111 protein-coding genes, 2 pseudogenes and 1 riboswitch are annotated in these 112,137 nt (G+C 70.7%); of the genes and pseudogenes, 82 read left to right on the forward strand and 31 right to left on the reverse strand.

Translation table 11 applies throughout. From position 1 onward, the window contains the following. Window positions 1–220 precede the first annotated feature (220 nt). The 40 genes from ACFYPG_RS14875 (at window position 221) to truA (ending at window position 29,586) form a co-directional block, all read left to right on the forward strand. Window positions 221–4,108, forward strand: a complete 3,888-nt coding sequence (locus ACFYPG_RS14875) for a DNA-directed RNA polymerase subunit beta' (RefSeq protein ID WP_355009602.1) — start codon at window positions 221–223, stop codon at window positions 4,106–4,108. Window positions 4,109–4,203: 95 nt separating this feature from the next. Then, complete coding sequence (locus ACFYPG_RS14880) at window positions 4,204–4,572, forward strand: hypothetical protein (protein ID WP_210784125.1); 369 nt, start codon at window positions 4,204–4,206, stop codon at window positions 4,570–4,572. 688 nt (window positions 4,573–5,260) lie between these two features. Next, on the forward strand, window positions 5,261–5,641 hold the full coding sequence (locus ACFYPG_RS14885) for a hypothetical protein (protein WP_387352715.1): 381 nt from the start codon (window positions 5,261–5,263) through the stop codon (window positions 5,639–5,641). Window positions 5,642–6,149: 508 nt separating this feature from the next. After that, on the forward strand, window positions 6,150–6,524 hold the full coding sequence (gene rpsL / locus ACFYPG_RS14890) for a 30S ribosomal protein S12 (RefSeq protein WP_007465318.1): 375 nt from the start codon (window positions 6,150–6,152) through the stop codon (window positions 6,522–6,524). Between the two features lies 1 nt (window position 6,525). Next, on the forward strand, window positions 6,526–6,996 hold the full coding sequence (gene rpsG / locus ACFYPG_RS14895; RefSeq protein ID WP_030489583.1) for a 30S ribosomal protein S7: 471 nt from the start codon (window positions 6,526–6,528) through the stop codon (window positions 6,994–6,996). Between the two features lie 74 nt (window positions 6,997–7,070). After that, window positions 7,071–9,167 (forward strand): elongation factor G, encoded by a 2,097-nt coding sequence (fusA, locus tag ACFYPG_RS14900; RefSeq protein WP_355009604.1) that lies wholly within the window; start codon window positions 7,071–7,073, stop codon window positions 9,165–9,167. Between the two features lie 212 nt (window positions 9,168–9,379). Then, window positions 9,380–10,573 (forward strand): elongation factor Tu, encoded by a 1,194-nt coding sequence (gene tuf, locus ACFYPG_RS14905; RefSeq protein ID WP_030489585.1) that lies wholly within the window; start codon window positions 9,380–9,382, stop codon window positions 10,571–10,573. A gap of 350 nt (window positions 10,574–10,923) precedes the next feature. Then, on the forward strand, window positions 10,924–11,232 hold the full coding sequence (gene rpsJ, locus ACFYPG_RS14910) for a 30S ribosomal protein S10 (RefSeq protein WP_007073037.1): 309 nt from the start codon (window positions 10,924–10,926) through the stop codon (window positions 11,230–11,232). Window positions 11,233–11,242: 10 nt separating this feature from the next. Further along, window positions 11,243–11,908, forward strand: coding sequence for a 50S ribosomal protein L3 (gene rplC / locus ACFYPG_RS14915; protein ID WP_355009605.1), 666 nt, complete (start codon window positions 11,243–11,245; stop codon window positions 11,906–11,908). Next, window positions 11,905–12,555, forward strand: coding sequence for a 50S ribosomal protein L4 (rplD, locus tag ACFYPG_RS14920; protein WP_110563096.1), 651 nt, complete (start codon window positions 11,905–11,907; stop codon window positions 12,553–12,555). The genes rplC and rplD overlap by 4 nt, the downstream gene beginning before the upstream one ends. Continuing rightward, window positions 12,552–12,854 carry a 50S ribosomal protein L23 gene (gene rplW, locus ACFYPG_RS14925; protein ID WP_007465304.1) on the forward strand — a complete coding sequence of 101 codons (303 nt, stop codon included), beginning with the start codon at window positions 12,552–12,554 and terminating at the stop codon, window positions 12,852–12,854. The genes rplD and rplW overlap by 4 nt, the downstream gene beginning before the upstream one ends. Before the next feature lie 12 nt (window positions 12,855–12,866). Beyond that, window positions 12,867–13,706 (forward strand): 50S ribosomal protein L2, encoded by an 840-nt coding sequence (rplB, locus tag ACFYPG_RS14930; protein WP_053653944.1) that lies wholly within the window; start codon window positions 12,867–12,869, stop codon window positions 13,704–13,706. A 12-nt stretch (window positions 13,707–13,718) separates the two neighbouring features. Then, complete coding sequence (gene rpsS, locus ACFYPG_RS14935; protein WP_007465299.1) at window positions 13,719–14,000, forward strand: 30S ribosomal protein S19; 282 nt, start codon at window positions 13,719–13,721, stop codon at window positions 13,998–14,000. Between the two features lie 42 nt (window positions 14,001–14,042). Then, window positions 14,043–14,501 (forward strand): 50S ribosomal protein L22, encoded by a 459-nt coding sequence (gene rplV / locus ACFYPG_RS14940; protein WP_007465297.1) that lies wholly within the window; start codon window positions 14,043–14,045, stop codon window positions 14,499–14,501. Continuing rightward, window positions 14,501–15,370, forward strand: coding sequence for a 30S ribosomal protein S3 (gene rpsC / locus ACFYPG_RS14945; protein WP_355009606.1), 870 nt, complete (start codon window positions 14,501–14,503; stop codon window positions 15,368–15,370). The genes rplV and rpsC overlap by 1 nt, the downstream gene beginning before the upstream one ends. A 3-nt stretch (window positions 15,371–15,373) precedes the next feature. Beyond that, on the forward strand, window positions 15,374–15,799 hold the full coding sequence (rplP, locus tag ACFYPG_RS14950) for a 50S ribosomal protein L16 (RefSeq protein ID WP_355009607.1): 426 nt from the start codon (window positions 15,374–15,376) through the stop codon (window positions 15,797–15,799). Beyond that, window positions 15,799–16,035 (forward strand): 50S ribosomal protein L29, encoded by a 237-nt coding sequence (rpmC, locus tag ACFYPG_RS14955; RefSeq protein ID WP_007465283.1) that lies wholly within the window; start codon window positions 15,799–15,801, stop codon window positions 16,033–16,035. The genes rplP and rpmC overlap by 1 nt, the downstream gene beginning before the upstream one ends. Next, window positions 16,032–16,310, forward strand: coding sequence for a 30S ribosomal protein S17 (gene rpsQ / locus ACFYPG_RS14960; protein ID WP_355009608.1), 279 nt, complete (start codon window positions 16,032–16,034; stop codon window positions 16,308–16,310). The genes rpmC and rpsQ overlap by 4 nt, the downstream gene beginning before the upstream one ends. 94 nt (window positions 16,311–16,404) lie before the next feature. Further along, on the forward strand, window positions 16,405–16,773 hold the full coding sequence (gene rplN / locus ACFYPG_RS14965; protein WP_023358185.1) for a 50S ribosomal protein L14: 369 nt from the start codon (window positions 16,405–16,407) through the stop codon (window positions 16,771–16,773). Beyond that, a complete protein-coding gene (rplX, locus tag ACFYPG_RS14970) occupies window positions 16,770–17,090 on the forward strand; it encodes a 50S ribosomal protein L24 (RefSeq protein ID WP_203120238.1) in 321 nt (106 codons plus the stop codon). The genes rplN and rplX overlap by 4 nt, the downstream gene beginning before the upstream one ends. Then, entirely contained in the window at window positions 17,090–17,656 is a 567-nt protein-coding gene (gene rplE, locus ACFYPG_RS14975) for a 50S ribosomal protein L5 (RefSeq protein ID WP_354944330.1), read from the forward strand. The genes rplX and rplE overlap by 1 nt, the downstream gene beginning before the upstream one ends. A 1-nt stretch (window position 17,657) precedes the next feature. Continuing rightward, the gene (locus ACFYPG_RS14980; RefSeq protein ID WP_007465272.1) at window positions 17,658–17,843 is read left to right on the forward strand and encodes a type Z 30S ribosomal protein S14; all 186 of its coding nucleotides are present in this window, start codon (window positions 17,658–17,660) and stop codon (window positions 17,841–17,843) included. A gap of 116 nt (window positions 17,844–17,959) precedes the next feature. Then, complete coding sequence (gene rpsH, locus ACFYPG_RS14985) at window positions 17,960–18,367, forward strand: 30S ribosomal protein S8 (protein WP_272613586.1); 408 nt, start codon at window positions 17,960–17,962, stop codon at window positions 18,365–18,367. A 16-nt stretch (window positions 18,368–18,383) separates the two neighbouring features. Further along, on the forward strand, window positions 18,384–18,926 hold the full coding sequence (gene rplF / locus ACFYPG_RS14990) for a 50S ribosomal protein L6 (RefSeq protein WP_091402383.1): 543 nt from the start codon (window positions 18,384–18,386) through the stop codon (window positions 18,924–18,926). A gap of 8 nt (window positions 18,927–18,934) precedes the next feature. Then, window positions 18,935–19,312, forward strand: a complete 378-nt coding sequence (rplR, locus tag ACFYPG_RS14995; RefSeq protein WP_181518401.1) for a 50S ribosomal protein L18 — start codon at window positions 18,935–18,937, stop codon at window positions 19,310–19,312. A 33-nt stretch (window positions 19,313–19,345) separates the two neighbouring features. Then, window positions 19,346–19,960, forward strand: a complete 615-nt coding sequence (gene rpsE / locus ACFYPG_RS15000; RefSeq protein WP_007465263.1) for a 30S ribosomal protein S5 — start codon at window positions 19,346–19,348, stop codon at window positions 19,958–19,960. Then, entirely contained in the window at window positions 19,960–20,142 is a 183-nt protein-coding gene (gene rpmD, locus ACFYPG_RS15005; protein ID WP_007465262.1) for a 50S ribosomal protein L30, read from the forward strand. The genes rpsE and rpmD overlap by 1 nt, the downstream gene beginning before the upstream one ends. Then, window positions 20,142–20,585, forward strand: a complete 444-nt coding sequence (gene rplO / locus ACFYPG_RS15010; RefSeq protein ID WP_030329906.1) for a 50S ribosomal protein L15 — start codon at window positions 20,142–20,144, stop codon at window positions 20,583–20,585. The genes rpmD and rplO overlap by 1 nt, the downstream gene beginning before the upstream one ends. Before the next feature lie 232 nt (window positions 20,586–20,817). Continuing rightward, window positions 20,818–22,146: a preprotein translocase subunit SecY gene (gene secY / locus ACFYPG_RS15015; protein ID WP_355009609.1), complete on the forward strand. Its 1,329-nt coding sequence runs from the start codon at window positions 20,818–20,820 to the stop codon at window positions 22,144–22,146. Continuing rightward, the gene (locus ACFYPG_RS15020) at window positions 22,147–22,800 is read left to right on the forward strand and encodes an adenylate kinase (protein ID WP_088950228.1); all 654 of its coding nucleotides are present in this window, start codon (window positions 22,147–22,149) and stop codon (window positions 22,798–22,800) included. Between the two features lie 87 nt (window positions 22,801–22,887). Further along, entirely contained in the window at window positions 22,888–23,739 is an 852-nt protein-coding gene (map, locus tag ACFYPG_RS15025; protein ID WP_355009610.1) for a type I methionyl aminopeptidase, read from the forward strand. A 135-nt stretch (window positions 23,740–23,874) separates the two neighbouring features. After that, on the forward strand, window positions 23,875–24,537 hold the full coding sequence (locus ACFYPG_RS15030) for a DUF1707 domain-containing protein (protein ID WP_387352313.1): 663 nt from the start codon (window positions 23,875–23,877) through the stop codon (window positions 24,535–24,537). Between the two features lie 228 nt (window positions 24,538–24,765). Continuing rightward, entirely contained in the window at window positions 24,766–24,987 is a 222-nt protein-coding gene (gene infA / locus ACFYPG_RS15035; protein ID WP_007073013.1) for a translation initiation factor IF-1, read from the forward strand. 91 nt (window positions 24,988–25,078) lie between these two features. Further along, window positions 25,079–25,192 carry a 50S ribosomal protein L36 gene (gene rpmJ, locus ACFYPG_RS15040; protein WP_088952025.1) on the forward strand — a complete coding sequence of 38 codons (114 nt, stop codon included), beginning with the start codon at window positions 25,079–25,081 and terminating at the stop codon, window positions 25,190–25,192. A gap of 266 nt (window positions 25,193–25,458) precedes the next feature. Then, window positions 25,459–25,839 carry a 30S ribosomal protein S13 gene (gene rpsM / locus ACFYPG_RS15045; protein WP_030329917.1) on the forward strand — a complete coding sequence of 127 codons (381 nt, stop codon included), beginning with the start codon at window positions 25,459–25,461 and terminating at the stop codon, window positions 25,837–25,839. An 87-nt stretch (window positions 25,840–25,926) separates the two neighbouring features. Further along, a complete protein-coding gene (gene rpsK / locus ACFYPG_RS15050; protein ID WP_030329919.1) occupies window positions 25,927–26,334 on the forward strand; it encodes a 30S ribosomal protein S11 in 408 nt (135 codons plus the stop codon). Between the two features lie 13 nt (window positions 26,335–26,347). Next, entirely contained in the window at window positions 26,348–26,974 is a 627-nt protein-coding gene (rpsD, locus tag ACFYPG_RS15055) for a 30S ribosomal protein S4 (RefSeq protein ID WP_030329921.1), read from the forward strand. Between the two features lie 98 nt (window positions 26,975–27,072). Further along, a complete protein-coding gene (locus ACFYPG_RS15060) occupies window positions 27,073–28,095 on the forward strand; it encodes a DNA-directed RNA polymerase subunit alpha (protein WP_007465227.1) in 1,023 nt (340 codons plus the stop codon). Between the two features lie 34 nt (window positions 28,096–28,129). Continuing rightward, on the forward strand, window positions 28,130–28,687 hold the full coding sequence (gene rplQ, locus ACFYPG_RS15065) for a 50S ribosomal protein L17 (RefSeq protein ID WP_091402374.1): 558 nt from the start codon (window positions 28,130–28,132) through the stop codon (window positions 28,685–28,687). Between the two features lie 68 nt (window positions 28,688–28,755). Then, the gene (gene truA, locus ACFYPG_RS15070) at window positions 28,756–29,586 is read left to right on the forward strand and encodes a tRNA pseudouridine(38-40) synthase TruA (RefSeq protein WP_387352316.1); all 831 of its coding nucleotides are present in this window, start codon (window positions 28,756–28,758) and stop codon (window positions 29,584–29,586) included. Window positions 29,587–29,598: 12 nt separating this feature from the next. Here the strand turns inward: truA and ACFYPG_RS15075 are convergent, their stop codons facing one another. Beyond that, complete coding sequence (locus ACFYPG_RS15075; RefSeq protein ID WP_387352317.1) at window positions 29,599–30,708, reverse strand: hypothetical protein; 1,110 nt, start codon at window positions 30,706–30,708, stop codon at window positions 29,599–29,601. Between the two features lie 102 nt (window positions 30,709–30,810). Between ACFYPG_RS15075 and ACFYPG_RS15080 the strand changes: the two genes are divergently transcribed. The 3 genes from ACFYPG_RS15080 to ACFYPG_RS15090 are packed head-to-tail and all read left to right on the forward strand — an operon-like array spanning window position 30,811 to window position 33,931. Then, window positions 30,811–31,416: a class I SAM-dependent methyltransferase gene (locus tag ACFYPG_RS15080; protein ID WP_387352319.1), complete on the forward strand. Its 606-nt coding sequence runs from the start codon at window positions 30,811–30,813 to the stop codon at window positions 31,414–31,416. A 41-nt stretch (window positions 31,417–31,457) separates the two neighbouring features. Continuing rightward, window positions 31,458–33,137: an ABC-F family ATP-binding cassette domain-containing protein gene (locus tag ACFYPG_RS15085; protein ID WP_387352320.1), complete on the forward strand. Its 1,680-nt coding sequence runs from the start codon at window positions 31,458–31,460 to the stop codon at window positions 33,135–33,137. After that, window positions 33,134–33,931 carry a nucleotidyltransferase domain-containing protein gene (locus tag ACFYPG_RS15090; protein WP_387352321.1) on the forward strand — a complete coding sequence of 266 codons (798 nt, stop codon included), beginning with the start codon at window positions 33,134–33,136 and terminating at the stop codon, window positions 33,929–33,931. The genes ACFYPG_RS15085 and ACFYPG_RS15090 overlap by 4 nt, the downstream gene beginning before the upstream one ends. 55 nt (window positions 33,932–33,986) lie before the next feature. Here ACFYPG_RS15090 and ACFYPG_RS15095 read toward each other — a convergent pair whose 3' ends face one another. After that, entirely contained in the window at window positions 33,987–35,177 is a 1,191-nt protein-coding gene (locus tag ACFYPG_RS15095; RefSeq protein ID WP_387352717.1) for an RNA-guided endonuclease InsQ/TnpB family protein, read from the reverse strand. A gap of 211 nt (window positions 35,178–35,388) precedes the next feature. Here ACFYPG_RS15095 and ACFYPG_RS15100 point away from each other — a divergent pair, with 211 nt between their 5' ends. Next, entirely contained in the window at window positions 35,389–36,333 is a 945-nt protein-coding gene (locus tag ACFYPG_RS15100) for an aldo/keto reductase (RefSeq protein WP_355009667.1), read from the forward strand. 142 nt (window positions 36,334–36,475) lie between these two features. Here ACFYPG_RS15100 and ACFYPG_RS15105 read toward each other — a convergent pair whose 3' ends face one another. Together ACFYPG_RS15105 and ACFYPG_RS15110 are read right to left on the reverse strand one after the other, a co-directional pair. Continuing rightward, window positions 36,476–37,045, reverse strand: a complete 570-nt coding sequence (locus ACFYPG_RS15105) for a hypothetical protein (RefSeq protein WP_387352322.1) — start codon at window positions 37,043–37,045, stop codon at window positions 36,476–36,478. Window positions 37,046–37,111: 66 nt separating this feature from the next. Next, window positions 37,112–42,943 carry a ThuA domain-containing protein gene (locus tag ACFYPG_RS15110; protein WP_387352323.1) on the reverse strand — a complete coding sequence of 1,944 codons (5,832 nt, stop codon included), beginning with the start codon at window positions 42,941–42,943 and terminating at the stop codon, window positions 37,112–37,114. Between the two features lie 312 nt (window positions 42,944–43,255). After that, window positions 43,256–43,365, forward strand: a riboswitch (TPP riboswitch). On the opposite strand from ACFYPG_RS15110, the gene thiE reads away from it, so the two are divergent. The 7 genes from thiE to thiC all read left to right on the forward strand — a co-directional run bounded on the left by thiE (window position 43,360) and on the right by thiC (window position 49,242). Beyond that, on the forward strand, window positions 43,360–43,986 hold the full coding sequence (thiE, locus tag ACFYPG_RS15115; protein WP_387352324.1) for a thiamine phosphate synthase: 627 nt from the start codon (window positions 43,360–43,362) through the stop codon (window positions 43,984–43,986). Its footprint overlaps the riboswitch before it by 6 nt. After that, a complete protein-coding gene (gene thiO, locus ACFYPG_RS15120; RefSeq protein WP_387352325.1) occupies window positions 43,980–45,146 on the forward strand; it encodes a glycine oxidase ThiO in 1,167 nt (388 codons plus the stop codon). The genes thiE and thiO overlap by 7 nt, the downstream gene beginning before the upstream one ends. Next, window positions 45,137–45,337, forward strand: a complete 201-nt coding sequence (gene thiS / locus ACFYPG_RS15125) for a sulfur carrier protein ThiS (RefSeq protein WP_238667543.1) — start codon at window positions 45,137–45,139, stop codon at window positions 45,335–45,337. The genes thiO and thiS overlap by 10 nt, the downstream gene beginning before the upstream one ends. After that, complete coding sequence (locus ACFYPG_RS15130; protein WP_355009620.1) at window positions 45,334–46,113, forward strand: thiazole synthase; 780 nt, start codon at window positions 45,334–45,336, stop codon at window positions 46,111–46,113. The genes thiS and ACFYPG_RS15130 overlap by 4 nt, the downstream gene beginning before the upstream one ends. After that, window positions 46,110–46,850, forward strand: coding sequence for a thiamine phosphate synthase (locus tag ACFYPG_RS15135; RefSeq protein WP_387352327.1), 741 nt, complete (start codon window positions 46,110–46,112; stop codon window positions 46,848–46,850). The genes ACFYPG_RS15130 and ACFYPG_RS15135 overlap by 4 nt, the downstream gene beginning before the upstream one ends. Continuing rightward, window positions 46,847–47,632 carry a bifunctional hydroxymethylpyrimidine kinase/phosphomethylpyrimidine kinase gene (gene thiD, locus ACFYPG_RS15140; protein ID WP_355009622.1) on the forward strand — a complete coding sequence of 262 codons (786 nt, stop codon included), beginning with the start codon at window positions 46,847–46,849 and terminating at the stop codon, window positions 47,630–47,632. Before ACFYPG_RS15135 ends, thiD begins: the two co-directional genes overlap by 4 nt. Before the next feature lie 17 nt (window positions 47,633–47,649). Continuing rightward, window positions 47,650–49,242 (forward strand): phosphomethylpyrimidine synthase ThiC, encoded by a 1,593-nt coding sequence (gene thiC / locus ACFYPG_RS15145; RefSeq protein ID WP_387352329.1) that lies wholly within the window; start codon window positions 47,650–47,652, stop codon window positions 49,240–49,242. A 142-nt stretch (window positions 49,243–49,384) separates the two neighbouring features. Here the strand turns inward: thiC and ACFYPG_RS15150 are convergent, their stop codons facing one another. The 4 genes from ACFYPG_RS15150 to ACFYPG_RS15165 form a co-directional block, all read right to left on the reverse strand. Next, on the reverse strand, window positions 49,385–52,495 hold the full coding sequence (locus ACFYPG_RS15150) for a hypothetical protein (protein ID WP_387352331.1): 3,111 nt from the start codon (window positions 52,493–52,495) through the stop codon (window positions 49,385–49,387). 76 nt (window positions 52,496–52,571) lie between these two features. Further along, window positions 52,572–52,880: a cupin gene (locus ACFYPG_RS15155; protein WP_282264487.1), complete on the reverse strand. Its 309-nt coding sequence runs from the start codon at window positions 52,878–52,880 to the stop codon at window positions 52,572–52,574. After that, the gene (locus tag ACFYPG_RS15160; protein WP_387352333.1) at window positions 52,877–53,827 is read right to left on the reverse strand and encodes an LLM class F420-dependent oxidoreductase; all 951 of its coding nucleotides are present in this window, start codon (window positions 53,825–53,827) and stop codon (window positions 52,877–52,879) included. Before ACFYPG_RS15160 ends, ACFYPG_RS15155 begins: the two co-directional genes overlap by 4 nt. Before the next feature lie 2 nt (window positions 53,828–53,829). Beyond that, window positions 53,830–54,615, reverse strand: coding sequence for an ABC transporter ATP-binding protein (locus tag ACFYPG_RS15165; protein WP_355009627.1), 786 nt, complete (start codon window positions 54,613–54,615; stop codon window positions 53,830–53,832). Between the two features lie 270 nt (window positions 54,616–54,885). Here ACFYPG_RS15165 and ACFYPG_RS15170 point away from each other — a divergent pair, with 270 nt between their 5' ends. Together ACFYPG_RS15170 and ACFYPG_RS15175 are read left to right on the forward strand one after the other, a co-directional pair. Continuing rightward, window positions 54,886–55,917 carry an ABC transporter substrate-binding protein gene (locus ACFYPG_RS15170; protein WP_387352335.1) on the forward strand — a complete coding sequence of 344 codons (1,032 nt, stop codon included), beginning with the start codon at window positions 54,886–54,888 and terminating at the stop codon, window positions 55,915–55,917. Window positions 55,918–56,020: 103 nt separating this feature from the next. Next, window positions 56,021–56,878, forward strand: coding sequence for an ABC transporter permease (locus ACFYPG_RS15175; protein WP_387352337.1), 858 nt, complete (start codon window positions 56,021–56,023; stop codon window positions 56,876–56,878). 242 nt (window positions 56,879–57,120) lie between these two features. On the opposite strand, the gene ACFYPG_RS15180 is transcribed toward ACFYPG_RS15175, so the two are convergent. Then, window positions 57,121–58,299 carry an ABC transporter substrate-binding protein gene (locus ACFYPG_RS15180; RefSeq protein WP_387352339.1) on the reverse strand — a complete coding sequence of 393 codons (1,179 nt, stop codon included), beginning with the start codon at window positions 58,297–58,299 and terminating at the stop codon, window positions 57,121–57,123. 444 nt (window positions 58,300–58,743) lie between these two features. On the opposite strand from ACFYPG_RS15180, the gene ACFYPG_RS15185 reads away from it, so the two are divergent. The 4 genes from ACFYPG_RS15185 to ACFYPG_RS15200 all read left to right on the forward strand — a co-directional run bounded on the left by ACFYPG_RS15185 (window position 58,744) and on the right by ACFYPG_RS15200 (window position 63,323). Further along, window positions 58,744–61,860: a nitrate- and nitrite sensing domain-containing protein gene (locus tag ACFYPG_RS15185; RefSeq protein ID WP_387352340.1), complete on the forward strand. Its 3,117-nt coding sequence runs from the start codon at window positions 58,744–58,746 to the stop codon at window positions 61,858–61,860. Then, the gene (locus ACFYPG_RS15190) at window positions 61,857–62,264 is read left to right on the forward strand and encodes a roadblock/LC7 domain-containing protein (RefSeq protein ID WP_007465177.1); all 408 of its coding nucleotides are present in this window, start codon (window positions 61,857–61,859) and stop codon (window positions 62,262–62,264) included. The genes ACFYPG_RS15185 and ACFYPG_RS15190 overlap by 4 nt, the downstream gene beginning before the upstream one ends. Window positions 62,265–62,353: 89 nt before the next feature. Continuing rightward, a complete protein-coding gene (locus ACFYPG_RS15195) occupies window positions 62,354–62,719 on the forward strand; it encodes a DUF742 domain-containing protein (RefSeq protein WP_007465174.1) in 366 nt (121 codons plus the stop codon). After that, a complete protein-coding gene (locus ACFYPG_RS15200; protein WP_030329978.1) occupies window positions 62,700–63,323 on the forward strand; it encodes an ATP/GTP-binding protein in 624 nt (207 codons plus the stop codon). Before ACFYPG_RS15195 ends, ACFYPG_RS15200 begins: the two co-directional genes overlap by 20 nt. Before the next feature lie 92 nt (window positions 63,324–63,415). Here ACFYPG_RS15200 and ACFYPG_RS15205 read toward each other — a convergent pair whose 3' ends face one another. The 7 genes from ACFYPG_RS15205 to ACFYPG_RS15235 all read right to left on the reverse strand — a co-directional run bounded on the left by ACFYPG_RS15205 (window position 63,416) and on the right by ACFYPG_RS15235 (window position 71,786). After that, window positions 63,416–64,504, reverse strand: a complete 1,089-nt coding sequence (locus ACFYPG_RS15205; RefSeq protein WP_355009632.1) for a uroporphyrinogen-III synthase — start codon at window positions 64,502–64,504, stop codon at window positions 63,416–63,418. Beyond that, entirely contained in the window at window positions 64,504–64,851 is a 348-nt protein-coding gene (nirD, locus tag ACFYPG_RS15210; RefSeq protein WP_355009633.1) for a nitrite reductase small subunit NirD, read from the reverse strand. The genes ACFYPG_RS15205 and nirD overlap by 1 nt, the downstream gene beginning before the upstream one ends. Continuing rightward, entirely contained in the window at window positions 64,848–67,385 is a 2,538-nt protein-coding gene (gene nirB, locus ACFYPG_RS15215) for a nitrite reductase large subunit NirB (protein WP_355009634.1), read from the reverse strand. The genes nirD and nirB overlap by 4 nt, the downstream gene beginning before the upstream one ends. After that, window positions 67,382–68,821: an FAD-dependent oxidoreductase gene (locus ACFYPG_RS15220; protein ID WP_355009635.1), complete on the reverse strand. Its 1,440-nt coding sequence runs from the start codon at window positions 68,819–68,821 to the stop codon at window positions 67,382–67,384. Before ACFYPG_RS15220 ends, nirB begins: the two co-directional genes overlap by 4 nt. After that, window positions 68,818–70,977, reverse strand: a complete 2,160-nt coding sequence (locus ACFYPG_RS15225) for a molybdopterin oxidoreductase family protein (protein WP_387352343.1) — start codon at window positions 70,975–70,977, stop codon at window positions 68,818–68,820. The genes ACFYPG_RS15220 and ACFYPG_RS15225 overlap by 4 nt, the downstream gene beginning before the upstream one ends. Window positions 70,978–71,184: 207 nt before the next feature. Then, window positions 71,185–71,460: a hypothetical protein gene (locus ACFYPG_RS15230; protein ID WP_355009637.1), complete on the reverse strand. Its 276-nt coding sequence runs from the start codon at window positions 71,458–71,460 to the stop codon at window positions 71,185–71,187. Next, a complete protein-coding gene (locus ACFYPG_RS15235; protein WP_387352345.1) occupies window positions 71,457–71,786 on the reverse strand; it encodes a hypothetical protein in 330 nt (109 codons plus the stop codon). The genes ACFYPG_RS15230 and ACFYPG_RS15235 overlap by 4 nt, the downstream gene beginning before the upstream one ends. Before the next feature lie 266 nt (window positions 71,787–72,052). Here ACFYPG_RS15235 and ACFYPG_RS15240 point away from each other — a divergent pair, with 266 nt between their 5' ends. From ACFYPG_RS15240 to glmM, 9 genes are all read left to right on the forward strand, one after another. Next, window positions 72,053–72,820, forward strand: coding sequence for a DUF5753 domain-containing protein (locus ACFYPG_RS15240; RefSeq protein ID WP_387352347.1), 768 nt, complete (start codon window positions 72,053–72,055; stop codon window positions 72,818–72,820). Continuing rightward, entirely contained in the window at window positions 72,817–73,011 is a 195-nt protein-coding gene (locus ACFYPG_RS15245) for a DUF397 domain-containing protein (RefSeq protein WP_387352719.1), read from the forward strand. The genes ACFYPG_RS15240 and ACFYPG_RS15245 overlap by 4 nt, the downstream gene beginning before the upstream one ends. A 135-nt stretch (window positions 73,012–73,146) precedes the next feature. Further along, entirely contained in the window at window positions 73,147–73,842 is a 696-nt protein-coding gene (locus ACFYPG_RS15250; protein WP_387352349.1) for a class I SAM-dependent methyltransferase, read from the forward strand. A gap of 89 nt (window positions 73,843–73,931) precedes the next feature. Further along, entirely contained in the window at window positions 73,932–74,189 is a 258-nt protein-coding gene (locus ACFYPG_RS15255) for a DUF6364 family protein (protein WP_091403518.1), read from the forward strand. After that, the gene (locus ACFYPG_RS15260) at window positions 74,179–74,472 is read left to right on the forward strand and encodes a hypothetical protein (RefSeq protein ID WP_091402325.1); all 294 of its coding nucleotides are present in this window, start codon (window positions 74,179–74,181) and stop codon (window positions 74,470–74,472) included. Before ACFYPG_RS15255 ends, ACFYPG_RS15260 begins: the two co-directional genes overlap by 11 nt. Window positions 74,473–74,636: 164 nt before the next feature. Then, the gene (locus ACFYPG_RS15265) at window positions 74,637–76,019 is read left to right on the forward strand and encodes a nitrate/nitrite transporter (protein ID WP_387352351.1); all 1,383 of its coding nucleotides are present in this window, start codon (window positions 74,637–74,639) and stop codon (window positions 76,017–76,019) included. A 209-nt stretch (window positions 76,020–76,228) separates the two neighbouring features. Then, window positions 76,229–76,672, forward strand: coding sequence for a 50S ribosomal protein L13 (rplM, locus tag ACFYPG_RS15270; protein ID WP_053653864.1), 444 nt, complete (start codon window positions 76,229–76,231; stop codon window positions 76,670–76,672). A 20-nt stretch (window positions 76,673–76,692) separates the two neighbouring features. Continuing rightward, window positions 76,693–77,175, forward strand: a complete 483-nt coding sequence (gene rpsI, locus ACFYPG_RS15275; RefSeq protein WP_355009642.1) for a 30S ribosomal protein S9 — start codon at window positions 76,693–76,695, stop codon at window positions 77,173–77,175. Window positions 77,176–77,295: 120 nt separating this feature from the next. Further along, window positions 77,296–78,651, forward strand: a complete 1,356-nt coding sequence (gene glmM / locus ACFYPG_RS15280; RefSeq protein WP_387352353.1) for a phosphoglucosamine mutase — start codon at window positions 77,296–77,298, stop codon at window positions 78,649–78,651. An 18-nt stretch (window positions 78,652–78,669) separates the two neighbouring features. On the opposite strand, the gene ACFYPG_RS15285 is transcribed toward glmM, so the two are convergent. Both ACFYPG_RS15285 and ACFYPG_RS15290 read right to left on the reverse strand, forming a co-directional pair. Then, window positions 78,670–79,416 carry an ABC transporter ATP-binding protein gene (locus tag ACFYPG_RS15285; RefSeq protein WP_355009644.1) on the reverse strand — a complete coding sequence of 249 codons (747 nt, stop codon included), beginning with the start codon at window positions 79,414–79,416 and terminating at the stop codon, window positions 78,670–78,672. A gap of 5 nt (window positions 79,417–79,421) precedes the next feature. Further along, window positions 79,422–82,247, reverse strand: coding sequence for an FtsX-like permease family protein (locus tag ACFYPG_RS15290; protein ID WP_387352355.1), 2,826 nt, complete (start codon window positions 82,245–82,247; stop codon window positions 79,422–79,424). A 73-nt stretch (window positions 82,248–82,320) separates the two neighbouring features. On the opposite strand from ACFYPG_RS15290, the gene ACFYPG_RS15295 reads away from it, so the two are divergent. Beyond that, the gene (locus ACFYPG_RS15295) at window positions 82,321–82,971 is read left to right on the forward strand and encodes a PadR family transcriptional regulator (protein WP_387352357.1); all 651 of its coding nucleotides are present in this window, start codon (window positions 82,321–82,323) and stop codon (window positions 82,969–82,971) included. On the opposite strand, the gene ACFYPG_RS15300 is transcribed toward ACFYPG_RS15295, so the two are convergent. Then, entirely contained in the window at window positions 82,937–84,094 is a 1,158-nt protein-coding gene (locus ACFYPG_RS15300; protein WP_387352721.1) for a pyridoxal phosphate-dependent aminotransferase, read from the reverse strand. The genes ACFYPG_RS15295 and ACFYPG_RS15300 overlap by 35 nt on opposite strands. 79 nt (window positions 84,095–84,173) lie before the next feature. Beyond that, window positions 84,174–85,199 carry an MmpS family transport accessory protein gene (locus ACFYPG_RS15305; protein ID WP_387352359.1) on the reverse strand — a complete coding sequence of 342 codons (1,026 nt, stop codon included), beginning with the start codon at window positions 85,197–85,199 and terminating at the stop codon, window positions 84,174–84,176. Between the two features lie 237 nt (window positions 85,200–85,436). Between ACFYPG_RS15305 and glmS the strand changes: the two genes are divergently transcribed. Beyond that, the gene (glmS, locus tag ACFYPG_RS15310) at window positions 85,437–87,350 is read left to right on the forward strand and encodes a glutamine--fructose-6-phosphate transaminase (isomerizing) (protein ID WP_355009648.1); all 1,914 of its coding nucleotides are present in this window, start codon (window positions 85,437–85,439) and stop codon (window positions 87,348–87,350) included. 58 nt (window positions 87,351–87,408) lie between these two features. Here glmS and ACFYPG_RS15315 read toward each other — a convergent pair whose 3' ends face one another. Beyond that, window positions 87,409–88,923 carry an alpha/beta hydrolase gene (locus ACFYPG_RS15315; protein ID WP_387352361.1) on the reverse strand — a complete coding sequence of 505 codons (1,515 nt, stop codon included), beginning with the start codon at window positions 88,921–88,923 and terminating at the stop codon, window positions 87,409–87,411. A gap of 74 nt (window positions 88,924–88,997) precedes the next feature. After that, the gene (locus tag ACFYPG_RS15320) at window positions 88,998–89,294 is read right to left on the reverse strand and encodes a hypothetical protein (RefSeq protein WP_355009650.1); all 297 of its coding nucleotides are present in this window, start codon (window positions 89,292–89,294) and stop codon (window positions 88,998–89,000) included. Between the two features lie 173 nt (window positions 89,295–89,467). On the opposite strand from ACFYPG_RS15320, the gene ACFYPG_RS15325 reads away from it, so the two are divergent. The 6 genes from ACFYPG_RS15325 (at window position 89,468) to ung (ending at window position 94,916) form a co-directional block, all read left to right on the forward strand. Beyond that, entirely contained in the window at window positions 89,468–89,836 is a 369-nt protein-coding gene (locus tag ACFYPG_RS15325) for a holo-ACP synthase (RefSeq protein ID WP_387352363.1), read from the forward strand. 55 nt (window positions 89,837–89,891) lie between these two features. Further along, window positions 89,892–91,361: an NAD(P)H-hydrate dehydratase gene (locus ACFYPG_RS15330; RefSeq protein ID WP_387352365.1), complete on the forward strand. Its 1,470-nt coding sequence runs from the start codon at window positions 89,892–89,894 to the stop codon at window positions 91,359–91,361. A gap of 90 nt (window positions 91,362–91,451) precedes the next feature. Then, window positions 91,452–92,570 (forward strand): alanine racemase, encoded by a 1,119-nt coding sequence (gene alr, locus ACFYPG_RS15335; RefSeq protein WP_355009653.1) that lies wholly within the window; start codon window positions 91,452–91,454, stop codon window positions 92,568–92,570. Further along, window positions 92,567–93,670 (forward strand): alpha/beta hydrolase, encoded by a 1,104-nt coding sequence (locus tag ACFYPG_RS15340; protein ID WP_355009654.1) that lies wholly within the window; start codon window positions 92,567–92,569, stop codon window positions 93,668–93,670. The genes alr and ACFYPG_RS15340 overlap by 4 nt, the downstream gene beginning before the upstream one ends. Beyond that, window positions 93,667–94,149, forward strand: a complete 483-nt coding sequence (gene tsaE, locus ACFYPG_RS15345) for a tRNA (adenosine(37)-N6)-threonylcarbamoyltransferase complex ATPase subunit type 1 TsaE (protein WP_238687793.1) — start codon at window positions 93,667–93,669, stop codon at window positions 94,147–94,149. The genes ACFYPG_RS15340 and tsaE overlap by 4 nt, the downstream gene beginning before the upstream one ends. A gap of 65 nt (window positions 94,150–94,214) precedes the next feature. Beyond that, window positions 94,215–94,916, forward strand: coding sequence for a uracil-DNA glycosylase (gene ung / locus ACFYPG_RS15350; RefSeq protein ID WP_355009655.1), 702 nt, complete (start codon window positions 94,215–94,217; stop codon window positions 94,914–94,916). A 39-nt stretch (window positions 94,917–94,955) separates the two neighbouring features. On the opposite strand, the gene ACFYPG_RS15355 is transcribed toward ung, so the two are convergent. Then, window positions 94,956–95,660 (reverse strand): helix-turn-helix domain-containing protein, encoded by a 705-nt coding sequence (locus ACFYPG_RS15355; protein ID WP_387352368.1) that lies wholly within the window; start codon window positions 95,658–95,660, stop codon window positions 94,956–94,958. Window positions 95,661–96,363: 703 nt separating this feature from the next. Between ACFYPG_RS15355 and tsaB the strand changes: the two genes are divergently transcribed. From tsaB to ACFYPG_RS15375, 4 genes are read left to right on the forward strand one after another with little or no spacing between them, the layout of a single operon-like run. Continuing rightward, the gene (tsaB, locus tag ACFYPG_RS15360) at window positions 96,364–97,041 is read left to right on the forward strand and encodes a tRNA (adenosine(37)-N6)-threonylcarbamoyltransferase complex dimerization subunit type 1 TsaB (protein ID WP_387352370.1); all 678 of its coding nucleotides are present in this window, start codon (window positions 96,364–96,366) and stop codon (window positions 97,039–97,041) included. Further along, window positions 97,038–97,520, forward strand: coding sequence for a ribosomal protein S18-alanine N-acetyltransferase (gene rimI, locus ACFYPG_RS15365; protein WP_355009658.1), 483 nt, complete (start codon window positions 97,038–97,040; stop codon window positions 97,518–97,520). The genes tsaB and rimI overlap by 4 nt, the downstream gene beginning before the upstream one ends. Further along, complete coding sequence (tsaD, locus tag ACFYPG_RS15370) at window positions 97,513–98,559, forward strand: tRNA (adenosine(37)-N6)-threonylcarbamoyltransferase complex transferase subunit TsaD (protein ID WP_387352372.1); 1,047 nt, start codon at window positions 97,513–97,515, stop codon at window positions 98,557–98,559. Before rimI ends, tsaD begins: the two co-directional genes overlap by 8 nt. Window positions 98,560–98,573: 14 nt before the next feature. Further along, window positions 98,574–98,828: a hypothetical protein gene (locus ACFYPG_RS15375; protein WP_039906914.1), complete on the forward strand. Its 255-nt coding sequence runs from the start codon at window positions 98,574–98,576 to the stop codon at window positions 98,826–98,828. 33 nt (window positions 98,829–98,861) lie between these two features. Here ACFYPG_RS15375 and ACFYPG_RS15380 read toward each other — a convergent pair whose 3' ends face one another. The 7 genes from ACFYPG_RS15380 to ACFYPG_RS15410 all read right to left on the reverse strand — a co-directional run bounded on the left by ACFYPG_RS15380 (window position 98,862) and on the right by ACFYPG_RS15410 (window position 106,128). After that, on the reverse strand, window positions 98,862–99,602 hold the full coding sequence (locus tag ACFYPG_RS15380; protein ID WP_355009660.1) for a DUF4142 domain-containing protein: 741 nt from the start codon (window positions 99,600–99,602) through the stop codon (window positions 98,862–98,864). Between the two features lie 175 nt (window positions 99,603–99,777). Continuing rightward, entirely contained in the window at window positions 99,778–100,959 is a 1,182-nt protein-coding gene (locus tag ACFYPG_RS15385; RefSeq protein WP_088950177.1) for an ROK family protein, read from the reverse strand. Window positions 100,960–100,981: 22 nt separating this feature from the next. Further along, entirely contained in the window at window positions 100,982–102,244 is a 1,263-nt protein-coding gene (locus ACFYPG_RS15390) for an ABC transporter permease (protein ID WP_355009661.1), read from the reverse strand. Further along, window positions 102,241–103,059, reverse strand: a complete 819-nt coding sequence (locus ACFYPG_RS15395) for an ATP-binding cassette domain-containing protein (protein WP_354980022.1) — start codon at window positions 103,057–103,059, stop codon at window positions 102,241–102,243. Before ACFYPG_RS15395 ends, ACFYPG_RS15390 begins: the two co-directional genes overlap by 4 nt. A 114-nt stretch (window positions 103,060–103,173) precedes the next feature. Next, complete coding sequence (locus ACFYPG_RS15400; RefSeq protein ID WP_355009662.1) at window positions 103,174–104,262, reverse strand: substrate-binding domain-containing protein; 1,089 nt, start codon at window positions 104,260–104,262, stop codon at window positions 103,174–103,176. 179 nt (window positions 104,263–104,441) lie between these two features. Continuing rightward, complete coding sequence (ybaK, locus tag ACFYPG_RS15405; protein ID WP_387352375.1) at window positions 104,442–104,921, reverse strand: Cys-tRNA(Pro) deacylase; 480 nt, start codon at window positions 104,919–104,921, stop codon at window positions 104,442–104,444. A 10-nt stretch (window positions 104,922–104,931) separates the two neighbouring features. After that, on the reverse strand, window positions 104,932–106,128 hold the full coding sequence (locus ACFYPG_RS15410) for a methyltransferase domain-containing protein (protein ID WP_387352376.1): 1,197 nt from the start codon (window positions 106,126–106,128) through the stop codon (window positions 104,932–104,934). A 259-nt stretch (window positions 106,129–106,387) separates the two neighbouring features. Between ACFYPG_RS15410 and groES the strand changes: the two genes are divergently transcribed. The 4 genes and pseudogenes from groES to ACFYPG_RS15430 form a co-directional block, all read left to right on the forward strand. Then, window positions 106,388–106,702, forward strand: a complete 315-nt coding sequence (groES, locus tag ACFYPG_RS15415) for a co-chaperone GroES (protein WP_030330046.1) — start codon at window positions 106,388–106,390, stop codon at window positions 106,700–106,702. A 70-nt stretch (window positions 106,703–106,772) separates the two neighbouring features. After that, window positions 106,773–108,413 (forward strand): chaperonin GroEL, encoded by a 1,641-nt coding sequence (gene groL / locus ACFYPG_RS15420; protein WP_355009665.1) that lies wholly within the window; start codon window positions 106,773–106,775, stop codon window positions 108,411–108,413. 135 nt (window positions 108,414–108,548) lie between these two features. Beyond that, a pseudogene (locus ACFYPG_RS15425) lies at window positions 108,549–109,019 on the forward strand (molybdopterin-binding oxidoreductase); the annotation flags it as partial. A gap of 153 nt (window positions 109,020–109,172) precedes the next feature. Then, a pseudogene (locus ACFYPG_RS15430) lies at window positions 109,173–110,330 on the forward strand (molybdopterin-dependent oxidoreductase); the annotation flags it as partial. Window positions 110,331–110,901: 571 nt separating this feature from the next. Here ACFYPG_RS15430 and ACFYPG_RS15435 read toward each other — a convergent pair. Next, window positions 110,902–111,462 carry a hypothetical protein gene (locus tag ACFYPG_RS15435; protein WP_387352378.1) on the reverse strand — a complete coding sequence of 187 codons (561 nt, stop codon included), beginning with the start codon at window positions 111,460–111,462 and terminating at the stop codon, window positions 110,902–110,904. Window positions 111,463–112,137: the final 675 nt, after the last annotated feature.

Here is a 112,137-nt window from a genome sequence, read left to right on the forward strand (position 1 = left end):
CGTGGGGGGGGGGGGGGGGGGGGGGGGGGGGGGGGGGGGGGGGGGGGGGGGGGGGGGGGGGGGGGGGGGGGGGGGGGGGGGGGGGGGGGGGGGGTTTTGGGGGGGGGGGGGGGGGGGGGGGGGGGTTTTTTGGGGGGGGGGGGGGGGGGGGGGGGGGGGCCCCCCCCCCCCCCCACCCCACCCGAGAATTAGCAGTACAGACGACGACATAGGGGACATAGTGCTCGACGTCAACTTCTTCGACGAGCTGCGCATTGGTCTCGCCACCGCCGACGACATCCGTCAGTGGTCGCACGGCGAGGTCAAGAAGCCTGAGACGATCAACTACCGCACCCTGAAGCCGGAAAAGGACGGGCTCTTCTGCGAGAAGATCTTCGGTCCGCAGCGGGACTGGGAGTGCTACTGCGGTAAGTACAAGCGCGTTCGGTTCAAGGGCATCATCTGTGAGCGCTGCGGCGTCGAGGTGACTCGCTCCAAGGTCCGCCGTGAGCGGATGGGGCACATCGAGCTCGCCGCTCCGGTGACCCACATCTGGTACTTCAAGGGCGTTCCGAGCCGGCTGGGTTACCTGTTGGACCTCGCTCCCAAGGACCTCGAAAAGATCATCTACTTCGCCTCGTACGTTGTGACGAGCGTGGACGCGGAGTCGCGTCACCGCGACCTCTCGACGATCGAGAACGAGATCCTGGCTGAGAAGCGGCAGTCCGAGAACAGCCGCGACTCGGAGATCGAGAAGCGGGCCGCCAAGCTCGAGGCCGACCTGGCCGAGCTGGAGGCCGAGGGTGCCAAGGCGGACGTCCGGCGCAAGGTCAAGGAGGGCGGAGAGCGCGAGATGCGCCAGATCCGCGACCGGGCCCAGCGCGAGATCGACCGCCTGGACGAGGTGCTGGACACCTTCCGCAAGCTGGAGCCGAAGCAGCTGGTCACCGACGAGCTGCTCTACCGCGAGCTGCGCGACCGGTTCGGTGAGTACTTCACCGGTTCCATGGGCGCCGAGGCGATCAAGGCGCTGGTCCAGAACATGGACCTCGACGCCGAGGCCGAGAGCCTGCGGGAGACCATCCGGTCCGGCAAGGGTCAGCGGAAGATCCGGGCGCTCAAGCGACTCAAGGTCGTCGCGGCGTTCCTGAACACCCGCAACTCGCCGCTCGGCATGGTGCTGGACTGCGTCCCGGTCATCCCGCCGGACCTGCGCCCGATGGTGCAGCTCGACGGTGGCCGCTTCGCGACCTCCGACCTGAACGACCTGTACCGCCGCGTGATCAACCGGAACAACCGCCTCAAGCGGCTGATCGACCTCGGCGCGCCCGAGATCATCGTCAACAACGAGAAGCGGATGCTCCAGGAGGCCGTCGACGCGCTGTTCGACAACGGCCGTCGCGGCCGGCCGGTCACCGGCCCGGGTAACCGCCCGCTCAAGTCGCTGTCCGACATGCTCAAGGGCAAGCAGGGCCGGTTCCGCCAGAACCTGCTGGGCAAGCGCGTCGACTACTCCGGCCGTTCGGTCATCGTGGTCGGCCCGAAGCTGAAGCTGCACCAGTGCGGTCTGCCCAAGCAGATGGCGCTGGAGCTGTTCAAGCCCTTCGTGATGAAGCGGCTCGTTGACCTCAACCACGCACAGAACATCAAGTCCGCCAAGCGGATGGTCGAGCGTCAGCGCCCGGTCGTGTGGGACGTGCTGGAAGAGGTCATCGGCGAGCACCCGGTGCTGCTCAACCGGGCGCCGACCCTGCACCGCCTGGGCATCCAGGCCTTCGAGCCGCAGCTGGTCGAGGGCAAGGCGATCCAGATCCACCCGCTGGTCTGCACCGCGTTCAACGCCGACTTCGACGGTGACCAGATGGCGGTGCACGTGCCGCTGTCCGCCGAGGCTCAGGCCGAGGCGCGGATCCTGATGCTGTCGTCGAACAACATCCTCAAGCCGGCCGACGGTAAGCCGGTCACCATGCCTACCCAGGACATGGTCATCGGTCTGTACCACCTCACCCACCTCACCGCCGGTGAGAAGGGCGAGGGCCGGGCGTTCAGCTCGGACGCCGAGGCGCGGATGGCCTTCGACAACGGCGAGCTGCACCTGCAGGCGCCGGTGAGGATCCGCCTGCGCGGCGTGGTCGGGGTCGACAACGGCAACGGCTCCGAGGCGTGGACCGCCCCGGAGGGCTGGGTCGAGGGTGACCCGCTGACCGTGGAGACCACCCTGGGTCGGGTGCTGTTCAACGAGACGCTGCCGCAGGGCTACCGCTTCGTGAACTACGAGATCCGCAAGGGTCAGCTCTCCGCCATCGTCAACGACCTCGCCGAGCGCTTCCCCAAGGTGGCGCTGGCCGCCACCCTGGACGGGCTCAAGGAGGCCGGTTTCCACTGGGCCACCTGGTCCGGCGTGACGATCGGCATGGAGGACGTCATCGCACCGCCGCGTAAGGCGGAGATCCTGGCGAAGTACGAGAAGGACGCCGACCAGATCGACAAGCAGTACCAGCGTGGTCTGATGACCGCCGAGGAGCGTCGCGGCGAGCTCATCGAGATCTGGACCAAGGCGACCAACGAGGTCGCCAAGGAGATGGACACCGCGCTGCCGCAGGAGAACCCGCTGTGGAAGATGATCAACTCGGGTGCTCGCGGTAACCTGCTCCAGCTCCGGCAGATCGCGGCGATCCGTGGTCTGGTGGCCAACCCCAAGGGCGAGATCATCCCGCGGCCGATCAAGGCCAGCTACCGGGAGGGTCTGTCCGTGCTGGAGTACTTCATCTCCACGCACGGTGCCCGTAAGGGTCTCGCCGACACCGCGCTGCGGACCGCCGACTCGGGTTATCTGACCCGTCGTCTGGTGGACGTCTCCCAGGACGTCATCATCCGCGAAGAGGACTGCGGCACCGACCGGGCGATCCCGATGCAGATCGGCGAGAAGCTGGACGGCAAGCTCGTCGTCCACACCCACGCCGAGACCAGCGTGCACGCCCGTACGCTCGCGGACGACATCAAGGGGCCGGACGGCACCGTGGTGGCCGAGCGCGGTCAGGACATCAACTCCATCGGGGTCGACAAGATCGTCGCCGCTGGTGTGGAGACGGTCCGGGTGCGCAGCGTGCTCACCTGCGAGTCGAAGCTGGGCGTCTGCGCGGCCTGCTACGGCCGGTCGCTGCCGACCGGTAAGTCGGTCGACATCGGCGAGGCGGTCGGCATCATCGCCGCCCAGTCCATCGGTGAGCCGGGTACGCAGCTGACGATGCGTACCTTCCACACCGGTGGTGTCGCGGGTGAGGACATCACCCAGGGTCTGCCGCGTGTGCAGGAAATCTTCGAGGCTCGGGTCCCGAAGGGTAAGGCGCCCATCGCCGACACCCCCGGTAAGATCCGGATCGAGGATGGCGAGCGCTCGCGCAAGATCATCGTGGTGCCGGACGACGGCAGCGAAGAGATCGTCTACGACAAGATCTCGAAGCGCGTCAAGCTCCGTACCCACGACGGCGGTCACGTCGCGGTCGGCGAGAAGCTGACCGAGGGCACCATCGACCCGCACGAGCTGCTGCGGATCATGGGTCCGCGGGCGGTCCAGGTCCACCTGACCAGTGAGGTCCAGGAGGTCTACCGCTCGCAGGGTGTGCTCATCCACGACAAGCACATCGAGATCATCATCCGCCAGATGCTCAAGCGGGTGACGGTCATCGACTCCGGCTCGACCGAGTTCCTGCCGGGTGTGCTCGTCGACCGGGCGCTGTTCGAGTCGGAGAACCGCCGGCTCGTCTCGGAGGGCGGCGAGCCCGCCGCTGGTCGTCCGGTGCTGATGGGTATCACCAAGGCCTCGCTGGCCACCGACTCCTGGCTCTCGGCGGCCTCCTTCCAGGAGACCACCCGGGTGCTAACCGACGCTGCGATCAACTCGCGCAGCGACTCGCTGGTCGGCCTCAAGGAGAACGTGATCATCGGAAAGCTCATCCCGGCCGGTACCGGCATCAGCAAGTACCGCAACGTCCGGGTCGAGCCGACCGAGGAGGCCAAGGCCAAGGTCTACTCGATGACCGGTTACCCGGAGACCGACTACGGGTTCGGGCCGGCCGGCGGGCAGGCCGTGCCGCTGGACGACTTCGACTTCGGGTCGTACCGCTAAGCACCAGTCACACGACGAGGCCCCCGGTGAAAGCCGGGGGCCTCGTCGTGTCCGTGCCAACCCACCGCTTGCGCCGGGTTCGGCATGATGGGGGGATGACGACCGCACCCGGGCAGGTGTCCGTCGCCCAGCAGGGCGTGCGCCACCCGCTTGACCCGGACCCGGCCCGCGCCACGAAGGCACGGGCGGTCTTCGCGCTGGGCCTGCTCGGCATGCTGACCGGGTTGTTCATCGGTGGCGTGGTGCCGGCCACTGTGGCCCTGCAGCTGGCCCGGCAGGCGCGCCGGGAAGCGTACGCCTCGGGGGGTTTCCTGACCGGCGGCGTCTGGCTGCGGCGGGGGGAGTGGATGGCCTGGACCGGCCTGGTGCTGGTCGCGGTCAGCGTCGTGGCCGCTGTGGTCATCGGGGTGGTCCGGTTGGCCGGCGCCCCGTTCGGCCACGACTACCCCGCGAACATGGACTGAGCCACCGGTGGCCGCGCCCGGCGCGGGCGGCGGTGCTGCCGGCGGTAGCCTGGCCGATGTCCACCGTGTGACGGTGGCGGCCTTTCGACAGGAGGACCTCGTGACGGAACCGGCGCGGCCCCCTGCGGACGAACCGGCCGGCCCGCCGGACGTGCCGGCTCCGCCACCCGAGCCGAGCGACTGGGCGCGCCCCGGCCCGAGCGACGAGACCCACCAGCCGGCGTCCGCCCCGGGCCCGCAGGCCCCTGCGACGCCGCCTCCCGGTTGGGGTCCGAACGGCTGGGACGCCACCGCGACGCCCGGCTCGGACCAGCCGTACCCGGTCTCCAGCGCACCGACCTCGACGCCGCAGGGCTGGGGCCCGCCCACCTCCGGACCGGGTGTGCCGCCCGGCTGGGGCCCACCGCCGGCTGGTTCGGGAATGCCCCACGGCTGGGGCCCGTCTTCGTCCGCACCGGGTGTACCGCCAGGCTGGGGTCCGTACCCGTCTGCGCCGTCCGCGCCGCCCGGGTGGGGCCCGTCGCCGTCTGGGCCGGTTGCGCCGCACGGCTGGGGCCCGCCGTCGTCCGGGCCCGGTGCGCCGTACGGCTGGGGCCCGCCGCCGCCGGGGCACGGCCCCGGGTGGGGTGGCACGCCGGGGCGTTCCGTACCGCCGCCCACCGACGACCAACGCCGGCCGCCGAAGCGGGTGGAGGCGGTTTCGGGTACGCCGTTCGGCGTCGTGCACCTGGACGTGGCACCGGTCACCTCCGGGCTGGCCATCGGGGCGCTGGTGGCGGGGATCGCCTCACTTCTGGTCTCACTTCTGGTGATCTGCTTCGGAGTGGCTTTAAAGAACGACGGCGGGGCCTGGGCCTCCGGGGCGTTCGCCGCGCTGGGTGTGCTGGCCGGCGGGGCGGCGGTCGTCATCGGGCTGCTCGGCCGGCGACAGATCCGGCGGCCGACCGCCCCCTCCGCGGTCCAGTTCACCGGTCGCGGGCTGGCGCTGGCCGGGATCAGCTGCGGCGCGGCGGGGGCGCTGCTCAGCCTGCTGGGCCTGGGCCTTGCCCTGCTTCTCACACTGACCTGAGGGTCATCACCGACAGATCCGGCACCTGACGGCGGTTTTCCGCGGAAGGCTTCCGGTCGCCCCGGGGGCGATGGGTGCTTCTGCGGGGAAGCCGGTACACTTGTATTCGTAGGTGCCCATCGCGGGCGACGGGGCAGGACGAGATCCGGCTGGCTGGTGTGAGACAGTCGCCGGGCCATTCCGTTTTGACCTGGGCGGTTGTGGTAGGTACTCTTTCCCCTTGTGCCCGGGCATGCCCGGGCAACTCGTGCGTGCGCTGTTTCCGGCTTACGGACGGCGGCACGACAAGCCAGGGATCCGGAGCGGGGCGACCCGCGCGCCGGTGACAAAACCCGGTACGAACGCGAGAGCGTCGCAACGGGGCCGTGACGAGGGCGACACGCCCGACCGCGGGTGCCGGGGTCTCCGCAAGGCGACCCTGGTCGGAATGTAGGAGAGCCGGTCATCAGGCCGGCTAACGAGCAGACGGCGCGGCCGCGGATGCGGCCGAAGGGAGCGGAGAAACCCGGTGCCCACGATCCAGCAGCTGGTCCGAAAGGGCCGCCAGGCGAAGACGACCAAGACCAAGACCCCGGCGCTGAAGGGTTCCCCTCAGCGGCGCGGCGTGTGCACCCGCGTGTACACCACTACCCCGAAGAAGCCGAACTCGGCGCTGCGCAAGGTCGCTCGCGTGAAGCTCAGCAGCCAGATCGAGGTGACCGCCTACATCCCCGGCGTCGGTCACAACCTGCAGGAGCACTCGATCGTGCTCGTTCGCGGCGGCCGGGTGAAGGACCTCCCCGGCGTGCGTTACAAGATCGTTCGCGGCTCGCTGGACACCCAGGGCGTCCGCAACCGCAAGCAGGCGCGCAGCCGTTACGGCGCGAAGAAGGAGAAGAGCTGACATGCCGCGTAAGGGACCCGCTCCGCGGCGGCCACTGGTCGCTGACCCGGTGTACAACTCGCCGCTGGTCACCCAGCTGGTGAACAAGATCCTGCTCCGCGGCAAGCGTCAGCTCGCCGAGACCATCGTGTACGCGGCCCTCGAGGGCTGCCGCGAGAAGTCCGGCACCGACCCGGTCGTCACCCTCAAGCGGGCGATGGACAACGTCAAGCCGACCCTCGAGGTGCGCAGCCGTCGTGTCGGTGGCGCCACCTACCAGGTTCCGGTCGAGGTCCGCCCGACCCGGGCGACCACCCTGGGCCTGCGCTGGCTGGTCACGTACTCCCGCGCCCGGCGCGAGAAGACCATGGTCGAGCGGCTGATGAACGAGCTGCTGGACGCGAGCAACGGCCTCGGTGCCGCCGTCAAGCGGCGCGAGGACACGCACAAGATGGCCGAGTCGAACAAGGCCTTCGCGCACTACCGCTGGTAACACCCTGGTTCCGGCGCCTCCGGGCGCCGGAACCGCCACCAGTTGTGTCGAGACGACGATAAGTAGGGATTGAAGTGGCCGCCGCAGACGCGCTCGCCAAGGTACGCAACATCGGCATCATGGCGCACATCGATGCCGGTAAGACCACGACCACCGAGCGAATCCTGTTCTACACCGGCATCACGTACAAGATCGGTGAGGTCCACGAGGGCGCTGCCGTCATGGACTGGATGGAGCAGGAGCAGGAGCGTGGTATCACCATCACCTCCGCTGCTACCAAGTGTGAGTGGAAAGACCACACGATCCAGATCATCGACACGCCCGGCCACGTCGACTTCACGGTCGAGGTCGAGCGGTCGCTGCGGGTCTTGGATGGTGCGGTAGCGGTATACGACGGTGTCGCCGGCGTGGAACCGCAGACGGAGAACGTCTGGCGGCAGGCCGACAAGTACAACGTCCCGCGTATGTGCTTCGTCAACAAGCTCGACCGGACCGGCGCCGACTTCTTCCGCTGCGTGCAGATGATGATCGACCGGTTGAACGCCACCCCGCTGGTGCTCCAGATCCCGATCGGGCTCGAGGGTGACCACATCGGTGTCGTCGACCTGATCGGCATGCGCGCGCTCACCTGGCGCGGGGAGACCCAGAAGGGTGAGGACTACGCGGTCGAGGAGATCCCGGCCGAGCTGGCCGACTCCGCTGCCGAGTGGCGCGAGAAGCTGATGGAGACCCTTGCCGACGTCGACGACGCGGTGATGGAGAAGTACCTGGAGGGCGAGGAGATCTCCGCCGAGGAGATCAAGGCCGCCATCCGGCGTGCCACCATCGCCGGCAAGGCCAACCCGGTGCTCTGCGGCTCGGCGTTCAAGAACAAGGGCGTTCAGCCCATGCTGGACGCCGTTGTCGACTTCCTGCCGTCGCCGCTGGACGTTCCGGCGATCGAGGGTACGGCCACCGACGGCGAGACCCCGCTGCTGCGAAAGCCGTCCAACTCGGAGCCCTTCTCCGGCCTGGCCTTCAAGATCCAGACGGACAAGCACCTGGGCAAGCTCACCTACGTGCGGGTCTACTCCGGCACGCTCGATTCCGGTTCCCAGGTGGTCAACTCCACCAAGGACCGCAAGGAGCGCATCGGCAAGATCTACCAGATGCACGCCAACAAGCGGGAAGAGCGTCCGTCGGCGCAGGCCGGCGACATCATCGCCGTGCAGGGTCTCAAGCAGACCACCACCGGCGACACTCTCTCCGACCCGGCGAACCCGGTCATCCTGGAGTCGATGACCTTCCCGGAGCCGGTCATCTCGGTGGCGATCGAGCCGAAGACCAAGTCCGACCAGGAGAAGCTGGGCACTGCCATCCAGCGCCTGGCCGAGGAAGACCCGACCTTCCGCGTCCAGCTGGACGAGGAGACCGGTCAGACGGTCATCTCCGGCATGGGTGAGCTGCACCTGGACATCCTGGTCGACCGGATGCGCCGCGAGTTCAACGTCGAGGCCAACGTCGGCAAGCCGCAGGTGGCGTACCGCGAGACCATCCGCCGCAAGGTGGACAAGGTCGAGTACACCCACAAGAAGCAGACCGGTGGTTCCGGCCAGTACGCCCGCGTGATCGTGAGCGTCGAGCCGCTTCCGCTGGACAACGACTCGCCGACCTACGAGTTCGCCAACGCCGTCAGCGGCGGCCGCATCCCCCGGGAGTTCATCCCCTCGGTGGACGCCGGTGCGCAGGACGCGCTGCAGTACGGCATCCTGGCGGGCTTCCCGCTGGTCGGCGTGAAGCTGACCCTGCTGGATGGCCAGTACCACGAGGTCGACTCGTCGGAAATGGCATTCAAGATCGCCGGCTCGATGGTGATGAAGGACGCGGCCCGCAAGGCCGATCCGGCACTGCTCGAGCCGATGATGGCCGTTGAAGTCACCACTCCTGAGGAGAACATGGGTGACGTCATCGGTGACCTCAACTCCCGCCGCGGCATCATCCAGGCGATGGAGGAGCGCAGCGGCGCCCGCATCGTCCGGGCCCTGGTGCCGTTGTCGGAGATGTTCGGCTACGTCGGCGACCTGCGGTCGAAGACCCAGGGCCGGGCTAGCTACAGCATGCAGTTCGACTCCTACGCCGAGGTTCCGCAGAGCGTCGCGAAGGAGATCATCGCCAAGGCAACGGGCGAGTAGCGCTCTGAGCAGGTGATTCGTGGTTGGTCGCGGGAGGGTTCACCCGCCCGCGGCCACCACGATCGGATCGCGTGAGACCGGGCCTGTAGGCTTCATCGCCGCAGAACCCACAAAGGCTCTCCGGCCTTCGGGCCGGAAAGGCTGTCGACAGAGTCCTAAGCGCCGACCGGCGCGCCGGGCGTACGAACCAAGAAGTCCACAGGAGGACACCAGTGGCGAAGGCTAAGTTCGAGCGGACTAAGCCGCACGTCAACATCGGCACCATTGGTCACATCGACCACGGTAAGACGACGCTGACGGCGGCCATCACCAAGGTCCTGCACGACCAGTACCCGGACCTGAACCCCTACACGCCGTTCGACGAGATCGACAAGGCGCCGGAGGAGAAGGCCCGCGGTATCACGATCTCGATCGCGCACGTCGAGTACCAGACCGAGTCGCGGCACTACGCGCACGTCGACTGCCCTGGGCACGCCGACTACATCAAGAACATGATCACCGGTGCCGCGCAGATGGACGGCGCGATCCTGGTGGTCGCGGCGACCGACGGTCCGATGCCGCAGACCCGCGAGCACGTGCTGCTGGCCCGTCAGGTCGGTGTGCCGTACATCGTCGTGGCGCTCAACAAGAGCGACATGGTCGATGACGAGGAGCTCCTGGAGCTCGTCGAGCTCGAGGTCCGTGAGCTGCTCTCCTCGCAGGAGTACCCGGGTGACGACCTGCCGGTCGTTCGGGTTTCGGCGCTGAAGGCCCTCGAGGGTGACCCCGAGTGGACCGGCAAGCTGCTGGACCTGATGACCGCTGTCGACACCTCGATCCCGCAGCCGGAGCGCGAGGTTGACAAGCCGTTCCTGATGCCCGTTGAGGACGTCTTCACGATCACCGGTCGTGGCACCGTCGTCACCGGTCGCGTGGAGCGCGGCGTTCTCCTGCCGAACGAGGATGTTGAGCTCGTCGGTATCAAGGAGAAGAGCTTCAAGACCAAGGTCACCGCGATCGAGATGTTCCGGAAGACCCTGGACGACGCCCGCGCAGGTGAGAACGTCGGCCTGCTGCTGCGTGGTACCAAGCGCGACGAGGTCGAGCGCGGCATGGTCGTCGTGAAGCCGGGCTCGAACACCCCGCACACGGAGTTCGAGGCGACGGTCTACATCCTCTCCAAGGAGGAGGGTGGCCGTCACACCCCGTTCTTCCAGAACTACCGTCCGCAGTTCTACTTCCGGACCACGGACGTCACCGGTGTCGTCACCCTCCCCGAGGGCACCGAGATGGTCATGCCGGGTGACAACACGTCCATGTCGGTGAAGCTGATCCAGCCCATCGCCATGGAGGAGAACCTCAAGTTCGCGATCCGCGAGGGTGGCCGCACCGTCGGCGCCGGGTTCGTCACCAAGATTAACAAGTGAGCTAGGTAACCCCGATTAGACCCGCCGCCGGTCGTGCGGCATACTAGTCAGGTTGCGTAACGACAGTTCGTCGCCTGTGTTCGGCTTTCGCTGAACCTCCGGGTGGCGAGGCAGTCGAGCGTAGGGTGGTTGGCGGCCCAGTCGCCAACCACCCTCGCACGGCGTTCAGGTCGCGGTAATGCGATCGGCGCCTTGACCCCCCGTGCGGTCAGCACCACTCCGGTACCTAGGGGCGGAGCTCGGCCCGAGGGCGCGACACGCCCGACCGCGGGGGTCGGCGAAGTGGGCCTGTGCCAGCCGGTACAGGCGCCCGCAACACAGCGGCATCGAGAGAAGGAACAGAAGCCACCATGGCGGGACAGAAGATCCGCATCCGGCTCAAGGCCTATGACCACGAGGTCGTCGACTCCTCGGCTCGGAAGATCGTCGAGACGGTGACGCGCACCGGGGCGCAGGTCGCGGGCCCGGTGCCGCTGCCCACGGAGATCAACCGTTTCTGCGTTATCCGCTCGCCGCACAAGTACAAGGACTCGCGCGAGCACTTCGAGATGCGCACGCACAAGCGGCTGATCGACATCATCGACCCGACCCCGAAGACGGTCGACTCGCTCATGCGCCTCGACCTGCCGGCTGGCGTCGACATCGAGATCAAGCTGTAGGGACCGGACAATGGACAGGCAAGTCAAGGGGATCCTGGGCGCCAAGCTCGGCATGACCCAGGTCTGGGACAACAACCGTGTTGTTCCCGTGACCGTGGTCGAGGCCGGCCCGTGCGTCATCAGCCAGGTTCGTAGCGCCGAGAAGGACGGTTACTCCGCGGTCCAGCTGGCGTACGGCACCATCGACCCGCGCAAGGTCAAGAAGCCGATCAGCGGGCACTACGCCAAGGCGGACGTGGCGCCGCGCCGGCACATCGTCGAGCTGCGCACCACTGACGCTGGGGAATACTCGCTCGGCCAGGAAATCACTGTCGAGGAGTTCCCGGCCGGCGTCACCATCGACGTCACCGGCAAGACCAAGGGCAAGGGCTACGCCGGCCCGATGAAGCGGCACGGCTTCCACGGTCTGGGCAGCAGCCACGGTGTCGAGCGCAAGCACCGCTCGCCCGGCTCCATCGGCGCCTGCGCCACTCCGGGTCGTGTCTTCAAGGGCACCCGGATGGCCGGCCGCATGGGTGGCGTTCGCTACACCGTGCAGAACCTCACCGTCCAGGCGGTCGACACCGAGAACAACCTGCTGCTCGTCCGGGGTGCCATTCCTGGCCCCAAGGGCGCGCTGGTTCTGGTCCGTACCGCGGCCAAGAGCAAGGTGAAGAAGGGCGGTGCGGCCAAGTGACCACCGTTGACGTGCGCACCGTCGAAGGCACCACCAGCAGCTCCGTGGAGCTGCCGGCGGACATCTTCGACGTGCAGGCCAACGTCGCGCTGATGCACCAGGTCGTGGTGGCCCAGCTCGCGGCGGCCCGACAGGGCACACACAAGACCAAGACCCGGGCTGAGGTCGCCGGTGGCGGCAAGAAGCCTTACAAGCAGAAGGGCACCGGTCGCGCCCGGCAGGGCTCGATCCGCGCGCCGCAGTTCGCCGGCGGTGGCGTCGTGCACGGTCCCGTGCCGCGCGACTACAGCCAGCGGACCCCGAAGAAGATGAAGGCCGCCGCGCTGCGGGGTGCCCTCTCCGATCGGGCCCGCGCCGGGCAGGTGCACGTCGTCGAGGCGTTCGTCTCGGGCGAGAAGCCGTCGACCAAGGCGGCCCTGGCCACGCTGACCAAGCTCACCGAGGCCCGTCGGGTCCTGGTCGTGCTGAGCAGCACCGACGAGCTGAACTGGGTGTCGCTGCGCAACGAGCCGCGGGTGCACCTGATCGAGTCCGGCCAGCTGAACACGTACGACGTGCTGGTGGCCGACGACGTGGTCTTCACCAAGGACGCCCTGGACGAGTTCCTGGGTGTGCCCGCCGAGACCACCGAGGAGGGTGGCAAGTGAGCACCATCGCCGACCCGCGCGACATCATCGTGGCGCCGGTCGTCTCGGAGAAGAGCTACAGCGAGCTGAACCGGAACTGGTACACCTTCCTGGTGCACCCGGACGCGAACAAGACCGAGATCAAGATCGCTATCCAGCAGATCTTCAACGTCCGCGTCCTGACGGTCAACACGCTCAACCGCCAGGGTAAGCGCAAGCGCACCAAGACCGGCTTCGGTCAGCGCAAGGCGACCAAGCGGGCGATCGTGAAGCTGGCTGACGGTGACCGCATCGAGGCCTTCGGCGGCCCGGTCAGCTGAAGGGTGTAGACAATGGCTATCCGTAAGTACAAGCCGACGACGCCGGGCCGACGTGGCTCGAGTGTCGCTGACTTCGCCGAGATCACCCGGTCCACGCCGGAGAAGTCGCTGCTGGCTCCGTTGCCGAAGAAGGGCGGGCGTAACGCCCACGGCCGGATCACCACGCGGCACCACGGTGGCGGTCACAAGCGTCAGTACCGTCTGATCGACTTCAAGCGGGTCGACAAGGACGGCGTGCCGGCGAAGGTCGCTCACATCGAGTACGACCCGAACCGCACGGCGCGCATCGCGCTGCTGCACTACGCCGACGGCGAGAAGCGCTACATCCTCGCGCCGAAGGACATGAAGCAGGGCGACCGCGTCGAGTCCGGTCCGGGCGCCGACATCAAGCCGGGTAACAACCTGCCGCTGCGCAACATCCCGGTCGGTACCACGATCCACAACGTGGAGCTGCGTCCGGGTGGCGGGGCCAAGCTGGCCCGTTCCGCCGGCGTCGGCATCCAGCTGCTCGGCCGCGAGGGCGCGTACGCGACCCTGCGTATGCCGTCCGGCGAGATCCGGCGGGTGGACGTGCGCTGCCGCGCCAGCGTCGGCGAGATCGGCAACGCCGACCAGTCGAACATCAACTGGGGTAAGGCCGGCCGGATGCGGTGGAAGGGCAAGCGCCCGACCGTCCGTGGTGTCGCCATGAACCCGGTCGACCACCCGCACGGTGGTGGTGAGGGTAAGACCTCCGGTGGTCGCCACCCGGTCAACCCGCAGGGTAAGCCCGAGGGCCGCACCCGCCGTAAGGGCCAGCCGAGTGACCGGCTGATCGTCCGCCGCCGCTACGCCACGCGTAAGCGCGGCTGAGGGAGATAAGACATGCCTCGCAGCCTGAAGAAGGGCCCGTTCGTAGACGACCACCTGCTCAAGAAGGTGGAAGTTCAGAACGACAAGGGCTCCAAGAACGTGATCAAGACCTGGTCGCGGCGCTCGACGATCATCCCCGAGATGCTGGGGCACACGATCGCCGTGCACGACGGACGCAAGCACGTCCCGGTGTTCGTGACCGAGGCGATGGTCGGGCACAAGCTCGGCGAGTTCGCGCTGACCCGCACGTTCAAGGGTCACGAGAAGGACGACCGGAAGAGCCGTCGGCGCTGACGCCGCCAGGCATACGGATAGAGGGAACAAGGGGTTACAGCGATGCCAGGAAAGGGCGACGCTCCGGTGCTTCCGGGCGCGCGGGCGGTTGCGCGGCACGTGCGCATCTCGCCGATGAAGGCGCGCCGGGTGGTCAACCTCGTCCGCGGCCTGCCCGCGAAGGAGGCGCTCACGGTGCTGCAGTTCGCGCCGCAGGCTGCGAGCGAGCAGGTGTACAAGGTGCTCGCTAGCGCGATCGCCAACGCGGAGAACAACGAGCGGCTGGACCCCGACGCGCTGCTCGTCAGCGAGGCCTTCGTGGACGAGGGCCCGACGATGAAGCGGTTCCAGCCGCGGGCGCAGGGTCGGGCGTACCGAATCCGCAAGCGCACCTGCCACATCACCGTGGCGGTCGAAGCGGTCGCGCCGGCAGCGCCGAGGAAGGCCGCGGCGAAGAAGGCCGCCCCGGCCACGGAGGCCGCACCGGCCGAAGCGCAGAGCAAGACGGAGGACGCCGAGTAATGGGTCAGAAGGTTCACCCCACTGGGTTCCGGCTCGGCATCTCGACCGACTGGAAGTCCCGCTGGTTCGCGGACAAGCTCTACAAGGACTACATCGGCGAGGATGTCAAGATCCGCCGCATGATGTCCAAGGGCCTCGAGCGTGCCGGGATTTCCAAGGTCGACATCGAGCGCACCCGCGACCGGGTCCGGGTCGACATCCACACCGCCCGGCCGGGCATCGTCATCGGCCGTAAGGGTGCGGAGGCCGACCGGATCCGCGGCGAGCTTGAGAAGCTCACCGGCAAGCAGGTTCAGCTGAACATCATCGAGGTGAAGAACCCCGAGTCGGACGCTCAGCTCGTCGCGCAGGGCGTGGCCGAGCAGCTGTCCAGCCGGGTCAGCTTCCGTCGGGCGATGCGCAAGGCCATGCAGTCGGCGATGAAGAACCCGGTCTGCAAGGGCATCCGGGTTCAGGTCTCGGGTCGCCTCGGCGGCGCCGAGATGAGCCGGACCGAGTTCTACCGTGAGGGCCGGGTTCCGCTGCACACGCTGCGGGCCAACATCGAGTACGGCTTCTTCGAGGCCCGTACCACGTTCGGCCGGATCGGTGTGAAGGTCTGGATCTACAAGGGCGACGCCGTCATGGGCCGGGAGACTCCGGCCGAGGCCGGTCCGTCTCGCCCGCGTCGTGGTGAGCGTGGCGACCGTCCCGAGCGTCCGCGTCGTGGCCGGTCGGGTTCGTCCGGCACCACGGCTGGTGGCACCGAGGCCGGTCGGGCTGCTGCGACCACCATCGCGCAGCAGGCCGAGACGCCGAGCGGCGAGCCGGTGGACAGCGCAGCTGTCGCCGCCGTGGCTGCTCCGGCAGAAACGCAGCAGGAGGGCTGACAGATGCTGATGCCGCGCAAGCCCCCGAAGGGCTTCCGCAAGCCGCACCACCCGGACCGCAGTGGCGCGTCCAAGGGTGGTAACCGGGTGGTGTTCGGCGAGTTCGGGATCCAGGCTCTCGAGCCGGCGTACGTGACGAACCGGCAGATCGAGTCGGCGCGTATCGCGATGACTCGCCACATCAAGCGTGGTGGCAAGGTCTGGATCACGATCTTCCCGGACCAGGCCCTCACCAAGAAGCCTGCCGAGACCCGGATGGGTTCCGGCAAGGGCTCGCCCGAGTGGTGGGTCGCCAACGTCAAGCCGGGTCGGATTCTCTTCGAGATGTCCTTCCCCAACGAGCAGACCGCGCGAGAGGCCATGCGTCGCGCGATCCACAAGCTCCCGATGAAGTGCCGCATTGTTACGCGCGAAGTGGGTGAATCCTGATGGCAGCGGGCGTTAAGGCGACCGAGCTGCGTGAGCTCTCCGAAGAGGAGCTGGTCACGAAGCTGCGGGAGGCCAAGGCGGAGCTGTTCAACCTCCGCGTACAGGCCGCAACCGGGCAGCTGGACAACAACCGGCGGTTGCAGGTCATCCGTCGGGAGATTGCCCGGATCTACACGATCATGCGTGAGCGTGAGCTGGGGCTCTCGGCCGCGCCGACTGAGGTGACTGCATCATGACCGAAGAGACCGCCACCGCCGCCGCGCGGTCGCGCCGCAAGGTCCGCGAGGGCCTGGTGATCAGCGACAAGATGGACAAGACCGTCGTTGTCGAGGTCGAGGACCGGGTTCGGCACGCGCTGTACGGCAAGATCATGCGCCGTACGAGCAAGCTGAAGGTGCACGACGAGCAGAACGCCGCTGGCACCGGTGACCGGGTTCTCATCATGGAGACCCGGCCGCTGAGCGCCACCAAGCGTTGGCGGATCGTGGAGATCCTGGACAAGGCCAAGTAGCGAAGGCTCGAGCCCGGCGGTTGCGTCGGGCGTAGGTTCCGCCAGGCTCCGGCCGCTACGGCGGCCGGAGAACCGGCAGACATAGGAGATAGACGTGATTCAGCAGGAGTCGCGACTGCGCGTCGCCGACAACACGGGTGCTCGGGAGATCCTTTGCATCCGGGTTCTCGGTGGCTCCGGTCGGCGCTACGCGAGCATCGGCGACGTCATCGTGGCCACGGTCAAGGACGCGATCCCGGGTGCCGGTGTGAAGAAGGGCGATGTCGTCAAGGCGGTCATCGTTCGCACGGCCAAGGAGAGGCGTCGGCCGGACGGCTCGTACATCCGCTTCGACGAGAACGCCGCCGTCATCATCAAGGACGGCGGGGACCCGCGTGGAACCCGTATCTTCGGCCCGGTGGGTCGGGAGCTGCGGGACAAGCGGTTCATGAAGATCATTTCCCTCGCGCCGGAGGTGTTGTGACCGTGAAGGTCAAGAAGGGCGACACGGTCGTCATCATCGCCGGCAAGGACAAGGGTGCCAAGGGCAAGGTCATTCAGGCCTACCCGCGGCAGGACAAGGTCCTGGTCGAGGGCGTGAACCGGGTCAAGAAGCACACCCGCATCAGCACCACCCAGCGTGGCGCCAAGACCGGCGGCATCGTCACTCAGGAGGCCCCGATCCACGTCTCGAACGTGCAGGTCCTGGACTCCGACGGCAAGCCGACCCGCGTCGGTTACCGGATCGACGACAACGGCCAGAAGGTCCGCATCGCGCGTAGCACCGGTAAGGACCTGTGATGACCACGGCTACCGAAAAGACCCTGCCGCGCCTCAAGGAGCGGTACCGCAACGAGATCGTGGCCCAGCTGCGTGAGCAGCACAGCTACGGCAACCCCATGCAGGTGCCGCGGCTGGTCAAGATCGTCGTCAACATGGGTGTCGGCGAGGCTGCTCGCGACGCCAAGCTGATCGACGGCGCGGTCCGCGACCTCGCCACGATCACCGGCCAGAAGCCGCAGGTGCGGCGGGCGACCAAGTCCATCGCGCAGTTCAAGCTCCGCGAGGGCATGCCGATCGGCGCGAAGGTGACTCTTCGCGGCGACCGGATGTGGGAGTTCCTGGACCGGCTGCTCTCCATCTCGCTGCCGCGCATCCGCGACTTCCGCGGCCTTGACGGGCGCAAGCTGGACGGGCACGGCAACTACACGTTCGGTCTGACCGAGCAGTCTGTGTTCCATGAGATCGACCAGGACCGGATCGATCGCCAGCGGGGCATGGACATCACGGTGGTCACCACCGCCACGACCGACGACGAGGGCCGGGCGCTGCTCAAGCTCCTGGGCTTCCCGTTCAAGGAGAACTGAGATGGCCAAGAAGGCGCTGATCATCAAGGCGGCCGCGAAGCCGAAGTTCTCGGTTCGCGCGTACACCCGCTGCCAGCGGTGCGGGCGTCCGAAGGCGGTCTACCGCAAGTTCGGGCTCTGCCGGGTCTGCATCCGGGAAATGGCCCACCGCGGTGAGCTGCCGGGTGTGTCCAAGGCTTCCTGGTAAGGGCGACCGCGTCCCGGCCGTCGGCCGGGAACTCCTGCACCGATTAGGTATTGCTCTTCGCCGTAGGCCCGGAGCTGATGCTCCGGGAACCCCGGCGAGAAAGGCTGACGAAATCCATGACGATGACCGACCCGATCGCAGACATGCTCACGCGTCTGCGTAACGCCAACCAGGCGTACCACGATCAGGTGAAGATGCCCTACTCCAAGATCAAGGCGAACATCGCCGAGGTCCTGAAGGCCGAGGGTTACATCGCCACCTGGTCGGTCGAGGAGCCCGAGGAGGGCGCCGTCGGCAAGCGACTGGTCGTCGAGCTGAAGTACGGCCAGAGCCGCGAGCGGAGCCTGGCCGGCATCAAGCGCGTGTCCAAGCCCGGTCTCCGGGTGTACGCCAAGTCGGACGGGCTCCCGCGGGTGCTCGGTGGGCTGGGCGTGGCGATCATTTCGACGTCCCAGGGGCTGCTGACCGACCGGCAGGCCCGCAAGCGGAGTGTTGGCGGGGAAGTCCTCGCCTTCGTCTGGTAACGGGAGACAGGTAGAAATGTCGCGAATTGGACGTAAGTCGATCCCGGTACCAGCCGGCGTCGACATCACGATCGACGGGCAGACCGTCAAGGTCAAGGGCCCCAAGGGCCAGCTCCAGCACACCCTCGCCGAGCCGATCACGGTCGAGCGGGCAGAGGATGGGCAGCTGAGCGTCAACCGGCCGAACGACGAGCGCAAGGCCAAGGAACTCCACGGCCTGAGCCGTACGCTGGTTGCCAACATGATCGTCGGGGTCACCGAGGGCTACCGCAAGAGCCTGGAGATCGCCGGCACCGGTTACCGGGTCACCGCCAAGGGTTCGGACCTCGAGTTCGCGCTCGGGTTCTCGCACCCGGTGGTCGTCCCCGCCCCGGCGGGCATCACCTTCACGGTGGAGCGGCCGACCCTGTTCCACGTGGCTGGCATCGACAAGCAGCAGGTCGGTGAGGTCGCCGCCAACATCCGGAAGATCCGCCCGCCGGAGCCCTACAAGGGCAAGGGCGTCAAGTACCAGGGCGAGGTCATCCGCCGCAAGGCTGGAAAGGCAGGTAAGAAGTGAGCGCCACGCTGCTCAAGCGCCGCCGCGGTGTCGCCGCCAAGCGCGCCGTTGGGCGTGCGCGTCGACACTTCCGCGTCCGCAAGAACGTCAGCGGTACGGCCGAGCGTCCGCGCCTGGTCGTCACCCGCTCGCTGCGGCACATGGTCGCCCAGGTCGTCGACGACACCAAGGGTCACACCCTGGCGTCGGCGTCGACCCTGGACGCCTCGCTGCGCGGTGCGGAGGGCGACAAGAGCGCCCTGGCTGGCAAGGTGGGCGCTCTGCTCGCCGAGCGGGCGAAGGCCGCCGGCGTCTCCAAGGTCGTCTTCGACCGCGGCGGTAACCGGTACGCGGGGCGAGTCGCCGCGCTTGCCGACGCCGCCCGCGAAGCCGGGCTCGAGTTCTAACAACCCCGTCACGAGAGAGAAGGAAGGCTGCTGATGCCAGGTCAACAGCGCCGTGGCGGCGGGTCCGGTGGCAACGAGGGTGGTCGCCGCGACAACCGCCGTGAGGGCGGCCGCGGAAACGCGCCCGTCGAGAAGACCCCGCACCTTGAGCGGGTCGTCGCGATCAACCGCGTCGCCAAGGTCGTGAAGGGTGGTCGTCGCTTCAGCTTCACCGCCCTGGTGATCGTGGGCGACGGCGACGGCACGGTCGGCGTGGGCTACGGAAAGGCCAAGGAGGTGCCCGCGGCCATCGCCAAGGGTGTCGAGGAGGCCAAGAAGCACTTCTTCAAGGTCCCGCGGATCGGTCAGTCGATCCCGCACCCGGTGACGGGTGAGGACGCCGCTGGTGTGGTGCTGCTCAAGCCGGCCTCGGCCGGTACGGGTGTCATCGCCGGTGGACCGGTGCGTGCCGTGCTGGAGTGCGCTGGGATCCACGACGTGCTCTCCAAGAGCCTCGGTTCGTCGAACCCGATCAACATCGTGCACGCCACCGTGGCGGCTCTGAAGGGGCTTGAGTCCCCCGAGCAGGTCGCGGCGCGTCGTGGTCTGCCGGTGGAGGACGTCGCGCCGGCCGCCATGCTGGCGTCGCGTGCGGGGGTGGCGCGCTGATGGCACGCCTGAAGGTCACCCAGCTCCGGTCCGGTATCGGGACCAAGCACAACCAGCGTGAGTCGCTGCGTTCGCTCGGTCTCAAGCGGATCAACGACGTGGTGGTCAAGGAGGACCGGCCCGAGATCCGCGGCATGATCTTCACTGTGAGCCACCTCGTGAAGGTCGAGGAGGTCGAGTAATGACGATCAAGGTGCATCACCTGCGCCCGGCGCCCGGTTCCAAGACCGCGAAGACCCGTGTGGGTCGCGGTGAGGGTTCCAAGGGCAAGACCGCTGGTCGCGGTACCAAGGGTTCCAAGGCCCGCAAGAACATCTCGGCGGCGTTCGAGGGTGGGCAGATGCCCATCCACATGCGCCTGCCGAAGATGAAGGGCTTCAAGAACAAGTTCAAGGTGGTCTTCCAGGTTGTCAACCTGGACCGACTCGCTGAGCTGTTCCCGAATGGTGGTCAGGTCGGCCCGCTGGAGCTCGTCGAGTCCGGTGCGGTCCGCAAGGGTCACCCGGTCAAGGTCCTCGGCACCGGGGATCTCGGCGGTGTGGCGCTCCAGGTGTCCGCGCACGCGTTCAGTGCGTCGGCCAAGGAGAAGATCGCTGCCGCCGGTGGCTCCGTCACCGAGCTGTAAGGCGTACGACCATGGCGCCCGTCCAGTTGAGAGCAACTGGCGGGCGCCATGGTCTGCCTGGGCCGTGAGCGCCCGGTAACATCGGTTTCGATTTATGTAGTCGGGCGCATCTGCCCGGACCGGGGTGAGGCTGTTAGAGTCCCATCCCAGCCATGGATTGCGGGCACTCGCCCGTGATCCACCCCGACCCGCCAGGGATCACCGGCGGCCCGCCTCGCGCAGGAGGAAGAAGTTGCTGTCCGCCTTTCTCAGTGCGTTCCGTACGCCTGACCTGCGCAAGAAGCTGCTGTTCACAGTAGGCATCATCGCGGTCTACCGGCTGGGCGCAACGCTCCCCAGCCCGGGCGTCTCGTACGGCAACGTGCAGAAGTGCCTCGACACCATCCAGGGTGACACCACCGGGGTGGTGAACCTTCTCAACCTCTTCTCCGGCGGAGCGCTGCTGCAGCTCTCGGTCTTCGCGCTGGGCATCATGCCCTACATCACCGCGTCGATCATCCTGCAGCTGCTGACCGTCGTGATCCCCCGCCTCGAGCAGCTCCGCAAGGAGGGCCAGGCCGGTCAGGCGAAGATCACCCAGTACACCCGCTACCTGACCCTCGGTCTCGGTGTGCTGCAGGCCTCGGCGTTCGTGGCGCTGGCCCGCTCGGGCCAGCTGTTCCAGAACCGCTGCGACCAGTTCCCGATCATCCCCACCGGCACCGGCATCCCGGACTGGCTGACCCTGGCCATCCTGGTGATGACGATGACCGCCGGCACCGGCATGGTCATGTGGCTCGGTGAGCTGATCACCGACCGCGGCGTCGGCAACGGCATGTCCGTCCTGATCTTCACCTCGATCGCGGCGCGGCTGCCCAGCGAGGGCTGGCAGATCAAGACCAGCAAGGGCTGGGACATGTTCGCCCTGGTCATCGCGCTGGTCCTGGTGGTCATCACCGCTGTCACCTTCATCGAGCAGTCGCAGCGCCGGATCCCGGTGCAGTACGCCAAGCGGATGATCGGCCGGCGGATGTACGGCGGCACCTCGACCTACATCCCGCTCAAGGTCAACCAGGCTGGTGTGATCCCGGTCATCTTCGGTTCGTCGCTGCTCTACCTGCCGCAGTTGGCGCTGCAGTTCTTCGACCAGACCGACCCGGGCAAGACCCAGTCGTGGATCCAGAACAACCTGGTCAACCCGAGCAGCCCGATCTACATCGCGGTCTACTTCCTGCTGATCATCTTCTTCACGTACTTCTACGTCTCGATCACGTTCAACCCGACCGAGGTCGCTGACAACATGAAGAAGTACGGCGGGTTCGTGCCGGGTATCCGCCCGGGCAAGCCGACCGCCGACTACCTGGACTTCATCCTCAGCCGGATCACCCTGCCGGGCGCGCTCTACCTCGGCATCATCTCGATCCTGCCGAACTTCTTCTTCATCTGGCTGGACAACCAGCAGTACCAGAACTTCCCGTTCGGCGGCACCGCTGTGCTCATCATGGTCGGCGTCGGTCTGGAGACCGTGAAGCAGATCGAGAGCCAACTCATGCAGCGGAACTACGAAGGGTTCCTGCGGTAGATGAGACTCGTTCTGGTTGGCCCGCCGGGCGCGGGCAAGGGCACGCAGGCCGAGTTCATCGCCGCGCACCTCTCGGTGCCGAAGATTTCGACCGGAGACATCTTCCGGTCGAACGTCACCCAGGGCACGCCGCTCGGTGTCGAGGCGAAGCGGTACATGGATGCGGGCGAGCTGGTTCCGGACGAGGTCACCATCAACATGGTCCGGGACCGGCTGGCCGAGCCCGACGCCAGCGAGGGTTTCCTGCTCGACGGCTTCCCGCGGACGACTCCGCAGGCTGCCGCTCTGGACAAGCTCCTGGCCGATCTGGGCACTGCCCTGGATCTGGTCCTGGAGCTGGTCGTCGACGACGACGAGGTGATCCGGCGGCTCTCCGGCAGGCGCACCTGCCGGGGCTGCGGCAAGATCTGGCACGTCGAGTTCGACGCCACGACCCGGCCCGGCATCTGTGACCGCTGCGGCGCCGAGCTGTTCCAGCGCGACGACGACAAGCCGGAGACGATCGCGACGCGGCTCCGCGAATACAGCGAGAAGACCGCGCCCCTGGTCGACTACTACGGCGCTCAGGGCAAGCTGGTCGGGATCGACGCCACCGGGCCGGTGGAGGACGTCACCACCCGGGCCATCGACGCGCTGCGGTCGTACGGCGGCTGAGGTCCGGCCGGGCCACGGCGGATAGAGTGCGAACAGCGGGGTACGCGTTATGTGCCCCGCTGTTCGGCAACGAAAGGTAACCGCTCCATGCGTCGTCCCCAGCTGGACATCCAGCTGAAGACCCCTGACCAGATCGAGAAGATGCGGGCCGCCGGGCTGGTGGTGGCCGAGGCGTTGCGTCGGATGCGGGAGGCTGTCGCCCCCGGTGTGAGCACCGCCGATCTGGACGCCATCGCGGAGGCGACCATCCGCGAGGCGGGCGGCGTTCCGTCGTTCAAGGGCTACCACGGCTTTCCGGCGTCGATCTGCTCCTCGGTCAACGAGCAGATCGTGCACGCCATCCCGTCGCCGAAGCAGGTGCTCCAGGCCGGTGACCTGATCTCCATCGACTGCGGCGCGGTGCTGGACGGGTGGCACGGCGACTCCGCGATCACGGTCGGGGTCGGTGACGTCGACCCGGCGCTGTTGAAGATGGCCGAGGTCGCCGAGGACGCCATGTGGGCCGGTATCGCCGCCGCTGCGCGTGGTGCCGCCAGCGGCAAGGGCCGCCTCACCGACATCTCGCACGCTGTGGAGACCGCTGTCCGCAAGGGCGGCCGGTACGGCATCGTCGACGGCTACGGCGGGCACGGCATCGGCACCGAGATGCACCAGGACCCACACGTGCTCAACCACGGTCGGCCGGGCAAGGGTCCGCGACTGGTCACCGGGATGGCCCTGGCCATCGAGCCGATGATCACCATGGCGTCCCCGCGTACCGTCGAGTTGGCCGACGGGTGGACGGTCGTCACCCGGGACGGCTCTGTGGCCGCGCACGTCGAGCATTCGATGGCGCTGCTGCCGGACGGGGTCTGGGTGCTCACCGCGTTCGACGGTGGCCGGGCCCGCCTGGGCGACCTGGTGACCGCCCGCCAACCCGCGGGCACGAAAACTCCCTAGTACGCTCCCGGCCCCGCGTCGCGCCGTTGATCATGAAGTTCCAGCCCCGACACGCCGGTGGGGCGGGCAACAGCTTCATGATCGACCGCTGTCGGGGGCGGGCGTGAGTGGCGCGACGGTGGCATGCTTGCCGGCATGGACGGGCGTGACGGGATGCGAGCCGCGGACTCGGACCGTGCGGCGGTGGCTGACCGGTTGCGGGTCGCCCTCGACGAGGGCCGACTGGATCTGCACGAGTACGACGAGCGGTTGCAGCGGGCCTACGCGGCGCGCACGTACGCCGACCTCGAGGGCCTGCTGACCGATCTGCCGCCGGTGACGCCGGCGCAGCGGTCGGGCCTGGCGCCGGTCGCCGGGTCGACGATGAGCCCGCTGGGTGACCAGCTCGATCCGGCCTTCAGCAGGGGCGTGGCCGCCCGCTGGCTGGCCGAGGTGTGGTTCCCGTACCTGCGGGTGATCGCCATCGTGGTGACCATCTGGGCGGTGACGTCGGTGCTCAGCAAGGACCTGCTCTACTTCTGGCCGGTCTGGGTGGCCGGGCCGTGGGGCGCGGTGCTGGTGGTCCGCACGGTCAGCGGGCTGGCTGCGAAGGAGCCCCAGCGCCAGGCCGTGAAGCGCCAACGCCGCCGGGAGCGCAAGCAGGCAAAGCGCGCCCTCAAGCCGACAACGACGAACCAACCCCCTGAACCCCACCGACTCCAAGCCGCGGACCGGACTCGCCGCGGTTGGTCGATCATGAAGTTGTTGCTGCCGAATACGGCGTGTCGTGACAACAACTTCATGATCAACAGGGCCTGAGGGTGGGGTTCGGAGGGACTCGCGCGGGTTGGTGGGTGGCCGGTTTGGCGGGGGACCGCAGGCCGGCGTACACTTTCAGATCGGCGCACAGCGTCCACTCCGGCATGCCCACCCTGCGCTTCGGTGGGAGCTGGAGCCGCGGCTGGCGCGGGCTTCTGATTCTGATCAGATTTCCGTGTAAGACGTTGTGGGCCGCCCGGTGCAATCGACGTCAGGACAGCGGAGGACATGCCGAAAAAAGACGGAGCCATTGAGATCGAGGGTCGGGTCATCGAGCCCCTGCCGAACGCCATGTTCCGGGTGGAGCTCGCGAACGGCCACAAGGTGTTGGCTCACATCAGCGGGAAGATGCGGCAGCACTACATCCGTATCCTTCCGGAGGACCGGGTCGTCGTCGAACTCTCGCCGTACGACCTGACCCGCGGGCGCATCGTCTACCGCTACAAGTAGTCCTGACGACGGCCGGGAAGTCCCGTGTCCGTCTTCGACGTCCGGTGCCGCGCAGAACGCGTAACCGGGCCAGATGGGAAGTAAGGCAACCGTGAAGGTCAAGCCGAGCGTCAAGAGGATCTGCCAGAAGTGCCGGGTTATCCGCCGGCACGGCCGGGTCATGGTCATCTGCAGCGACCCGCGCCACAAGCAGCGCCAGGGCTGACTCAGCCCGTCCGGCCGGAGCACGGCCGGGTGGCGTTGGTCCAGGCGGATCCCCAGCGACACACACATCACACATGCTCGTCCCAGCCGCGAGCGGTACGCCAGACGTACCTCTGCGTGGCTGACCCCCGGTCGGAGGCCGGGGCCCGCTCGGGCAGCGACCGATCCCGGTCGCCGGCGCTCACCGCGTCGGAAGGACGGGACGGCCGGTAGCGGGGTGGGACGGGTCCACACCTCCGCCACACATCACGAGGAGTACGCCCGCACATGGCACGTCTAGTCGGCGTGGATCTCCCCCGCGAAAAGCGGTTGGAGATCGCGCTCACCTACATCTTCGGGGTCGGTCGCACCCGCGCCCTGGAGACACTCGCCGCCACCGGCATCTCGCCGGACAAGCGCGCTCGGGACCTCACGGACGAGGAGCTCGTGCAGCTCCGCGACCACATCGAGGGCAACTACAAGGTTGAAGGCGACCTGCGCCGCGAGGTCGCCGCTGACATCCGCCGCAAGGTTGAGATCGGCTGCTACGCCGGCATCCGGCACCGCCGGGGCCTGCCCGTGCGTGGCCAGCGGACCAAGACCAATGCCCGGACCCGCAAGGGCCCGAAGCGGACCGTCGCCGGCAAGAAGAAGCCCGGCAAGAAGTAGTTCTTAACCGGATGACGGGATCGGCCGCCGCCGAGGCGGGTCGGGTCGCAACCCAGTCCGGAAAGTCAACTAGGAGCGCACAGACTTATGCCACCGAAGGCTCGTGCCGGAGCCGCTGTAAAGAAGGTCCGGCGCAAGGAACGCAAGAACGTCGCCCACGGGCAGGCGCACATCAAGAGCACGTTCAACAACACCATCGTGTCCATCACGGACCCGACCGGTGCGGTCATCTCCTGGGCCTCCGCTGGCCAGGTCGGCTTCAAGGGCTCCCGCAAGTCGACTCCGTTCGCTGCGCAGCTGGCCGCCGAGGCTGCCGCGCGTCGCGCCATGGAGCACGGCATGCGCAAGGTCGACGTGTTCGTCAAGGGCCCCGGCTCCGGCCGGGAAACCGCCATCCGTTCGCTGCAGGCAGTGGGCCTCGAGGTCGGGCAGATCGCCGACGTCACCCCGCAGCCGCACAACGGGTGCCGTCCGCCGAAGCGTCGCCGGGTCTGAGAGGTAGAGAGAGATGGCTCGTTACACCGGTGCAGACTGCCGCCGTTGCCGGCGGGAGAAGATGAAGCTGTTCCTCAAGGGCAGCAAGTGCGATGGTCCGAAGTGCCCGTTCGAGTCCCGGCCGTTCCCGCCCGGGCAGCACGGCCGCGGCCGCACGAAGGAGACGGAGTACCTGCTCCAGCTCCGCGAGAAGCAGAAGGCCCGTCGGGTTTACGGCGTGCTGGAGAAGCAGTTCCGCGGTTACTACGAGGAAGCCGTTGGCAAGCAGGCCAAGACCGGTGAGGTCCTCCTGCAGATCCTCGAGTCGCGGCTGGACAACGTCGTTTACCGGGCCGGCTTCGCCCACTCGCGGGACATGGCCCGCCAGCTGGTCAAGCACGGTCACTTCACGGTGAACGGCAAGAAGGTCGACATCCCGTCGTACCGCGTCAAGGAGCACGACATCATCGAGGTTCGGGGCAAGAGCAAGGAGCTCACCCCGTTCATCGTCGCGCAGGCTCAGGCCGGCTCGAAGACGGTTCCGGCGTGGCTTGAGGCCATCCCGAGCCAGATGAAGGTGCTCGTGCACTCCCTCCCGGCCCGGCAGGTCATCGACACGCAGGTCCAGGAGCAGTTGATCGTCGAGCTCTACTCCAAGTAGTCCGAGCTCGTTCGGTGGCCCGCCCTTCGGGGCGGGCCACCGGAACAGTTTGTGTCGTGGGCGTCAAATAGCGGGCGCCCCGGAAGAGAAGAGAAAAGATGCTCATCAGCCAGCGACCCTCCCTCTCCGAGGAGTCGATCAACGAGACCCGGTCCCGGTTCGCCATCGAGCCGCTGGAGCCGGGCTTCGGCTACACCCTGGGTAACTCGCTGCGGCGTACGCTGCTGTCGTCGATCCCGGGCGCGGCCGTCACCTCGATCAAGATCGACGGTGTGCTGCACGAGTTCACCACGATCCCCGGTGTCAAGGAGGACGTGGTCGAGCTCGTCATGAACATCAAGGAGCTGTGCGTCAGCTCCGAGCACGACGAGCCGGTCAGCATGTACCTGCGTAAGCAGGGCCCGGGCGATGTGACCGCGGGCGACATCCAGCCCCCGGCCGGCGTCTCGGTGCACAACCCGGATCTCAAGCTCGCCACCCTGAACGGCAAGGGCCGGCTCGACATGGAGCTGACCGTCGAGCGGGGCCGGGGCTACGTGACGGCGGCGCAGAACAAGCAGTCCGGCGCCGAGATCGGCCGCATCCCGGTCGACTCGATCTACTCGCCGGTGCTGAAGGTGACCTACCGCGTCGAGGCGACCCGTGTCGAGCAGCGCACCGACTTCGACCGGCTGATCATCGACGTCGAGACCAAGCCGTCGATGGGTCCGCGTACCGCGCTGGCCTCCGCCGGTTCGACGCTGGTGGAGCTGTTCGGGCTCGCCCGGGAGCTGGACGAGACCGCCGAGGGCATCGACATCGGGCCGTCCCCGCAGGACGCCCAGCTGGCGGCGGACCTCGCTCTGCCGATCGAGGAGCTGGACCTCACCGTCCGCTCCTACAACTGCCTCAAGCGCGAGGGCATCAACTCCGTTGGTGAGCTCATCGGGCGTACCGAGGCCGACCTCCTCGACATTCGCAACTTCGGTCAGAAGTCGATCGACGAGGTCAAGATGAAGCTCGCCGGGATGGGTCTCGGGCTGAAGGACTCGGCTCCGAACTTCGACCCGGCGCACGTCGTGGACACCTTCGGCGAGGCCGACTACGACACCGACGACTACCGCGAGACCGAGCAGCTCTAGTCCGCGCTGCCGCCACAACTGAGGAGCACCAAAAATGCCCACGCCCACCAAGGGCCCCCGCCTCGGCGGCAGCCCCTCGCACGAGCGGCTGATGCTGGCCAACCTGGCGACCGCGCTGTTCCAGCACGGGAAGATCCAGACCACCGAGACGAAGGCCCGGCGGCTGCGCCCGCTGGCCGAGCAGCTCATCACCAAGGCCAAGCGCGGTGACCTCGCCTCGCGGCGTCGGGTGCTGGGTGTCGTCAAGGACAAGGACGTGGTCTACGCCCTGTTCGACCAGATCGCGCCCCGGTACTCCAACCGCCCCGGCGGTTACACCCGGATCGTGAAGACCGGTCCGCGCAAGGGTGACAACGCGCCGATGGCCATCATCGAGCTGGTGGAGGAGCTTCAGGTCGCCGAGCCGAAGGCGAACAAGAAGACCGCCGCCCGCAAGGCCGCGCAGCAGGACAAGGTCGAGGCGCTCGCCCCGGCCGACGAGGCCCCGAAGTCGGCTCCGGCCGACCAGGACTCCGAGGCGCCGGTGTCGGCGTCCGGTGACACCGACGCCGCCCGCGAGGACAGCGACGAGGCCACCGAGAACAAGGCCTGATCAAGGGCATCGTCGGGCCCGGCACCCCCATCGGGGTGCCGGGCCCGACCCGTAACAGGAGGTACGAGGTGGACGAGCGGATCCGGCTGCGGCTGGACGTCTCGTACGACGGCACCGACTTCTCCGGCTGGGCAGCCCAGCCGACCAGGCGCACCGTCGCGGGGGTGCTCGTCGAGACCCTGGACCTGGTTCTCGGCGTCGGTACCGCCACCGGGCTGACGGTGGCCGGGCGGACCGACGCGGGAGTGCACGCCACCGGTCAGGTGTGCCACGTGGACCTGCCCGTGGACGTGTGGCGCCAGCACGAGGGGCGGCTGCTGCGTCGGCTGGCCCGGCTGCTCCCCACGGACGTGCGGGTACGGGCGATGACCGAGGTGCCGGCCGACTTCGACGCCCGGTTCTCGGCCACCTTCCGGCGCTACGAGTACCGGGTCACCGACGCGCCTTTCGGCGCCGAGCCGTTGCGCCGCCACGAGGTGCTGGCCTGGCCGAAGCCGTTGGACCTGGCCGCGCTGAACGCCGCCGCCACCGGGCTGGTGGGGGAGCACGACTTCGCCGCGTACTGCCGGCGCAAGGAGCACGCCACCACACTGCGCGAGGTGACCCGGCTGGACTGGCGTCGCGACCCGGACGGCATCCTGGTCGCCACAGTGCAGGCTGACGCGTTCTGTCAGGCGATGGTGCGCAGCCTGGTGGGAGCCATGCTGGTGGCCGGGGACGGCCGTCGCCCGGTCGAGTGGCCGGGGACTCTGCTCACCCAGCGGGAGCGGTCCAGCGAGGTGACGGTGGCCCCCGCGCGCGGGCTGACCCTGGTCGCCGTCGGCTACCCGGCAGATCCGTCCGAGTACGCCCAACGGGCGACCCTCACCCGCCGGTTGCGGGTCCCGATCGAGGGTTGACCGTCCGCACTGTCAGTCGCCGGGCAGATCGCCCTGGTTGGCGTTGCTGCCGGTAGGTGCCGCCGTCGGTTGCGAGGCGGTGCCACCGTCGGCCCGGCTCTGCAGCACGCCCCGGCTGAGGTGCAACTCGATCATGTCGAACAGGATCTCGCGGACCTTGGCGTCTCCCGCCTTGACCGCTGTGCCGTCCTTGCGGACCACCAGCGCGTACGCCAGGTAGTGGCCACGGACCTGCCAGCCGACGCGTGCCGGGGCGTTGGCCAGGACATCGGTGCCGTCGCCGTCGTTCGCGGTGAGGCCACGGAAACGGCCCTGCCGCTCGTCGAGAAGTTGCCGGAGCCGGTCTCGGGCTCGTTCCGCGCTGACCTTGTCGGTGAGGTTGAACAGGCCGGCGGTGACCAGGTGGCTGTCGTCGGGCGTACTGAGGGTGGCCCGGACGATCTGGTTGCAGCCGAGCCGGACCAGCAGGTCGGCGACCTCGTCGGTGGCGGCTACGGCGCAACTGCCGCTGGACTGTGTCTTGAGCACCTGGTAGCTCGGCTGGCCGTCGGTGAGCTTCAGCTCCTTGCCGGGGAAGAGTTCCTTGGCGGTGAGCGGGGCCTGGTCGGTGTCCCGGGAGTCGAGGGCGAGCCGTTCCGCCGACGCCGACGTGGGGGCGGCGTTCGGCTGGTTCGTCGGGTTGCTCTGCGGCTGCTCGCCGCGGTCGATGAGCAGCGCGGCGGCGCCGAGGCCGCAGAGGGCGAGCAGCACCAGGACGGCTGCGCCGCCGATCAGTGCCTGCCACAGTCGACCGCCGCCGCGCCGGGCGGGCGGCTCAGCCGCCGTCGCCGAGGTGTAGATCTGGCTGCGCGGCGGTGCGGGTGGGATGTCGGCGCGTGTCGGCACTGCCTGCGGCGCATCGGCGTGGGCCGCCGGCCCGAGCTGTGGCACCTCCGTGCGAGCCGGTGCCGGCTGCGACGAGGGCAGCGAGAGCTGGTTCGGGCGGGGCAGCGACGGCGTGGGGAAGCGTGACGGAGAGGGCCCGGCCGCCGGGGGCGGACCGGCGCCGAGCACCGACAGGTCGGACCCGGGCTCCGGGTACTCCTCGAAAGCGTCCTCATCGGACTGGTACCGATACACCATGTCGCCCAGAGTAGGAGTCATTGTCCCTTTAGGTAGTAATTTCGGGGAAATGTACGTGTGGGCCGCGTCAGGTCCGCCCCGGACCGGTGCGAGAATTGTCGGGTGACCGGCGACCACTACTTCACCGCTCAGCCCACCAGCGACGCCCCGGCGCGCGAGGTCGAGTTCACCGTCGCCGACCGCGACTACCGGCTCACCTCGGCCGGCGGGGTGTTCTCCGCCAGCCGGCTCGACCCCGGCACCGCGGTGCTGCTGCGCAAGGCCGAGCTGCCCGCCGACGACACCACCGGTGACCTGCTCGACCTCGGCTGCGGGTTCGGGCCGATCAGCTGCGTACTGGCCGACCTCGCGCCCAGCAGCACCATCTGGGCCGTCGACGTCAACGCCCGGGCCCGCGAACTGACCGCCGCCAACGCGGCTCGGGTCGGTGCCGCCGACCGGGTCCGGGTCAGCGCGCCAGACGACGTTCCGGACGACGTCCGCTTCGCCCAGATCTGGTCGAACCCGCCCATCCGGATCGGCAAGGACGGGCTGCACGACCTGTTGCTGCGCTGGCTGCCCCGACTCGCCCCGGACGGCGTCGGCTGGTTGGTCGTCGCCCGACACCTCGGCGGCGACTCGCTGCAACGCTGGCTCACCGAGCAGAGCTGGCAGGTCGAGCGGTACGCCAGCCAGAAAGGCTTCCGGGTGCTGCGCGTCACCCGGTAATTGGATGTACCCCCCGACCCTCACTGGGGCAGGATCCCGGCGTGGGATACGTGGACGTGGCAGCGGTCGGGCACATCCTGCCCGACGGTCGGGAACTCTTCGCCGACGTGTCGTTCCGGGTCGGTGAGGGCAGCAAGGTCGCCCTGGTCGGGCCGAACGGCGCGGGAAAGACGACGCTGCTGAGGATGGTCGCCGGCGACCTGCCGGTGCGCAGCGGCGTGGTCGCGCGGGCCGGCGGGCTGGGTGTGATGCGCCAGTTCATCGGCATGATCGGTGACGAGTCGACCCTCGCCGACCTGGCGTTGTCGCTGGCCCCTCCGGCGCTTCGCGACGCCGGCCGGCGGCTCGGCGAGACCGAGGCGGCCATGCGGGCGGCTGAGACCCACGGCAAGTTCAGCAACGCCGCGGGCAAGGCCCAGTTGGCGTACGCCGATGCGCTCGGCGCCTGGGGCGAGGCCGGCGGGTACGACGCCGAGGTGCTCTTCGACACCGTCGCGACCATCGTGCTCGGTAAGCCGTGGGACGCCGTACGGGACCGTCCGGTGCGTACCCTCTCCGGCGGCCAGCAGAAGCGCTTCGCCCTGGAGTTGCTGTTACGCGGCCCGGACGAGGTGCTGCTGCTCGACGAACCTGACAACTTCCTCGACGTGCCCGGCAAGCGCTGGCTGGAGGCGCGACTGCGCGAGTCGACGAAGTCGGTGCTCTACGTCTCGCACGACCGCGAGCTGCTGGCCCAGAGCGCCGACCGGGTGGTCGCCGTCGAGGGTGGCAGTGCCTGGGTGCACCCGGGCGGCTTCGCCAGCTGGTACGAGGCTCGGGTGGCTCGGCACGCCCGCCTCGACGAGCTGCGCCGGCGCTGGGACGAGGAGCACCAGAAGCTGCGCGAGCTGGTGCTGATGTACAAGCAGAAGGCCGCGTACAACGACGGGTTGGCCTCGCGTTACCAGGCCGCGCAGACCCGGTTGCGCAAGTTCGAGAAGGCCGGGCCGCCGCCCGTACCGCCGAAGGACCAGGACATCCGGATGCGGCTCAGCGGCGGGCGGACCGGCAAGCGCGCGGTCGTCTGCGAGCAGCTGGAGCTCGACGGCCTGACATTCCCCTTCGACCTGGAGATCTGGTACGGCGACCGGGTGGCGGTGCTCGGTGCCAACGGCACCGGCAAGTCGCACTTCCTGCGGCTGCTGGCCCGCGGCGGCACCGACCCGGACCCGGCGAACGGCCCGGTCGACGGCGCGGGCGCGCTCGCTCCGGTGATGCACGAGGGGTCGGCCCGCCTCGGTGCCCGGGTCCGCCCCGGGCACTTCTCCCAGACTCACGACCGGCCGGAGCTGATGTCGAAGACGCTTGTCGAGATCCTCTGGCGGGGCGACGAGCACCGCACCGGGATGGACCGGCACGCGGCGATGGGTGTGCTCAGTCGCTACGAGCTGGCCGCGCAGGGCGACCAGCGCTTCGGCACGCTCTCCGGCGGGCAGCAGGCCCGGTTCCTGGTGCTGCTGTTGGAGCTGTCCGGGGCGACCCTGCTGCTGCTCGACGAGCCCACCGACAACCTCGACCTGGCCAGCGCGGAAGCTCTCGAAACGGGCCTTAACGCCTTCGAGGGGACGGTGATCGCTGTCACCCACGACCGTTGGTTCACCCGCTCCTTCGACAGGTTCGTGCTGTTCCGAGGCGACAGCGAGGTGGTGGAGACTCCGGAACCGGTCTGGGATGTCGGGTGATCCCCACCGACCTGCCCGACCGCCTGTGTGCCGTCGAGGGGGTGGTCGCCGTGGCGCTCGGCGGCAGCCGGGCGCGCGGCGAGCAGCGCCCGGACTCCGACTGGGACCTCGGTCTCTACTACCGGGGTGAGCTGGACCTGCCGGCGCTGCGTGCGGTGGCAGCGACGGTCGCCGACACCGCCGTCGCGCTCACCGCCCCCGGTGGTTGGGGCCCCTGGGTGGACGGGGGTGGTTGGCTGCGGATCGGCGGGGTCGCCGTGGACTGGATCTACCGGGACCTCGACCGGGTGCACAGCGCCTGGGCGGACTGCCGGGCCGGTCGGTACGAGGTCGGTGTGCAGGCCGGGCACCCGCTCGGGTTCTACTCGTCCGCCTACGTCGGCGAGGTGGCGATGTGCCAGGTGCTGGCGGACCCGACCGGCCAGCTGACCGCGCTGAAGGAGCAGGCCCGGGACTATCCGCCCGCGTTGGCCGACGCGCTCGTGGCCGGCGGCTGGGAGGCCGGGTTCCTGTTGGCCGGCGCGGCCAAGGCCGCCGCAGGCGGGGACAGCGGATACGTCGCCGGCTGCCTGTTCCGGGCGGTCGGAGTGCTCGCCCAGGTGCTGCACGCCCGGGCGGGCCGCTGGTTGATCAACGAGAAGGGGATGATCGCCGCAGCGGGGCGGCTGCCGGGGGCGCCTCCGCGTTTCGCGCAGCGGGCGCAGGCACTGCTCGGTGGCGTCGGCCGCAGTCCGGCCGAGCTGGCCGCGACCATCAACGCCGCCCGTGAGCTGGTCACCGAGGTGGTCGGCTGAGCCGCCGCCGAGGTGGCCCGCACCGAGCCGGCATAGGGTGGATCTCGTGACTGACTTAACGCTTCCCGACGGATGATTCCGGGGGATATCCGGCTCGGACCGCATTCGACCCCGCACCCCGAAGGGAGGTGATCGCATGTCTTACGTCGTCGGCACCGGCACGGTCGCGCTCTACCGTGGCGAGGATCGTCCTCGCGGCGTTGAGGTCGCGGCAGGCGGTGAAGCCGCAGGCCGCGCACTCGAAAACTCTGACGTTCAACCCGATGCGCTGCTTGGCTCTCACCGCGCACGAGGAACACGTCATGGTCGTGTAGGCAGGCGGAACCATCACCACCTTCCGGCCCGCCCGCGTGCCCTGCTGGATCAGTTCCCGCTTGGCCGCGCCGATCGCGGCGTCGGCGGCTTTACGTGCCATCGTGGACCTGGCCAGGAAGGCCGGTTTGAAGTCTTCCACGGCGATCACCTGGTGGTGGTCAACGACCCGTTTAGCCCACTGGCGGGAGTCGTGGGTGTTTTGCCGGGTTGCTGTCTTGTGCAGCTTCGCCGCCGCGCGCTTGGCTTTGCGGTAGCCGTTGGAGTGCGTGTGACCCTTCGGGCGGCGTCGGCGGGCCATCTTCCGCTGCGCCCTGGCCAACTCAGCGGCGCACCGCTTGCGATGCCCGAGGTACGGCAAATCGAAGCGGGCATCGGTGGTCGTGGCGGTGGTCTTCACACCCCAGTCAACGCCGATCGCCTCGGACGCCTCGGGTGCGGCGGCGGCCTCGCGGCGGACGACGAACGACGCGTACCAGTGCCCGAGGCTGTCCTGGTAGACGCGCACGCTGGTCGGCGGAGACGGCAGGTGCCGGGACCAGACGACGGGCGTGGTGATGCCACCGGCAAGGCGCAGCCGGGTGTCGGCGATGGTGAAGCCACGCAGGGTGTATTCCATGCTGGGCAGCGATCGTTTGCGGGTTTTCACCGTCGGCCGTCCGCGGCCTGGGACGGTGAACGAGTGGCGCAGCGCGGCCGCAAAGGTGCGCAGGGTCTGTTGCTGAGCGACCTGCGATCCGGAGCGCAGCCAGGCGTTTCGGGCGCGGGCTTCGGTGAGCATCTTGGACAGGCTGCCGAAGGTGGGCTTCGCGCCAACCTTCTGCTGGTGCACGGCTTCGTTCCATAGAAATCGGCAGCGGCCCCATTCGGCGAGCAGTGCGGCCGTCGCGGTCGCGCCGGGGCGCAGCCGGTAGGTGTAGCGCACCACCTCCATCACAACAATCACTATAAGCGCGGCGGCAGATAGTGCCGGGGAGGTTCAGGTGAAAATCCAGACTGCCAATCATATGGAGCAACGGCTACTTTGCCGCCACAACTGTCGGCGCGACCTCAGGGGTGGTCAACGCTGTGTCGGTAACCAGCGAACGTGAATTGATTCCGCACCTCGACATGATTGGAGACGAGGGTGTCTCATGAGTGACCAGATGACCTATCGCCGGCTGGGCGACTCCGGGCTCGTGGTGTCCGTGGTCGGCATCGGCTGCAACAACTTCGGCCGCAAGTTGGACCTCGACGGCACCCGGGCGGTGGTGGACGCGGCCCTGGACGCCGGGATCACCCTGTTCGACACCGCCGACATCTACGGCGAGCCGCAGGGCGGCTCCGAGGAACTGCTCGGGCAGGCGCTCAAGGGCCGCCGGGACGACGTGGTGGTGGCCACCAAGTTCGGCATGGACATGAACGGGCTCAACGGACCGGACTACGGCGCGCGGGGTGCGCGGCGCTACATCGCCCGCGCGGTGGAGGCGTCGCTGCGCCGGCTCGGCACCGACCACATCGACCTGTACCAGATGCACGAGCCCGACCCGGGCACCCCGATCGACGAGACCCTCGCCGCCCTGGACGACCTGGTCCGTGACGGCAAGGTGCGCTACCTGGGCAACTCCAACTTCGCCGGCTGGCAGATCGCCGACGCGGACTGGGTCGCCTCGTCCAACGGCCGGTCCCGCTTCATCAGCGCGCAGAACCACTACAGCCTGGTGGAGCGGTCCGTGGAGGCCGAAGTGATCCCGGCGTGTGAGCGGTTCGGCCTCGGCATGCTGCCGTTCTTCCCGCTCGCCAACGGCCTGCTCACCGGCAAGTACAAGCGGGAGGGTCAGCCGCCGGCCGGCAGCCGGCTCTCCGGTGGTGGCCGGTACGCGGAGCGGCTCGCCGCGGCCGACTGGGACACCATCGAGGCGATCGAGGCGTACGCGGCCGAGCGGGGTCTGACGATGCTCCAGGTGGCGATCGGCGGACTGGCCGCCCAGCCGGCGGTGACCTCGGTGATCGCCGGTGCCACAACGCCCGAGCAGGTGCGCGCCAACGCCGCCGCCGGCGTCTGGGAGCCCAGCGACGACGATCTGGCGGCGCTGCGCGCCATCCTCTGACGGCGCGCTGTCGCTGATCCACCCGCGTTCCGTGAAATCGGGGCATCTGCGGTCTGCGGAAGCCCCGACTTCACGGAAGCCGAGACGACACAGGGCCGGGCCGCTCGTCGCGGCCCGGCCCTGTCATGCACTGCTGGTTCGGTCAGGTGGTGCGTCGGCGGCCGAAGAGCATGGCCACCCCCATCGCCGCGGCGACGAGCACGAGACCGGCCGCCGCGAACGGCCACCAGGCGGCGCTGCCGGCGTCGTCCGTCGGCGTGGTCACCGCGACCGGCGCGGGCGCCGGCGGCGACTGCGCCGCCTTGGCCTGCACCGTGGCGGTGGCCTTGCCCGCCAGGGGAGCGGGGGAGTTCACCGACACCTTCCACGTGCCGGTGGAGAGCACCGGGCCGCTGCTGTAGAAACCCTGCCCCTCGGGCTGCGGTTCCAGCTGCACCGGCCCGACCCGCTGCCCGTCCGGACCGGTGGCGGTGAGGACCAGCCGCACCACCTGCTCCAGCCTGCGGCCATCGGCGTAGGTGGCCTGGATGGTGACTCCCTGAGCCCCGTCGCCGGCCACAGTGAGTTTGAGCTTGTCGGCCTGCGCCGCCGGGGCGGCCTGGGCTGCCTGCGCCGCCTGAGCGGCCTGAGCCGCCGGGGCGGCGGCGGACAGGGTCAGGGCCAGCCCGACGAACACGGCGGCCAACGCCTTGCGGATACCGGTCACGGACATCTCCCTTCCTACCGATGAGGGAGGCCCCTCCCCGACGCCGCAGCGCCGAGGAGGGGCCTCGTCGGATCAGAGCTGGCGACCGGGTGCCAGCCGGGTGGCGTCGCCACCAAGCCGTCCGGTGCCCTTGACCGAGTCACCGTCGTTCGCCTTGACCCCGGCCTTGCTGGCCGCGCCGCCGAGCCGAACGATCATGGCATCGGCGTCCCGGATCAGGACGTCCCGGACCTCCGCCTCGCCCACCAGCGCGGTGTCGGAGGCGAGCGTCCGGAACGCGGTCAGCTGCCGGACAGCCGCCTTGTCGTCGCCGGCCGCCTCGGACGCACGGACAGCGTCGAGCTTGTTCGACAGCTGCTTGTGCGCCTTGGTCGAGAGCCGCCCCGTCGCCTTGAACCGGTCCAGCAGACTCTGCATGTCCCGGAACGAGGTGGTGACGAAGAACCGGACCGTCGAGGTGGTCTTGTTGCCCGCCTTGTCGGTCGCGGTCACGGTCAGCTCGTGCAGGCCGAGCGACAGGTCGTACATGGCCTGCAGGGTGCCACTGGTGTACGCCTGGCCGTCGAGCTGACCGACCACGCTGGCGATGCCCGAGGTCGGGTCAACGGCCTGCCAGGCCACCCGGACGTCCTGGCTGTCGCCGTAGAGCTGGCCGTCGGCCAGCCCGGACACCAGCAGCGTCGGCTTGGTGCCGTCGATGCGCAGCACCGCCGACTTCAGCGTCTCGACGTTGCCCGCCTTGTCCGCCGAGCGGAACAGCAGCTCGTGCTGTCCGTCGCCGGTCACCTCGATCGGCGTCGAGTACGGCGCCCACGCGCCACCGTCGAGCGACCACTCCACCGTCTTGACACCGGAACCGGCGTCGGTGGCGGCCAGCACGACCGGGATGCTCCCGTTGTGCCAACCGGCGTCGTTCGCCGGAGCGAACGTCGCCGAGGTCACCGGCGCGGTGGCGTCGATCTTGACCGAGACGGTCTTGGTCGCCTCCACGTTGCCGGCCTTGTCCGTCGAGCGGAACCGGAGCTCGTGCTCGCCGTCCCCGCTGACCGCCACCGGAGCGGTGTACGCCGTCCAGGTGGTGGCCCCGTCCAGCTGGTACTCCGTACCGGCGAGCCCGCTACCGCCGGCCTCGTCGGCACCGGTGAGCGTGATCGTCACCGGCCCGGTGTGCCACCCGTCGGTCGGGGTACCGGAAACCGCCGCAGTGGTCACCGGTGCCGTCTCGTCGGCCACCTCCGTGCTGAGCCGGAAGTAGTCGAACGAGGCGGTCTTCGACGCCGTCTGGTTGGCGCCGAGGGTGAACAACCCGACCTTCGGGGTGGCACCCACCGCGCTGTTGGTCAGCGTCTCCAACGCGGTCCAGGCCGTGCCGTCGGCCGAGTACGACGCGGTGAACGTGTCGCCCGTGCGGGCCAGCCGCAGGTGCCACACCGCCGAGGTCAGGTTGCCCGCCTCGGGCTGCGGGTTCTGGACCACCCCGGCGATCTCGCTGCGGAACTCGATCCGCCGCGTCACCGCCTGGCCGGCCTGGTTGTCCGCGATGAAGTCGAGCTTCAGGTAGTTGTCGTCGTCCGCCTGCACGAGCAGACCCGCCTGCTGGTACTGCTCGTTCAGCAGACTGCCGTCGACCTTCGTCTCCAGGGTCCAGTCGCCCGACGGCGCGGTCTGGAGGATGAAGTTCTTCGGCCCGGTGTTGTCGGTGCCGTAGATGTCACCGTTGGGCACGTCGATGCGCAACGCGCCACCGGTGACCCGGTAACCGTTCGGGTCCTCCCGAAGGATCGCGTCCCACCGGCACTTGTCGAGCGTGCTGCCGGTGAACTCGTCCGACGGGTCGACCGGCCCGGCCGGGGCGTCCGGCGTCACCTGGAACGAGTCGAAGGCCGCGTCGACAACAGGTGCCTCAGTGCCACCGTTGAGCGCGAAGACCCCGATCCGCGGGTTGGTGATGCCGGCGAGCGCGGCCGAACGGCCCACCGGGGTGAACGTCTGACCGTCGCCCGAGGCGGACGCGGTCAGGTTCGTCCCGTCGCTGGTGATCCGCAGGTACACGGTGTCACCGGCAGGTGCGTTGGTGGCGTCGGCGGCCTCGTTGCGAGGAGTCGCCGCCGTCTCCCGGATGAACTCCACCCGACGGCTGCCGTTGTACAGCAGGTCCACCTTGGCGTAGTTGTCGTCGTCGCCGTACACCAGCAGACCTGCCTGCTGGTAGTTGGCCGTCACCGGCAGGGTGACCTTGGTGGTCATCTCCCACGCGCCGGTCGGGGCCGCCTGGAGCACCAGGTTCGTGGCGTCGTTGCGAGCGCCGTAGAGGTCACCAACGCCAGTGGGCAGCCGGAGCGCGCCGCCACTGAGCGAGTAGAGCTGGTTCTCCCGGATCACGCTGGTCCAGCGGGCCTTGTCGAGGCTGTTGCCGTTGAAGTCGTCCGAACGCGCCCCGAAGCAGGACGTGTCCGGAGCGTCGACCCGCACCGGCACGGTGGCGTACGACTTGGCGCCCTTGCTGTCGGTCACCGTGAGGGTGGCCGTGAAGGTGCCCGCGGTGGTGTAGGTGTGGCTGGCGTCCACTGTGGTCGCCGTGCCTCCGTCACCGAAGTCCCAGGCGTACGTCAGCGGGGTGTCGCCCTCGGCGTCGGTGGCCGTGCCGTCGAAGGCGACGGTGACCGGTGCGGTGCCGGTGCCCGGGGTGGCCGTGGCGCTGACCACCGGCGGCCCGTTCTCGGTGACACCGCGGCCGACGAAGTCCATCCAGTTGACGTTGAACAGCGAACCACTTCCGCCGTTCGGATCGCGCGCCAGGAAGTACAGCGAGCCGCTCGCGGCACCGGTGACCGGCGCGCTCACGTCCGTGTACGTCTGCCACGCCCCGGTCGACGGTACGACGGCCGTGGCGACCACCGGTCCGTCGACAGCACCGGCGCGCACCTCGATCCGACCGCCAGCGGCGGCGGAGGCGGCCCGGAACCGGATCTCGGTGATGTTGGTCAGGTTCGCCGGGGCGACCGACCACCAGTCACCGTCCTCGATGAAGGCGATGCTCTGGCCGCCACCGGCGGTGTCGGCGCCGGCCTCGCGCTGCACGCCGGGGTCTCCACCGCCGGTGCTCACCGGGGCGCGCCCGGTGGCGGTGAAGTACTCGGCCTGCTTCTGCTTCGGCTGGAGGACCTCGATCTGCCGGCCGGTCAGGGCACCGGAGCCACCGGCTCCACCCTCGTCGGTGTAGGTGGCCTCGAAGACCGCGAAGACGTTCGCCTCGGCGCCGTGCCCGGAGGCGAGCGACGTCTGGACGGTGCCGGTGCAGCCGGTGTGCTGCTCCAGCGGGTGGGCGTGCTCGTCGTGACCGAGCAGCACCTGCAGCCCGACCCGGGCGCAGTCGATCTCCCCGTCCTCGGGGTCGGTCACCTTGATGGTGTACCGGACCTGGTCACCCCAGTTGAAGAAGCCACCGTCCGGCGGGAACTCGATGGTGACCGTCGGCGCGGTGTTGCCGACCGTCACCGGCACGTTCGCCACCGCGGTACGACCCTTGGGGTTGGTGACGGTGAGCTGGGCGGTGTAGTTGCCCGCCGTGGCGTACGTGTGGGTCGGGTTGGCCTCGGTCGAGGTCTGCCCGTCGCCGAACGTCCAGGCGTAGGTGAGCGCGCCACCGTCCGGGTCCCGGGAACCGGCGCTGGAGAACGTGACAGCCAACGGCGCCGGGCCCGAGGTCGGGTTGGCGGACGCCGCCGCGATGGGCGCACGGTCACCGGCGGTGTAGTCGATCCGGTAGACGCCGGAGTTGTCGTTGTTGCCACCGAAGCCGCTGCCCCACTCGATCAGGTACAGCGCGCCGTCCGGGCCGAACTCGAAGTCCATCGGCCGGACCATGCTCATGCCGGTGAGCAACTGGTTGATGTCCACCAACGACTTGCCGTCGGGGGTCACCTGCATGGTGTACATCTTGTTCTGGTTCCACTCACCGAGCAGAGCCTTGCCGTCGTAGTACGCCGGCCACTTGCGGTTCGAGTTCAGGTCGGCGTCGTAACGGTAGACCGGGCCACCCATCGGGGCGCCGCCGCCGCCGATCTCCGGGTAGCGCGCGTCACCGGCGTACCCGTAGTCGACGGTCGCCGGGACCACCGGCGGGAGGTTGGTCAGGCCGGTGTTGTTCGGCGAGTTGTTGACCGGTGCGGCGCAGTCGAACTTCGGGCCACTCGGACCGGACGGGAACGTGTAGTCGTTGTACGCCTCGTTCGTGCCCGTGCAGTACGGCCAGCCGTAGTTGCCCGGGGTGACGATGTTCCACTCGACCAGACCGCGGGGGCCGCGGTTCGGGTTGTCGGTGTTGGCGTCCGGCCCGTAGTCCGCCACGTACAGCGTGTTGGTCTTCGGGTCGGTGCCGATCCGGAACGGGTTGCGGAAGCCCATCGCGTAGATCTCGGGACGGGTCTTCTCGGTGCCCGCCGCGAAGAGGTTGCCGGCCGGAACCGTGTACGTTCCGTCGTCCTCCGGGTGGATCCGGATCACCTTGCCGCGCAGGTCGTTGGTGTTCGCGGAGGTGCGCTGCGCGTCGTAGTCCTGGCGGCCCGCCCGCTCGTCGAGCGGCGAGTACGAGTTCGACTCGAACGGGTTGGTGTTGTCACCGGTTGCCAGGTAGAGGTTGCCGTCGCCGTCGAAGGTCATGCTGCCCCCGGCGTGGCAGCAGGTGTTGCGCTGGGTGTCGACCCGGAGCACCTGCTTCTCGCTGGCCAGGCTGATGGTGTCGCCGGTGACCGTGAAGCGGGACAGCAGGTTGCGGGTGACCCCGTCGTTCGGGGCGTAGTACAGGTACACCCAGTTGTTCGTGGCGAAGTCCGGGTCGAGCCGGATGCCGATGAGACCGTCCTCGTTGCCGGTGAAGACGTCCAGGTCGACGGCGGTGACGGTGTTGCCGGTGTCCGGCTTCACGATCTGCACGCGACCGTCACGCTCGATGTAGAAGACCCGCCCGTCGGGGGCGATGTCCAGCTCCATCGGGTTGCTGGTGTTGCTGTCCAGCGTGACCTTCTCGAAGTTCGAGGTCTTCGAGGCGCCGCAGTCGGCGTTCTCGACGCCGGCCGCGGTGCGGATGCCGCCGAGCAGGTGGGACAGGAACTCGGGCTCGGCGTACGACTCCCGGGTGTGCCCCAAACCGGTGTACCAGGAGCGGCCACCGTCGTAGTCCTGACACCAGGCGACCGGGTGGTCCGCACCCATCGCGCCGGCGCCGGGGGTGTAGCTCTTCTCGTCCAGGCTGGCCAGCACGTGCACGTCCGGCCGGGGGTTGCTCTGGTAGTTGTACCACTCGTCGAACCGGGACCACCGGTCCGGCAATCCGGCCGTGGACGGGTGGGCGTGGTCCTCCACCTTGACGGTGGCCGTCTGGTTCTGCGGGTGGTTGGCGAAGTACGCGCCGACCAGGTCGCCGTACCAGGCCCAGCTGTACTCGGTGTCCGACGCGGCGTGGATGCCGACGTAGCCGCCGCCGGCCTTCACATAGCGCTCGAACGCCGCCTGCTGGTCGGCGTTGAGCACGTCACCGGTGGTGGAGAGCCAGATCACCGCCTTGTACTTCGCCAGGTTGGCGTCGTTGAATGCTGCGCCGTCCTCGGAGTTGTCCACTGTGAATCCGTTGGCGGCGCCGAGCTGTTGGATGGCGGCGACGCCGGTGGGGATCGAGTCGTGCCGGAAGCCGGCGGTCTTGGAGAAGATCAGGACGGAGAAGGGATCGGCCGCGGCCTTTGGCGCCTTCGGCGCCACCTGGCTGACCGGGGCTGCGGCTTTCGCATCCCGTGGGGGAGCCTGGGCGGCCGCCTGCGCGGGCGCGCCGAACAGGGTGGTCGAGGCCATTGCCAGGGAGATCAGGGTTGCGGTGATTGGTACGCGGGCACGACGAGAACGGGACACGCCGCCTCCTGTGTCGTAGTGACAGAGCTCGCGGGAGTCGGCTCGCCGAAGGCCGTCCCTGATGGAGCCGGTGGTCACACCGTGCCAGGGTGCCCCCACCGACATTTTGTCGAATCGCTGAACAAATTAATTCGGCTGGTTCGATGTCGGGCAAGATGCGGACGGGTAACGGTTCTGCAACGGGAGGCGACATTCCGAACAGGACCGTATGAAGTGCCCCATTGGATCTAGCTCGTTTTGACGCGCCGGCCCGGCCGGCCACCGCCGACCCCGCGCCTTGGCAGGCCGCCGGATCTGTCGTACGGTGACACGCAAGTAACCCACGGGAGCCCGGTGTACCGGGCTGAGAGGGGGGCTGACAGCCCCCGACCGTCGAACCTGATCCGGATAATGCCGGCGCAGGGAGGAGCGTTGCCATGCCGTCCCTGGGGCGATTGCATCTCGTCACCGACACCCGACCCGGTCGCGACCCACTCGCCGTGGTCCGCGCCGCCCTCACCGTGGCCCACGCCGACCTGGTGGTGCAGGTCCGGGTCGAGGATTCCGCCACCGACCGCGAGGCGTACGACCTGACCGGGCGGGTGTTGGCGCTCTGCGCGCCGTACCGGGCGACCTGCCTGGTCAACGACCGGTTGCACGTGGCGCTGGCGCTCGGCGCGGCAGGTGGGCACGTCGGCGTCGACGACCTGCCGGTCGCCGCCGCCCGCCGGGTGCTCGGCCCCACCGGTGTGCTGGGCGCCACCGCTCGCGCGCCGGGCCCGGCGGCCGAGGCCGTCGCGGCGGGCGCCAGTTACCTGGGCGTCGGTCCGTGTCACGCCACCAGCACCAAGACCGGCCTGCCGGACCCCATCGGGCCCGCCGGAGTACGCGCCGTCGTCGACGCCGTCGACGTTCCGGTCATCGCGATCGGCGGAGTGACAGCGGCCCGGGTGCCGGCGCTGCGGGCCGCCGGGGCGTACGGGGTGGCGGTGGTCGGCGCCGTCTCCTCCGCCGCCGACCCGGCACGGGCAACCGCCGAGCTGATCGAGGCTCTGACGTGCTGACCGGCCGGTCCCCGTCACCGCCGTCGAGCGACCGGGTCCGGCCGGACGTGGCAGTGGTGGGGGCGGGGCCGATCGGGCTGGCCATCGCCTGGCGTTGCGCCGCTCGCGGGCTGCGGGTGGTGGTGCACGATCCGGCACCCGGCTCGGGGGCGTCGGCGGTGGCCGCCGGCATGCTCTCTCCGGTCGCCGAGGCGCACTTCGGTGAGCGGCAGCTGACCGGGTTGCTGTTGGCATCCGCTGCCCGCTGGCCGGCGTTCGCCGCCGAGTTGACCGAGGCGACCGGGGTCGAGGTCGGCTACCGGACCGAGGGCACCCTGATGGTCGGGCTCACCGGCGACGACCTGGCCGAGGCGCGCCGGCTGTGGGCGTACCAGCAGGGGTTGGGCCTGCCCGTGACGCCGCTGCGCCCGAGCGAGCTGCGCGACAGCGAACCGGCGCTCGCCCCACGGGTGCGCGGCGGCGCGCTCGCGCCCACCGACCATCAGGTCGACCCCCGGCTGCTGGTGCCGGCGCTGCGCACGGCCGCGCAGCGGGCCGGCGCGGTGCTCGTGCCGCAGCCGGTCCGGAAGCTGTCTGATGTGGACGCGACGGTCACCGTGGTCGCCGCCGGCTGCGGGGCCACAGCGCTCACCGGCCTGCCCGTGCGGCCGGTGAAAGGTCAGATCCTCCGGCTCCGCGCGCCCGACGGCGTCGCGCCGGGCTTCCGGCACGTGATCCGGGGGTACGCCGACGGCGAGCACGTCTACCTGGTGCCCCGCGCCGACGGTGAGGTGGTGCTCGGCGCGACGGTCGAGGAGCGCTCGGACACCACTGTCACCGCCGGTGCTGTGCAACGGCTGCTGCGCGCCGGGGTCGACCTGCTGCCCGAGCTGGCCGAGTACGACCTGGTCGAGGCGGTCGCCGGGCTGCGCCCGGGCACCCCGGACAACGCGCCGATCCTCGGGCCGCTGCCCGACCGACCGGACGTCCTGGTCGCCACCGGGCACCACCGGCACGGCATCGTGCTCACCCCGATCACCGCCGACCTGATCGCCGAGCTGGTGCTGGGCGGCGTACCCGACCCGATGCTCGCGCCCTTCCGGGCCGACCGCTTCGGCGGTGCCGCGGTGGCCGCGTCGGGCGGACCTGAACCGAGTGTGGAGGGGGACCTGTGGAGTTGACAGTGAACGGGGCCGGGCGCAGCGTCGCCGCCGGCGCGTCAGTGGCGGACCTGGTCCGCGACATCGTGGCGCACCCACGTGGGGTGGCGGTCGCGGTCAACGGCGAGGTGGTGCCCCGGACCGGCTGGCCGGCACGGGCACTGCGCGACGGTGACCGGGTCGAGGTGCTCACTGCGGCGCAGGGCGGGTGAGCGGCGTGCCGTTCGAGCTGGGTGGGGAGACCTTCACCTCACGGCTGATCCTCGGCACCGGCGGTGCCGCGAACCTGTACGTCCTGGAGCAGGCGATCCGGGCGTCCGGCACCGAGCTGGTCACAGTGGCGCTGCGCCGGGTGGGCACGGCACCGGGCTCCACGGGTGGGCTGCTGGAGTTGCTGGACCGGTGCGGCGTACGCCTGCTGCCGAACACCGCCGGCTGTCACACCGCGACCGAGGCGGTGAAGGTGGCCCGGTTGGCCCGGGACGCGTTCGACACCGACTGGGTCAAGCTGGAGGTGATCGGCGACGAGCGGACGCTCCTGCCCGACGGGGTGGAGCTGCTCCGCGCCGCCGAGGAGTTGGTCGCCGACGGTTTCACAGTGCTGCCGTACACCAGCGACGACCCGGTGCTCGCCCGCCGCCTCGCCGACGTGGGCTGCGCGGCGGTGATGCCGGCCGGCTCCCCGATCGGCTCGGGGCTCGGCATCGGCAACCCGCACCACATTCGACTCATCCGGCAGGGTGTGGACGTGCCGGTGATCCTCGACGCCGGCATCGGCACCGCGTCCGACGCGGCGCTGGCAATGGAGCTGGGCTGTGACGGGGTGCTGCTGGCCAGCGCTGTCACCCGCGCGGCCGACCCGGTGGCGATGGCCACCGCGATGCGGTACGCCGTCGAGGCGGGCCGGCTGGCGGCCCAGGCCGGCCGGATCGAGCGGCGCTTCCACGCGCTCGCCTCCACCCCCGACGAGGGAAGACCCGAGCTGTGACCCCGCCGTCCGGGGTTGTCGTGTTGACCGACCGGCTCGTCGCGCGGGAGGGGCTCGACCGGGTCGTGGCGGGAGCCGTGGCCGGGGGAGTGCGCTGGGTGGTACTGCGGGAGAAGGACCTGCCCCGCGCCGAACGCGCCGCCCTCGCCGCCGACCTGCGCGCGATCCTCGCCGACGTCGGCGGAACCCTCATCGTGGCCGGCCCCGACCCGCTCGGCGGTGACGCCGTGCACCTGCCCGCCGCCGGCCCGTACCCGCCGCCAACCCACCCCCTGGTAGGCCGCTCCTGCCACGACCGCAGCGAGCTGGACCGCCTGACCACCGAGCACTACGCCACCATCTCCCCGGTCTGGCCCACCAGGACCAAACCGGGTTACGGCCCACCCTTGCTCGTTGCAGGCCTGGGCAGCCTGGTTCGCGCCAGCCCGGTGCCCCTGCTGGCCCTCGGCGGAGTCGAGACACCGGAACAGGTGATCGCCTGCGTCCAAGCAGGAGTCGTCGGAGTAGCCGTACTGGGCGCACTGATGCGAGCAGAAGACCCCGCCGAAACAGCGGCGAGTCTGACCAGCGCTTATGTCGAGGCGGTCACCCCTGTGCTGACCCGAACCCGGCGCGGGGTCACCCAGGTCCCCACGTCAGGGCTGCGGCCGACAGTGCCCACGCAGGGATCAAGCCTGACCGCCCGGAGTGGGCACTGTCGGCCGCAGCCCCAAACCGCAACCAAAGAGAGCAAATGACCCCGCGAACACTACTGACCATTGCCGGCTCGGACTCCGGCGGCGGCGCCGGCATCCAGGCGGACCTCAAGGTCTTCGCCGCACTGGGCGCGTACGGCACCAGCGTCCTCACGGCGGTCACCGCGCAGAACACCCGGGGTGTCGACGCGGTGCTGCCGCTGCCCCCGCGCACTGTCACCGAGCAGTTGGACAGCGTGCTCACCGATTTCACAGTCTGCGCCGTGAAGACGGGGATGCTCGGCACCCCGGCGATCGCGGACGTGGTGGCCGAGGCCGCCCGGGACGGCCGGCTGCCCCATCTCGTCGTCGACCCGGTGCTGGTCGCCACGAGCGGTCACCGGCTCGGCGTGGTGGGTGCTGTGGAGCGGCTGCTGCCGTACGCCACTGTGGCGACCCCGAACTGCGCGGAGGCCGCGGCGATCACCGGACGCCCGGTGGGCGACGTGGCCGCGATGGTCGTGGCCGCCGAGGCCCTGGTGGCCGGCGGCCCGGAGTACGTGGTGGTCACCGGCGGTGACCTGGAGGGGGGCGAGGCGGTCGACGTGCTGCACGGCGGCGGCGTCACCACTGTGTTGCGCGCACCCCGGGTGACCACCCGGCACACACACGGCACCGGGTGCTCGTTCTCGGCGGCGATCGCGGTGCGGCTCGGTCTCGGCGACCCGGTGCCGGACGCCGTGGGGGCCGCCAAGGAGTACGTGCTCCGTGCGCTGACCGGCGCGCGGGGCTGGGAGCTGGGCGCGGGGCGCGGGCCGCTGAACCACTTCGGCTGGTCCGCTTGATCACCAGGGAGGCTGTCATGCACGCACGAGGCAAGGTGTACGTCGAGGGTTCACGGCCGGATGTCCGGGTGCCGTTCGCGGAGGTGGGGCTGACCGGTGACCTGCCGCCGGTGCGGCTCTACGACACGTCCGGCCCGGGATCGGATCCTTTGGTGGGGTTGCCCGCGCTGCGCGGCCGGTGGATCGCCGAGCGGGGTGACGTGGCACCGGTGCGGGGTGCGGGCACACCGCTCGCCGGGGTGGACAATCGCCGGCCCACGCAGTTGGCGTACGCGCGGGCCGGCGTGGTGACGCCGGAGATGGAGTTCGTGGCGATCCGGGAGAACGTCGAACCGGAACTCGTGCGGGCCGAGATCGCCGCCGGTCGGGCGGTGCTCCCGCTCAACGTCAACCACCCGGAGTGCGAGCCGGCGATCATCGGTAAGGCGTTCCTGGTCAAGGTGAACGCCAACATCGGCACCTCGGCGGTCAGCTCGTCGGTCGCGGAGGAGGTGGAGAAGCTGACCTGGGCCACCCGCTGGGGCGCGGACACCGTGATGGACCTGTCCACGGGTAAGCGGATCCACGAGACCCGTGAGGCGATCGTGCGGAACTCGCCGGTGCCGATCGGGACGGTGCCGATCTACCAGGCGCTGGAGAAGGTCGGCGGCGACCCGGTGAAGTTGAGCTGGGAGGTGTTCCGGGAGACAGTGATCGAGCAGGCCGAGCAGGGCGTGGACTACATGACTGTGCACGCCGGGGTGCTCCTGCCGTACGTGCCGCTGGCCGTGGACCGGGTGACCGGGATCGTGTCCCGAGGCGGTTCGATCATGGCGGCGTGGTGCCTGGCGCACCACGAGGAGAACTTCCTCTACACCAACTTCGAGGAGCTCTGCGCGCTGCTCGCGCGTTACGACGTGACGTTCTCCCTCGGCGACGGGCTGCGCCCCGGGTCGATCGCCGACGCCAACGACGAGGCGCAGTTCGCCGAGCTGCGCACCCTCGGTGAGCTGACGAAGATCGCCTGGGCGTACGACGTCCAGGTGATGATCGAGGGCCCCGGGCACGTACCGATGCACAAGATCAAGGAGAACGTGGACCTTCAGCAGGAGTGGTGCCACGAGGCGCCCTTCTACACGCTCGGTCCGCTGACCACCGACATCGCGCCCGCGTACGACCACATCACCTCGGCGATCGGCGCCGCGATGATCGGCATGTTCGGCACCGCGATGCTCTGCTACGTCACGCCGAAGGAGCACCTCGGCCTGCCGGACCGCGACGACGTGAAGGCGGGCGTGATCGCGTACAAGATCGCGGCACACGCGGCGGACCTGGCCAAGGGGCACCCGGGCGCGCAGGCCTGGGACGACGCCCTGTCGAAGGCGCGGTTCGAGTTCCGCTGGGAGGATCAGTTCAACCTCTCGCTGGATCCGGAGACCGCGCGCTCGTACCACGACGCGACCCTGCCGGCGGAGCCGGCGAAGACCGCGCACTTCTGCTCGATGTGTGGCCCGAAGTTCTGCTCCATGAAGATCACCCAAGAGCTCAAGGAGTACGCGGCGCGCGGCATGAAGGACAAGTCGGAGGAGTTCGTCTCCGGCGGGAGCAGGGTCTACCTGCCGCTCGCCTGACTTCCCCGCGGGCGGAGGCCGTCCCTGTGTTGCGAGGCGACGCAGGGACGGCCCGCCTGGCCGGTGTCGGCCTGCGCGGCCCGGCGCGTGGCGATGTCGCGGGGTCGATCAGACGACCGGTCGGTGCGTCTGCGTGGTGGAGTCAGTCGCGGTGGTGTCGACCGGTGGAGCGCAACGACCGGCGGCTGTTCTCCTGCTCGGGCTCGTTGTCCGACACCGGCTTGCTCAGGCCGGCGACCCAGTCGACGAATTCCTCGTCCTGGGACGCCAGCGGCTCCGTCTCATCCGACGTCTTCGGGCTCTCCTCGTCGGCGCGGGAGCGGTTGCGGCGGAACAGCCCACCGAGCCGCCCTCGCCGGGAGGGCTGCCCTGCCACCTTCGGTTGCGTCGGTTCTGCCGACGTGGTGTCGGTAGGCGTCAGATCGCCGGTGCCGGTGCCGGTGCCGGTGCCGGTGCCGGTGTTGGTGTTGGTGTTGGTGTTGGTGTTGGTGTCCGCACCGGTGGGCGCGCCCTCCGGCCGGCCCGGGTGTTCGGCCGGAGCGGTCTCGCCGGCTTCGGTTGGCGCTGTCCGTGTCGTCGAGCTGTCCTGCGGTCCCGCGGACCCGCGGCGCCGGGAGGTGTCGAACGCGTTCCAGGTGCCGGCCCGGCTCAGGTCCGGTAACGGTGCCCGATGCCGTGGCCTCGGCCCGGTCGGCGCGTCAGGACTGCTCGACCCCGCCGATGCCGTTGCCCCCGGCTCGGAGGCCTGCGGTGGCACCGTCCACGTCGAGGTGACCGGCCAGGCCGACGGCGCGGGCGTCCACCGGTCCGTGTCCGGGTCATTGGCGGCGGTCGCCGCGAACAACCCGGCGGCCGGAACGTCCTCGGCGTCGGACCGCGCGCTGTCGGTGCCACGAGCCCCGGCGATCGCGGAATCGCTGGTCGCGTCGGCCGCTGCTGCCTCGCTGCCCGTGCCGGCCTTCGGGACGCGCGGGGTGGCTTCCGCGCCAACCTGGCCGGCAGTGGTGGTCGGTGCTGGTGTCGCCCCGGTCCCGGTGGTCGGGGTCTGTGTGGCGTCGGTCGGCGTGCTGGGGGACTCCGGGTTGGCCGGCACCTGCGTCGCGCCGATTTCGGCGGTCGTCGACGCGGCCGGTGCTCGCTTCGAGCCGGTGGCGGAGGTGGCAGGTGCTGGCTTTGCGCCGGTGGCGGAGGTGGCCGGTGCTCGCTTCGCGCCGGTAGCGGTGGTCCGGTCTGCTGCCGTGTCGGAGGCAGCAGCCGAGGCGACCTCGGAGGTCGAACTCGACAGCTCACCCAGGCTTCCCTGGCTGGACGCCAGAGTGCCGGTGGCGGTGCTGTCGGCGGACCTGCCCGACCGGGTGCCCTTCGTGGCGCGGCCGGTGGTCGTCTCGGGGGTGGTCGTCGCGTCGGTGGTCGCCTTGCTTACGGTCGTCGCGTCGGTGGTCGTCTCGCGAGCGGTCGTCTTGCTGGGGGTTGCCGAACCGGCAGAGGACGTGCCGTCGGCCACGTCGGAGGCGGTGGCGTCCGGGTTGGCTTTCGGCTTGCGGCTGCGTCGCGGCTTGATCGTCGGCGGCGCCTCGGGCGTGCCGTGGTCGGGCGTGCCAGCTGTGCTCGGGGCTGGCCCCGTGCCCGTCGACGCCGTGGCGTCGGGACTGGGAGCGTCAGTGCCAGGCGATGCCGTGCTGGTCGCCTCGGTGCCGCTGCCCGCGCTGGTCGGGCCGGAACCGGGTGCGCCCGTGGCGCTCGCCGTGTCGGCGGACTTGCGGGTGGTGCGCCCACCGGTCGGCCTGCCACTGGTCGCGGTGCTGCCGCTCGGGTCAGTCGCCGTGCTGCCGCTCGGGTCCGTCGCCGTGCTGCTGGTCGGCTCATCGACGGCCCGGCCGCCCGTCGGGGTCGCGGCGTCGGCGCGGCCGGCCGTCGTGCCGGTCGCGGTGGCGTCGGTGACGATGCTGACGTCCGCGCCGGCCGAGGGCTCGGTAGTGGCCAGGACATCATCCTGACGCGTGGGCGTCTGCCCGGCGGCGGTGAACTCACCGGTCGGCGCGGTCAGCCAGGCCGCGGGCTGAGCCGGTGCGGCGGGAGTAGCCGGTGCGGCGGGGGTAGCAGTGGCGGGAGCCGGACCGTGCTGTCCGCTCGCTGTGGTCGCCGGCCAGTCCCAGTGGGGCGGGACGGTGCGTACGGCATCGGGATCGCCCGTCGCCCACGGACCCGCAACGACGCCGGCGGGCTTCGTGCGGGTGGCCAGCTCCGTGTCGGTGCCCTCGGCGCTGTCAGTGTCGTTCGGCGCGCTGTCTCCGCCGTTCGCCGCGCTGTCCTGGTCGTTCGGCGCGCTGGTCAGCGCCGGGCCGGTGGACAGCGGGCGCAGGATGGCGGTGGGCTCGATCGCCTGCGGATCGGTGGTACGGGTGCCCATCGGCCAGCGCAGCAGCGCTGCGGCGGCCGCGCCGAGCGCTCCGGCGAGGATCGCGATCAACGAGCCGTAGTAGGGGGCGGTCTGGTAGCGGTCCACGGCGTCGCCCGGACCGGCGGTCAGGTAGGCGAACGCCACCAGCACCGGACCGGCCACCCCGGTGGCTCCGCTGACCAGTGGAGCCTGACCCCGCGAGCGAGCCAGCCCGGCGGTCGCCGCGCCGGCCAGCAGCGCCACGATGGGCAGCAGGAGCATCGCCAGTCGCTGTGCGGCGGCGTCGTCGAGCCAACTCGGCTCCAGTACGCCGAGCCGGACGGTCGGCAGTGGCCCGGCCGTGCCGAGCGACGGTAGGACGGAGATCAGCGCCAGCAGCCAGACCGTGCCGGCCACGGCCGCCATGTTCCACCCCAGCTCGGGCCGGAACAGGACGGCGATCGCCGCGCCCGCCCCGATCACCGCACCGACCATGGCGCAGATGCCCACCGCCCAGACCGGGTCGACGGAGATCAGCTCCGCAGCGCGGGCGGGCTGCATGCAGAGCGGGGCGATGACTGTGGCACCGAGCGCTGCCGCGCCGCCGACCGCCAACTGCCGCCCGGTGCTGGCCGCCGGAGCGTCACGGCGAGCGAGGCGTCCGGTCAGGACGGCGCCGGCGACGGCTGCGTTGGCGGCGAACCAGCCCACCCAGACCAGCTGGGCCGGCCACTGGTTGACTGTCGTACCGGTGAATGCGCCGGTCAGGCGGACGATGCCGAAACCGTACGCGACGCCGAGCTGGCCGGCTCCGGCCAGCACGCTCACCCCGAGCGCCGTGAGCAGCAGTCTGCCCCAGGTCCGAAAGGCCATGTCCGGCACGTTACGCACCCGGTACACCCGATAGCCAACGGCGCGCCGCGCGGCACGCCGGTGGCCATCGGCGGGTCTACTTGAGTTCGACCAGCCGAGCCAGGTAAGTCGTATCCCCGACATTGGTCAGCATGTGCACCGCGCCCGGGTCCCGGTAGACGACTCCACCGGTGGGCTCGTCGGCGTCGATCAGGGTGCCGTCGATGGTCTGTACGACGTTCTTGGCGCCCTCGATCGCCACCACCAGGTACGGGTGGTCGTGCCGGTGCAGCGGCTGCCGCTCACCGGGTTCGAGGCGGATGTGCCAGACCCGGACCCGGTCGTTCTCGAACACGATCTCCTGGCCCACCGGTCCGAGTTCGGTTCCGTCGATCACGTCGGTCATCGTGCTCCGTCCAGTTGGGGCAGCACCTCGGCGGCGATCAGCTCAAGGTGGTCGAGGTCGTCGAAGTCGATCAGGCGCAGGTGGACCCGGGTGGTACCGATCGCGGCGAACTCGCCGAGCCGCTGCGCGAGCTGCGCGGGGGAGCCGACCACCGGGTCCTCCGGTGGCAGAGCGCTCTTCTCGTGCAGAGGGGCGGCCCGACGCTGGGCCTCCGCGTCGGTCCGGCCGATGGCGACGACGATCCCGGCGGACAGCACCAACGGGGCGCGCCCGGACTCCGTCCGTCCGGTGCGCTCACACGTCTCGCGCACCCGGTCGTACGCCGCGTCGGTGGCGGCCACGGACTTGAACGGCATGTTGAACTCGTCGGCGTACCGGGCAGCCAGTTCAGGTGTGCGCTTGGGGCCACGCCCGCCCACGATGATCGGCGGGCCGGGCACCTGCACCGGCTTGGGCAGGGCGGGAGCGTCCACCAGGCGGTAGTGGTCGCCGATGAAGCTGTAGGTCTCGCCGGGTGGGGTTCCCCACAGCCCGGTGATCACCTCAAGCTGCTCGGCCAGCCGGTCGAAACGCTCGCCGACCGCCGGGAACGGGATGCCGTACGAGGTGTGCTCGCGCTCGTACCAGCCGGCGCCGATGCCGAGGTCGACCCGGCCACCGCTCATCTGGTCGACCTGCGCGACCATCACCGCGAGGGGGCCGGGCAGGCGGAACGTGGCCGACGTCACCAGGGTGCCGAGTCGGATCCGCTCGGTCTCCCGGGCCAGCGCGGCGAGGGTCAGCCAGGCGTCGGTGGGGCCGGGCAGGCCCGGGTCGGCGCCCATCGACTGGTAGTGGTCGGCGCGGAGGAAACCTTCGTAGCCACAGGCCTCGACCAGCCGGGCGAACCGGAGCTGGGTGTCGTAGCTGGCGCCACGGTTCGGCTCGGTGAAGACCGACACCCGCATTGTCAGTGTCCTTCCGCGCCGGCGGTGGCCGGCTGTTCGCGTTCCATCAGCAGTTCGTGCAGGTCGGCGCTGACCTGGGCGACGTCGGCCAGGTGGGCGTTGCGGCCCAGGGTGCGGGGCCGGGGGATGTTCACGTCGACGACCTTGCGGATCCGGCCGGGGCGCGGGCTCAGCACGACCACCCGGTCGGCGAGCAGCACCGCCTCGTCGATCGAGTGGGTGACGAAGACGATGGTCGGCTTGTTCTCCATGTGCACCCGCTGGAGTTCGCCGGAGAGTTCCTCGCGGGTGAGCGCGTCCAGTGCGGAGAACGGCTCGTCCATCAGCATCACCCGGGGCTCACCGATCAACGACCGGCACAGCGACACCCGCTGCTGCATTCCGCCGGAGAGTTCGTGCGGCAGCCGCTTCTCGAAGCCGGCCAACCCGGCCACGTCGAGCAGCTGCCGGGCCCGCTCCCGGTGCTTGGCGCGGCTCCAGCCGAAGATCTCCACCGGCAGCAGGACGTTGTCCAGCACGGTGCGCCAGGGCAGCAGCGCCGGCTTCTGGAACAGCATGGCGATGTCCTGGCGGGGGCGGGCGATCGGCGTACCGGCGACGGTGATCTCACCGGCGCTCAGCGGGAGCAGCCCGGCGATCAGCCGCAGCAGTGTGGACTTGCCGCAGCCGGAGCGGCCGAGCACGGCGACGAACTCGCCCTCGGCGACGTCGAGGTTGATACCGCGCAGCGCCTCCACCCGGCCGGATCGGCCCTCGAAGGTACGGGACACCCCGGACAGTCGGATCATCTCCGGCGTACCTCCGCTGAGTGGACGGTCAGGAATCCGACAAAGGCTAGCCGCCCTGTCGAGGTATCGCACCGGCTGGGGTGGTCGTCAGGTTGTTTCCGTTCCGCAACCCGATACGCCTGGCGTCGCAACTGTGGGTTTCTCGTACGCTGTGCCCGCGAAGAGTCCCCCCACGACGGCGGCGCCCGGCTTCCACCCCTCCCGCCGGCCCGTCACGACAACCCCCTCCGGTGGCCTGCCGGCCCCGGTCGGAAAGGACATGGTGCACTGATGAGAAGGCTGACCCGTACGGTCGCTACGGCCGCGCTGGCCACCGCCCTCGCCCTTGTCTCCGCCTGCAGCAGCGGGTCGGATTCGGCCGACGATGCCAAGGGCGGCGACGGGACGACGCTGACGAAGGTGACCTACCTCACCTCGTTCGGTAACTTCGGCCGTGACTCCTACGCCTGGGTGGCGAAGGACAAGGGCTTCTTCAAGGACGCCGGTTTCGACGTCGAGATCAAGGCCGGTCAGGGCACCGGTGGTGTGATCCAGACCGTCGTCGGCGGCCAGGCCGACTTCGGCCCGATCGACCTCACCGGCGGCCTGCTCCAGCTCGGCAACGGCCAGGCGAAGGACTTCACCGCGGTGGCCGCGATCCAGCAGCGCACCATGGCGGGCATCGCCACCGTCGAGGGCAAGAACATCAGCTCGCCGAAGGACCTGGAGGGCAAGAAGCTCGCCGACACCCCCGGCTCCGTCGTCCGCAACCTGTTCCCGACGTACGCCCGGCTCGCCGGTGTGGACGCGACCAAGGTGACCTGGGTCAACGGTGAGGCCCAGGCGCTGATCGGCACGCTGGCCTCCGGCTCGGTGGACGGCATCGGTCAGTTCGTCGTCGGTCAGCCGACCATCGAGGCGGTGGCCAAGAAGAAGGCCGTCATGCTGCCGTACAGCAACGTGATGCAGGATCTCTACGGCAACGTGCTGATCACCTCCTCGAAGATCGCCAAGGAGAAGCCCGAGATGGTGAAGAAGTTCACCGCGGCGCTGCTCAAGGGCCTGGAGTACAGCCTGGCGAACTCCAAGGAGGCCGCCGACATCCTGAAGAAGAACGTCGACGCCACCAACCCGGTCTCCGCCGCCGCCGAGCTGGAGCTGATGGCCGCGTACGTCCGTTCCGGCAACACCGGCACCGCGATCGGCACCCTGGACAGTGGTCGGGTCGCCAAGAGCATCGCCATCCTGCAGGGCGCCGGCGCGCTGAAGCAGAACATCACCCCCGAGCAGATCATCGACTTCAGCCTCGCGCCGAAGGCCTGATCGTCCGGTCGTCATCAGGGGGTACGTCCCGCCGATCCCGGTGGGGCGTACCCCCGTCGCTCGTCGGCCCCCGGCGGGCCGTGGGATTTCGAGGAGGACAGAGATGACCGACGTCCGGTCAGCGGACCCGGCGGTGGCGGAACCTCCGCCCCCGAGTGCCGACCCCGAGGTGGGGCGAGCGGGTCGAGGTGCCGGTCTGCGGGCCGGGGCCGACGCCGTGCTGCCCGCGGTCGGCATCCTGGTCGCGCTGGCGGCGTGGTGGCTGATCGCCCGGCTGGAGCTGGTTCACCCCGCAGCCCTGCCCCCACCCGGCGACGTGCTCACCGCGTTCGTCGACAAGCCGGCGCAGCTGCTGGAGCACACCTGGGACACCACGTTGGAGATCCTGACCGGGTTCGCCCTCTCGGTGGCCGCCGGTGTGCTGATCGGGCTCTCGCTGGCCAGTTCCCGCACTGTGGAGCGGATGTTCACGCCACTGCTGGTCGCCGTGAACGCGGTGCCGAAGATCACGCTGGGTCCGCTGCTGGTGGTGGCGCTCGGCTGGGGCCAGAAGCCGATCCTGACCATGGTGTTCCTGCTCTGCTTCTTCCCGATCGTGCTGTCCACCGCGACCGGGTTGACCACCACGCCGGCTGACCTGGCCGAACTGGTGCGGTCCTGGAACGCCTCCCGCTGGCAGGCGTTCCGCAAGGTGCGCTTCCCGGCCGCGTTGCCGCAGATCTTCGTCGGTCTCAAGGTCGCCATGCCACTGGCCGCGATCGGCGCGGTGATCGGTGAGTTCCAGGCCGGCGAGAGCGGCCTAGGTTTCGTCATCACGCAGTACGCCGGTGTCGGCGACACCGCCACCGCCTGGGCGGCGATCATGCTGGTGGCGCTGGTGAGCATCCTGCTCTACTCGGCGCTCCTGCTGATCGAGCGGTTCGCCCTGCCCTGGGTGCGAGAAACCACAAGCAGCCGCTAACCACCAGAAGAGATCAACGACCAGCACCAGGACTCAGACCAAGATCAAATCCCAGTACCGCGAAGGGCCGGCCTCCCAGTGGAGACCGGCCCTTTTCGTCGACGCTGCTGGCGCAGAGGGTGTGGCCGACCGTGCCCGGCGGAGGGATCAAGCCTGACCGCCCGGAGCCGGGCACGGTCGGCCACACCCCACCCGGCACCCGACGAAGAGCGCCGGGACCAGACGACATGAGGCCCGAGCGTCTACCCAGCCAACCGCCAGCGCCCGTTGCGGGCGACCAGCGTGGTGAGCGCCTGCGGCATCAGGCCGCTGTGGTTGTCCGGCGTCATGCGGATCGGGCCGGAGAGGCCGTCCATCTGGGACGTCTCCAGCACGTCCCGGATGCCGTTGCGGTCCACCTTCCCGATCTCACCACCGGCGCGCAGTTCGGCGTCGGCGATGAGCTGGACGGCGTCCGCGGCGAACGACGAGGACCCGTTGTAGCCACCGAAGCGGGCCGTGTAGTCCTGGAACCACTGCCGCCGCGCCGCCTTGGCCGGCGTGGTCGCGATCACGTCATCGATCACCATCGTCTGCGTGAAGATCAGCGTGGCCTTCTCGGTCGCCTTGGCCGCAGCGCCGAGAAAGAGGTCCCCGGCCGCTGCCGCGTCGAAGTAGATCGACCCACGGAAGACGGTCTGCTGGACGGTGGTGGCGGCCAGTGTCGCCTGCTCCGGCGGGGTCCAGAAGACCATCGCGTCGGGCTTGCCCGACGCGAGTTGCTGGACCTGCTGGCTGACGTCGGTGTCGGTGGTCTTGACCCGCTGCTGTCGGAGCGTGATCTTGGCCTTGTCGAGCTCGCTCTTGAGCGCTGTCGCGCCCTCCTGGCCGTAGTCGTCGTCGCTGACCAGCATCCCCACCTTACGGATGTTGTTGCGGCGCAGTTCGGTGGTCAGTGCGGCGGCGCTGTCCGGGGCGTTGGGGCCCAGCTTGAACACGTAGCGCCGTTCAGCGGCCGGTGCGGCGATCGCGCCGGAAGCGGCCAGCGCAATGGTGGGAATCCGCTTCTCGTTGATGGTCCCGACGGCTCCGACCGCGCATTCGTTGCAGCCGCCCATGATGATGGCGCTGACCTTCGAATCGCTGCTGAAGTCGACGATGTTGCGAAGTGACTCGGCCGAGTCGGAACGGTTGTCCTTCACCTTCAGGTCGATCCTCCGGCCGTTCAGTGCTCCGGAGGCGTTCAACTGATCGACCTTGAGTTCTAGGGCGCGCTGGTATGTCCGGCCAACTGTGGCTGCGGCGCCGGACAGTTCGAGATCGGCGGCGATCACGATCGAACTCGTGTCCTTCTCCGCCTCACCAAACTGGCAGCCGGTGAGCGTGGTGGCCACTACGGCCGATGCGAGCGCCGCGATGGTCGCGGAGCGGATGGGGCTCAACTCAGTCCTCCAGGTGCGGGCGCGGGCGCTGCCCGGTCACCGCCGCTAATCCGTCCTCAGTGGAGGACGGGATCTCCTCTGCCGTACGGTGTGCGCGAAGCCTGCAAAACCTTGCCAATGGCCGGCGCTGTGGTCAAGCGCGGACCCCGGCAGCATTTTCGGGACGGCCATCCCACATGCTGGGGTAACGCAATGTTTGCAAAAGCTCACTTTGCATACACGCGTGACCACTCTGGAGTTACATGCCCTGTTCAGGGGCTTGCGGAAATGAAGGTATCAGTTGCCCGGATCACGGGATGCGCTCCGTCCGACCGTTTCCTACCTCACTGCGGCTTCCCAAACACGATCATCTCTGATGAAATCGCGGCCGTGCCGCGCGTGGTCCCCTCCGCTTACGGCATGGCTCGGCGGCTCAGGCGGGGAAGAAACGACGGAGGCGATGTCGTGAGCACCGGACCGACGACCCTGCCCGCGCTCGGCGATAGCAATCGGCCTGCGCGCCGACGGATGCCGAGACTGCGTGACGCCCGGATCCGGTCCAAGTTGGCGTTGATTCTGGTCGTCCCGGTGGCGGCGGTGATCGCGCTGGCCACGGTCCGCCTGATCTCCGTCGGCGAGGGCGCGTTCGACGCCACCCAGGCCCGGTCACTGACGGCCCTCTCCGTCGACGTCAGCGCCCTCACCCAGGACCTCCAGTCCGAACGGATGGCGGCGGCCGCCTACCTCGCCGCTCCGCAGCAGCCGGCCGACGCGTACAACCTGCGGGTCCGCCAGACGCAGCAGCGGGTGGACGAGTACCGCGCCGAGCGGGGCCGGGTCGGCGACGTGCCGGCCGCCCTGCGGGACCGGCTGGCCGCCATCGACGACCACCTGGCCACCCTGGACGGCACCCGTCAGGAGGTGTTGGACCGCCGGCAGATGGCGGTAGCCGAGGCGGTGCTCCGTTACGGAGTCATCCTCACCGACCTGGTCTCGTACGGTGACGGTCTGGCCCAGCTGCCCGGCTCGGAGAGCCTGGCGGACAGCCGCCGCGCGGTCGCCGCCTTCGCCCGCGCCAAGGCCTCCGTCGCCGAGGAAGAGGCCGTCGCCTTCACCGCGCTGACGGCCGGCCAGCTCGACTCGGAGCAGTTCTCCTCCTTCGTGGCAACGTTGACCGGTCAGCAGGAGGCCCTGGTCGCCTTCTCGCTGGCCGCCGACCCGGTGCAGCGTGCCCTGGTCGACAGCACCGTGTCCGGCGACGCCGTCGGCCTGGCCGACCGGGTGGCCACCGACATCACCCGCTCGGTCGGGCAGCGCTCACTGGTCACCGCCCAGGACGCCACCGCGGCGATCGGCGCCGTGAACGACCTGATGCGCTGGGCTGAGATCCAACTACAGGACCGACTGCTCCAGCAGGCCGACCAGGCCCGCTCGGACGTCATCCGGCAGGCAGTGGTCGAGTCGATCCTGGTGCTGTTGACCCTGATCATCGCCGTGTCGCTGGCCGTGGTGCTGGCCCGCTCGCTCAACCACTCGCTGCGCCGACTGCGCGAGGGCGCGCTCTCGGTGGCCAACCACGACCTGCCCGACGCCGTGCAGCGGCTGCAGAACATGGGCAGCGTGGGTGACGGCGGGGTGGACGAGATCGTCCGCCAGGTCCGGGACCCGATCCAGTTGAACAGCCGCGACGAGGTCGGTCAGGTGGCGCTGGCCTTCAACGTCGTACACCGGGAGGCGGTGCGGGTCGCCGCCGAGCAGGCGGCACTGCGTACCAGCGTCTCGGCCATGTTCCTCAACCTGGCCCGCCGCAGTCAGACCCTGGTCGACCGGATGATCGGCGAGCTGGACGCGATCGAGCGCGGCGAGGAGGACCCGAAGCGGCTCGCGCAGCTCTTCGAACTGGACCACCTGGCCACTCGAATGCGCCGCAACGACGAGAACCTGCTCGTCCTGGCCGGCGCCGACTCCGCCGCACCGCGTCACGACGACGCGCTGGTGGTGGACGTGCTACGCGCCGCCCAGTCCGAGGTCGAGCTCTACAACCGCATCGAGTTCGGCACCGTGGACACCGACATCTCGGTGGCCGCGCACGCGGTGAACGACGTGGTACGCCTCGTCGCCGAGCTGCTCGACAACGCCACCCGGTTCTCACCGCCGAACACCACGGTGGTCGCCGACGGTCGCCGGATCCGTGACTACGTGCTGATCCAGATCGAGGACCGCGGGCTCGGCCTCACCGACGACCAGCTCGACTCGCTCAACCGGCGGCTCGCCGCCCCGCCGAGCGTGGACGTCGCTGCGTTCCGACTGATGGGTCTGGCCGTGGTGAGCCGGCTCGCCTCCCGCTACGGCATCCGGGTGGAGTTGCGCCGCAACGTCGAGGGCGGCACCGTCGCCCAGGTGACGTTGCCCGCCGCCACCGTGGTGCTGCCCAGCAACCGGGGCCGCGAGCAGGTGCTCACCCGGCCGCGTCAGCCGATGGCAGTGGAGCAGGCCCCGCTCTCCTCGGCCGGCCACGCCGAGCAGTTCGCCGGTGCTGCCACGACGGCGGCGACGCTGCCCGACCAGTGGCGGACCAGTTCGCCGGCACCCGCCCAGTGGCAGTCGCCGCTGGACTCGCGGGACACCACCCCGGCCGTGCAGGCCGGTGGCTACACCGGTCCGCGCTCGACGATGCCGCCGGCACCCGCCGCCCCGGCACCCGCCGCCCCGCTGCCGCCGGCCAGGCCGGCCTACAGCAGCGGTGCGGGCGCCTCGCTGGGCAGCCCGACAGTGGCGTACCCGACGGTCGACCCACTGCCTCGGCGTGGCTCCAAGCCGGACACCGCGGATGGGCGTGGCACCCAGGGCCTCCCGGTCGGGCCGGTCGCCGGACCGGGCGCGGTGGCGCCGCCAGCCGCTCCGTCGGTGCCCGCCGCGCCGGTCAGCACCCGGCCCGACTTCCCGGCCGAGGCTCCGATCTTCCGGGAGATGGAGGCGGTCTGGTTCCGGTCGCACGGCGACGACGCCACAGCGATCTTCACCCGGCCCAACTTCGACGAGCCGCCCGCGCCCGCCACCACCGCAACGGCCGACACCGGCCTGCGCACCGGCAACGGCGGCCAGCCGAGCGCCGGGACGGTGCCGGCCGCCTCGCCGGCCCGACCGAAACTGCCGACCCGCACCCCGGGCGGCACCGACGGCACAGCCACCCTGGGCGACGGCCCCGGCGCCACAATGGACGGCTTCGCTGCGCGACCGTCGGTGCCGCCGACGTACGCCCCGCCCCCGGCCGCCCCGACGGCTCCGCCCGCGCCCGCCCCCGACCCGGCAGCATGGCGTACGGCGGCCGACGAGGGCTGGTCCCGGGCCAGCCGGGCTGCCGAGCCGGCTCCCGCCGGCACCACCCGCTCCGGGTTGCCCAAGCGGGTGCCGCAGCAACAGCTCGTGCCGGGTGGCATCGAACCGAAGAGCGGCCGGGACCGCAGCCGGCGGACCCCGGACGAAGTACGTGGTCTGCTGTCGGCCTACCACCGCGGTGTGCAGCGCGGTCGGACGGCCGGAACGGACCTGAACAGCACCTCGACCAAGGAGAGCCGATGAACAGGCCAGCTGCCATGCAGGACATGGGTTGGCTGCTCACCAACTTCGCCGACAGCGTGGCGGGCATCGCCCACGTGGTGGCGGTGTCCGCAGACGGGCTGTTGCTCGCGTCCTCCCGGGATCTGCCGGGGGACCGGGCCGACCAGCTCGCCGCGATCACCTCCGGGGTGGTGAGCCTGACCGAGGGCGCGGCCCGGATGTTCAGCGCGGGCGGGGTGTTGCAGACAGTCATCGAGATGGACAGCGGGTATCTCTTCCTGATGTCGATCAGCGACGGCTCCTCGATGGCCGTGCTGGCCGCGCGGAGCTGCGACGTGGGCCAGGTGGGCTACGAGATGGCGCTGCTGGTCGAGCGGGTGGGTGCCGCGTTGGTGCCGCTTCCGCGCGACGCGGTGCGTTCTTAGCACCGGAGGCCGGCGCTCGTTCCGAGCGCCGGACCAGGGACGAGAGACGGCACAGTCCGGCTCAGCAGGGGACGAGGAGGTGATCGGGAATGGACCAACGACGCGCTGACCCGCGTGGCGCGCTGGTGCGTCCGTACGCGGTCACCCGTGGTCGTACCGAGCCCCGGCAGGACATCGCCCTCGAGGCCGTCCTGACCGCCTCTCCGACCCAGGTCGCCGAGTCCCGCTTCGCCGGGCACGACAAACACCGCATCGCCACGGTCTGTGAGGGCCGAGCACAGTCGCTGGCGGAGATCGCCGCGTATACCCGGATGCCGCTGGGCGTCGCCCGGGTGTTGGTCGCCGACATGGTGGCCGAGAGCCTGCTGACGTTACACACTGCTGCTCCCGCCGAGGGGTTCGAGGAGCGGATGGAACTGCTTGGAAGGGTGCTAAGTGGACTTCGCAGGCTATGACCCCGCAGGGGGGCGGCCGGGCCGGGGAATCGTCTCCGCGAAGATCGTCGTCGCGGGCGGATTCGGCGTCGGTAAGACGACACTGGTCGGGGCGATCTCCGAGATCACACCGCTGACCACCGAGGCGTTGATGACCGCGGCGGGTGTCGGTATCGACGACCCGTCCAAGGTGCCGGGCAAGGAGACCACCACGGTCGCCATGGACTTCGGCCGGATCACAATGGCCCAGGACCTGATCCTGTACCTCTTCGGTACACCGGGTCAGACTCGGTTCTGGTTCATGTGGGACGAGATCATCCGGGGGGCGGTGGGTGCGGCCGTGCTGGTGGACACCCGCCGGATCACCGACGCCTTCGCCCCGCTGGACTACTTCGAGAACCGTAACCTGCCGTACGTGGTGGCGCTGAACAAGTTCGACGGCGCACCGCAGTACGAGGCCGAGGAGGTCCGCGAAGCGCTGGCCATCTCGCCGCAGGTGCCGCTGGTGATGACCGACGCCCGGCAGCGGGACTCGGTCAAGCAGGTGCTGGTGACGGTGGTCGAGCACGCCATGCTCCGGCTTCAGTCCGAGCACGGGCGGGGCTTTCCGACGCCGGTCGGCTGACACGTCGCGTCACGGCCGGCACGCTACGGCCGGCCGTGACGTGTTCAGGGCGTGTGGCAGTGCCCTCGGCCTGACCGGGGACTCCGCACGCCCTAGTCGACCCGCAGCCGGTAGCCGCGCTTGACCACGGTCTGCACCACGCGGGGCGCGCGCAGCCCGGCCCGGAGCCGGGCGACGGCCATCTCGACGGCGTGCTCGTCCGCGCCCCGGGGCAGGGTCCTCAGCAACGCCGTGCGGGACAACACCCGACCCGGGGTCTGGGCCAGCGCCCGCAGCACCGCCATCGGCGCGGGCGCGAGCGGCCGCAGCTCGCCGTCGATCACCGCGGCGTGCCCGCGCAACGTGAGCAGGTGCCCGCCGGCCTTGAACGTCACGGTCCGGCGGGGCAGCTCGTCGACGATGGTCCGCACCAGTGCGCCCAACCGGGCCCGGCCGGGCGCGCTCACCGGCACCCCGTGCCGCAGCAGCGGCTCGGCGGTCACCGCCCCGACGCAGCTGGCCAGCACGTCGCCGCGCAACGCCGACAGCACCGCGTCGGTACGGTCGCCGGCGGCCCGCAGCAACGCCTCGGCCGCCGGTGCCGAGGTGAACGTCACCGCGTCCACCAGCCGACCGGCGATCAGGTCGATCAGCCGGTGCAGCGGCGCCGGATCGGTCGGCGGCGCCCAGCGGTAGACCGGCACCTCGATGACCGTGGCGCCCGCCGCCTCCAACGCGAGCGTGCACTCGGGCTGCCGCTCGCCGTGCAGCTGCATGGCGATGACCTGCCCGGCGACGCCACGCCGACGCAGGTGCTCGACCACCTCGTCGCAGCTCTCCGAGGCGGGTGACCACTGGTCGTGCAGCCCGGCCGCCCGGATCGCACCGCGTGCCTTCGGGCCGCGCGCCACCACGTACGAGCTGGCCAGCACGGAGCGCAGTGGCTCGGCCAGCCCCCAGCCCTCGGCCGCCTCCAACCAGCCGCGCATGCCGATGCCGGTGTTGGCCATCAGGATGTCCGGCGGCTGGTCGAGGCAGGCGCGGGTCGCCTCGCGCAGCTCGGTGTCGTCGGACAGCGGCACGATCCGCAGCGCCGGGGCGAGCACCACCCGGGCACCCCGCCGTTCGAGCAGCGCGGCCAACTCGTCGCGCCGCCGGTCGGCGGTCACCCCGATGGTGAAGCCCGCCAGTTCTTCGCGCATCAACCCTCCTGTCGCAGCCGCACCTCGACCAGCCCGTCGCGGCACCGTGCGTCGTGCCGAGCCACCGCCACCCCCGGCAGGTCGAGGCAGTGCCCGCTGCGCAGGTCGTACACCTGCTTGTGCAGCGGTGACGCGACGGTCGGCACTCCGCCGCGACTGCCGACGATGCCCCGGGACAGCACGTACGCCCCGGAGACCGGATCGCGGTTGTCGATCGCGAACAGCTCGTCGGCGGTCCGGAAGAGAGCGATCTGCACCCCGTCGACCAGGGCGGCGACGCCCCGGTCCGGTTCCAACCGGTCGAGCAGGCAGACGGTGGTCCAGGTCAGCGTGAGGGTCTGGGTCATCGCCGTACCTCCGGTAGGCCGAGGGTGACCGGTTGCCGACGGTGACCGTTGGTCGCCTCGGATCCGGTCGGGGACTGGTCGCGTACGGGAACCGGCTGGCCGCGTTCCCGGATGAAGGTGATCGACGGGTCGGGTACGTCGGGGGCGTTGACGAAGGAGGTGTAGCGGCGCAGCCGATCCGGGTCGTCCAGGACGTCGCGCCACTCGTCGGAGTACGACGAGACGTGTCGGGCCATCGCCGCGTCGAGGTCCTCGCAGAGCCCGAGCGAGTCGTCCACGATCACCGAGCGCAGATGGTCCAGGCCACCGTCCATCGCCTCGATCCAGCCGGCGGTGCGTTGCAGCCGGTCGGCGGTGCGGATGTAGTAGATGAGGAACCTGTCGATCAGCCTGATCAGGGCGTCAGTGGTCAGGTCGGTGGCGAACAGGTCGGCGTGCCGGGGTCGGAAACCGCCGTTGCCGCCGACGTAGAGATTCCAGCCGGTCTCGGTGGCGATGATGCCGAAGTCCTTGCTGCGTGCCTCGGCGCACTCCCGGGCGCAACCGGAGACAGCCGACTTCAGCTTGTGCGGAGCACGCAGCCCGCGATAGCGCAGCTCCAGCGCGACGGCCAGCCCCACCGAGTCCTGTACCCCGTACCGGCACCAGGTCTCGCCCACGCACGACTTCACAGTGCGCAGCGCCTTGCCGTACGCGTGCCCGGACTCGAAGCCGGCGTCGACCAGCCGCCGCCAGATCTGCGGCAGCTGCTCCACCCGCGCCCCGAACAGGTCGATCCGCTGCCCGCCGGTGATCTTCGTGTAGAGCTGGAAGTCCCGGGCGACCTCGCCGATCACGATCAGCTTCTCCGGGGTGATCTCGCCGCCCGGTATCCGGGGCACCACCGAGTAGCTGCCGTCGCGTTGCAGGTTGGCCAGGAAGTGGTCGTTGGTGTCCTGCAACGACGCCTGTTCGCCGTCGAGCACGTGCCCGCTGCCCAGCGAGGCGAGGATGGACGCCACCACCGGTTTGCAGATGTCGCAGCCGCGGCCCCGCCCGTGCTCGGCGACCAGCCGGGAGAAGGTGCGGATGCCGCGGACGCGGACGATCTCGAACAGCTCCCGCCGGCTGACGTCGAAGTGCTCGCAGAGCGCGCTGGACTGCGCCACCCCGGCCGCGTCCAGGAGCTGCTTCAGCATCGGCACGCAGGAGCCGCAACTGGTGCCGGCCCGGGTGCACGCCTTCAACGCCGGTACGTCCGCGCAACCGTCGGCGATGGCGGCGTCCACGTCGCCCCGGGTCACGGCGTTGCAGGAGCAGACCTGCGCGGCGGCGGGCAGCGCCCCGGCGTCCGCGCCGCCGCCGTCCGGGGCGAGCAGCGCCAACGGCGCGGCCGGCAGCGGGCCGCCCACACTGGCCCGCAGCGTCGGGTACGCGCTGGCGTCACCCACCAGCACCCCGCCGAGCAGTGTGTGCGCGTCGTCGGAGAGGACCAGCTTCGCGTAGACCCGGGTGGCCGGGTCGGTGAACGTGACGTCCAGGCAACCCTCGGTCGCGCCGTGGGCGTCGCCGAACGAGGCCACGTCGACCCCGAGCAGCTTGAGTTTGGTCGCGGTGTCCGCGCCGGGGAAGGTGGCCGCGCCGCCGACCAGCCGATCGGCCACCACCTCGGCCGTCGCATACCCCGGCGCGACCAGACCGTGGCAGGTGCCGTCGACCGCCGCGCACTCTCCGACGGCCCAGATCCGCTCGTCGGCGGTACGACAGGTCGCGTCGACCAGCACCCCGCCGCGCGGGCCCAGCGGCAGACCGGCGTCCCGGGCCAACTGGTCCCGGGGCCGGATGCCGGCGGCCACCACCACCAGCTCGGCGTCGAGGGCGGTGCCGTCGGACAGTTCCAGGGCCGCGACGCCGCCGTCCGGGCCGGGCCGGATCGCTGTGGTCGCCACCCCGAGATGGGTCCGTACGCCCAGTTCGTCGACGTAGCGGCGGAGCATCGCGCCGCCGGCCTGGTCCACCTGCACCGGCATCAGCCGGGGCGCGAACTCGACCACGTCGGTGCTCAGGCCGAGCAGTCGCAGGGCATTGGCGGCCTCCAGGCCCAGCAGACCACCACCGATGACGGCGCCGACCCGTCGACCCCGCGCGTACGCCCGGATCGCCGCCAGGTCGTCCAGGGTCCGGTAGACGAAGACCCCGGGCAGCTCCGTGCCGGCCACCGGCGGCACGAACGCGTACGACCCGGTGGCGAGCACCAGCGCGTCGTAGCGGTATTCGCCGACGGCGGTGGTCACCACCTGGCGGTCCCGGTCGACGGCGGTGGCCGGCTCGCCGAGGCGCAGCCGCACCCCGTCGTGCGGGGTGTGCAGGTTGAGTTCGCTCTCACTGACCCCGTCGAAGTACGCCGAGAGCCGCACCCGGTCGTACGCCGGGCGCCCCTCCTCGGCCAGCACCGTCACCCGCCAGTCGCCCTGTGGGTCACGGGCGCGCAGCGCGTCCACGAAACGCTGCCCGACCATGCCGTTGCCGATGACGATCAGTTCGCCGCCGCTCATCGCGTCACCTCCACCGATTCCGCCTGGCTCAGCCAGTCGACGATGCCGCTCACCGCGTCCCGGCATCCGCCGCATCCGGTGCCGGCCCGGGTCGCGGCCACCACCGCATCGACGGTCCGGGCGCCGGAGCGCCAGCTTCTGACCAGTGCGCCCTTGCTCACCGTGTTGCACTGACAGACCGTGGCCGCGTCCGGCATCAGCGCCGGTGAGGCGGCCGGCGTCGCGCCGACCGTGCCGAGTGCCCGGCCGAGCAGCAGCGCCCGGCGGTCACTCGGCACCGGCTGGGCACGGTCGAAGAGTTGGATCACCGTGCCGACCGCCGGGTTGTCGCCGAGCAGGATCGCGCCGATCAGCCGCTCGTCCCGGATCCGCAACCGGGCGTAGGTGCCCCGGGTCGGGTCGGCGAACGTCAACTCCTCGCCCGGTCCGCCACTGGCCGCGTCACCCATCGAGGCCAGGTCGATCCCGGCGGCCTTCAGCCGGGTCACCACCGGCCGGGGCCGGTACCGGGCCAGTGGGTCCGTGCCGCTCAGCACGTCCGCGAGCACCTGGGCCTGGGCCCAGGCGGGCGCGACCAGCCCGGTGAGCACGCCGTCGTGCTCGGCGCAGTCGCCGATCGCCGAGATGGACCGGTCGCTGGTGCGCAGCCGGTCGTCCACCACCACGCCGCGCCGCACGGTCAGGCCGGCGGCCTGCGCGAGTGTGGTGTCCGGGCGTACGCCACAGGAGAGCACCAGCAGGTCGGCGCGGAGCGTCCGGCCGTCGGCGAGGTCGAGGCGGACGCCGCTGGCGTCCGCGACCACGCCGGTCGCCGAAACCCCCAGTTGGACGGTGACGCCGAAACCGGCGAGCGTGCCCGCGAGCACCGCCCCGGCGGTCGGGTCCAATTGCCTTTCCATCAGGTGTTCTCGCGGGTGCACGACCGTGGTGGCCAGCCCTCGGGTGGCCAGCCCTCGGGCCGCCTCCAGGCCGAGTAAGCCGCCGCCGAGAACCAGCGCGCTGCGGGCGCCGTCCGCCGCGGCGAGGATCCGCCGGCAGTCGTCCAGGGTCCGGAAGAGCACCACCCGCTCCGGAAGGTTCGCCGGGTCGAGGCCGGGCAGTGGCGGCACCACCGCACGGGCGCCGGTGGCGAGCACCAGGTGGTCGTAACCGATTCGTTCGCCGTCGTCGGTGCGGACCTCCCGGGCGGACCTGTCGACGGCGGTCACCGGTACTCCGCTGCGCAGGTCGACGCCGTGCCCGGCGGCTTCGGTCAGCTCCACGTCCGGCTCGTCGATCCGGCCGGCCAGCAGGGTGGAGAGCAGGATCCGGTTGTACGCGCGGTGCGGCTCGGCCCCGAGCACTGTGACCTTCCGGTCTCCCTCCCGGGCGTGCAGCTCACCGGCGAGGCGTGCGCCCGCCATCCCGTTGCCGACGATGACCACCCGCGCGGTCATGCCTTCTCCACCCGGACCGCGCAGATCTTGAACTCGGGCATCCCGGAGATCGGGTCCACCGCGTCGTTCGTCACCGAGTTGGCGCGTCCCGCCCCCGCGTAGTGGAACGGGGCGAACACGGTGTCGGGTCGGATCCCGGCGCTGAGCCGGGCCGGCGCGCGGAACTCACCTCGTCGTGAGGTGACCCGCACCGGGTCGCCGTCGTCGATGCCCAGCCGGGTGGCCAGGTCGGGGTGCAGTTCGACGAACGCCTCCGGGGCGGCACGGCGGAGCGCCGCAACCCGTCGGGTCTGGGTGCCCGACTGGTACTGCGCCAGCACCCGACCGGTGGTGAAGTGCAGCGGGTACGTGGCGCAGACCTCCTCGGCGGCCGGCCGATGGTCGACGGGGTGGAAGCGGGCCCGGCCGTCCGGGGTGGCGAACCTGTTGGCGAAGAGTCGGGGCGTGTCCGGCCCTTCCTCGGTCGCACACGGCCAGTAGACCCCGTCGTCGGCGTCGATCCGGTCCCAGCTGATGCCGGCGTAGTCGGCGGCCCCGCCGGCGGATGCGCGGCGCAGCTCGGCGAAGACGACAGCCGGGTCGGCCGGGAACCGAGCCGCCGCCACGGCTTCCGGTCGCGTGTCGGCCGGTTGGGCGGTGGTTGCCTCGGCGGCTGCCAGCCGCACCGCCAGGTCGGAGATGATGGCGAGGTCGGTGCGGACGCCCGGCGGGGGAGGCCGTAGCGCGCGCCGACGCAGCACCCGACCTTCCAGGTTGGTCATGGTGCCGTCCTCCTCGGCCCACTGCGCGGTGGGCAGCACCACGTCCGCCAGCGCGGCCGTCTCGGAGAGCAGGAGGTCCGCGACGACAAGCAGGTCGAGGTCGCGCAGCCGGCCCTCGATGCGAGCCGCCCGGGGTGCCGAGACCACCGGGTTCGACCCGAACACCAGCAATGCGCGCGGGCCACCAGGGGTGCCGAGCGAGTCGAGCAGCTTGTAGGCGGGCACTCCCGGGCCGGGCAGTTCGTCGGCCGGCACGCCCCAGACCCCGGCCACGTGCTCGCGGGCCGCCGGGTCGTCGATCCGCCGGTAGCCGGGGAGCTGGTCGGCCTTCTGCCCGTGCTCCCGCCCGCCCTGGCCGTTGCCCTGGCCGGTGAGGCAGCCGTACCCCGAACCGTTGCGGCCGGGCAGACCGAGGGCGAGAGCGAGATTGACGTACGCGGTGACGGTGTCCACCCCCTTGGCGTGTTGCTCGGCGCCGCGCGCAGTCAGGATGATCACGCGACCGCCGGTGCCCAGCGCTCGGGCGGTCGCCTCCAGGTCGGCCACCGGCACCCCGGAGAGCTGTTCCGCGCGGGCCGGCCACCAGGCGGCGACGCCTCGGCGGACCGCGTCGAATCCGGTGGTGCGGTCGGCCACGTAGGCCCGGTCGACCCAGCCTTCGGTGAGAGCGATGTGCAGCAGCGCGTTGGCCACCGCGAGGTCGGTGCCGGGCAGCGGTTGCAGGTGCAGGTCAGCCTGGCGGGCGGTGGCGGTGACCCGGGGGTCGACGACGATCAGTTTCCCGCCGTTGCGGCGTTGCTCGGTGAGCCAGCGCACCAGCGGTGGCATGGTCTCCGCAGGGTTCGCTCCGACCAGCAGCAGGGTGTCGGCCCGGCCCAGGTCGGCGAGGGGGAACGGCAGCCCGCGGTCGATGCCGAAGGCCCGCATCCCGGCGGCTGCCGCCGAGGACATGCAGAACCGTCCGTTGTAGTCGATGTGCCTGGTGCGCAGCCCGATCCGGGCGAACTTCCCCAACGCGTACGCCTTCTCGTTGGTCAGGCCACCACCGCCGAAGACGGCGACCGCATCCCGGCCGGCGTCGTCCTGAACGGCGCGGATACCGGCGACCACCCGGTCGAGTGCGGTGTCCCAGCTCGCCGGGTGCAGCTCGCCGGTGGCCGCGTCGCGCACCAGCGGAGTGGTCAGCCGATCCGGGTGGTCGAGTAGTTCGGCGGCGGTCCACCCCTTCTGGCAGAGCCCGCCCCGGTTGGTGGGGAACTGGCGCGGGTGGACCGTCACACCGGTGTCGTCAGCGCGCAGTGTCATTCCGCACTGCAGTGCGCAGTACGGGCAGTGCGTCGCCACTTCCCGGGGCGTCAGCCCCGGTGCAGTTGCCGACCGTGCACCGTCTGTCATGTCGGGAAAGCGTGCCGCCGGGCGGTTTCCGGTCCGGGTCTCTTCTGTTTCGGTCCTGTCAAGTGGGGCTCACACCGCACAGGGGCAGCGAGCGCGTTGGAGGGTGCGGGTCGGAGCCTGTGGAGCTGAATCGCTGACGACATCGGTGGTCGATTCGTTTGCGACATCAGCTCCACAGCGACAGCGCACTCCACCCCGTGGAGGCGGTCAGCGCAGGTCGGCCCGGCGTGGCCGGCGGGTCAGAGACAGCCAGCCCAGGAACCGGGCGTGCAGTGCTCGCGGGTCAGGACGAAGGTTCAGGGAGTACAGGTCGTCGAACGCGTCCTGCATGTTCGCCGCCAGGTAGAACGCCAGGGCGATCGAGTGGCCGTAAAACTCGGTCGTGAGGTGAAGCTGAGCCGGCGCACACGGCCAGGGCGCCGCGCAGGTACGGCAGAGCCACGCCGGGCGCATCGGCTGGTGCGGGCGAGGTCGGCGGCTCATCCGACCCGCACCGGACCGCGCCTGACGGGCGTGCGGGTGGTCGGGCGACGGGCCGGCGGGGCGGGCGGGTCCGACCAGATCAGGCCCGCCGGCATCACGAACAGGGACCGGCGCGCGACCGCATCACCATTCGCGCCGAGCTGGTAACCGTCGATCCACACCCACCCGTCGTACGTCGGCCAGTCGAGAACGCGAATCACCCGGACGAAGATCGGGCGCAGGAACTGCACGCTCGCCGCGCGGGTCAGATGCAGGACCTCACCCGTGTGCGGCTTCCGCGGCGTGGGCTTCGGCGCGGGTCTCCGATCGGGCGGCTCATCCGGCACGGCGCTCTCCCTGGTCGTCACTGTGGGAAGGGGCCGCCCCGTGATGCTCACCCGTCGAGATCTTGGACAGTTTCCGTTACCAGGTAACGGAAACTGTCCAAGATCTGCGGCAGGCTGAGGGCCGCCCCGACACGAACGCGCCCGCCGGGTCTCAGGTCCCTACCGGCCGCGCCGTCTAATGAGCACTCTTTCTCAGGGTTGCGGGACGCACACACTCCGTAGCAGCATTCCTCTGGGACGTCTGGGACGTCGGCGAGGGGTCGAGAATGAATCAGGTACTTATCGCGGCGATGGCCGAAGCGGGGGAGACCGCCGAAAGTCTCGCTGGTCAGGTCGGAGTCGATCCGAAGACCGCCGCACGATGGGCCAATCCGGGACGCATTCCGCGCAGTCGGCACCGCGCTGAGGTCGCCCGGGTACTCGGCCGGGAGGTCGCTGATCTCTGGCCGGACGTCCTTGCCCGTCGGGAACCAGCATGGTTCCGGCCTTGGATCGACATCGAGCGCGAGGCGGTTGCGCTGCGATGGTTCGAGCTCGCATGGGTGCCCGGCCTCCTTCAGACCGAGGCGTATGCGCGGGCGACACTCGGTATGGAATCGCTGACCTCCGAAGAGATCGACGATCAGGTGTCCGCGCGGATGCTGCGGCACGCGATCCTGCACCGTTCCCGCCCGCCGCTGGTAGTCGCCGTGCTCGACGAGGCAGTGCTCCTGCGACGAACCGGGCGCAGCGCCGACCTGATGCGCGAGCAGTGTGAACACATCGCGACGTGTGCCGAGCTGCCGCACGTGCAGGTGCACGTCGTGCCCGCTGACACGCCGATGTATCTCGGCCTTGGTGGGCCGTTCACCATGGCCGAGATGCCCGACGGCACCCAGGTTGCGCATGTGGACGGCCAGGTGAGGGCTCAGATCATCGATGAAACGGTGGAAATTGCTACCCTTGGACGACGATGGGCGCGCATAGTTGGCGAAGCCCTACCGAGGGCGCAGTCTCTCGATCTCGTCAGGAAAGCGGCAGCGGCATGGACATGACCGGCGTGCAGTGGCGTAAGAGCATCCGCAGCGGCAGCAACGGCGGCAACTGCGTCGAGGTCGCTGACAACCTTCCCGGCGTTGTTCTCGTTCGCGACACCAAAGACCGCGACGGAGGGACGCTGACTTTCGGGCCGGCGGCATGGGCCGGCTTCGTCGATCTGGCGAAGGCGATCGGCCCCGTCGGCTGACCAACGCAGCACCAACTGCCCCCGGCGTCCTGGACATCACGGAACCGGGGGCCATTCGTGTGTCCAGGATGAGGTCCGCTCACCCCTGCGGTGCTTATAATGTGGGAAAATCGTCTCACTTGTTGGGAGTCCGCGATGAGCGTGACGGACGTCTTCGACGCCGTGGCCGGCACGTACGACGAGGCGCGTAGGCGGCTGGTGCCGTGCTTCGACAGCTTCTACGGCACCGCCGTCCAGGTGGCCGCGCCGCCGTTGCGGGCCGCGCTCGCCGCCGGGCGTACCCCGCAGGTTCTGGACCTGGGCGCGGGCACCGGCCTGCTCTCGTTGCTGCTCGCCGCGGCGGTGCCCGGAGTCCGGCTGACCCTGGTGGACGGAGCGCCGGCGATGCTCGCCCGCGCCACCGACCAGTTGGACGCGCGGTCCGTGCCACACCGAACGGTCCACGCCGACCTGGCCGACGAACTGCCGCCGGGCCGGTACGACGCGGTGGTCAGCGCGCTGGCGATCCACCACCTGGACGACGCCGGCAAGCGCGTGCTGTACCGGCGCGCCGCCGCCGCGTTGGCACCGGGTGGGGTGTTCGTCAACGCCGAGCAGGTGGCCGGCCCGACGCCGGAACTGGACCGGTGCTACGACGAGGTGTGGATGCAACGGATCACCGAGCTGGGTTCGTCCCCCGACGAGATCGCTGCTTCCCGGGAGCGGATGCGCCACGACCGCCCGGCGACAGTGGCCGACCAGTGTCGGTGGCTCGCCGAGGCGGGCCTGGTCGACGTCGACTGCTACTTCAAGGAGTGGCGCTTCGCGGTGTTCGGCGGCCGGGCCGGGTGAGCCCGGCGGAATGTGCGTTTCGCCGCCCGGGGACGAGCCGGTGAGCGCGGGGATGACTGTCGGTCATACCTCTGGGTAATCTGCTCGGCATGACTGCCAAGGTGACTCTCTCGTTCACGGACGAGACCATCGAGGAAGCGCGGCGGTTCGCCAAGCGCGAAGGGCTGTCGCTCTCCGCATGGATGGACCAGGCCGCCCGGGAGAAGGCGCTGCGCGAGGTCTTCACCGCGCACGCCGCCGCCGTGGGCCGCGCCAGCCTGGATCTGGAGTCTGCCGCGCTCGCCGACGCCCGCGAGGTGGGCATGGTCAACGACCTGTTCTCCGGCGGACGGCCGCGTGCTGCGTAGGGGTGAGATCTGGCGCATCGAAGGCGCCCGGGAACGCCTCGGCCTCGTGATCAGCTCGGACGTCTACAACTCCACCGACGTGCCCATCGTGATCGTGGTCGAGGTGGTCGAGGAATCGCTCCTGCGGGACTCGCCGCTCGCCGTGTCGATGGGCCGGTACGTGGTGATGCCCGACCGGATCTCCTCGCCCATGAAGAAGTGGTTCACCGCGTGCGTGGACGTCGCCGACACCGACACCATGCTCCGGGTCGGTCGGGCGCTGCGCATCCTCCAGCAGCTCTGACCGCAAGGGTGGCAGCTCTGCGCACGCCGCCCCCGGTGGCGTGCTCACCATCGCCGCCGGCCCGTGGTGCGATCCCCGTTTCCGGCCCGACCCGCGACGGGCACTGCCAGGTAACCGGCCGTTCCTAGCGTTTCTGCTCGTCACATCGACGAGGAGGAGCCGCCGTGAGCACGCTCACCAGCACCGTAGTCACCGCCGAGCCGCCCGCCGTCACCGGTCGTCGGCAGCCGCTGCACGACTGGCGCCCCGAGGACCCGGACTTCTGGCAGGCCACCGGCGCGCCGATCGCCCGGCGCAACCTCTGGGTCTCCATCTTCGCGGAGCACGTCGGCTTCTCGGTGTGGAGTCTCTGGTCGGTCACCGTGCTCTTCCTCGGCCCCGCGTACGGCATCGATCCGGCCGGGAAATTCCTGCTCACCGCCGTGCCGGCCGCCCTGGGCGCGGTGCTGCGGCTGCCGTACACGCTGGCGGTGGCCCGCTTTGGCGGACGACGCTGGACGATCATCAGCGCACTGCTGTTGCTGGTGCCCGCGGTCCCGATGACGGTGCTGCTGGAACCCGGCGTGTCCTACACCACCCTGATGGTGCTCGCCTGCCTCACCGGGGTCGGCGGTGGCAACTTCGCCTCCTCGATGGCGAACATCAACCTGTTCTACCCACAGCGGCTCAAGGGACGGGCGCTCGGGCTCAACGCCGGTGGTGGCAACCTGGGCGTACCCGCCGTGCAGCTCATCGGCCTGGCCGTCCTCGCCACCGCTGGTGCCGCGTACCCCCGGTTGGTGCCGGCGGTCTACCTGCCGCTGATCGTGCTGGCCGCGCTGGCGGCGGCCCGGTGGTTGGACACCGTGCCCGGCGCGCGCAACGAGCCGGGCGCGTTGCGGGAGGCGGCCCGCGACCCGCACACCTGGGTGATGTCGCTGCTCTACATCGGCACCTTCGGCTCGTTCATCGGCTTCGGGTTCGCCTTCGGGCAGGTGCTCCAGCTCCAGTTCGCCGAGCGGTTCCCGACCCCGGTCGACGCCGCCTGGCTGACGTTCCTGGGCCCGCTGGTCGGCTCGCTGATCCGGCCGCTGGGTGGGCACCTCGCCGACCGCTTGGGCGGGGCACGGGTGACCTTCTGGAACTTCGTGGCGATGGCGGCCGGCGCGAGCACAGTGCTGTACGCGGCCCGGGAGCGTTCGTTCGGGCTCTACCTCGCGGGGTTCCTCGCCCTCTTCGTCTTCTCCGGCGTCGGCAACGGCTCCACGTACAAGATGATCCCGGCGATCTTCCGGGCCCGGTCGGCGGACGCGGTGGCCACGGGTCAGCGTGATCCGGAGGCGGCCGCGCGGTGGGCGCGGCGGATGACCGGCGCGTTGATCGGCATCGCGGGTGCGATCGGCGCCTTCGGCGGGGTGCTGGTCAACATCGCGTTCCGCCAGTCGTTCCTCAGCTCGGGCAACGCCGACGCCGCCTACCTGGCCTTCATTGGCTGGTACGCGTTGTGCTTCGCGGTCACCTGGGTGGTCTACCGCCGTCCGAGGGCCGGTCGACTCACCAACGTGTGAGCTGAGACACCCTCGGCGCGTCGCCGCGCGGGACGGCACCCCCGTTTTGACCTGCGGACCGGGCGCCGGGTATCGTTGCCTGCTGTTGTACGACATCCAGAGGCGTGCCCCTTCAGGTACGCTTGGTCGTTCGTGCGCGCTGGTCCGGCCTGCTAGATCTGGTCACCTCGGCGCGCGACCCCAGACCGACGACGAGACAAGGTAGACCTGTGCGTACGTACAGCCCGAAGCCGGGTGAGATCGAGCGTCAGTGGCACGTCATCGACGCCTCTGATGTCGTGCTGGGCCGCCTGGCCACCCACGCCGCCACGTTGCTGCGTGGTAAGCACAAGCCGACTTTCGCGCCGCACGTCGACACGGGCGACTTTGTCGTCATCGTGAACGCGGGCAAGGTTGCGTTGACCGGCAACAAGCGCCAGACCAAGGTCGCTTACCGCCACTCGGGTTACCCGGGTGGTCTGAAGCAGATCGGCTACGACGAGCTGCTGACCAAGCGTCCCGAGCGGGCCATCGAGCTGGCTGTGAAGGGGATGCTCCCGCACAACAAGCTCGGCCGTCAGCTGATCAAGAAGCTGAAGGTCTACGCCGGTGCCGAGCACCCGCACCTCGCGCAGCAGCCGGTGCCGTTCGAGATCAAGCAGATCGCGCAGTGAGCGCGGGCGAAGGAAGCAGCATGACCGACATCATCGAGACCGAGGTCGCCCCGGAAGCTCCGGAAGCCCCCGAGGCCACCGAGGCGCCGGCGCCCGTTGCCCGCGCGCCTCGTGGTGACCGGCCGATCCAGACCGTGGGCCGCCGCAAGGAGGCCATCGTCCGGGTCCGCATCATCCCGGGCACCGGCAAGATCACCTGCAACGGCCAGGACCTCGAGTCCTACTTCCCGAGCAAGGTGCACCAGCAGCTCATCAAGGACCCGCTGGTCACCGCCGAGAAGCTCGAGCAGTTCGACGTGATCGCCAACCTGCGTGGCGGCGGCACCACCGGCCAGGCCGGTGCGCTCCGGCTGGGTATCGCCCGCGCGTTGATCATCAACGAGCCGGACGACCGCCCGGCCCTCAAGAAGGCCGGCTTCCTCACCCGTGACGCCCGGGTCAAGGAGAGCAAGAAGTACGGCCTCAAGAAGGCCCGTAAGGCTCCCCAGTACTCGAAGCGCTGATCTTTCCCAGCGCGTTGTACTTCTGACGGACGGCCGGTCCGCCTCCCCCTCGTTGGGGGGAGGTGGGTCGGCCGTTCCGCTTTCTCCTCACTGGCAGTGCACTTTCGGAGGTTGGCGGGTATGGGTCGGTTGTTCGGCACGGACGGCGTACGCGGGCGGGCGAACGCGGATCTCACCCCGGAATTGGCGCTGGCGCTCGCGGTGGCCGCCGCGCACACACTCGCCGAGACGGACCGCAGTCATCCGCCGCTCGCCGTCGTCGGTCGCGACACCCGCGCCAGCGGCGAGATGCTGGAGGCCGCCGTGGTCGCCGGGCTGACCAGCGCCGGTGCCAACGTGGTGCGGGTCGGCGTGCTGCCCACCCCGGCGGTGGCGTTCCTCACCGCCGAGGCCAAGGCCGACCTGGGTGTGATGCTCTCCGCGTCGCACAACCCGATGCCGGACAACGGCATCAAGCTCTTCGCCGCCGGAGGGCACAAGTTGCCCGACGAGATCGAGATGCAGATCGAGGCGGCCGTCGAGACGAACGCCACCACCGCCTGGGACCGGCCGACCGGTGCCGGCGTCGGCCGGGTGCACGACCTGCTCGACGGTGCCGACCACTACGTCCAGCACCTGGTGGGCACCGTTCCGCACCGGCTCGAGGGGATCAAGGTCGTGGTCGACTGCGCCAACGGCGCAGCCGCCGAGGTCGCCCCGGTCGCCTACCGGGAGGCCGGCGCGGAGGTCATCGCCATCCACGCGGAGCCCGACGGGCTGAACATCAACGACGACTGTGGCTCCAACCACATCGAGGCGCTGCGCGCCGCCGTGGTCGAGCACGGCGCTCACCTGGGCATCGCCCACGACGGCGACGCCGACCGCTGCCTGGCGGTCACCGCCGACGGCGACGAGGTGGACGGCGACCAGGTCATGGCGATCCTCGCGCTGGCCATGCGGGACGCCGGCACGCTCACCCAGGACACCCTGGTGGCCACCGTGATGAGCAACCTCGGGCTGCGGCTCGCGATGTCCGCGCAGGGCATCCGCCTGATCGAGACCAAGGTCGGTGACCGGTACGTGCTGGAGGAGCTGCGCGCCTCCGGGCTGGCGCTCGGCGGTGAGCAGAGCGGCCACATCGTGATGCCCGCGCACTCCACCACCGGCGACGGGGTGCTGACCGGCCTGCACCTGATGGCTCGGATGGCGGCCACCGGCCAGTCCCTCGCCGAGTTGGCCTCGGTGGTCACCAAGCTGCCCCAGGTGCTGATCAACGTGCCGGTCGGCGACCGGACCGTCGGCGCCGCCGCACCCGCGGTACGCGCCGAGGTCGAGCGGGCCGAGGCGGAGCTGGGGGAGACCGGCCGGGTGCTGCTGCGCCCGTCGGGCACCGAACTGCTGGTCCGGGTGATGGTCGAAGCGGCCACCGAGGCGACCGCCCGTGAGGTCGCCGAGCGGATCGCCGAGCTGGTCCGCACCGCGAGCCCGGTCGCCTGAGACCACCTCGGGGCGGTGTCACAACCGCAGTCGGGCCGCCCGCTCGTACGTGTCGGCGGGGTCCTCGCCGTCGGTGAGGTCGAGGTCCTCGGTGACGCGTCCGTCGGTCAGTCGGACCAGTCGGTCGCAGCGGGCAGCGATGGCCTGTTCGTGGGTGGCGAGCAGGATGGTCATGCCGTGCCGGTCACGGAGGTCGAGCAGCAGGTCGAGGATCTGCCCGCCGGTGGTGGAGTCGAGGTTGCCGGTGGGCTCGTCGGCCAGGAGTAGGCCCGGCGCCCCCATCAGGGCGCGGGCGATGGCGACCCGTTGCTGCTGGCCGCCGGAGAGCTGCGCGGGCAGGGCGCGCTCCCGCCCGGCCAGGCCGACCGCGTCGAGCAACTCGCGGGCTCGGGTCGCGTGGTCGGCCCGGCCCCGCCGGGGGAGGACCGGCGCGATCACGTTGTCCAGCACGCTGAGTGCGGGCAGCAGGTGGTAGCGCTGGAACACGAACCCGACCCGTTGCCGGTAGCGGGCCAGTGCGGCCCGGCGCAGGTCGCTGACCACCACGTCGTCGACGGTCACGGTGCCCTCGTCGGGCTGCTCGATCGCGCCGATGAGATGCAGCAGCGTCGACTTGCCCGATCCGCTCGGCCCGGTCAACGCCACCACCGAGCCGGCCGCGACGGACACTGACACGTCGTCGACAGCGGTCAGCTGGTCCGCCCCGGTGCCGAATCGTCGGGTCAGGTGGTCGACCGAGATCGCGCTACCGATCTGCTCGCTCATGACTGCTACTCCTCTGCCAGAAGTCGGGCGGGTCGTAGGCGCGGCAACAGGGCGGCGGGCACCAGCGCGGCGACGGCGCTCACCAGCGTGCCCGCCAGCGCGACCAGTGCGGCCACCAGGACCAGCGCGCCGGGAAGGGCGCCGATCAGCCAACCCGCGCTGACCAGGCCGATCACCGCGCCGGTCGTCGAACCGACGAGCCCCAGCGCCAGCCCCTCGTACCCGACCAGCCGGCCGAGGGCGGCGTCGGTCCAGCCGATCGCCCGCAGGGTGGCCAACTCGGCGGCCCGGTCGCGGATGTTCAGGTAGAGCACGTCCGCCACCGCGGCGGCACCGAGCAGCACTGTGGCCGCTGCGGCCACGGTGTCCGCGCCGCGCACGCTCAGCGAGACCACGTCGCCGAGCACGCTGCCGACGATCGCGCCCCGGAACGCCCACGCGGCGGCGGTGACCAGCGTCAGCGCGGCCACCCCGATGGCCAGCGCGCCGGCGCCGAGGAACGTGCGCCCGGGGGTGCGGGCCAGATTCACCAGCGCCAACCCGAAGAGGGTGCGTGGCCGGCGTACCCAGCGGGCCGGAGCGACGATGGGGCGGAGGGCGGCGGCCGGGTGGGTGCGCGCGGCCCGCAGCGCCGGCACCAGGCCCGCGGCCACCGCGAGCAGCAGTGCCACGGGTACGGCCAGGGCGGACCGCCGCCAGTCGACGTCGATGCCGAGCGCGATTCCGAGCGGGATCGCGAGTATCAGCGAGAGCAGACCCGCGATGAGCCCGAGCAGGGCGACCTCGCCCAGGATCAGCGCCGCGATGCGGCGGACCGGCCAGCCGAGACAGGACAGCACCGCCAACTCGGAGCGCCGGTCCCGGACGGCGGCGCTGACCGCGTTGCCGAGGAAGAGCACGCAGACCACCAGCACCAGCACGAAGAGCACCAGGCTCTTACGGTCCACCGCCTGGGTGATGATCGAGGCCACACCGAGCGCCGACCAGTTCTCGGTCAACCGCAGCATCGGCCGGCCGAACGAGCCGGCGGGCAGCTCCACTGTCTGCGGCGCCCCCGACGAGCCGAGGGTGATGTCGACGTCCAGCCCGGTACGTGCCGCGATCTGCTCGGCGACCAGTCGGACCCGCTCGGCCGACCGCTCGCTGTAGCCGTCCACGTCGGCCACCCGTACCCGGACAGCGCTGATCGGGGCCTTGGCCTGTGGCCCGCCGCCACCCTCCAGGATCTTCGGCACGCTGCCGAGGTTGGTGAGCAGCAGCGGCGGCGCGGAGAGATAGCCTGCGGGATTGCCGCTGGGTGCCAGCGGCTGGCCGCCCAGCGCTGCCCGGCTGCGGTCGTCGGCACCCTCTGCCGTCGGTGCCTGGTAGGTCTCCAGCGGCAGTTGGCCGAGGTCACTGAACCCGGCCAGCCGGCCCGGGTCGAAGACACCGACAGCCCGCCAGAAACGATTGGCGGTGTTCGCGCTCACAGCTAGCGGCAGCGCCCGTATCGACCGGGAACCGGTGTCGTCGGCGAGCCAGGGTCGGGGCAGCGGGTTGTACGTCTCCAACTTGCCGTACACCTCAGGGTCGCCGGGCGGTTGCTGGCGGGCCCGCAGGCTGCCGTCGGGTAGCGGGTCGTACTGCACCTCGGTCGACTGCACGACCGTCTGAAGTTGGCCGTGGCAGCACCCGGCCATGGAGAGCTCCTCGGTGAGCATCGCCTGGTGCCCGGCGGTGAGGTCGTACCGAGCGGACCCGGCGGGAGTCCCCCCGGGGCGGTTCAAGGTCTTCTCCAGGTCGATCGCCTCCACCCCGGCGGGGCTGATCGCGAGCCGGGTGAACCTGGCCGCCAGCGACTCGTCGATGAAGGGACGGTTGGTGACGAGGACCGGGACCTCGTGGTTGTCCGCCGAGCCCCGGCGGTTGACGGCGACCCTGTCGTCCGTGCGGACGGCTCGACCGGTGACCACGGCATCGTCGAGCCCGACGAGTTGTTCCTCGGCCGCCGGGTCCACAGCGGCCAGGAGGAACGGCACTGTCAGGTCGTACGCCATCACCAGCCGGTCGGTGGGTGTGGCGGAGCCGTCCCGGTCGGTGGCGAGGACGTAGGCGTCGGCTTGGAACCGGCCGTCGGGCAGCAGTTGGACGGCGTGCAGGGACCAGTCCTCGCGCTCGGAGTAGGTGCCCGGGTTGCCCAGCAGCGCGTATCCCGGATCGCAGATGGGAAGGCTGCGCCCGTCCGGCTGCACCTCGCGGGGGACCGGCCCGCAGGTGTCCGACCAGGGGTAGGACCGCCCATCGGAGTACGGCACGGCGTCACCGAGGGTCTCCCAGTCGATCCGGGGGTAGATCAACGGCTTCGTGGTCACGTACACGTACCGGGGTTTGCCTGGCGCGCTGGAGAGACCCCGTTCGGCGTGGAAGGTCGGGTCGACCCGGATGAGCTGCTGGTCCAACGAGCGGTCGACGGCGCCGGTGAGGTCGATCGGCGTCGGTAGCAGGGTGGTGGAATAGCCGAGCATCGCGATCGGGGCCGCCACCTCGATGCCGGGGACCGTCGTCACCTGCTCGTACTGCTCGGTGGTGATGCCACCGAAGAGTCCGGAGAGATAGTTGGGGCGGACCAGCCCGCGCTCGGCTTCGAGCGGCGTGCGGGTCCCCTTGGGACGGACGAGGATTTCGTAGGCGACCTGGGTGTTGCGCTCGACCGTGCCCGCGACGTCCAGACGAGAGGTGGTGGTGGCGCCGGTCAGGACCACGAAGCCGGTGGTGGCCACCAGCACGCCGACCAGCAGCGCCACCGACCGCCCCGCACGGCCGCGCAGCTGTCTCCAGATGAAGCCGAGCATCGCGCCTCCCCGTGTGCTGACACCCACTCTGCGCGATACATTGTGACAATGCAAGACCCGTACCGGAGGTGACATGGCGATCCAGCACGCTGTCCTCGCCCTGCTCGCTGGTGGCCCGAGCCACGGCTACCAGCTCAAGGGCGCGTTCGAAGCCGCCGTCGGCCCGCAGTGGGGGCCGCTGAACATCGGCCACCTCTACCAGATCCTCGACCGGCTCTCCCGGGATGACCTGGTCGTCGCCGAACGGCAACCGCAGCCGATCAAGCCGGATCGGGTGGTCTACGAGATCACCCCTGCCGGCCGCGCGGAGCTGGCGCGGTGGCTGACGGAGCCGAGCCCGCGCAGCGGCGGATTCCGGGACGACTTCTTCCTCAAGGTCACCGCCGCCGCCCGGTCCGGCTCCGCAGCCACGGTCCGCGCGGTGCTGAGCAACCAGCGTGGCCACCTGCTGCGCGAGCTGCGCAATCTGGACGGCCTGCGGCGGGCCGCCGAGGACCCGGTGGTCGGGTTGCTGCTCACCGCGGCCAGCCGGCACGTGAGCGCGGACCTGTCGTTCGTGGACGACGCCGAGGCGGTGCTGCTCGGTGACGACGGTCAACTGCTCAGCCGACTCGCGACGTCGACAGCCGATCAGTCGGCGACCGACCCGGGACCGACCGGCTCCGGGCGGGTCAGCGGCTCGGGGCGGGTCAGCGGCTCCGGCCCAGAGCGTGCAGCCGGCTGACCGCCTCGGTCAGCACCTCCGGGCGCTTGCAGAAGGCGAACCTGACCAGCCGCCGGCCCGCGTCGACGTCGTCGTAGAAGACCTGGGTGGGCACCGCCACCACACCGCAGCGCTCCGGCAACGAGCGGCAGAACTCCACCCCGTCCCGGCCGCCGAGGGCGGTGATGTCGGCGGTGACGAAGTACGTCCCCTCCGAGTCGAGCACCTCGAAACCGGCGTCGGTCAGACCACCGACGAGCTGGTCCCGCCGCTGCTGGAGACCGTCCCGGAAGCCGGTGTAGTAGGCGTCCGGCAGGGCCAGCGCCACGGCCACCGCCGGTTGCAGCGGCGCGGCGTTGACATAGGTGAGGAACTGCTTCACCCGGAGCAGCGCCGAGACCAGCGCCGCCGGGCCGCTCGCCCAGCCGACCTTCCACCCCGTGCAGGAGAACGTCTTGCCGGCCGACGAGATGCGCAGCGTCCGCTCCCGCATCCCGGGCAGGCTGGCCAGCGGCACGTGCGGGCTCGACGCGTCGGTGAAGACCAGGTGCTCGTACACCTCGTCGGTGACCGCGTACGCGCCGAACTCCTGACACAACTCGGCGACCTGCGCCAACTCGGCAGGGGTGAAGACCTTGCCGGTCGGGTTGTGCGGCGAGTTCAGCAGCACCAGCCGGGTACGTGGGCCGAACGCCGCACGCAGCGCCGCCGGGTCGAAGGCGTACCGGCCATCGGCCGAGGGGCGCAACGTCACCGGCCGGCGGACCGCGCCGGCCAACGCGATCGAGGCGGCGTACGAGTCGTAGTACGGCTCGAAGCACACCACCTCGTCGCCGGGTTCGCAGAGCGCGAGGATGCTCGCCGCGACCGCCTCGGTCGCGCCCGCCGTGATCACGATCTCGCTGTCCGGGTCGTACGCCAGGTCGTAGAACCGCCGCTGATGCGCCGCCACGGCCGTGCGCAGGGCGGGGATCCCCGGGCCGGGAGGGTACTGGTTCTGCCCGTTGCGCAGCGCCTCGGCGGCGGCGGCCAGCATCTCCGGTGGGCCGTCGGTGTCGGGAAACCCCTGGCCGAGGTTGACCGCGCCGGTGCGTACGGCGAGGGCGGACATCTCGGCGAAGATCGTCGTTCCGAACGGCCGCATCCGGGCCACCAGCGGGTCGACATCGGTGCTCGTCGTCACCTGTGCCAGCCTACGGCCATACCCGGCTCGGACCCCAGCCTCAGTCGCGCCCGCAACTGGTCGCCCAGTAGCCCCGGGTCTTGTCGACGACCGGCTTGCCGGCACCGGTGACCGTGACGGTGCAGTCGAGTGGTCTCTCACCCTCGTCGTCGGACCATCTGGCCTCCACCATCACCCTGGTCTTGCCGTTGGTGCGGATGGTGGTGCGCCAGGGCAGTTTCTGGCCGTCGACGTGGATGAGGTCACTCTCGGCGTCGAAGTACGCCAGGTCGACGACACCCGACCCGCTGAGCTGGTAGACCACCGTCACGGGTGCCGGTCCTGAGGTCGGTCGGGTGATCGGCTTCTTGCTGGGGGTGGGGGACGTGGTGGGCGGCTGCGGGGCGGTGGGTCGCTCCGGGATGATCGGCCCGGTGGTGGGCTCCGTCCAGCCGTCGTCGTCGGGGACGACCCACGGCTCCTCGGCGACCGGGTCCGGGTTTGCCTGGTCGAGCCACAGGCCGGCCACGCAGAGGCAACCACACACCAGTAGGACGAGTGCCACGACGGCCGCGACGACGATCCCGACGATCCGCCCGCTGCTCGTGGTCGTCTTGCCAGGGACCTGCGGATACCCGGGGTAGGCGTAGGGCGGCGGATAACCGGGCGGCGGCCAGCCGGTGCCGGGGGGCGGATAGCCGGGCGGCGGATAGCCGGTGCCGGGCGGCGGCCAGCCAGCGGTCTGCGGCTGCCCGTCGGGCGTGGGCCACCCGATCGGCGGTGGCGATCCGGCCGACGGCGGGCCTGAGGAGTCGGGCGACCACGGGGGTGTCTGCGGGTCGGGCGACCACGGCGTCGCGGACGGTTGCGGCGTCCACTGGGTGGCGGGCGGCGACGGCGTCCACGGCGCGGCCGGCGGGGGTGGCTCCCAGGGGGCCTGCGGGGCCCACGGCTGGCCCGGCGCCAGCGGGTCGGGGGCCGGAGACGAAGCCGTGGACGGCGGCGCCGTCGGGTCCGGCGGAAGTGCCTGGGAAGCCGGGTCCGGAGCGGACGAGGGGGTCGGGTCGGGCGGCGTCGCGTCGGACATGGCTGCTCCGGGCGGGAGTGGGTATGGGACGAACGGGCCGTGGACGGGAGCGCCAAACCCGCCGAGAGACTTCCGCACCCGAAGGCGTGTCGCAACCCCGCCCTGAGGAGCGGGGCGCGAGGGGCCCGTGACGCTCGTCCCGTTGCGGCCGCGTAGGCACTGATCGCTCAGATTCCGTGATTGATAACCCGACTTTCGAGCAACCAACGTGAGTGAAACTGGGTTAGGCTGCGGGCCATGTGTGGAATCGTGGGATACGCGGGCGCGCGCCCCGCACTCGGCATCGTCCTCGACGGGCTGCGGCGGCTGGAATACCGTGGCTACGACTCGGCAGGCGTCGCGATCGTCTGTGACGATCAGCTGCTGACCGAGAAGAAGGCCGGCAAGCTGGCCAACCTGGAGAAGGTGCTGTCCGAGCGGGCCGCCGACGACCCGACCTCCTGCGCGGCCAGCCCGATCGGCATCGGTGACGGCACCACCGGCATCGGGCACACCCGGTGGGCCACCCACGGCGGCCCGACCGACCGCAACGCCCACCCGCACGTCGCCCCCGACGGGCGGGTCGCGGTGATCCACAACGGCATCATCGAGAACTTCGCCAAGCTCCGCGCCGAGCTGGAGGCCGACGGCGTCCAGTTCACCAGCGACACCGACACCGAATGCGCCGCGCACCTGCTCGCCGCCGCGCTGGCCGACCTGCGCGCCGCCGGCCAGCCGGACAGCCCGCAACTGCTCGCCGCCGGCATGCGCGTGGTCTGCCAGCGCCTGGAGGGCGCGTTCACGCTGCTCGCCGTGGACGCCTCCGTGCCCGGTGCGGTCGTCGGCGCCCGACGCAACTCGCCGCTGGTGGTCGGCCGGGGCGACGGGGAAAACTACCTGGCCAGCGATGTGGCCGCGTTCATCGAGCACACCCGGGAAGCGGTCGAGCTGGGCCAGGACCAGATCGTGCTGATCACCGGTGACAGCATCGAGATCACCGACTTCGAGGGCCAGCCCGCCGCCGGCCAGGACTTCCACATCGACTGGGACTCCTCGGCCGCGGAGAAGGGCGGCTACGACTGGTTCATGCTCAAGGAGATCGAGGAGCAGCCGCAGGCCATCGCCGACACGCTGCTGGGCCGGCTCACCGAGAGCGGTGAGATCGCCCTCGACGAGGTCCGCCTCAGCGACCAGGATCTGCGCGACGTCGACAAGATCTTCATCGTGGCCTGCGGCACCGCGTACCACGCCGGCATGGTCGCCAAGTACGCCATCGAGCACTGGACCCGGATCCCGTGCGAGGTGGAGCTGGCCAGCGAGTTCCGCTATCGCGACCCGGTCCTCGACCGGTCCACGCTGATCGTGGTGATCTCGCAGTCCGGCGAGACGATGGACACCCTGATGGCACTGCGCCACGCCAAGGAGCAGAAGGCCCGGGTGCTGGCGATCTGCAACACCAACGGCTCGACCATCCCCCGCGAGTCCGACGCTGTCCTCTACACCCACGGTGGGCCGGAGATCGCCGTCGCCTCCACCAAGGCGTTCCTGACCCAGGTCGTCGCCTGCTATCTCATCGGCCTGCACCTGGCCCAGGTGCGCGGCATCAAGTTCGCCGACGAGGTGGGCGCGGTGGTCGCGCAGCTGCAGGAGATCCCCGGCAAGCTGCGTGAGCTGCTCGACCGGATCGAGCCCGTCCGCGAGCTGGCCCGGGAGCTGAAGTCCGAGCCGACGGTGCTGTTCATCGGCCGGCACGTCGGCTACCCGGTGGCCCTGGAAGGCGCGCTCAAGCTCAAAGAGTTGGCGTACATGCACGCCGAGGGCTTCGCCGCCGGTGAGCTGAAGCACGGCCCGATCGCCCTGATCGACAAGGGCACCCCGGTCATCTGCGTGGTGCCCTCGCCGGTGGGCCGGGGCATGCTGCACGACAAGGTCGTCTCCAACATCCAGGAGGTACGGGCGCGGGGCGCGCGGACCATCGTGATCGCGGAGGAGGGCGACGAGGCGGTCGTCCGGTACGCCGACCACCTGATCTACGTGCCGCGTACGCCCACCCTGCTGGCCCCGCTCGTCACCACTGTCCCGTTGCAGGTGCTCGCCGCCGAGATCGCCGCCGCCCGGGGACACGACGTGGACCAGCCCCGCAACCTGGCCAAGTCGGTCACGGTCGAGTAGGCACCCCGCACCTCCGGAACCCCGGTCGCCGCGCTCCGCCGCGGCCGGGGTTCCGTCGTCACCGGCCCAGCACGACACGGGCCATCCCGTCCAGCGCAGGGTTTCCCGCCTCCCAGTAGCCGGTGTGCCCGCCGCGGCCGCTGGGGAGCACCCGCCCGCCGAAGCCGGGATCGGCCGGGTCGTGACCGAACCACAGCTCGTGCCCCGTCCGGCCGGGCCAACTAAGCACGGCGGCGAGTGGTGCCGCGCCGAACAGGGCCCGCCGGCCCAGCTCGTCCGGTGACCGGGCCGCCCGGATCACGTCGTCCGGGGCGCTGCTCGCCCAGACCTCGCCGGGCGGCACGCCCAGCTCGGTGGCGTGCGACGCGCCGACACCGGGGGAGCCGACGAAGACCAGCGCGTCGGCGGCCAGGCCGTGCTCCCGGGCGGCAACACCCACCACCAGCGACCCGTAGCTGTGCCCGAGCACCGTCTGCCGGGCCGGCGGCCCGTCGTGGCTGACGCGCAGCCCTTCCTGGAAGCGGTGCAACGCCGGGCCGGCGTCCCGGGCCTGACCCGCCGAGGCGGCCTCGGTCAGCAGATCCGGAGCGTCGTAGTCCAACCAGAGCACCGCCGCGCTGCGCTCATCCGGGGCGAGCGCGGCGCACCGCTCCAGCACCCGGGCCGCCCTGCCCAGCTCGCCGGAGGCGTCGTCCAGGCCGGCGGTCATCCCCGGCACGTAGGTCAGCACCCGGTCGGCGTGGTCCGGGTCGCCGAGCGCCACCACCGCCCGGCCCTCACCCGCCGGGTCCACCCCGAGCAGGTACGCCCGCGGCGCCTCGCCGGCCGTCAGTCGGCCGACCAGCGCGTCCAGACCGGCCAGCCGCCCGGCCACCCCGCGCAACCGGATCAACGCGAGGGGCCCCGGCGGCACCTGGGACAGCAGCCGTCGCCGCTCGGCCAGCAACTCCGTACGCCAGGCGTCGAGCCGTAACCGGTTGGCCTGGTCCCGGGCGGCCACCGGCAGCCCGTCCAACCGGCCCACCAGGGCCGGCTCGCGAACGATCAGCCACCGTCGCTGCGCCGGCGTCAACCCGGCCCACCAGGCGCTGACCAGCGTGGGCGTGGCACCGAGAGCCGGTCGGCCCGGCGGGGGCGGGGACGCCCAACCGGTGCCGGCGGCCCTGGCCAGCTCATCCAACCGGTCCGCGGCGACCCGGTCCGCAGCGGCTGCCCCGTCGAGCGCGGCCCGCAGGGCCGCGGCCACTCCAGCCGCGGCGACCCCGGCCCGCTCGGTAGGTCGGTACCGGGCCGGATCGACCCGCACCGCACCCGAGCGGTCCACCAGCAGGCCGGCCGCATCGGCCTGGGCGACCGCCTGGGAGAGCCGCGCCTTCGCCACCGCCAGCCCACCGGCCAACTCCGCCAGCACCTGGTCGACCTCGATCAGCGCTGGTGCGATCGAGGCCAGCTCGTCACGCAGGCCGTTGAGGCGAGTGTCCGCCGCCGTGGCGGCCGTACCCGACCAACCGTCCCGCAACCGCCCGGTGGCCGCCCGCAGCTCGCCGAGGCGCCGATCGAGGGGCCTCGCCAACCCCGCCCACGCCGCCCCGGCGGCCCTCCACGCACCAGGATCGACAGCCCACAGCTGTCGGTAACCGACGCTGCTCACCGAGGTAGGGAGGCGAACCGGCCGGCGGCCCGGTCGTCCACCGTCTCGTACGCGTCGGCCGCCGCCCGGACGCCGCCGGAGGTCGCCGCGACCCGGTCACCCAGCCGGCAGAACCAGGCGTGCACGGCCGCCTCCAACCCGGCCAGCGCCGCGCCGGCTCGCCATTCGGGCGCCGCCACCACCAGCCCGGGCAACCCCGCGAGGCCCAACGCCAACCGGCGCGCCTCGTCGTCGAGCAGGCCGGCGACCGCCCGCAACTCCTCCGGCTGAACGGCGAACGGCTCGTCGGTCATGACCACACCCCCGTGGACGATCGGCATCGACGCGCTCACGCTAGGCACGTGCCGGAGCCCGCGCGGTGCCCTGTGGACAGCCGACGTCGAGGCGTACCCCGGGTGTCCACAGGCGTTGCCCAGCGCGAGCCCGACGGCTAATCTCCGGCCTCGACCGCCGGTAGGGTGGTGTGGTGATCGTCGCTGTCGGCATCGACGTGGTCCTGGTCGACCGGTTCGCCCGGGCCCTGGCACGGACGCCGCTGCTCGCCGACCGGCTCTTCACCGAGACCGAGCGGCACACCCGCTCCGGCAGCCCGCGCTCGCCCGAGTCGCTCGCCGCCCGGTTCGCCGCCAAGGAGGCGGTGGCCAAGGCCCTCGGCGCCCCGGCCGGGCTCAACTGGCACGACTGCGAGATCGTGCCCGACCCGGCCGGCCGCCCCTGGCTGGCCGTCTCCGGCACTGTCGCGGCGGTGGCCGACGCGCGCGGGGTCAACCACTGGCATCTCTCGTTGTCGCACGACGGCGGGATCGCGTCGGCGATGGTGGTCGCGGAACGATGACGTCGGCCGGGAGGGCCGGTCAGGTCCGCCCGCTAACTGAATGGGACACGGTGGCATGAGAGCGGTGTGGCGGGTGGCCGACGTACGGGCGGCCGAGGCGGGGTTGATGGGCACGCTGCCGGAGGGGACGCTGATGCAGCGGGCCGCCGCCGGCCTGGCCCGCCGGGCCGCGCTCCTGCTCGCCGAGCGGGGCGGAGTCTACGGGGGCCGGGTGCTGCTGCTGGTCGGCTCCGGTGACAACGGCGGCGACGCGCTGTACGCGGGGGAGCGGTTGGCCCGGCGAGGTGTCCACGTGTCCGCCCTGCTGCTCACCCCCGGGCGGGCGCACGCCGCCGGCCTGGCCGCGTTGCGAGCCGCTGGCGGCCGGCTGGTCCAGGACCCGGCCGGCCCTGTCGACCTGGTCCTCGACGGCATCGTCGGCATCGGTGGCACCGGTGGGCTACGGGCGAACGCGGACGAGGTGGTCCAGCGCCTCGGCGAGCTGCGCGGACGCGACGGGGGACGGGCCACGGTGCTGGCGGTCGACGTGCCCAGCGGGGTCGCGGTCGACACCGGCCACGTGCCGCTGTCCGCGTCCGGCCGGCCCACAGCGGTCCGCGCCGACGTGACGGTGGCCTTCGGCGCGCTGAAGCCCGCCCTGGTGGTCGGCCCGGCCGCCGCGCTGGCCGGGCAGGTCGAGCTTGTCGACATCGGGCTGCGGCCGTGGCTGCGCGGCACCCCGGCGCTGCGGGTCACCGAATGGTCCGACCTGCTCGACTGGTGGCCCCAGCTGGGCGCGGCGTCGGAGAAGTACACCCGGGGCGTGGTGGGGGTGGCGACCGGCTCGGCGACCTACCCCGGTGCGGCGGTGCTCTCCGTGGGCGGCGCCCTGGCCGGGCCCACCGGCCTGGTCCGCTACGCCGGCAGCGCCCGAGCCGAGGTGCTGCACCAGCACCCGTCGGTGATCGCCAGCGGGCGGGTCGCCGACGCGGGCCGGGTGCAGGCCTGGGTCTGCGGCTCCGGGCTGGGCACCGGCGCCGACGCGGCGGCTGAGCTGCGCGCCGTACTGGCCGCCCCGGTGCCGGTGGTGCTCGACGCCGACGCCCTGACCCTGCTGGTGGACGGCTCGCTCGCCGACCGGCTGCGGGGTCGGGACGCGCCCATCGTGGTCACCCCGCACGACCGCGAGTTCACCCGTCTCTGCGGGGAGGAGCCGGGCGCCGACCGGGTCGGCGCCGCGCTGCGGCTGGCCGCCTGGATGAACGCGGTGGTGCTGCTCAAGGGCGATCGCACGGTGATCGGCACGCCGGACGGTCGGGCGTACGTCAACCCGACCGGCACCCCGGCGCTGGCCACCGGCGGCACCGGCGACGTGTTGGCCGGGCTGCTCGGCTCGCTGCTGGCGGCCGGGGTACCCGCCGATCGGGCCGCCGCCTCGGCCGCGTACCTGCATGGTCTCGCCGGGCGTGAGGCGGCCCGGGGTGGCCCGGTGACCGCGCCCGACGTGGCGACCGCGCTGCGTCCGGTGCTGGCCCGGCTGGGCTGAACGGGACGGTTCGGGGCGCGCTGACCGGATCGCCGCGTCGGGACGTGCGTCGCCGCCCGCGGTGATCACGGCGGAAAGTAGGCTGGGTGCATGTGGCAGGCCGAGGTACGCGTCGATCTTGACGCCATCCGCGAGAACGTGAGCAGGCTCCGCTCCGGCACCACCGCCGAGCTGATGGCAGTGGTGAAGGCCGACGGGTACGGCCACGGCATGCTTCCGGCCGCCCGTGCGGCGCTCGACGCCGGCGCTGACTGGCTCGGTGTCTGCACCCTCGACGAGGCCCTCACCCTGCGGCGGGCCGGGGTGACGGTGCCGGTGCTGGCCTGGCTGCTCGCCCCCGGGTTGCCGCTGCACGAGGGGGTCAGCGCCGGGGTGGACCTGGGCGCGGCCAGCCTGACGCAACTGGACGAGATGATCGAGGCGAGTCGCCTCGCCGGGCGTCCCGCCCGCCTGCACCTCAAGATCGATACGGGGCTGTCCCGGGGCGGTGCGACAGTCGCCGACTGGCCCGCGCTGCTGGATGCCGCCGCGAAGGCGCAGGCCGACGGCCTGGTCGAGGTGGTCGGCGTGTGGAGCCACTTCGTGTACGCGGACTCGCCCGGCCACCCCACCACCGACCGCCAACTGGCCGTCTTCCATGAAGCGCTGGCCATGGTCGAGCGGGCCGGGCTGCGACCGCGCTGGCGGCACCTCGCCAACTCGGCCGCCACCCTCACCCGCCCGGACACCCACTTCGACCTGGTCCGCCCCGGCCTGGCCATCTACGGGCTGTCACCGGTGGCCGGCGAGACGTACGGGTTGCGGCCGGCGATGACCGCTCGCGCCCGGGTGATGCTCACCAAGCGGGTGCCCGCCGGCACCGGTATCTCCTACGGGCACGCCTACACCACGCAGGCCGACGCGAACCTGGCCGTGGTGCCGCTCGGGTACGCCGACGGGGTTCCCCGGCACGCGTCCAACACCGGCCCGGTCCAGCTCGGCGGCGTACGCCGGACGATATCGGGCCGGGTCTGCATGGACCAGTTCGTGCTCGACTGCGGGGACGACCCGGTGGCCGACGGCGACGTGGCGACGCTCTTCGGCAGCGGCGTCGACGGCGAACCGACGGCGGACGACTGGGCCGAGGCGGTCGGCACGATCAACTACGAGATCGTGACGCGGTTCGGCGGCACGCGGGTGCCCCGGGTCTACGACGGCGAGAAACCATGAGTTATCGCATTCCGCGTCCGCGGACGGCTGCGGGCCGGGTAGCGGGAATCGTCGGCGCGGCGGTCGGGGTGGCCGCGGCAGGTCTGGCGGCTGGCGTCGCGACCGAGCGGACCCTGGTCCGTCGGCTCAAGGCCGATCCGGCCGACCGCTACGCGCACGAGACGTTCGACAAGCAGCGGTACGACGAGGCGTTCCGCCTGGAGTTGCCGGACGGCACCGACATCCACGTCGAGGTGGTCGAGCCCACCCGGCCGGTGCCGGGGCACCCGACTGTGGTGCTGGTGCACGGCTTCTGCCTGGACATGGGGACGTTCCACTTCCAGCGCCAGATGCTCGCCGCCCGCGGTGACTACCGGATCGTGGCGTACGACCAGCCCGGTCACGGCCGGTCCGGCCGGCTGGAGACCGGGGAGTACGACCTCGCCGTGCTCGGCCGAACGCTGCGTCAGGTGATCGACCGAACCGCACCAGACGGGCCGCTGGTGCTGGTCGGCCACTCGATGGGCGGCATGACGATCATGGCGTTCGCTGAGTTGTTCGGAGAGCTGTTCGGTGACCGGGTGGTGGGCACCGTTCTGATGGCCACGTCGGGCGGGCTCATCGCGGAGACCAAGCTGGTCGCGCCCGCGCTGCTCGGCCGGGTCGGCGGCCCAGTGCTCTACATGGTCAGCAACGCCACCCGGTACGGCGGGCCGGTGATCGACAAGGCCCGCAAGTCTACGTCGAACGTGGCCTGGTTACTGACCCGCAAGTACGGCTTCGGCACCCGCAAGCCCAGCCCGTCGCTGGTGTCCTACGTGGAGACGATGAACTCCCGGACGTCGGCCGACACGGTGACCCGCTACCTGCGGACCCTGGCCACCCACTCGCGCTTCCCGGCGCTGGCGGCGCTGGCGGCGACTCCGGTGCTCGTGGTGGTCGGCGACAAGGACATGATCACGCCGGTGACCCACTCCGAGGAGATCGTCCGACGGTTGCCGCACGCCGAGTTCGTGAAGATCAAGGACAGCGGTCACGTGGTGATGTTGGAGCACGCGGACGAGGTCAACGCCGCCCTGGCGCGGTTCCTGGAGTCATTGCAGAGCGTGGAGGAACGGTGAGTCACGTCGTCAAGCTGCCGACCGTCGAAGACACTCGGGACTTCGGCCGGCGGCTGGCCGGGCTGCTGCGCGCCGGCGACCTGGTGCTGTTGACCGGCCCGTTGGGTGCCGGCAAGACCGCGCTCACCCAGGGCGTCGGGGCCGGGCTCGGTGTCCTCGGGGACATCACCTCACCGACCTTCGTGATCGCCCGGGTGCACCGCCCCGATCCGGCCCGGGGCGGCCGGGTGGCACTCGTGCACGCCGACGCGTACCGGTTGGGTGACGCCACCGACCCGCGCGCCGAGATCGACGACCTGGACCTCGACGCCTCGGTGGACGACTCGGTGACAGTGGTGGAGTGGGGCGAGGGCCTGGTGGAGCAGTTGGTGGACGCGCACCTACGGGTTCGCATCGACCGCCGCGACGACGACACCCGCATCGTCGAGCTGGACCCGATCGGCGGTGACTGGGCCCGGCGGCTCGCCGACCTGGGCTAGGTCGGTGGCTGTCGTACCCGATGCCTAGAGTGCGGGGGACCGACCCGCGCTGTGAGAGGTTCCCGATGCCCGACGACGCCCCCGCCCTGGATCTGCTGGCCCTGCTGCCGGAGCAGTGGCGCGCAGTGCTCACCCCGCACCTCGACCCGGCACGCACCGCCGCGCTTGGCGAGTTCGTCGCCCGGGAATACGCGACGCAGACGGTCTTTCCGCCGCAGGAGGATCTGTTCTCGGCATACCGGCTGTGCCCGCCGCAGGGCACCCGGGTGCTCATCCTCGGGCAGGATCCCTACCACCGGGCCGGGCAGGCTCACGGGTTGAGCTTCAGCGTCCGCGACGGTGTGACGGTGCCGCCGTCGTTGCGCAACGTCTTCAAGGAGCTGGGCGAGGACGTGGGCGTCCCCAAGCCGCGCAGCGGCAACCTCGACGGGTGGGCCGCCCAGGGGGTGCTGCTGCTCAACGCGGTGCTGACCGTCCGGCAGGCCACCCCGGGCTCGCACGCCAACGCCGGCTGGGAAGAGTTCACCGACGCGACGATCCGGGCACTGGACGCGGCACCGGACCGGGTGGTCTTCCTGCTCTGGGGCGGCTACGCCCGCAAGAAGGCCGCGCTGGTCACCAACCCGCAGCACGTGGTGCTGGAGGCGGGTCACCCCAGCCCGATGAACCCGCGCGGCTTCCTCGGCAGCCGCCCGTTCAGCGCCGCCAACAAGGCACTCGCCGACGCCGGCCTGCCCACCATCGATTGGGAGCGCACCGCCGGCTGAGCCGCTCGTCAACGTTGCACCGCCGGGCCGGCAGTTGACTCAGCTGTCGCTGGCCAACTGCCGGTTGCGGTAGCGGCGTAACAGTCCGGCGGCGCGCGGCTCGCTGAGTTCCAGCTCGACGAGCGGCACCACCTGGTAGATCCTTTCGCCGTGGCGCACCTCGATCGTCTCGGGCAGCTCGTCGCACATCGTGGCCCTGATCTCCCCGTACCGGGTCGACCACCGGTGTTCGCCCGGTTCCTCGGGCTCCAACCACACCCCGCCGAACTCACCCCAGCGGTCGTTCCACCGCTGCCCGTAGTTCGTCTCCAGCCAGCGGGTGAACGGTGTGGAGTCCTGCCAACGCAGGGCGATCTCCAGCGCGTCGACCGGCACCGGCGCGCCCTGTAGTAACGCCGCTGTGCAACCGGTGATCACCTGTGGGAAGTCGGTGAGCCGGTCCAGCAGCCGATCCAGCCCCAACCCGTCGATCCGCTCGGCGATCGGCCGGGCGGTCAAGCCGTCGATCTGGGCGTCGAGGTGCGCGTCCAACGGCTCGACTCCGACGACCAACTGCACGTCCATCGCGGCAAACAGCCGTTCCAGCACCGGGATCGTCGGCGCTCGCTCACCACGTTCGAACCGGGCCACCGCGGCCTGGTCGACCTCGGCCAACGCGGCCAACTGACGTTGGCTCAGGTCGCGCAGCTGTCGCTGATGCCGCGCGGCAGCACCGAGCAGGGTGACAAGGCGAGTCGATGACATCCCGGCATCGTGGACCACGGGCGAGATGCCCGCGATCCCGCTGCGGCAGGTCGGCGACTTGCGGCGCGATCCGCGCTCCCCAAGAAGCTGACCGCGCCGCCCCCACATTGCCCACCCCGCCGCAGACTGCCTGCCGCTGTTGGCCGCCAAGCCCAACGGCTAGCCAGGGACGAGCGCTGGAACCACTTCCCCCGATGAGCGTGACGTCTGTGAGTCATCACGATGACTCACAGACATCACGCTCATCGGAGTGAAGCCCGCCAGGCCATGCGCTCGGCGGGTCAGGGGTCCGTTGCGGCGGCCGGTGAGGGTGGGATAGACGCGTTCGCCGTCGGGCGCGGGGTGGGCCGGCAGGGGGCGAGCCGAGGCGGGGTGGGACGCGAGGCGGCGTGGGGCGGCGCGAGACGAAGGGCGAACGCGGGCGGCGGGGCGGGGCAAGGTCCGGGCGAGAGCGAGCGGGCGGGCGAGGTCGGGGCGAGAGGCGCAGGCCGGTGGCTGGCGGGGCAAGGTCGGTACAAGGTCCGGGCGGCGGGCGGCGGGCGGCGGGCGGTGGGGGGCGAAGGCGGGTGGCGGGGCGGGGCAAGGTCGGTGCATGGTCCGGGCGAGAGAGGGCGGGGCGGGCGAGGTCGGGGCGAGGGGCGAAGGGGGGTGGCGGGGCGGGGCGTGACCGGGGTGCTGGGCGGGGCGGCTAGGCTGGCTTACCGTGCTCGTACTCGTGGTGGACAGCTCGACCCCCGCGGTCACCGCGGCGCTGGTGGAGATCTCGGCAGACGGCGTGGCGTCGCGGGCGCACCGGTGCACGGTCGATGCCCGCGCGCACGGTGAGCTGCTCGCGCCCCAGGTGGATGCGGTCCTCGCCGACGCTGACGCGCGCCCGCGTGACCTGGCGGCCATCGTCGCTGGGCTCGGCCCGGGTCCGTTCACCGGGCTACGGGTCGGCCTGGTCACCGCCGCGACGATGGGTCAGGTGCTGGGGATCCCCACGTACGGTGTCTGTTCGCTGGACGCCATCGGTTACCCGGCGGCATCCGGCACGCCGGTCCTGGCCGCCAGCGACGCCCGGCGCAAGGAGCTCTACTGGGCCGTCTACGACGGCGCCGGCCAGCGGATCGTCGGGCCCGAGGTGTCCGCGCCGGCGGTCGCCGCCGCGCGGGCCCGCGAACTGGGCGCGACGATCGCGGTCGGTGACGGAGCGCACCGGTACGCAGACGTCCTGGACCTGCCCGTTCGGGTCGAGCCGCGCTATCCGGACGCGACAGTGCTGGCGTTGCTCGCCGCCGAGCGGATCCGGGCGGGGGCGTCCAGTGAGCGGCTCACTCCGCTCTACCTGCGTCGCCCCGACGCGGTGGCGGCGACCGGCCGCAAACCGGTCCTGCCATGACCGTGGTACGGCTCGAACCGTTCCGCTGGTGGCACATCGACGACGTGCTGCCGATCGAGGCGGACCTCTTCGGCGCTGAGAAGTGGTCGCCAGCCATGTTCTGGAGCGAGCTTGCCAACGGGCACCACTACCGGGTCGCCGTCGACGCGGACGGGTCGGTGCTCGGCTACGCCGGGCTCGCCGGCGTTCCGCCGGACGAGGTGTGGGTACAGAACATCGCCGTCCGCCGGGACGCCCAGCGGCGCGGCGTAGGCCGTGCCCTGCTGGAGGAGTTGCTCGCCGAGGCGGTCCGGCGCGACGCCAGCAGCACCCTGCTGGAGGTCGCCGTGGACAACGCCGCAGCTCAGCGGCTCTACGCGACGTACGGTTTCGAGCCGATCGGGGTGCGGCGCGGCTACTACCAACCGAGCAACACAGACGCGCTGGTCATGCGGCGCGACGCCGAGCCGACCGGGAACGGACCACACGACAATGGCTGACGAACCACTGATCCTGGGTATCGAGACCTCCTGCGACGAGACCGGTGTCGGCATCGTGCGGGGGCACACCCTGCTGGCCGACGCGCTCGCCTCCAGCGTCGAGGAACACGCCCGGTTCGGGGGTGTGGTACCGGAGGTGGCCAGTCGGGCTCACCTGGAGGCCATCGTGCCGACCATGGACCGGGCCCTGACCGAGGCCGGCGTCACGCTGGCCGACATCGACGCGATCGCTGTCACCTCGGGGCCGGGGCTGGCCGGTGCGTTGCTGGTCGGCGTCGCTGCCGCCAAGGGGTACGCGGTCGCCGCCGAGAAGCCCGTCTACGGCGTCAACCACCTCGCCGCCCACGTCGCGGTGGACACCCTTGAGCACGGCCCACTGCCCGAACCCGCCATCGCGCTCCTGGTGTCCGGCGGGCACTCGTCCCTACTGCTCGTGGACGACCTGGCCCGGGGTGTCACCCCGCTCGGCGCCACCATCGACGACGCGGCCGGGGAAGCGTTCGACAAGGTCGCCCGGCTGCTCGGGTTGCCGTTCCCGGGAGGTCCGCCCATCGACCGGGAGGCCCGGGCCGGCGATGCCGCCTCGATCGCCTTCCCCCGCGGTCTGACCGCTGCGAAGGATCTCGCCGCCCACCGGTACGACTTTTCGTTCTCGGGCCTGAAGACGGCGGTGGCCCGGTGGGTCGAGGCCCGTCAACGTGCCGGTGAGGCGGTTCCGGTGGCCGACGTGGCCGCGTCCTTCCAGGAGGCGGTCTGTGACGTCCTGACCAGCAAGGCGCTCGCCGCCTGCCGGGCGCAGGGCATCGAGACCCTGGTCATCGGCGGGGGAGTGGCGGCGAACTCCCGGCTGCGGGCGATGGCCGAGCAGCGAGCCGAGAAGTACGGCATCCGGGTCCGGGTACCCCGGCCGAAGCTGTGCACCGACAACGGCGCGATGGTGGCCGCGCTCGGTTCGCACCTGGTCGCCGCCGGGGTCGCTCCGAGCCGACTGGACCTGCCAGCCGATTCGGCGCTGCCGTTGACCACGGTCAGCGTGTGACGGGGGCGGCGGACATGATCGTGCGGATGTGGGAGGCGCGCGCCGAGGCGTACGGAGTCGCCGACCTGATCACCTGGGTGTGCGACACCGCCCTGCCCGAGTTGGAGCACGACCCGCTCCACGTCTCCAGCGAGGTCTTCTCCTCTACCGACCACCGGGTGGTGGTGATCTCCAAGTGGCGCAGCAGCCCTCGCCCGCTGCCGGACCCGCCAGCCCTGCTGGTGGCCCGCGCCCCGCACTCCTGGGACTTCACCCAGGTGGACCGGTAACGCGAGCCACCATCCAGGCCGCTGGCTGATCGCTCAGCTGCGGCGCAACATCCGGTAGGTGGCGATTCCGCCGGTGCCCAGCGCGGCGAGGAAGACCAGCCACACGACGGTGCTGCTGACTCCGGGCTGCGGGCCGGCGTTCGCCCCGGCGGCGGCCAGCAGGCCGTCCTGGCCGGGGGCGGGCAGCGCGGCCGGCGGCAGTTCGGGCCACCGAACCAGTCCGGTGGACTCCAGCATCTGCATGTGATGCGTGACGAAGCCGGTGGCGTCCTCGCAGAGCTTGCGGACGGTGGCGTCCCGGGTGCTGGCCCGTACTGCGCTGATCACCGGGAGAATGCCGCCATGAGCGACCCGGAGGCGGGTCACGAAGATCTGGTCGAACCGGGCGCCGGAGGCGTCCTTCATCTCCGTCAGCCAGCCCTTTTGTTGGGCTGTCGGCTCGCTCGGGATGCTCGCGCCCAGCTTGTTGGCCGCCTCCACGACGAGTTCGTCGAGCCGCTGGTGCTCGCTGGCGATGCCGGCGCCGATCTCCCGTACCTTGGCCGACTGTCCCTTTTCGGCGGCCATCTGGCCGGCCGGCATCTCCCACAGCCCGGCCAACCGCACCCCGTTGAGCAGTGTCATGTCGGCGGCGTTGAGCTGTCGCCCGCCGGCGGGTGCGGCGACGGCCACGCCGGGCAGGACACCGACCCCCGCGATGACCGCGATGAGCAGCATCGCCGCTCGGTGGGTCCGGGTGCCCAGTCGGCGATGGGCGGATCTGAGCGGTGCCATGTCTGTGGTGCCTCCTCGGTCCGGACCGGAACGCGTTCGGACCGGGCAGCCGTACCATGCCGGTTGCCCGTCCGCCCACTGGTACGGACTGATCGCGCGATAAGTTCATCGCGAAGCGAGCCGGATCAGCGGGTGACAGCGAGCAGGTCGACACCCACGCCGGACAGCGGACGGATCAGCCCACGTCGAGGGGGTCCGCGAGGAGTCGTTCGAAGGCCAACTCGGCGGCCCCGATCAGGGGGGCGTCCGCGCCCAGCTTGGGCGTGCGCAGCCGGACGTGCTCCAGGCAGGCTCCGAGCGCGTTGGAGTTGAGCCGGCTGCGGATCTGGGCCGCCGCCGCGAGGTAGAGGTCGCGCATGGTGCCGCCGAAGATGACCATTTCGGGGTTGAAGATGTTCACCAGGTTGGCGACGCCGAAGCCGAGCCAGTCGCCGGCCTGGCGGACCGCCGTCTGGGCCCGGGCGTCGCCCCGGTCGGCGGCGTCGAAGACGGCCAGCAGGGCGTCGCGACCCCGGGCGTCGGAACGTCCGGCAGCGCGCAGCAGACCGTGCTCGCCGATCTCGGTCTCCCAGCAACCCCGGGAGCCGCACTCACAGGGCCGGCCGTCGCGGACCACCTTCATGTGGCCGACCTCGCCGCCGTACCCACCGTGCCCGGTCAGCCGACGTCCACCGGCGATGATGCCGGCACCCACGCCGACGTCACCGTACAGGTAGAGAACGTTGTCGCAACCGGCCGCAACACCCCGTGCGTGCTCGGCGAACGCGGCGACGTCCGCCACGTTGCCCACCGTGACCGGTACGTCGATGCCCAACTCGTCGGCGAGGGCCGAGCCGATCGGCTCGTCCACCCAGCCGGTGGTGGGGCCGAGCCGGACCAGGCCGTCGTCCCGGCGGACCATGCCGCAGACGGCGACGCCGGCGCCGACGCAGATCGCGTCGGCCGGCACCAGCTGCTGCATTTCCTTGACCGCGCCGGCCAGCAGCGGCGCGGCCTCCGCGGCCAGCAGACCGCGCGGCCGGTCCAGGTCCCGGCGGTCCAGGACCGCGCCACCCAGCCCGATCCGGGCGGCGCGCAGCCGGTCCACCTCCACCGAGTACGCGTACGCGTAGACCCGCGCCGACTCGGGCCGGACGACCAGTGACGGTCGTCCGGCCCGGCCGGTCTCCTTCGGTGCCCCTTCGCTGACCAGCCCTACTGCGGACAGGTCGGCGGTGAGCGCGCCGATGGTGCTGCGGTTGAGGCCCAGCGTGGTGGTCAGTTCGGCACGGGTGGTCGCCCCGTGGACGTGCACGTGTCGCAGCAGGGCACCGAGGTTCTGCCGTCGTACGTCATCCTGGCTCGGTCCTGGGCGCATGCTGGTGCCACCTCCCGCGCGGTCAGCGGGTGCCGGTGGCTGCCGCGCGGCGGCGGGAGAGCGCGTCGACGCTGGCCGCGAGCAGCAGTACGACACCGGTGACCACGTACTTGACTCCCGCGGTGTATCCCATCAGGCCCATTCCGTTCTCGATGACAGCGACCACCGCGCCGCCGAGCACGGCGTCGAAGACGCGGCCCTTGCCACCGAACAGGCTGGTGCCGCCGATCACCGCTGCGCCCACCGCGTAGAGCAGTACGTTACTGCCCCCGGTGTTCGGGTCGACCGAGTTGGCCCGGCTGGCCGCCACGATGCCACCAATGGCGGCCATGGACGAGCAGATCACGAAGACCGAGATCCGGATCCGGTCGACGCCGATGCCGGCTCGGCGGGCGGCTTCCCGGTTGCCGCCCACGGCGTAGATGTGCCGGCCGTAGCTGGTGCGCTGCAGCACGAAGGTCCAGATGACCAGCAGCACCGCGATGATCGGCACCACGATCGGCACACCCTTGAGCGAGACGATGAGGACGTTGCGGCTGCGCTCCAGGTTGAGCACGTACACAGCGGTGCCGAGGATGACGGCGAGCCCGCCGATCCGCAGCGCCACCACCGCGAGCGGGTCGGTGATCAGACCACGTGCCGCCCGGTTGCGGTGGCGTAGCAGTTGCACCGCCGCGTAGCCCACGACGGCGACGGCGGTCAGCGCCCAGCCCAGCGCGGGGGCGAGGTTGCGGTTGGCGATGGCGACCAGCACCTCGTCGCGGACGGAGATGTTGGTGCCCTCCTGCACGAGCATCAACACGACGCCCTGGAAGGCGAGGAAGCCGGCGAGGGTGACCACGAAGGACGGAATGCCGATCTTCGCGACGAGCATGCCGAGCGTGGTGCCGATGACCACGCCGGTGGCGACCGCGGCGAGCACCGCGACCCACCAGGGGTAGCCGAGCACTGTGACCACATTGGCCAGCACCGCAGCACAGACGCCGCTGGCGAAGCCGGCGGAGAGGTCGATCTCGCCGAGCAGCAGCACGAAGACCAGGCCCATCGCGATCAGCGTGACCGCCGCGCCCTGGGTGAAGAGGTTGGCGAAGTTGCCGGCCGACAGAAACGACGACGGCCGCATGATCCCGAAGACGGTGCAGAGCACGATCAGGCCGAGCACGGCTGGCAGCGCGCCGACGTCGCCACCGCGCACGCGACTCAGGTAGTTGCGGACGTGGCCTCCGACGGTCGGCGGGGGTGTGACGGCCGCGGGGCCGTCCTTCCGCACGGCGGTGGTGGTCATCGGACGCCTCCTGAGATCGAGTCGGCCGCCTGCGGGCCGTCGCCGTTGCTGCCCGGGTCGGTGGCGAGGCCGAGCCCGCCCGAGCGCCCGGCGGTGATCAGCTCGACCACCTGGGCGTGGGTGATGTCGGTGGTCTTCACCTGGGCGACCATCTGGCCGAGGTACAGCGCGGCGATCCGGTCGGAGACGGCGAAGACGTCGTTCATGTTGTGCGAGATGAGCACCACGGCCAGGCCGTTGTCGGCGAGGCGGCGGACCAGTTCGAGCACCTGGGCGGTCTGTGCCACGCCGAGCGCCGCGGTCGGCTCGTCCAGGATGACGAGCTTGCTGTTCCAGAGCACCGCCTTGGCGATGGCCACGGTCTGGCGCTGCCCGCCGGAGAGGCTGGACACGTGCTGACGAAGTGAGGTGACGGTGCGGATGGAGAGCCCTGCCAGGGTTTCGGCGGCGAGCTGTTCCATTGTCGGCTCGTCGAGGACGATGCCGCTGCGCCTCTCCCGACCGAGGAACATGTTCTGCACGATGTCCAGGTTGTCGCAGAGCGCGAGGTCCTGGTAGACGACCTCGATGCCGAGGGCGGCGGCGTCGCGGGGGCTGCCGATGTGCACCGGTTCACCGTTGAACAGGAACTCTCCGGCGTCGGTGGGGTGGATGCCGCTGATGCACTTCACCAGGGTCGACTTGCCGGCGCCGTTGTCGCCGACCAGTGCGGTCACCTCGCCTGGGTGGACGGTCAGTGCGACGTCGCGGAGCACCTGGACGGGACCGAAGCTCTTGTCGATCCCGCGGAGTTCCAGCAGGGGGGTCGCGGACACGGGGGTCTCCTTCTTAAGGGAGGGTCGGGGCCCGTCCGGCGGGCGCCGCCCGGCACGGGAGGGTGCTCCCGTGCCGGGCGGCGGTGGTCGTTCCGGCGGGTACTGCGGCGTCGGTCAGCTGATGCCGGCTTCGGCGCAGAACTTGGCGTACGCCGCGGTGCAGACCTGCTCCTTGGTCGCGTAGCCGTCGGCGATGACGTCCTTGACGTTGTCCTTGTAGATGGCCTTCGGGGTGAGCAGCACCGAGGGGACGTCGCGGTCACCGTCCTTCACCGACTGGCCGGTGTCCTTCTTCTCGCCCTTGGCCAGCGCGATGGCCAGGTCCGCGGCGGCCTTGGCCTCTTCCCGGACTGCCTTGTAGACGGTCATGCACTGGTCACCGGCGAGGATGTTCTGCAGGCCCTCCACGCTGGCGTCCTGCCCGGTCACCGGCACCTTGCCGTTGATCTTGTTCTTCTTCAGGATCGAGATGGCGGCGTTGCCGAGAGTGTCGTTGGCGGCCAGCACACCGTCGATCTTGCCCTTGGTCGCGGTGAGCTGCTGCTCGAAGATGGTCGCGGCGGTGGGGCCGTCCCAGCCCGGCACGGCGTCGTCCGGGCCCTTGGTGTATTCCTTGGAGTCGAACTTCGGCTTGAGCACCGAGTCGTATCCGGCCTTGAACAGGGTGGCGTTGTTGTCGGTGGGGGAGCCGTTCAGGTATGCCACGACCGGGTTCTTGGCGTTCTTCTCGGTCAGGCACTTCGCCAGACCCTCGCCCTGGAGCTTGCCGACGGTCTCGTTGTCGAAGCTGACGTAGTACTGGGCGGAGCCGCCGAGGGTGAGCCGGTCGTAGTCGATGGTGGCGATGCCCTGCGACTTGGCCTTGTCGAGCACGGCCTTGCCGGTGCCGGAGTCCAGGTTGACGATCATCAGGGCGGTGACGCCGCCGGTGATCATCTGGTCGGCGATGGTCTGGAAGGCGGCCTTGTCGTTCTGGGCGTTCTGAATGTCGGACTGGACGCCGGCGGCCTTGAACGCCTCCTCCAGGAAGCGGCGGTCCGCCGTCTCCCAGCGGGGGGAGGACTTGCTGTCCGGAAGGATCACGCCGATCTTGGGGGTCTTTTTGGAGTCGGTCGAGCCGGTGCCGGAGTCGTCGCCACAGGCGGTCAAGCCGCCGGTCGCGAGCAGGCCCACGGCGGCGATGGTGAGGATCCCCTTACGCATGTGCAGGGTCCTTTCGGAGGTGGGGGAGGTGTTGTTTTGTTGTGTCCGGCAACGTATTTCGCGTCACACCGGCTCCACAAGACCGCGCAGGTGCATAGTTTGTTGGGAGCGATAACAATTCAGCAACGCGACTGTTACTCCGCGGGTATCCCACGGGGGAGTCGACGTAACGACTGTCGTCAGTGGGTCTGCAACGGCGCGGTGCGGGCGTCGGTCAGCGCCACCAGATCCGCCGCGGCCAGTTCGAGTTGCAGACCGCGCCGACCAGCCGAGACGTAGATCGTCGGGAGATCCAGCGCGGATTCGTCCAGCACGATGGGCAACCGTCGACGCTGCCCGAGCGGGCTGATCCCACCGCGTACGTAACCGGTGGCCCGCTCGGCGACCGCCCGGTCGGCCAACGCCGCCCGCTTACCGCCGACCGCAGCTGCGAGAGCCTTCAGATCCAACTCGCCGGTGACCGGAACGACCGCCACGGTGAGCGCGCCGTCGACGTCGGTCACCAGAGACTTGAACACGCGCTCCGGTGCCACGCCGAGCGCCACCGCCACCAACGCGCCGTAGTTCGGGGCGTCCGGCGCCACCCGGTACGGATGGGTGCGATGCGCGATGCCGCGCTTGACCAACAGTGCCGTTGCCGGCGTGCCCTGTCCCGCCACGGCGACGACGCTAGTCGACCGGCCGGCCGATCAGCACCGTCGGTGCGCCGCCGACCCGGGTGAGCACCAGACTCGCCGCCGCGTCCCCAGCCAGCCGCAGGTCCCGCCGGAGCTGCTCCGGGGTGAGCGCCGAACCCCGCTTCAGGATCTCCACCCGGCCCACCCGGCGGTCGCGCAGCAGCGCCCGCAGGCGCTTGAGCGAGAACGGCAACACGTCGGTGATCTCCAGGCAGCGCGCGTACGGGGTGCGGACCGGCTGGTCGGCGTAGAGGTAGGCGATGCTCGGATCGCCCAGGTTGGCGTCCAGTTCGCTGGCCAGTTCGGCCACAAGGTGCGCGCGCACCACCGCCGGGTCCGGGTCGTACAGGTAGCGACGCGGCGGCCCGACCGGTGCCTCGGCGGCGCCCGAGCCGGTGAGCTGGTGGCTGTGGGCCTCGGCGCCCCGCTGGCGGTAGAGGGTGGCGCGACGGGGCACCTCCGCCAGCTCACCGCACCAGAGCGCGGCCTCGACCAGGTCGCCGTCCACGCCGACCCACTCGGCCTCCGCCCCGGCCGGGATGAGCGCGTGGTCGAGGCCCGGCGCGACCTTCACCACGGTGCGCGGCACCCGCTCGGCCAACCCGGTCACGAAGTCCCACGGTGGCGAGTAGGCGCGCGGGTCGAAGATCCGCCGCCCGGTGCCGGTGGTGCGGCGGGCCGGATCGCAGAAGACCCCGTCGACCAGTGACACGTCGAACCCGGTCGCGTCGCCGCACTCGACGGTGAACAGCTCGGCCAGCCCGGCCGCCTCGGCGTTGGCGGCGGCCATCGCCGCGGTCACCGGGTCGGCCTCCACCCCGTACACCCGGATGCCGGCGCGGGCGGCGGCCAGCGCGTCGGCCCCGAGCCCGCACCCGAGATCGGCCAGGGTCCGCACGCCGGCCGCGTGCAACCGGGCGGCTCGACGGTCGGCGACCACCCGGCGGGTTGCCTGCTCCAGGCCGGGGCGGGTGAGGAACATCCCAGCGGCGGCCGAGCCGAACTTGCCGACCGCCCGGTGGCGCAACTCGGCCTGGGTCAACGCCGCCGCGGCCAACGTCGGCGGCACCCCGGTCGCGCGCAGGGCCGACGCCGCGACCAGTGGATCACCGCCGGCCAGGTCGGCCGCCGCGGTGAGCGCGGCCGACCCCTCAGGGGTACGCAGCGCCGCCAGCTGATCGAGATCCACCCAGCCATTGTCCCGTCCGACTCGGAAAACTTGGCTGGCGGGGCGCGACGCGCTGGCACTCTCCTTGACGGAGTGCTAGCCACGGAATAACCTGCGATTAGCACTCTCGCCCTGAGGGTGCCAGCTTCCGGGTCTCACGACCCGGGTGCGCACGCCAGGCGGACCGGCACCCGCGACGACGGCCCCGCCCGGTGGCATGAGGCAGATTGACGATGGTCAGCCCCGCTGGCCAGCAACGAAACCAGTACCCCAGGAGGGTATGCCCGTGACTACCGCGACCAAGGTTGCTATCAAGCCGCTCGAGGACCGCATCGTGGTCCAGGCGAACGAGGCTGAGACCACCACGGCGTCGGGCATCGTGATCCCCGACACCGCCAAGGAGAAGCCGCAGGAGGGCACTGTCCTCGCTGTCGGCCCGGGCCGCGTCGACGACAACGGCAACCGGGTTCCGGTTGACGTGCAGGTCGGCGACACCGTCCTTTACTCGAAGTACGGCGGCACCGAGGTCAAGTACGCCGGCGAGGAGTACCTGGTGCTCTCCGCCCGCGACGTCCTCGCGGTCATCGAGAAGTAAGCAACCGATCAGTGCCACTGCCCCGGTCCGGCTCGCCGGGCCGGGGCAGTGGCACTTCGAAGGGACATTAATGGCGAAGATCCTGAGCTTTTCGGACGACGCCCGGCACCTGCTGGAGCACGGTGTCAACGCCCTCGCGGACGTGGTCAAGGTCACCCTCGGCCCGCGCGGGCGCAACGTCGTCCTGGACAAGAAATTCGGTGCGCCGACGATCACCAACGATGGTGTGACCATCGCCAAGGAGATCGAGCTCACCAACCCGTACGAGAACCTTGGCGCGCAGCTTGTCAAGGAGGTGGCGACCAAGACCAACGACGTCGCCGGTGACGGCACCACCACCGCGACCGTGCTGGCCCAGGCGATGGTTCGCGAGGGTCTGCGCAACGTGACCGCCGGGACCAACCCGGCCGGCCTCAAGCGGGGCATCGACGCGGCGGCCGCCAAGGTCTCCGAGGCGCTGCTCGGCAAGGCCGCCGAGGTCACCAGCAAGGAGTCGATCGCGAACGTGGCGACGATCTCCGCGCAGGACGCCACGATCGGCGACCTGATCGCCGAGGCGATGGAGCGGGTCGGCCGCGACGGTGTCATCACCGTCGAGGAAGGCTCCATGCTCACCACCGAACTGGACGTGACCGAGGGTCTCCAGTTCGACAAGGGCTTCATCTCGCCGAACTTCGTCACCGACCTGGAGAGCCAGGAGTCCGTCCTTGAGGACGCGTACATCCTGGTCACCACCCAGAAGATCTCGGCGATCGAAGAGCTGCTGCCGCTGCTGGAGAAGATCCTGCAGAACAGCAAGCCCCTGCTGATCATCGCCGAGGACGTGGACGGTCAGGCGCTCTCCACCCTGGTGGTCAACTCGCTGCGCAAGACCCTCAAGGTCTGCGCGGTCAAGGCCCCGGGCTTCGGTGACCGGCGCAAGGCAATGCTCCAGGACATCGCGATCTCCACGGGCGCCGAGCTGGTCGCCCCGGAGCTGGGCTACAAGCTCGACCAGGTCGGCCTGGAGGTGCTCGGCACCGCCCGGCGCGTCGTGGTCGACAAGGAGAACACCACGATCGTCGACGGCGGTGGCCAGAAGGCCGACGTCACCGACCGGGTCTCCCAGATCCGCAAGGAGATCGAGGCCTCCGACTCCGACTGGGACCGGGAGAAGCTGGCCGAGCGGCTGGCGAAGCTCTCCGGTGGCATCGCCGTCATCAAGGCCGGCGCGGCGACCGAGGTCGAGATGAAGGAGCGCAAGCACCGCATCGAGGACGCCATCGCGGCGACCAAGGCTGCGGTCGAGGAGGGCACTGTGCCCGGCGGCGGCGCCGCCCTGGTGCAGATCCGCTCGGTGCTCGACGACGACCTGGGCTTCACCGGTGACGAGAAGGTCGGTGTCTCGGTCGTGCGCAAGGCGCTCGTCGAGCCGCTGCGCTGGATCGCCCAGAACGCCGGTCACGACGGCTACGTCGTGACGCAGAAGGTCGCCGACCTCAAGTGGGGCAACGGCCTCGACGCCGCCAAGGGCGAGTACGTCGACCTGGTCAAGGCCGGCATCATCGACCCGGTGAAGGTGACCCGCAACGCGGTCACCAACGCCGCCTCGATCGCCGGTCTGCTGCTCACCACGGAGAGCCTCGTGGTGGAGAAGCCGGAGCAGGCCGAGCCGGCCGCCGGCGGCGGGCACGGCCACGGTCACGGCCACCAGCACGGTCCGGGCTTCTGATCCGGTAGCGACACCCGTTCCGGGGCGCACCGCCGTCAGGCGGTGCGCCCCGGGCTCGTTCCTGCGGGCTGCCAGGTCATTACCGAACGCTGACGTTGTTGGCGACCGGGCGAGATGATCGCGCACACTGGGCCGATGAGCACCACGTCACGGCGGTACGCCGCGTTGGCCGGAATCACCGCCGCCGCCGTCGCGATCGGGATCGCCGAACCGGTCGCGGTGTTGACCGGTCCCCGGTCGGCGCCCCTGGTCGCGGTCGGCGGGGTCGTCGTCGACGCCGTCCCCGAATCGCTGAAGCAACTCGCCATCGACCTCTTCGGCACCGCCGACAAGATCGCGCTGCTGGTCGGCACGGCCGTGTTGCTGGGAGGCTTCGCCGCCCTCTTCGGCGTACTGGCGGTCCGCCGACTGGCACTCGGCCTGGCCGGCATCGCCGCGTTCGGCGCCATCGGCGTGGCAGCCGCGTTGACCCGCTCCGGTGCTGACCTCGCCGACGCGCTGCCGTCCCTGGTCGGCGCCGGCCTCGGCGCCCTGGTGCTCTGGCTGTTCATCGGCGGACCGTTCGAGCTGGACCCCTGGTCCTGGTCATCACCCACGCCGCCCGCTGGTCCGGTGTCACAGGCCGGTCCGGGGTCGCAGGCTGGTCCGGGGTCGCAGGCTGGTCCGGGGTCGCAGGCTGGTCCGGGGTCGCAGGCTGGTCCGGAGTCGCATGCTGGTCCCGGGTCGCAGGCTGGTTCGGGGTCAGGGTCGCCCGGAGAGTCGGTGCCGGTGTCCCCGGCAGGGCCGGTGCCGGTGACTCCCGCCGGGCCGACGACGGCGGTCGAAGCGGTCGGGCCTGCCGAAGTGGACCCGGAGTCGCGGCGACGGTTCCTCACCGGCAGCGGAGTACTGCTCGGCACGGCCGTGGTGGCCGGCCTCGGTGGGCGGTGGCTGGCAGGGCGGCGCGGCGTGTCCGCAGCCCGCGACGCGATCCGCCTGCCCGCCCCGGTCGCCCCCGCACCGGCCGTACCGGCAGGCGCGGACCTCTCACTGACGCAGCTCGCGCCGTACGTCACCCCCAACTTCGGGTTCTACCGGATCGACACCGCGCTGGTGGTGCCCCAGGTCGACCCGGACACCTGGCGGCTGCGGATCCACGGACGGGTCGGCAGGGAACGCACCTACAGCTACGCGGATCTGCTGGCCCGACCACTGGTCGAGCGGTACGTCACGCTGGCCTGCGTCTCCAACGAGGTGGGCGGGGACCTGATCGGCAATGCCCTGTGGCTCGGCGTACCCCTGCGAGAACTGCTGGACGAGGTCGAGCCGGACGACGACGCCGACCAGGTCGTCGGCCGGTCGGTCGACGGCTGGACCTGCGGCACCCCCACCGCCGCGCTGCGCGACGGACGGGACGCGCTGCTGGCCGTCGGGATGAACGGCGAGCCACTGCCGGTCGAGCACGGCTTCCCGGTGCGAGTGGTGGTGCCGGGCCTCTACGGCTACGTGTCGGCCTGCAAATGGGTGACCGAGCTGGAGCTGACCCGGTTCGCCGACTTCGACGCGTACTGGGTGCCGCGCGGCTGGTCCCCCCAGGGGCCGATCAAGACCCAGTCCCGGATCGACACGCCCAGGGGACGTAACCGGCTGACCGCCGGCCCGGTGACCGTCGCCGGGGTGGCCTGGGCGCAGCACCGGGGCATCCGCCGAGTCGAGGTACGCGTCGACGACGGCCCGTGGCAGGAAGCCGCGCTGGCACCCAGCGTTTCGGTGGACACCTGGGTGCAATGGTCCTGGCGCTGGGACGCCACACCGGGCGAGCACCGGCTCCAGGTCCGCGCGACGGACGCGACAGGTGAAACCCAAACGGAACGTACGCAGGACGTCGTCCCGGACGGCGCCACCGGCTGGCACACGGTCACGGTCACCGTCCGCTGATCCACGGCACGACGTCGCCCGCGCGGGTGCGCCCCCAAATCGGCGGGCCGTGTCGGCGGCGTGCTCTGTGCGGCCGGCGGGGCTGTGTCTGCGGCTGCCCTGCCGGCTCCCGAGACTGTCCATGGGCCGGCGGGCCCGCTGACTGACCGGTCATATCCGGGAGCGCATGCAGATCTTGGACAGTTTCCGTCAGTACGGCCCGCCTACGGAACGGAAAGTGTCCAAGATCTGCGGGCCAAGTCGGTCGGTCGGCGCCAGTTGTCTCCGTTGGGGCCAGTTCGGCACTCTCCGCCCTCCGGCCCCAGCCCGCGGCTGGCTTCCTCAGCCGCTTGCGGCGCTTCTGCAGCGGCAGCGGCCTGCGGTCGGCGTTCCCGGCGGCTGCACCCATCGCCGGGGGCCGGTGGTGTGGGTACGGCGGTCAGCGTCAGCGGCAGCGGGGTGGCGGTCCACGATCGGTGGCAGCAGGAAGGCCGCTGGCCGGCACCCCGGGTTGCGGGTGCCGGCCAGCGGTCGGTGTCCTGGTGCGGTGGTGCGGTGGTGCGGGGTGTCACCCTGCTCTTTTGTTGCGGGGTCAGCTGTTCCAGTGCTGGGTGACGAGGTCGGTGGCCTGCTGCTCCCACTGGGCGTAGGCGTCCGGGTAAGCCGAGACCTGTACCGTCTGCGCGGCGTCGGTCAGCGCCATGTCCTGCCACCCGTCGACCTGCTTCAGACCCTTCAGGAACGCGGTGGTGGAGTACTCGGGATTGGTGATCTGCTCCGGCGTGCCCCAACCACTGGTCGGGCGCTGCTGGAACAGGCCCAGCGAGTCGTGGTCGTTGGCGTCGCCCAGGTGGCCGAGGTTCTCCAGCTTCGACTCCTGCAGGCTCGTCGCGATCGAGATGACCGCGGCCCGCTCCGGCAGACCGGCCTTCTTCGTGGCGGCGATGATCGCCTTGACGTTGGCGGTCTGCTCGTCGTTGAGGCTGATCCGGGACTGGTCGCCCTGCGGCTTCGGTGCGGCCGATTGGACGGCCACGGCGACGGGCTTGGCGTCGACCGGGTTGGCGTGGGCGGCGATCGGACCGGCGAACACACCACCGGCGAACGCGAGACCAGCAACAGACAACATGCTCTTACGAATGATGGTGTTCATGAGGGGTAGCTCCTTCGGGGGTAGGACACCCCGACCGCCAAAAGGGGGCGGCGGCAGGGTGTGAGCACCTCGTCCGGCGCTGCACCTACAAAGGGGAAAAGTCGAGGGGGTGACGCCTGATCGGGCGTCGGGGTCGGCGGCCTGGCGAGCGGGGGGCTCGTGGCGCCGGGACCCTGTGTAACGACCGGGGGGCCGGGGTCATTCCGGGGTGGCCCGTCCATCGGCACCCTCATCGCGGCGGTGCCAGCGGTCGTGGGGGTTGTAACGACCGGGGGGCCGGGGTGATTCCGGGGTTGGCCCATCCATCGGCACCCTCATCGAGGCGGTGCCTGCGGTTGGTCGTGGGGACTGTAACGACCGGGTGGAGGTTGGCATTCCGACCTGCGCGACCAAGCCTTTCAAGGGGTCGGGCGGCGGGTCGGTGGTGCTGCGATCGTCAGGGTATGTAACGACCCCGCCCCGGCCATGATTCCGGCCCACGGGTGCGCCCGGTCACCGGACAAAAGCCGCGTACCTCGCAGCAGCCTAACCCCGGCGCACCGCCTGAATGCCCCAGACGGGACGAATCTCCCAAGGGGCCGTCACTGTTTTACGCCTCGCGACCCGACACTCAGCTTGATCCACTCGGGGTCATTGAAATCGGGGTGTCCGGGCCGGCGGGATGCCCCGACATCA

Origin of the sequence: Micromonospora sp. NPDC005553 (assembly GCF_042871765.1) — a bacterium.
In the GTDB taxonomy this organism is placed as follows: domain Bacteria; phylum Actinomycetota; class Actinomycetes; order Mycobacteriales; family Micromonosporaceae; genus Micromonospora.

What these genes read in the sequence shown, in the direction of transcription:
- ACFYPG_RS14880 (WP_210784125.1), top strand. Translation starts at nt 4,204, where the DNA reads ATGACGACCGCACCCGGGCAGGTGTCCGTCGCCCAGCAGGGCGTGCGC.
- rpsG (WP_030489583.1), top strand. Translation starts at nt 6,526, where the DNA reads ATGCCGCGTAAGGGACCCGCTCCGCGGCGGCCACTGGTCGCTGACCCG.
- rpsJ (WP_007073037.1), top strand. Translation starts at nt 10,924, where the DNA reads ATGGCGGGACAGAAGATCCGCATCCGGCTCAAGGCCTATGACCACGAG.
- rplC (WP_355009605.1), top strand. Translation starts at nt 11,243, where the DNA reads ATGGACAGGCAAGTCAAGGGGATCCTGGGCGCCAAGCTCGGCATGACC.
- rplB (WP_053653944.1), top strand. Translation starts at nt 12,867, where the DNA reads ATGGCTATCCGTAAGTACAAGCCGACGACGCCGGGCCGACGTGGCTCG.
- rpsS (WP_007465299.1), top strand. Translation starts at nt 13,719, where the DNA reads ATGCCTCGCAGCCTGAAGAAGGGCCCGTTCGTAGACGACCACCTGCTC.
- rplV (WP_007465297.1), top strand. Translation starts at nt 14,043, where the DNA reads ATGCCAGGAAAGGGCGACGCTCCGGTGCTTCCGGGCGCGCGGGCGGTT.
- rpsC (WP_355009606.1), top strand. Translation starts at nt 14,501, where the DNA reads ATGGGTCAGAAGGTTCACCCCACTGGGTTCCGGCTCGGCATCTCGACC.
- rplP (WP_355009607.1), top strand. Translation starts at nt 15,374, where the DNA reads ATGCTGATGCCGCGCAAGCCCCCGAAGGGCTTCCGCAAGCCGCACCAC.
- rpmC (WP_007465283.1), top strand. Translation starts at nt 15,799, where the DNA reads ATGGCAGCGGGCGTTAAGGCGACCGAGCTGCGTGAGCTCTCCGAAGAG.
- rpsQ (WP_355009608.1), top strand. Translation starts at nt 16,032, where the DNA reads ATGACCGAAGAGACCGCCACCGCCGCCGCGCGGTCGCGCCGCAAGGTC.
- rplE (WP_354944330.1), top strand. Translation starts at nt 17,090, where the DNA reads ATGACCACGGCTACCGAAAAGACCCTGCCGCGCCTCAAGGAGCGGTAC.
- ACFYPG_RS14980 (WP_007465272.1), top strand. Translation starts at nt 17,658, where the DNA reads ATGGCCAAGAAGGCGCTGATCATCAAGGCGGCCGCGAAGCCGAAGTTC.
- rpsH (WP_272613586.1), top strand. Translation starts at nt 17,960, where the DNA reads ATGACGATGACCGACCCGATCGCAGACATGCTCACGCGTCTGCGTAAC.
- rplF (WP_091402383.1), top strand. Translation starts at nt 18,384, where the DNA reads ATGTCGCGAATTGGACGTAAGTCGATCCCGGTACCAGCCGGCGTCGAC.
- rpsE (WP_007465263.1), top strand. Translation starts at nt 19,346, where the DNA reads ATGCCAGGTCAACAGCGCCGTGGCGGCGGGTCCGGTGGCAACGAGGGT.
- rpmD (WP_007465262.1), top strand. Translation starts at nt 19,960, where the DNA reads ATGGCACGCCTGAAGGTCACCCAGCTCCGGTCCGGTATCGGGACCAAG.
- rplO (WP_030329906.1), top strand. Translation starts at nt 20,142, where the DNA reads ATGACGATCAAGGTGCATCACCTGCGCCCGGCGCCCGGTTCCAAGACC.
- ACFYPG_RS15020 (WP_088950228.1), top strand. Translation starts at nt 22,147, where the DNA reads ATGAGACTCGTTCTGGTTGGCCCGCCGGGCGCGGGCAAGGGCACGCAG.
- map (WP_355009610.1), top strand. Translation starts at nt 22,888, where the DNA reads ATGCGTCGTCCCCAGCTGGACATCCAGCTGAAGACCCCTGACCAGATC.
- ACFYPG_RS15030 (WP_387352313.1), top strand. Translation starts at nt 23,875, where the DNA reads ATGGACGGGCGTGACGGGATGCGAGCCGCGGACTCGGACCGTGCGGCG.
- infA (WP_007073013.1), top strand. Translation starts at nt 24,766, where the DNA reads ATGCCGAAAAAAGACGGAGCCATTGAGATCGAGGGTCGGGTCATCGAG.
- rpsM (WP_030329917.1), top strand. Translation starts at nt 25,459, where the DNA reads ATGGCACGTCTAGTCGGCGTGGATCTCCCCCGCGAAAAGCGGTTGGAG.
- rpsK (WP_030329919.1), top strand. Translation starts at nt 25,927, where the DNA reads ATGCCACCGAAGGCTCGTGCCGGAGCCGCTGTAAAGAAGGTCCGGCGC.
- rpsD (WP_030329921.1), top strand. Translation starts at nt 26,348, where the DNA reads ATGGCTCGTTACACCGGTGCAGACTGCCGCCGTTGCCGGCGGGAGAAG.
- ACFYPG_RS15060 (WP_007465227.1), top strand. Translation starts at nt 27,073, where the DNA reads ATGCTCATCAGCCAGCGACCCTCCCTCTCCGAGGAGTCGATCAACGAG.
- rplQ (WP_091402374.1), top strand. Translation starts at nt 28,130, where the DNA reads ATGCCCACGCCCACCAAGGGCCCCCGCCTCGGCGGCAGCCCCTCGCAC.
- ACFYPG_RS15075 (WP_387352317.1), bottom strand. Translation starts at nt 30,708, where the DNA reads ATGGTGTATCGGTACCAGTCCGATGAGGACGCTTTCGAGGAGTACCCG.
- ACFYPG_RS15095 (WP_387352717.1), bottom strand. Translation starts at nt 35,177, where the DNA reads ATGGAGGTGGTGCGCTACACCTACCGGCTGCGCCCCGGCGCGACCGCG.
- ACFYPG_RS15100 (WP_355009667.1), top strand. Translation starts at nt 35,389, where the DNA reads ATGACCTATCGCCGGCTGGGCGACTCCGGGCTCGTGGTGTCCGTGGTC.
- ACFYPG_RS15105 (WP_387352322.1), bottom strand. Translation starts at nt 37,045, where the DNA reads ATGTCCGTGACCGGTATCCGCAAGGCGTTGGCCGCCGTGTTCGTCGGG.
- thiE (WP_387352324.1), top strand. Translation starts at nt 43,360, where the DNA reads ATGCCGTCCCTGGGGCGATTGCATCTCGTCACCGACACCCGACCCGGT.
- thiD (WP_355009622.1), top strand. Translation starts at nt 46,847, where the DNA reads ATGACCCCGCGAACACTACTGACCATTGCCGGCTCGGACTCCGGCGGC.
- thiC (WP_387352329.1), top strand. Translation starts at nt 47,650, where the DNA reads ATGCACGCACGAGGCAAGGTGTACGTCGAGGGTTCACGGCCGGATGTC.
- ACFYPG_RS15150 (WP_387352331.1), bottom strand. Translation starts at nt 52,495, where the DNA reads ATGGCCTTTCGGACCTGGGGCAGACTGCTGCTCACGGCGCTCGGGGTG.
- ACFYPG_RS15155 (WP_282264487.1), bottom strand. Translation starts at nt 52,880, where the DNA reads ATGACCGACGTGATCGACGGAACCGAACTCGGACCGGTGGGCCAGGAG.
- ACFYPG_RS15160 (WP_387352333.1), bottom strand. Translation starts at nt 53,827, where the DNA reads ATGCGGGTGTCGGTCTTCACCGAGCCGAACCGTGGCGCCAGCTACGAC.
- ACFYPG_RS15165 (WP_355009627.1), bottom strand. Translation starts at nt 54,615, where the DNA reads ATGATCCGACTGTCCGGGGTGTCCCGTACCTTCGAGGGCCGATCCGGC.
- ACFYPG_RS15170 (WP_387352335.1), top strand. Translation starts at nt 54,886, where the DNA reads ATGAGAAGGCTGACCCGTACGGTCGCTACGGCCGCGCTGGCCACCGCC.
- ACFYPG_RS15175 (WP_387352337.1), top strand. Translation starts at nt 56,021, where the DNA reads ATGACCGACGTCCGGTCAGCGGACCCGGCGGTGGCGGAACCTCCGCCC.
- ACFYPG_RS15190 (WP_007465177.1), top strand. Translation starts at nt 61,857, where the DNA reads ATGAACAGGCCAGCTGCCATGCAGGACATGGGTTGGCTGCTCACCAAC.
- ACFYPG_RS15195 (WP_007465174.1), top strand. Translation starts at nt 62,354, where the DNA reads ATGGACCAACGACGCGCTGACCCGCGTGGCGCGCTGGTGCGTCCGTAC.
- ACFYPG_RS15205 (WP_355009632.1), bottom strand. Translation starts at nt 64,504, where the DNA reads ATGCGCGAAGAACTGGCGGGCTTCACCATCGGGGTGACCGCCGACCGG.
- nirD (WP_355009633.1), bottom strand. Translation starts at nt 64,851, where the DNA reads ATGACCCAGACCCTCACGCTGACCTGGACCACCGTCTGCCTGCTCGAC.
- nirB (WP_355009634.1), bottom strand. Translation starts at nt 67,385, where the DNA reads ATGAGCGGCGGCGAACTGATCGTCATCGGCAACGGCATGGTCGGGCAG.
- ACFYPG_RS15220 (WP_355009635.1), bottom strand. Translation starts at nt 68,821, where the DNA reads ATGACCGCGCGGGTGGTCATCGTCGGCAACGGGATGGCGGGCGCACGC.
- ACFYPG_RS15225 (WP_387352343.1), bottom strand. Translation starts at nt 70,977, where the DNA reads ATGACAGACGGTGCACGGTCGGCAACTGCACCGGGGCTGACGCCCCGG.
- ACFYPG_RS15230 (WP_355009637.1), bottom strand. Translation starts at nt 71,460, where the DNA reads ATGAGCCGCCGACCTCGCCCGCACCAGCCGATGCGCCCGGCGTGGCTC.
- ACFYPG_RS15240 (WP_387352347.1), top strand. Translation starts at nt 72,053, where the DNA reads ATGAATCAGGTACTTATCGCGGCGATGGCCGAAGCGGGGGAGACCGCC.
- ACFYPG_RS15245 (WP_387352719.1), top strand. Translation starts at nt 72,817, where the DNA reads ATGACCGGCGTGCAGTGGCGTAAGAGCATCCGCAGCGGCAGCAACGGC.
- ACFYPG_RS15250 (WP_387352349.1), top strand. Translation starts at nt 73,147, where the DNA reads ATGAGCGTGACGGACGTCTTCGACGCCGTGGCCGGCACGTACGACGAG.
- ACFYPG_RS15255 (WP_091403518.1), top strand. Translation starts at nt 73,932, where the DNA reads ATGACTGCCAAGGTGACTCTCTCGTTCACGGACGAGACCATCGAGGAA.
- rpsI (WP_355009642.1), top strand. Translation starts at nt 76,693, where the DNA reads ATGACCGACATCATCGAGACCGAGGTCGCCCCGGAAGCTCCGGAAGCC.
- glmM (WP_387352353.1), top strand. Translation starts at nt 77,296, where the DNA reads ATGGGTCGGTTGTTCGGCACGGACGGCGTACGCGGGCGGGCGAACGCG.
- ACFYPG_RS15285 (WP_355009644.1), bottom strand. Translation starts at nt 79,416, where the DNA reads ATGAGCGAGCAGATCGGTAGCGCGATCTCGGTCGACCACCTGACCCGA.
- ACFYPG_RS15290 (WP_387352355.1), bottom strand. Translation starts at nt 82,247, where the DNA reads ATGCTCGGCTTCATCTGGAGACAGCTGCGCGGCCGTGCGGGGCGGTCG.
- ACFYPG_RS15295 (WP_387352357.1), top strand. Translation starts at nt 82,321, where the DNA reads ATGGCGATCCAGCACGCTGTCCTCGCCCTGCTCGCTGGTGGCCCGAGC.
- ACFYPG_RS15300 (WP_387352721.1), bottom strand. Translation starts at nt 84,094, where the DNA reads ATGCGGCCGTTCGGAACGACGATCTTCGCCGAGATGTCCGCCCTCGCC.
- ACFYPG_RS15305 (WP_387352359.1), bottom strand. Translation starts at nt 85,199, where the DNA reads ATGTCCGACGCGACGCCGCCCGACCCGACCCCCTCGTCCGCTCCGGAC.
- glmS (WP_355009648.1), top strand. Translation starts at nt 85,437, where the DNA reads ATGTGTGGAATCGTGGGATACGCGGGCGCGCGCCCCGCACTCGGCATC.
- ACFYPG_RS15320 (WP_355009650.1), bottom strand. Translation starts at nt 89,294, where the DNA reads ATGACCGACGAGCCGTTCGCCGTTCAGCCGGAGGAGTTGCGGGCGGTC.
- ACFYPG_RS15330 (WP_387352365.1), top strand. Translation starts at nt 89,892, where the DNA reads ATGAGAGCGGTGTGGCGGGTGGCCGACGTACGGGCGGCCGAGGCGGGG.
- alr (WP_355009653.1), top strand. Translation starts at nt 91,452, where the DNA reads ATGTGGCAGGCCGAGGTACGCGTCGATCTTGACGCCATCCGCGAGAAC.
- ACFYPG_RS15340 (WP_355009654.1), top strand. Translation starts at nt 92,567, where the DNA reads ATGAGTTATCGCATTCCGCGTCCGCGGACGGCTGCGGGCCGGGTAGCG.
- ung (WP_355009655.1), top strand. Translation starts at nt 94,215, where the DNA reads ATGCCCGACGACGCCCCCGCCCTGGATCTGCTGGCCCTGCTGCCGGAG.
- ACFYPG_RS15355 (WP_387352368.1), bottom strand. Translation starts at nt 95,660, where the DNA reads ATGTCATCGACTCGCCTTGTCACCCTGCTCGGTGCTGCCGCGCGGCAT.
- rimI (WP_355009658.1), top strand. Translation starts at nt 97,038, where the DNA reads ATGACCGTGGTACGGCTCGAACCGTTCCGCTGGTGGCACATCGACGAC.
- tsaD (WP_387352372.1), top strand. Translation starts at nt 97,513, where the DNA reads ATGGCTGACGAACCACTGATCCTGGGTATCGAGACCTCCTGCGACGAG.
- ACFYPG_RS15375 (WP_039906914.1), top strand. Translation starts at nt 98,574, where the DNA reads ATGATCGTGCGGATGTGGGAGGCGCGCGCCGAGGCGTACGGAGTCGCC.
- ACFYPG_RS15380 (WP_355009660.1), bottom strand. Translation starts at nt 99,602, where the DNA reads ATGGCACCGCTCAGATCCGCCCATCGCCGACTGGGCACCCGGACCCAC.
- ACFYPG_RS15385 (WP_088950177.1), bottom strand. Translation starts at nt 100,959, where the DNA reads ATGCGCCCAGGACCGAGCCAGGATGACGTACGACGGCAGAACCTCGGT.
- ACFYPG_RS15390 (WP_355009661.1), bottom strand. Translation starts at nt 102,244, where the DNA reads ATGACCACCACCGCCGTGCGGAAGGACGGCCCCGCGGCCGTCACACCC.
- ACFYPG_RS15400 (WP_355009662.1), bottom strand. Translation starts at nt 104,262, where the DNA reads ATGCGTAAGGGGATCCTCACCATCGCCGCCGTGGGCCTGCTCGCGACC.
- groES (WP_030330046.1), top strand. Translation starts at nt 106,388, where the DNA reads ATGCCCGTGACTACCGCGACCAAGGTTGCTATCAAGCCGCTCGAGGAC.
- groL (WP_355009665.1), top strand. Translation starts at nt 106,773, where the DNA reads ATGGCGAAGATCCTGAGCTTTTCGGACGACGCCCGGCACCTGCTGGAG.
- ACFYPG_RS15435 (WP_387352378.1), bottom strand. Translation starts at nt 111,462, where the DNA reads ATGAACACCATCATTCGTAAGAGCATGTTGTCTGTTGCTGGTCTCGCG.